Consider the following 103,304-nt stretch of genomic DNA (forward strand, 5'->3'; position numbering starts at 1 on the left):
AGAGTAAGCAGGTACAGGCATATTTCGACTTTATCAACTCTGCAGACGGACAGAATGTTATCAAGTCTGTAGGGCTGATCATCCCAAACAAGTAATATAGCAAGAAACACGTAAACAGGCAAACGAGGATAAAGATATGACAGGCGGCAAAGCAACAAAGCACATCGTGGAAACGATTGCAAAAGTAATATTTCTGGTATGCGCAGCCGTTGCCATTGTAGCAGTTCTTTCCATAACGGTTTATATGTTTGCAAAGGGCACCCCGGCACTGGCAAAGGTCGGGGTGATTGACCTGTTATTTGGAACTGTATGGCAGCCGACAGCAGCAACACCATCTTATGGCATTTTATACATTATTCTGACTTCAATTATAGGTACTGCAGTTGCAATTTTGATCGGTGTACCGATTGGAATTCTGACAGCGGTATTTATCACGGAAGTAGCCAACAAAAAGCTGGCAGCAATTGTTCAGCCAGCGGTAGAACTACTGGCTGCGATTCCGTCTGTAATCTACGGATTGTTGGGGCTTATGGTTTTAAATCCATTGATGTACCGTTTGGAAAAGCGGGTATTTGCAGGCAGCACTACCCATCAGTTTACCGGTGGATCGAATCTGCTTTCTGCGATTATTGTGCTGGCAATTATGATTCTGCCAACCGTGATAAACATCAGTGTTTCTTCGATCCGTGCAGTACCCGGACATTTAAAGTCGGCTTCTCTTGCACTTGGGGCAACACATATCCAGACGATATTTAAAGTTATGATTCCGGCAGCAAGATCCGGTATTATGACAGGTGTGGTTCTTGGTATCGGCCGTGCGCTCGGAGAAGCCATGGCAATCAATATGGTTGCCGGAGGTTCGGTAAATCTGCCGCTTCCATTCAACTCGGTACGTTTCCTGACCACACAGATTGTCAGCGAGATGAGTTATGCGGAAGGGCTTCACCGGGAAGTACTCTTTACCGTAGGTCTGGTACTGTTTATCTTTATTATGATCATCAATCTGGTGCTTGCGCAGGTCGAAAAGAAAGGAGCCGTTGAAAAATGACAGGAAGTAATACAAGTATTCGTACGAAAACCAGACATCCGGCGGATTTCTTTACTTATGTTGCCATCTATGTGTGTGCAATTCTTTCCGTTGCGCTGCTTCTCGGAATCATAGTGTATGTATTTGTCAAAGGTATCCGGAGCGTCAACTGGGAATTCCTTACCAGTGTCACTTCGGTGTTAAAAGGAACAACCGGTATTGCGGGAAATATTGTAAATACGCTTTATATCATAATTGTAACCATGCTGATTGCTACCCCCATCGGTGTTGGTGCAGCGGTTTATCTGAATGAATACGCAAAACCGGGAAAACTGGTCAGCATGATTGAGTTCGCAACCGAGACGCTGGCAGGTATTCCGTCCATTATTTTTGGTCTGTTTGGTATGATGTTTTTCGGACAGACACTTCATCTGAAATATTCCATCCTGACAGGTTCCTTTACTCTGACGCTGATGGTGCTTCCACTGATTACACGTAATACACAGGAAGCATTAAAAACAGTTCCGGACAGTTACCGCAGCGGTGCCATCGGTCTGGGAGCCGGAAAGTGGCATATGATAAGGACTATTTTACTGCCGTCAGCGATGCCGGGAATCATCACCGGTGTTATTCTTGCCATCGGACGAATTGTCGGTGAGTCAGCAGCACTGTTGTTTACAGCGGGAAGCTCGGGTCTCCTCCCGAAGAGCTTTGCCGATCTGTTTGCAAAGGCAAAAATGCCGGCGGGAACACTTACCATTCAGCTTTACCTGAGTGCGACGAAGGGTGAATTCGGGGTAGCATTTGGTATTGCAGTAGTTCTTTTGCTGATTGTTCTTGGAATCAACTTACTTACCAAAGCATTGGCAAAGAAGTTTGACGTCAATCGCAGATAACGATCATCTTTTCAAAGAGTTTTTAAAAAAGCAGGCGAATGTTTTCGGCTGCTTTTTTGTTGATATAAAAAACGGGGCAAAATATGCATATAATAGATGAAAAAACGGGGCAAAATATAAAAAATAAGTTGTAAAAACGGGGCAAATGATGCACAATGTTATTGGAGGCGTGAATTTATGTATAGAAAAGATGCTATTGTTGTTGGAGAATGGATAAGAAATTCAAATAAAGCACTATTAGTAACAGGGGCAAGGCAGACAGGAAAAACCTGGCTTATAAGGGATGAGATAGAAAAGAGCGGATATACAAAGTTTGAATTGAATTTTATTGATCAGCCGGATATGGTTTCTTATCTGAATGCGGAAATGAGTGCGGAAGAATTTTTAATTAAATTAAAAATGATCATGCCAGAAGACTGCAAAGTACATGAAACGGTCGTCTTTTTTGACGAAATTCAAAAATGTCCGGAAATAGTAACAAAAATAAAATTTCTTGTCGATGAGGGAAGCTTTAAATATGTAATGAGCGGATCGTTATTGGGAGTGGAACTCAAAGGAATCGCTTCGGCTCCGGTTGGGTATCTGACCGTTTTAAGGATGTATCCTATGGATTTCGAAGAATTTATGGTCGCGAATAACGTTTCGACAACTACATTGGATATGCTGGAGGATAAATTTAAAACAGTAAGTCCTATAGAAGAATTCATACATCAGAAGCTTCTGGCAATGTTTTTTGTTTATCTTATTGTTGGCGGAATGCCAGATGCAGTAAAAACATATATCGAAACAAAAGATATCCGGGAGGTTGACAGAGTACAACGTGATATCACGACTCTTTATAAAGAGGATTTTTCTCAATATGAGCTTGAGGACAGAAAGCTTAAGCTGAAATCGATATATGATATTATTCCGGCAGAGTTAGACAAGCAGAATAAAAAGTTTGTATTTACGATGCTCAATAAAGAACTAAAATTTGAGCGATATGAAAATAGCTTTTTATGGCTAAAAGATGCAGGCGTAGCTTTGCCGGTTTATAATGTTGATGCACCGGTAATTCCCCTTTTAGCAAGCAAGAGCAGTAATGTGTTTAGACTTTTTTCAAGCGATATTGGCTTACTTACAAGTGCCTATCCGGCAGAAACAAAAATTGAATTAATAAATAAAAACGGGGAAGTGAACAATGGTGCACATTTTGAAAATGCGGTTGCGCAGCAATTGACGGCAAATGGTTTCGAACCGTTTTTCTGTAAAAAAAAGAATATTGGTGAGATGGATTTTGCAATAGAAATGAATGGAAAAGTTGTTCCGATTGAAGTTAAGTCTGGAAAAACATATAAATCGCACAAAGCATTGGATAATTTTATGAAGGTGCCGGATTATCATCTTGAGAAAGCATATGTTTTTTCTGTTGGAAATGTCGAAACAGAAGGGAATATCATATATCTTCCAATCTACATGTGTTATCTGTTGAGAGAGCAGAAGCTGGGACAAATGATTGTAGAGTTAGATACAGAGGGCTTGTAAAAGAACTCTTTTGATTGGATTTGAAGGAATAAATGATGTCAAAGCAAGCACTACTAATAATTATTATAATGGTCCGTTTATTATTTGCGGGTTGCAAAGCCAATGTAAATTATGAACAAAAATTTTATAACTATAAAGGGAAAAAGGTACGAGGGAGAGATTTTTATTGAAAAAGATGCAGACAGTACCTGGAATCTTTTACTGCAAATCGCTACAGATGATGGTCTGGGTTCCGTGATCTATACATCGGATGATGAGTGGAAAACCTGGAACCGTAAAGAAAAATAATGAGAATAATTCGAAAGGTTATCCGCATTTTATCGGTTGAGAACACAAACGGATTATAGTAAAATGAAAGAAACATAGCAGGAACGTAAAGGGGGACACAGCATGGCAAGAACCGTAGCGATCGGGAAACAGGATTTTGCATCGATTATGGAGAACCACTATTTTTTCGTGGACAAACCAGCGTTTATCCGGGAATGGTGGGAGTCCGGAGATGATGTGACATTAATCACAAGACCTCGCCGCTTTGGAAAAACTTTAAATATGAGCATGGTAAACTGTTTTTTTTCGAACCGCTATGCGAACCGGGGAAATCTGTTTGAAAACTTATCGATCTGGAAATATGAAACCTATCGAAAGTTACAGGGGACATATCCGGTTATTTTTTTGAGCTTTGCGTCTATTAAAGCAGACAATATTGAGGAAACAAAACGCCAGATAAAGGCGCAGATTGCAGCGGTATATGAACAAAACCGTTATCTGGTGAAAGGTGGAGTTTTAAGCAAAAACGAGTTGACACAGTATGAAAAAATGACGATGGATATGGATGATGCAGAATGCTCCATTTCCATAAATCTGCTTTGCAGCTATCTGGAGCGGTACTATGGAAAAAAAGTAATTGTTCTTCTTGATGAATACGATACGCCGATGCAGGAAGCGTACATTCATGGATACTGGGATCGTTTTACGGGATTTATCAGAAGTTTCCTGAATGCGACATTTAAGACAAATGCCTGCCTGGAACGTGGAATTATGACCGGAATCACAAGAGTTTCCAAGGAATCTATATTTTCAGATCTTAATAATTTAAATGTGGTGACAACAACTTCGGATGATTATCGGTTAAGTTTTGGTTTTACGGAGGAGGAAGTCTTTGCGTCTTTGGCAGAGTATGGTCTGGAAGAAACAAAAGATGAAGTGAAAAAATGGTATGATGGATTTGCATTCGGAGGAAGCAAAGATATATATAATCCATGGTCCATCACAAATTATCTGGATAAAAAAAGATTTCAGGCATATTGGGCGGCGACAAGTGGAAATACACTGGTGAACCGGTTGATTCGGACGGCATCTGCTGATATCAAAGAGAAAATGGAAGATCTCTTAAATCATAAGGAAATCGTTGTTTCTTTCGATGAGCAAATCGTTTTTGATCAGCTTGATTATTCGCCATCAGCAATCTGGAGTCTTTTGGTTGCAAGTGGATATCTGAAGGTGGAGAAGGTAGAATATCGGGGAATGCTTCAAAAAACATGGTATCATCTGACCATTACCAATCTGGAAACATTTGGCATGTTTTCTGATATGTTTGCAGGGTGGTTTGATAACTATAATGCCAACTATAATGCGTTTATAGAGGCATTCTTACATGGAAATCTAAAAGAGATGAATGCATATATGAATGATGTGGCACTTGCAACTTTTAGCAGTTTTGACACAGGCAGTCATCCTTCGGAAGCGGCGCGGCCGGAGCGTTTTTTATCATGGTTTTGTACTGGGTCTGCTGGTAGAACTTCGGGATCGTTATCAGCTTAAATCAAACCGTGAAAGTGGTTATGGACGATATGATGTTATGCTGATACCGAATCAAAAGACGGATATTGCAATGATCCTTGAATTTAAGGTACATGATTCCAGCGAAGAAAAAACACTTGAGGATACTGTAGAAGCAGCATTACGTCAGATTGAAGAAAAAAAGTACGATGCAGAGCTGTTCGCATTGGGAATAGAAGAAAAACAAATTCGTTATTATGGGTTTGCATTTGAAGGAAAAAAAGTGCGCATAGGGAGCAAAGGGAAATGAAATAGTTGCATTTTATATAAATCTTTCTTATAATATACACAGTTTGTATATCTGAGAGGGAGTGAAATTATGAAACTGGAAAGTTCCAGTATAAAAAAAGCGGATATTCAGATGTCGGAAGCGTTTGTCACAAGCGTTTTTCTGGCATTGTCCGGAGGTTTTCAGGATGCATACACTTATTTTACGAGGCAGGAAGTATTCTCAAATGCACAGACTGGAAACATCGTACTGATGAGCACGCACCTGATGATGGGAGAATGGCTTGACGTGCTGCGCTATCTGTTTCCACTTCTGGCATTTGCCGGAGGCGTGTTTTTTGCGGAGCGGATTCATATGCTGTTTAAGTATGCAAAGCGCCTGCACTGGCGGCAGGGTGTGCTTTTAATGGAGATCGTGATTTTGTTTGCGGTCGGATTCATGCCAAAGCACTTGGATCTTCTGGCAACCGTACTCGTCTCCTTTGCCTGTGCGATGCAGGTACAGACGTTCCGGAAAGTAAGCGGATATTCCTATGCCAGTACCATGTGTATCGGAAATCTGCGGAGCGGTACAGAAGCCTTTACCAGCTACTTACAGACGCATGATAGGGAAAAATTAAAAAAAGCACTGTATTATTTTGGAATTATTTTATTCTTTGGACTCGGAGCAGGAATTGGAGGAAATCTTTCGATCCGCTTTGGATTTCGCATGATCTGGATATCCAGCGGGTTACTGCTGGTTAGTTTCTTACTTATGTTTATTGAAAAAATTGACCGCTGAGGTTGTTTTAAAAATATAAGTTTTCCCGATGTGACGAATTTGCGGTGGATTGGAGAAAAGATAAGTAAAAAATAACGTTTGCAAATTCTTAGGATAGGAAGAATAAACAAAAGACATTAAAAACACTTCTATAAATTTGAGTACATAAAAAATGCGCGTGGTGAAAGCAGTTTAAGTATTGAAACTTTCATCACGCGCATTTTTTATAGATTATTTTAAACTACAAACTTTGGGACGTTATGTTCCTTCCATAACCAAAATCACGTCCACCGCAAATTCGTCATATCGAGAAATTTTATATTTAATCCCTACATTACATTGATTTTGCAAAAATTTTACATTCCCAGGACAGTGCATTTTACAATCTCTTTTTATAATATCCATAAATCCTAAGAAATGGATAATTGCAGTGTGAGAAAACCATTGCAGATGAGGAGAGAAACATGGAAAAACGAACAAAAATTACTGTCCGTGATCTGAACCTGTATTACGGTGAAAACCATGCACTCAAGGATGTAAACATGAATATTCGTGAGAATTGTGTGACCGCTTTTATCGGACCGTCCGGATGTGGAAAATCAACATTCTTAAAAACCATCAACCGGATGAATGATCTGGTAGATGGCGTGAGAATCACAGGAGAAGTGAAACTGGATGATGAGGATATCTATGCAGAGGGTGTAGATACAACCGTTCTTCGGAAAAGAATTGGCATGGTGTTTCAGCAGCCGAACCCGTTTCCGATGAGTATTTATGACAACATTGCATATGGTCCGCGTGTACATGGAATTAAAGATAAGTCAAAACTGGATGCCATCGTTGAAGAAAGTCTGCGCGGAGCAGCTATTTTTGATGAGGTCAAGGATCGTTTAAAGAAATCCGCTCTGGGTCTTTCCGGTGGACAGCAGCAGCGTATCTGTATTGCCCGTGCACTTGCCGTACAGCCTGAGGTTCTGTTGATGGATGAGCCGACTTCTGCGCTTGATCCGATTTCTACATCCAAGATTGAGGAATTGATGGAAGATCTGAAAAAGAAATACACGGTAGTTGTGGTTACCCATAATATGCAGCAGGCAGTGCGTGTATCTGATGATACGGCATTTTTCCTTGTAGGAGAAATGGTTGAGTTTGGCGATACGAAAACAATTTTTTCTTATCCGAAGGATAAACGGACAGAAGATTATATTACAGGGAGGTTTGGTTAATGCGCTCAAAGTTCGACGAGCAGCTTAGACTGCTCAATCAGGAAATGATGTATATGGGAACCATGATCGAGGATTCCATCCAGAAAGCAATAGAAGCATTGATAGCTCAGAATGCGCAGCTTGCAGAAAAAATCATGAATTCAGATTCGGATGTGGATCATGAACAGAAGAAAATTGAAAACATCTGTTTTAATCTGCTGATGCAGCAACAACCGGTTGCAAGGGATCTGCGTGTGATTTCCGCAGCCATGAAGATGGTAACGGATATGGAACGAATCGGAGACCATGCAGCAGATATCTCGGAAATCACAATCATGCTTTCAAAAGAACCGTATGTGCTGAATCTGGATGACATCAAAAAGATGGCGAGTGAAACCGTAATTATGTTGATCCGCAGCATCGAAGCATATGTGGAAAAGGATATGGATAAGGCACAGGAAGTCATCCGGCATGATGATATTGTAGATGACCTGTTTGATAAAAATAAGGCAGATATCATTGAACTGATCCGGCATGATCCGGAAAAAGGCGAGCAGGCGGCGGATATGCTGATGGTTGCAAAATATTTTGAACGAATCGGAGACCACGCGACCAATATTGCAGAATGGGTTATCTTTGCATTGAATGATAAAAAAGAAATAAAAGAATCCTGACAGTGGATAGAACTTTACATAAATTTTACATAAACGATACTTTGGATTTTACGTGTCGTATGCTATGATAAAAATAAATAGGATACATGTGATGGGCGGTCTTGTGCAGGCATGGCCGTCCTGCTTGATGTTGCAGAGGTATATATAAAGATAGACAGAGGGAAAAGTTATGGCATTGATTTATATCGTGGAAGATGATGAGAATATCAGGGAAATTGAGACGATTGCATTGAAAAACAGCAATTATATGGTCTGTGCCTTTGAAAAGGCAACCACTTTTTATAAAAAGCTGGAGGATATTATGCCGGATCTGGTGCTTTTGGATGTCATGCTTCCGGACGAGAGCGGGTATGATATTGTGCGTAAACTGCGGAAAAATCCTGCTACAAAGAAACTGCCAATTATTATGGTGACAGCAAAGACAGCAGAAATGGATATGATCAAAGGACTGGACGAAGGGGCAGATGATTATATTAAGAAGCCTTTTTCCATTATGGAACTTATTACAAGAGTAAAGGCACTGTTACGGAGGACAGAAACCGAGGATATTAAAATCCTGCAGGTAGAAAACATTACACTGGATCATGAGCGCCACATGGTTTTTGTGGATGATAAGCCGGTGGAACTGACGTTTAAGGAATATGAACTGCTTCGTCTGCTGATGACCAATCCGAGTGTTGTATTGTCCAGAGAGGTGATTATGCGTCATGTGTGGGGAACGGAATTTGAAGGGGAATCCCGTACCGTTGATATGCATATCAAGACACTGCGGCAGAAGCTTGGAGAAGCGGGAAGCAAAATCCGTACCGTTCGAAATGTGGGATATGTGATAGAGTAAGGAGCTGTTATGAAGAAACGAATCAATTTACGGCTGATTCTGATTGCAGGTATTGCAGTGATTGTAACCATGGTCTGTATGACCGGTATTTATTATAAACTGTTTCAGGGACAGGTGCGCAAGGATCTGCAGATCAATGCAAGACTGCTTTCCGGCACGGGATTGTTTGATGATCCGGACAATACAAATGTTTCACTTTCCGAATATTATGAAGTCGGGGAAGACCTGCGTGTTACCTGGATTGCAAAGGATGGTACGGTACTTTTTGATAATGATCTGGATATTTCACAGCTTCCAAACCACAAAAACCGCCCGGAAGTAAAGAAGGCATTGTTTCAGGGGGAGGGAGAAAGTGTCCGGCGGTCGGATACCATGCAGATGGACAATTACTATTATGCGCTCCGGTTGGAAAACGGAACGGTTATCCGTGTGGCAACACAGGCACGCAGTGTCTACAGTGTGTTCCTTGCGGCATCCCCATTTGTGATGCTGATACTGATACTGATTGTTTCCATTTGTATTGTTCTGGCACATTTTTTAACCAAACAATTGCTGCATCCGATTGAACGGCTTGCTGAAAACATGGAAGATACCATAGAAGAACCTGTATACAAAGAACTTGTGCCATTTGTAAATACGATTCGTAAACAGCATGAAAATATCCTGATGGCAGCAAAAGTACGGCAGGATTTCACGGCAAATGTATCCCATGAGCTGAAGACACCGCTTACTGCAATTTCCGGGTATGCGGAGCTGATCGAAAACCATATGGTAGATCCGGAGCAGGAGACCCGTTTTGCACAGGAAATCCAGCAGAATGCGACGCGGCTTCTTTCTCTTATCAATGATATCATCCGGCTTTCCGAGCTGGACAGCGGGGAAGACAGCCTGCTGTGTTTTGAACAGGTGGATCTGGATGAGGTAGCCGGTACCTGTGTGAAAAATCTGCAGATGAATGCACAGAAACGGAATGTAACGCTGTATTATGAAGGCGTGTCCTGTATGTTGCGGGCAGACAGGGGCATGATTTCGGAACTTGTGGAAAATCTGTGTCAGAATGCGATCCGTTATAATAATGAAGGTGGTGAGGTGCACGTGCGTGTGTACTATGAAAAAGGACAGCCGATGCTTTCTGTGGCAGACAATGGTATCGGGATTCCAAAAGACCAGCAGGAACGTATTTTTGAGCGGTTTTACCGTGTTGATAAAAGCAGATCCAAACAGACCGGTGGTACGGGACTGGGACTTGCTATCGTCAAGCATATTGTGGAACTGCATGATGCGGTACTTCATTTGGAAAGTGAGCCGGGAAAAGGAACAACGATCACAGTAGCTTTTTAGCTGCATACAGGGGACTTTGGTTTACAAAGTCCCTTTTTTCGTGTAATATAGGTAAAATAAATAGGAAGAGAAAAGAAAGAGGCGAGATACAATGTATCAGGAAATATCACAGTTACTGATGTATGGAGATTTGGACGAGGATTCAATCCTTGCACAGATGGGAGAAGTATTCGGGAAATATGAGACCGGTGAATATAATAAAACCGGACTTGTCCGCGATATCAATACGCAGGTAAAACGGATTTTAAAAGTGGCAACAGATTATGGATTTGATGATAATCTGTGGCATAATTATCTGACATTTTTCCTTATGATGAGTGAAAATCCTTTCAGCATGACCTGTGAAAAGGTGGGAGCCAGCGATGGAAGTGTCAATGAACTGGTGGAAAATGATTTCCGTATTTTTAAAGATTTGTTTGACTATGATTTCGGACCAATCGAAAAAGATCTGGGAATCAACTGTTTCAGCCAGATTTCCAATTATAAGGCCATCCATAAAAAGGATCTGATGTACAACAAAAATGTCAGCGAAAAAGTCCGCTCTTTAAGCAAAAAACTGGAGGCGGCAAAGGATGAAAAAGAATTCTTTGATGCAGTGACTGGTTTTTATAAAGACTACGGTGTTGGAATGTTTGGTCTCAACAAAGCATTCCGGATTGATGATACACCGCAGGGAAGCTTTACATTTCGTGCAATCAACAATATGGATACCGTTATGCTGGACGATCTGGTCGGATATGAGATTCAGAAAAAGAAGCTGGTAGACAATACGGAAGCGTTTGTACAGGGAAAGAAAGCAAACAATGTATTGCTGTTTGGTGACAGTGGTACCGGTAAATCTACCAGTATCAAGGCGATTGTCAACCAGTATTACAAAGACGGCCTGCGTATGATTGAAATCTACAAGCATCAGTTTAAGTATCTTTCCGAGATCATTGCCGAGATCAAAAACCGGAACTATCGTTTTATTATTTATATGGATGATCTTTCTTTCGAAGAATTTGAGATTGAGTACAAGTTCTTAAAAGCCGTAATCGAGGGCGGTGTGGAGACAAAACCAGAGAATATTTTAATTTATGCAACTTCCAACCGGCGTCATTTGATTAAGGAGAGCTGGAATGACAGAAACGATCAGGATAATTCCAACGACCGCCACCACTCCGATACCGTGGAGGAAAAACTTTCCCTCGTAAACCGTTTTGGTGTGACGATCAATTACTCCAAACCAACACAGAAAGAATACTTCGATATTGTTTTACATCTGGCAAGACGGGCAGGTGTTACATTAGGGGATGAACAGCTTCGTGCAGAAGCCAATAAGTGGGAGCTGAGCCATGGAGGCATTTCCGGACGTACCGCTGAGCAGTTTGTCAGCTATCTTGCGTCCCAGCCGGATGCATTTAAATAAAAGGAGAAAACATGTTATATCAGATCTGCCATGGAGCAGTCTCTTTTGCCGATGAAGAGATTCTGCATGACATCAATTTTGAAATAAGAAATACGGAAAAAATTGCAGTCGTCGGGCGGAACGGCTGCGGCAAAACCACGCTCTTAAAGCTGATCCACGGGGATGTGGAGCTGGACAAAAGAGACAGTGATGAGGATATTTTTATTGCAAAAGCAGGCAATCCGCAGATCGGTTACTTAAAACAGATTGCGTTTGAAGATCCTTCCGTTACGCTTGAGCAGGAAGTGCGTAAAGTCTTTGCTCCGATGGAGCGCCGGAAAAAAGAACTGGAAGCTGCGGCACAGGCACTTGAGACTGATTATTCCGAAGAGGCCGTGACACGTTATACCGCAATGGAAGAAAAATTCAAGGAAGACGGCGGATACTATTTTGAAAAAGAGTATGATGTAATCATCCGTAAGTTCGGCTTTTCCGAGGAAGAGCGAAAGAAACCGCTGTCCGAGTTTTCCGGTGGACAGCAGACAAAGATTGCCTTTATCAAGCTGCTTTTGAGCAAGCCGGATATTCTGCTTCTGGATGAGCCAACGAACCATCTGGATATCACAACGATCGAGTGGCTGGAGACGTATCTGAAAAATTATCCGAAGGCTGTGGTCGTGGTATCACATGACCGTATGTTTCTGGACAATGTGGTGGACGTGGTGTACGAGATTGAGTACGGCACAGCGACCCGTTATCCGGGCAATTACTCCAATTTCATGGAGCGGAAAAAAGAAAACTACAATAAGATGATGAAAGATTACAATGCGCAGCAGAAAGAAATTGCACGATTGCAGCGCATTGTTGACCGGTTTAAAAATAAACCAACCAAGGTGTCCATGGCGCATTCCAAGGAGAAAGCCATTGAACATATGGTAAAACTCGAAGCTCCGGATCGTTTTGATACCCGGACATTCCATGCAAATTTCCAGCCGGACAAAGAAACCGGAAACGATGTGCTTTTGGTGACAAATCTTGCGATTGGATATGACCATCCGCTTTCTACGGTCAGTTTTGATCTGAAAAAAGGGGAAAAGCTGGGAATCCTCGGTGGAAATGGTCTGGGGAAATCGACACTTTTAAAAACCCTGGTGGGACAGCTTGCCCCGCTGGCCGGAGAGTACAATTTTGGAACAAATGTGCAGATTGGTTATTTTGACCAGCAGATGGCGATGTATTCGAGCCGGAAGACGGTGCTGGATGATTTTTGGGATGAGTTCCCGAATCTGACCGAGACAGAAGCGCGGAATGCGCTTGGAGCCTTTATGTTTACCGGGGAGGATGTATTTAAAAATATTGATATGCTTTCCGGTGGGGAGAAGGTGCGTCTGGCACTGTGTAAGATCTTAAAGCGTCGACCGAATGTGCTGGTGCTGGATGAGCCAACCAACCATATGGATATTGTGGGAAAAGAAACGCTTGAGAGTATGTTAAAAGATTTCTCCGGCACGCTGATCTTCGTATCGCATGACCGGTATTTTGTGCGCAAAGTAGCAAACCGTCTGCTTGTTTTTGAGGACGGCACGACACATCTGTATCAGTTTGGTTACGAGGAATATCAGGAAAAACTGGATCGTGAAGCGGCAGAATCCGGGGATGATTATCGTAAAAATCCTGCAGCGTTAGGCGGTGCAATCAGCCAGAACGGTGCTGGTCAGCAGAGCAAAGGCACACAGGAAACCGGTGGTAAGAAAGCGTATTACAATCCGGGCAAGGAGCGCTCGAAAATTGAAAAAAAAGTGAAGAAGGCCGAGGAAGAGCTGGCAGTCAAAGAGGAGAAGCTGGACGCTTTAAAACAGGAACTGCTGCGGCCGGAATATCAGTCCAGCTATTCCAAGCTGACAGAGATTCAGGGCGAAATCGATGCGCTCGAGGAAGAAATCATGGCGGATATGGAAAACTGGGAGGAACTTTCCCAGCAGCTTGAGGAGCTGGAAAGCTAGAGACATGGTTTCTATAGGCAGAAATATGATGTAAGATATTGCGTGGTCTCTTATAGAAGAAAAAACATGGAAAAGGATACCATGGTGGTTTCTATAGAAGTAAAAACATGAAAAGGATACCACGGTAGTCTCTATAGAAGCAAAAACATGAAAAAGATACCACGGCGGTCTCTATAGAAGTAAAAACATGAAAAAAGATACCACGGTGGTCTCTATAGTAAAAAAATTGATGAGCAGGATACCGTTTGGTCTCTATATTAAAAAAAATTCAGAAAAGATACCGCTTTTGGACGAAAAGCGGTATCTTTTGACGTGATTTTAGACTATAGGTGACAAATATCTAACCTGAAGCGTGAAATAAGGCAAAAATGTCACCTGAGCAGGTAATTTTTATACTATAGATACCAGCGTGCTTGCAAATAAAGATAATGTTGCAAAAAGATAGAAATGAATTACCGATTTTCAGTCGCTATTGACATGGCCCCATGCGAACAGTAAGTTCAGAAATAATTTGTTATTGAAACTGGCAGTCAAAATGAAATTGTAATAGTCGCTGGATTTGCTCAGTGGAAAGCGGCTGCTTTTGTGTTTCATAGGACACAAGCAGTTTATCATTTGGATAAATTCCATATTTCATATACAAAGAAATTTTATCTGATGCATTTTTCACATACTCGGGTTTATCCATCATTCCAAAGTGTTCCCAATAAAATATTTCTCCGGTTTCAGGGTGACGAATCGTAAAATCGGGAAAAAGTGTAATACTGCCGAGCTTTAATTCACACTCATAGCGATAAGGAATTTTTTGCACATACAGGCTCATGGCAATCATAGCTTCTGATTTGGAACGCATAAATTCATTTTTACATGTTTTATGTTTTAATTGTTCCGGATAATTTTTGTTTTTGTTATATGGAGATGATTCCCAGGTTTGAAGTTCCTGGGATACTGGCTGAAAATGTTCTGCCAGCAGTGAATGATAAGCACTATCATAAGTGAGTAATTGTTCTGCTTTGCCGCTGTTATAACTGTGACGGAAATAATAAGCTAAAGCATCTAAATTTTTTTGATATTCCTTTTGTTTTTCCAGAAGATAACGTCGGATAGCGAGCTGAGAGGCATAAGGTTTCTGGTCTTTGGGAATATAGGTTTTGGTATGTCCATCACTGCGATACCATTTGGTTCGATTACCACATCTGGTGCAGATCAGTTTCCCTTCGGGAAGCTGTTGTAACTGTTTCTGAATGTCTGTCAGTTTTTGCTGCAGCTGTTCTTGTTGCAAAAGCATAGTTTCGTAAAATGATATAAAAAACACCCCTTCCATATAGATTTATTTTATTAAAACATATGAGCGTAAATTGGTAAAGCATTTTTGCACTTTAATTTGTAATTTATGAAGATAATCTGAAACTTTTTTGGGCATCCGAACGTCTAATAAGCAGAAAGGAGCAAAAGAGAGCATGAAATATCCGGATATAAGCAAAGCTGTCGAACAGGAAATTCTGGCTTCTTATGATAAACTTTACCGGCTTGCATTTTCATACGTGAAAAATGAGCAGGACGCTATGGACGTTGTGCAGGAGAGCGTATACAAAGCCATGAAAAATGCCAGTCAGATCAAAGAGAAAAAATATATCAAAACATGGCTGTGGCGCATTGTGATTAACACGGCGGTAGATGCAACCCGGCATCAGTCAAGGTTCGTGAGCGATGATCAGGTTCAGGAGGAAGGACAGGAGGATCGCTATGAGGACACGGATATCATGGCTGCGCTTGATACGCTCGAGGAAAAAGAGCGTAAGGTGATCATGCTGAAAGTTTTTGAAGAGTGGACAATCCGCGAAATTGCGGATTGTCTGCATGAAAATCCGAATACGGTGAAATCAATGCTTTATCGCGGCCTGAAAAAATTAAGAGGAAAAGTGGAGGCGGAGATGGTATGAGCAGATTAGATGATATTAAAGCGGCATATGATAACATTCAGGTGCCAGTGGAATTAAAAGAACGTGTGCTGCAAAGCATGGAACGTGGCAAAAAGGATGCGTGTGGAGAAAAAAAAGAATCCGGAAAAACGTTTGCCGGAAAAAGTGAACGGAATCAAAAGAAAGGTCACCTGCTTCCGTTTGTCCGCGCGGCAGAAGCAGTGGCGGCAGCAGCTGCAGTGCTGGTCATCAGTGTCAATGTCAGTCCAACAGTGGCTAATGCAATGGAACAGGTGCCGGTACTTGGTGCGATTGTTAAAATCGTGAATTTTACCACGTATTCTGATAAGCAGGAAAAAAAGCAGATGGAAGCAACGGTCAGGGTGCCGGAAGTAAAAGTCATTGGAACAGATGGAAAACCACTGACCAGAGAATCAAAGGAGTTAAATGCAGCGGTATCCGGATATCTGGACAAAATCATTCAGATGTACAAGAAAGATGTGGCAGCTGTCAGTGACGGAGAGGAAGGACATGAGGAAATCACTTCGGATTATCGGATTGTCACAAACAATGAGCGGCTGTTTAGTCTTCGCGTGGATACGGTTATTGCCATGGGCGGTTCGGACAGTTTTACAAAGATATACAATATTGACAAAAAGACCGGAAAGATGATTACACTGAAAGATTTATTCCACGAGGGAAGTGATTATAAAAAGCGTATTTCTGACAGTATAAAAGAACAGATGCGTGCCCAGATGAAAAAGGACAGCAGTAAGGCATATTTTCTGGATGATGATCAACCGGAATGGGATTTTAAGCAGATTAAGGATGATGCGGATTTTTATATCAGCGACAATGGAGAGTTAACGTTTGTCTTTGATAAGTATGAGGTGGCTCCGGGATATATGGGTCTGGTAGAATTTTCGGTTCCGACAGAGAAGCTTTCAGATATCGTTAAGGATGGATATTTGCAATAAAAATATAAAATATGCATAAAATTTTATAAAACTCGTTGCTTTTTTTGGTACTTATGATATAATGAAACCATGATACTTCTTGTATCAAATACACAGCAAAGGGGTTGGGCATCATGAGAATTACAATTACCGGAAGAAATATCGAACTGACAGAGGGATTAAAGGCAGCGGTAGAGGAGAAGCTTTCCAAACTGGAGAAGTTTTTCGCACCGGATACCGATGTATTTGTTACATTAAGCGTGGAGAAGGAGCGCCAGAAGATTGAGGTAACGATTCCGATTAAGGGACATGTGATTCGTTCAGAGCAGAGCAGCAATGATATGTATGTATCTATCGACTTGGTTGAGGAGGTTATCGAGCGTCAGCTTAGAAAATATCGTACCAAACTTGCGTCCAAGAAGATGAATGTAGCAGAAAATTTCAGCGAGGCATTTATTGACAGTGATGCAGATGAGGATGAGGAGATCAAGATCGTGCGTACCAAGAGATTTGGTATGAAGCCGATGTATCCGGAGGATGCATGTGTGCAGATGGAACTGACCGGACACGATTTCTTCGTATTCCGCAATGCAGAGACAGACGAGGTCAATGTCGTATACAAGAGAAAAGGAAATACATTTGGTCTGATCGAGCCGGAGTGCTAGTTCATAGAAATCGGAGGGCATCCATTGGATGCCCTTTTTTTGTGTAAAATGCATTATTTATACAGTAATACTTTGTGTAAAAAGCATACGCGAATCGCGTCTTTACATCAAATATGTAATAAGATATGATTACATATAGAAACTGACATTGGGGGTTGGTTTTTGATACAAATTCGGGTAGGAAAACAAAAGAAAAAGGAGAAGAAGAAAATTTATACAGAAAATAAAATTGGGCGCTACGTGCAGTTCCTCATAGAGCGGGAAGATTTTTTAGAACTGGTTGCCAGCTGGCTTCTTTCCATAGAGGACGAGCGCATGCAGCTGTTAAGGCAGTTTATTTTTGAAGTGGAGTTATCGGAAACCGAAGAATTAAAAAATGTTTTGTATCAATATGGGAGTTATCTCACAGAGAAAAACTATCTGGAGAGAAAGTTTTTCGAATACATGGCAGAGCTGGTGCGGAAAATGGAACAGAATCGCAGGGCAGCGGCTTTGCCGGCAGCAATAGAATAAAGGGGGAATCCTACCGGAGTTTGTGCAAAAGGAGACTGTAGTGCTGAGCAGTCTCTTTTTTTCTGTACAAGAAGTGCTGGATATTGTTAAAAAAGTGTCTAAAAGAAAATAATATCTTGTGTTAGTCAGGGGCAAACGTATATAATGATACAAAAGGTCTGATGCCGGAAAATAAAAAGGTTCCGGTATCCGAAGGATTATTATTAATGGAAAAGAGGAAAACAGATCATGGATATCATAGTATTAGCAGGCGGGCTCAGCACAGAGCGGGATGTGTCATTTAAGACAGGAAGCATGGTTGCTTCTGCATTAAAAGAAAATGGACACCGGGTGATCTTGCTGGATGTGTTCATGGGTTACAGTGATAAAGAGGAAAATCTGGACGGAATTTTTGACCGTGCGGATGAAATCAGCGTAAAAGTAGATGACATCCCGGAGGTAGCACCGGATCTGGCAGCCGTAAAAGCTTCCAGAAAGGATCAGTCCCCATGCTTTTTCGGACCGAATGTAATCCGTATGTGCCAGATGGCAGATATCGTGTTTATGGCACTGCACGGAGAAAACGGAGAGAACGGAAAGCTGCAGGCAGCTTTTGATCTGCTTGGTGTAAAATATACCGGAAGTGATTATTTGAGCAGCGCGATTGCCATGAATAAAGGTATGGCAAAACAGCTGTTTGCAAGTGCGGGAATTCCTGCACCGAGAGGCATTGCCATGAAAAAAGAGAACCGTGAGGATGATGTGACAAAGCTTCCGCTGACACTTCCGTGCGTCGTAAAGCCATGCTGCGGAGGGTCCAGTATCGGTGTGACGATTGTCAGAGATGCAGCAGAGTTTAAGAAAGCACTCGATGAAGCGTTTCACTGGGAAGATGAGCTGGTCATTGAGGAATATGTCAAGGGACGTGAATTCTCGGTTGGTGTAATTGAAGGAAAGGCACTTCCAGTTATTGAGATTGCGCCGATTCAGGGCTTCTACGATTACAAGAATAAATACAAAGCAGGCAGTGCGGTAGAGACCTGTCCGGCAGATCTGCCAGAAGAAGTTTCTGCGCAGATGCGTAAATATGCAGAGCAGGTAGCCGAAGTGATCGGACTGGATACCTATTCCCGTTCGGATTTCCTGCTGGATGAAAATAATCATATGTATTGTCTGGAGGCAAACACTCTGCCGGGTATGACACCGACGAGTCTGCTGCCACAGGAAGCTGCTGTAATTGGAATCAATTTCAATGAGCTCTGCGAGAAACTGATTGCCATTTCCATGAAAAAGTATGAGGGATAATCATGTTTGGATGTTTTTATAAAAATGAACTGGAAAATAAAATGCCGGGGATGACAATTGAAAATATTGCAGCGGCATGTGAGGGGACGTTTGTCGGGGACCGGGACCTGGTTACGAAGGAAATTGCCGGAGCAGTGACCGACAGTCGCCAGGTACAAAAAGATTATCTGTTTATTCCGATCAAAGGGGCACGTGTGGATGGTCATGATTTTATTCCGCAGGTATTTGAAAAGGGAGCACTGGTAGTGCTTTCGGATCATGCACTGCCGGAAGAGACGGGACCCTATATTCTGGTAAGTTCCACAACAGAAGCGATGAAAAAAATTGCAGCTTTTTACCGGACACAGTTATCCTGTAAAGTGGTTGGAATTACGGGAAGTGTCGGAAAAACAAGCACCAAGGAAATGATAGCTTCCGTTTTGGAACAGCGGTATAAAGTGCTTAAGACAGAGGGAAACTTTAACAATGAGATCGGACTTCCGCTCACTATTTTTAAGATTCGCGCAAAACACGAAGTCGCGGTACTGGAAATGGGAATTTCCGATTTTGGAGAGATGCACCGTCTGGTAGCGATGGCACGGCCGGATATCGGAGTGATCACAAATATTGGTTTGTGCCATCTGGAAAATCTTGGTACAAGAGACGGAATTCTGCAGGCAAAGACAGAAATGTTTGACCATCTGCAGGTCGATGGAACCGTAATTTTAAATGGAGATGATGATAAGCTTTCCACGAAAAAAGAGGTAAACGGAAAACCGGTAATTTTTTATGGAGTGGGGGCGGATTCCGCATTTGATATCAAAAAAGATATTTATGCGACAGACATCGAAAATCATGGACTCGAGGGAATGCGTGCAAAGATCCATACACCACAGGGCGATTTCGATGCACAGATTCCGATTCCGGGTGAACATAATGTATACAATGCACTGGCAGGAACTGCGGTCGGACTGCAGCTGGGACTTTCCATCCGGGAGATTGCACAGGGCATTGCATCCGTGCAGACCATTGCAGGGCGCACCAATCTGCTGCATGTAAAGGGAATGACCGTGATCGATGACTGTTACAATGCAAATCCGGTATCCATGAAAGCATCTATCGACGTGCTGGCACATACGTCGGGCAGACGGATAGCGGTGCTTGGCGATATGGGCGAACTTGGAGCAGAGGAAAAGGAACTTCACAGAAGTATCGGAAAGGCAGTTGCCGCTTCCGGGATTGATGCATTGTTCTGTGCGGGTACACTTGCGGAGGAATATGCCAGCGAGGCAAAAGCAAATCCAGAGTGTGAGGTACATTATAAGAAAACCCGTGAAGAGATGACGGAAGAACTTCTGGCATATGTAAAAGAAGGAGATACCGTACTGGTTAAGGCTTCTCATTTTATGGAATTTCCAAAAGTTGTTGAGGCACTGACCAAAGAATAAATAAATTTATATAAGAAAGAAGAGGAACAAATATTATGGCAAATCCAGTAGTTACATTTACAATGGCGGACGGCAAAGTGATGAAGGCAGAGCTGTATCCGGAAGTTGCACCAAATACTGTAAATAACTTTATCAGTCTGGTAAAAAAGGGATTTTATGACGGACTGATTTTCCACCGTGTCATCAAAGGATTCATGATTCAGGGAGGAGATCCGCAAGGAACCGGTATGGGCGGCCCTGGATATGGAATCAAGGGAGAATTTGCACAGAATGGTGTCAAAAATGATCTGCGCCACACCGCAGGCGTGCTTTCCATGGCACGTTCCATGATGCCGGATTCCGCAGGAAGCCAGTTCTTTATCATGCACAAAGACGCTCCGCATCTGGATGGCGCATATGCAGCGTTCGGCAAGATTATCGAGGGACAGGATGTGGTAGATGCCATTGCAGAGACCGCTACCGATTACAGTGATCGTCCGCTGGAAGATCAGGTGATGAAAACAGTTGTTGTGGATACCTTCGGGGAAGAATATCCGGAACCGGAAACCGTGTAATATTTAGAAAGGAGAGGCAGATTCGAAAGAGTCTGCCTTTTTTTGACAGGATGAAATTAAAGGCACTGGTCTATCAACAGAAAGAATGGAATCCTCTGCAATTGTCCACAGGCTTTCCGGCATTTCCGGTGGAAAACATAACGGAAGAAGCGCTTGCTGTGTGGAAACTTCATGCAGAGGAAGTCCTCCTGATTACGCCGACAGATGCAGGGATTCAGGCGGCAGTCCGTGCGCATATGGCGGTGGCTGCCTATGCAGATCCGGCATTTCCGGGACAGAGTTATGCGGGCGCCTGGATGGTGATTGAAGGTTTTGAGGAAGTGGATGATGAATTTCTGGAGCGGATTTTTCAAAGATGCCATGGCCAGCCGTGGGAGATTGCGCGCACGAAACGGTGCGTGATCCGGGAATTGTCGCTGGAAGATCTTCCCGCCCTGGAAAAACTGTATCAGAAAGAAGGGGTAACATGGCGTCTGGATGCAGACGGAGAGAGGATTCCGGGATTTATTGAACCATTGTTTGCAAAGGAAAAAGAAAAAAAATATCAGCAGGCATATATTACCAATATGTACGGATACTATGGATATGGGATGTGGCTGGTTTTTGATAAAGCTTCCGGGGAACTGATCGGCAGGGCAGGACTCGAGCACCGGGAATTTCCGGATGCCGTGGAACTGGAACTGGGATATCTGATCGATCCGGACAGACAGGGACAGGGACTGGCCACGGAAGTGTGTCAGGCAATTCTTGCATTTGCCCGGGAAGAACTGAATTTTCCCAGAGTCAATGCCCTGACGGATCAAAAGAATGTGGCTTCTGTGGCACTTCTTCAGAAACTGGGATTTTACTATCTGGAGGATACAGATGTTTCCGGGAGCCGGACACAACGCTATATCTACGAGTTTTCTTAGGGGAAACCATTGCAATATGAAAAATTATAAATTATAATAATCTATTATATTATGGCATATGGAAAAAGTAGGTGAACGCATGGCAGATATTTCTACAGAAGAACTGGAACGAATTGAGCGCGAGTATCATTCGGGTTCCGACAACATTAAACCAATTCAGGAATTTTCCAAGCCGGAGGACTTGTATGACGAACTGATTGCAAGTATCCGGAAATACCATCCCTCCACGGATATCACATTAATTGAAAAGGCATATCATGTCGCTTTTGAGGCGCACAAAGGACAGGTGCGTAAATCCGGAGAGGCATATATTATCCATCCGCTCTGTGTGGCAATCATTCTGGCAGAGCTGGAACTGGACAAGGAAACCATTGCTGCGGGTCTGTTGCATGATGTGCTGGAAGATACCGTGATGACCGAAGAACAGATGCGGGAGGAATTCGGGGATGAAGTCCTTCTTCTCGTGGATGGTGTAACCAAGCTGCAGCATCTGCATCTGACGGATAATATTAAAAATCCGAAGGATAAGAATGCAGACCGGTTGGAGATGCAGGCGGAGAATCTGCGTAAGATGTTTCTTGCGATGGCGAAAGATATCCGTGTCATTATGATCAAACTGGCGGATCGTCTGCACAATATGCGTACCTTAAAATACCAGTCCAAGGAGGCACAGCAGCGGATCGCCCGTGAGACACAGGAGATTTACTGCCCGATCGCGCAGCGTCTTGGTATCAGCAAGATCAAGATTGAACTGGAAGATCTTTCCCTTAAATATCTGGAGCCGGAGGCTTACTATGATCTGGTGGAAAAGGTTGCACTGCGCAAAAATGTGCGGGATGCCTATGTACAGGGACTGGTTGCCGATGTGCGCAGGGAAATTGAAGAGGCCGGCATCAAAGCGGAGATTTCCGGACGTGCCAAGCATTTCTTTTCCATTTATAAAAAGATGGTGAACCAGAACAAGACCATTGATCAGATTTATGATTTGTTTGCCATCCGTATCATTGTGGATACCGTAAAAGACTGCTATGCGGCTCTGGGAATTATGCACGAAAAATATAAACCGATTCCGGGCCGTTTCAAAGACTATATTGCCATGCCAAAACCGAATATGTATCAGTCTTTGCATACGACACTGATCGGACCGAGCGGACAGCCGTTTGAGATCCAGATCCGTACGTTTGAGATGCACCGTACCGCAGAATACGGTATTGCGGCGCACTGGAAATACAAGGAAGTGAACAATGGGGTAACCACTTCCACGACCGTAACCGAAGAAGAAAAATTAAGCTGGCTGCGCCAGATCCTTGAGTGGCAGCGTGACATGTCGGATAATAAAGAGTTTATGACACTTTTAAAGAGTGATCTGGATCTGTTTTCCGATACGGTATTCTGTTTTACCCCGTCCGGAGATGTAAAGAACCTGCCAAACGGTTCCACACCGATTGATTTTGCGTACAGCATTCACTCTGCTGTGGGAAATAAGATGGTAGGTGCCAAAGTCAATGGCAAGCTGGTGCCGATTGACTATGTGATCCAGAACGGAGACCGGATTGAGGTCATCACTTCCCAGAACTCCAAGGGACCGAGCCGTGACTGGCTTTCCATTGTCAAGAGCACACAGGCCAAGAACAAGATCAATCAGTGGTTCCGCAGCGAATTAAAAGAAGAAAATATTCTGCACGGCAAGGAACTGATTAACAATTATGCCAAGGCAAAGGGAATCAATTTCGGAGAAATCAATAAGCCGGAATATCAGGGAAAGATTATCCGCAAATACGGGTTCCATGACTGGAATTCCTGTCTGGCAACCGTAGGACACGGAGGATTGAAAGAAAGCCAGATTGTAAACCGTATGTACGATGAATACCGCAAGGATCATCCGATTACGCTGACAGATCAGGAAGTGCTTGAGGCTGTTGGGGAGAATAAGCAGGAGGATATGCCAAAGCATTCCAAGAGCGGAATTGTGGTCAAGGGACTTTACGATGTGGCTGTGCATTTCAGTAAGTGCTGCAGCCCGGTTCCAGGAGATGAGATTGTGGGATTTGTCACCCGCGGACGTGGTGTGTCGATCCACCGTACCGACTGTGTCAATATTCTGCATTTGTCCGATATGGAGCGTGTGCGCCTGATTGAAGCTGAGTGGCAGGAGGGTGCAGACAAAGAACAGTTTGGCGAGTATCATGCGGAAATCAAGATTTTCTGTCACGACCGTTCCGGACTTCTTGTGGATATTACCAAAGTATTTACAGAGGCGGAGATCAATATTTCCGGGATTCACTCGAAGACCAGCAAGCAGGGGATCGCAACAATTGATGTGGCCTTCCAGACAAAAGGCAGGGGACAGATCACAAAAATTGTGGAAAAGATCCGACAGATTGAGAGCGTGATGGATGTGGAGCGGACGACTGGCTAAGGTTGCGCCGACAGGAGGAAGAGAATGGCAAAATTAAAAATAAATCACTATGTGGTAGGACCGGTACAGACCAACTGCTATTTTGCAATCAATGATGAGACAAAAGAACTGATCATTATTGATCCGGGCTACAGTTCCAAGCAGCTGGCGGAGCGTGTGCGTCAGGAAGGATGTACACCGGTGGCAATTCTGCTGACACATGGACATTTTGATCATGCAACCGGAGCAGCAGATCTGGCAGAAGAATTTTCGATTCCGGTCTATGCCTATGAGACGGAAAAAGAAACGCTGGAAAATGAAGAGATGAATTTATGCCACATGACAGGGGAACACCACGTGTTCCATGCGGACATATATTTAAAGGATGAGCAGGAACTGGATCTGGCAGGATTTCATATCCGGGTACTGCACACACCGGGACATACACCGGGGGGATGCTGTTACTATTTCCCATACGAAAATGTGGTATTTTCCGGAGATACACTGTTTTGCACATCGGTAGGACGTACCGATTTTCCGGGCGGAAGCATGTCTGATATCATTCGTTCCATCAAGGAAAAGCTGATGACACTGCCGGACCGCACGACCGTTTATCCGGGACACAACGATGTAACGACCATTGAAAACGAGAGGATGTACAATCCATACTTATGATTACTGTAACATTAAACAGAACAGAATTTGAATATGATATTCATTCGCTGATCAAAGCGTTTTTCCCGAAGGAAGATGTGGAGCTTTACTATACGAAGGAAGCGCATGCGGACGAAAAAAATGTGGCGTGTACCAATCATTCTGCGGAGCAGGAAGAAGCGGGGAGTTCCCATTTTTCGATTGATTATGCGGATGACAGAATTTCCATCGCCTGGGATGACGCGCCGGATGGTCCGGCGCGGCGCACCTTTGCGGTGGATTTTTCCAATCGTACAGAGACAAAGAATGCATTGAAGGGACATCTGTACCGCCTGCTGGAGGAAGAGACGGGACAGCCGCTGCCATGGGGTACACTGACCGGTATCCGTCCGACGAAGATTCCGATGCAGATGCTTGATGAGGGAAAAACAAAAGAAGAGATTGCTTCCTATATGAAACAGACCTATCTGGCATCCGATGAGAAAATCAATCTGTCGATTGCCATTGCAGAGCGTGAGCGGGCATTGCTTTCCCGGCTGGATTATAAGAATGGATACAGTCTGTATATCGGCATACCGTTTTGCCCGAGCACCTGTCTGTACTGTTCGTTTACTTCCTATCCGCTGACGTCCTGGAAAACACAGGTTGATGCGTATCTGGACGCACTGGAAAAGGAACTGGATTATGTTGCCGCAAAGAATTATCATCGCAAACTGAATTCAATCTATATCGGGGGAGGGACACCGACCACACTTGAGCCATACCAGCTGGATCGTCTGATCCGCAAGATCAGATGCAGTTTTGATCTGGGAGATTGTCTGGAATTTACGGTGGAAGCAGGGCGGCCGGATTCCATCACGGAAGAAAAACTTCTGGTGCTGCGAAAGAATGGCATCAGCCGTATATCCATCAATCCGCAGACCATGAAGCAGAAAACGCTCGATCTGATCGGACGTCATCATACGGTCGAACAGACGATAGAAAGTTTTCGCATGGCAAGAAAACTGGGATTTGACAATATCAACATGGATCTGATTATGGGGCTTCCGGAAGAGGATCTTTCGGATGTGCGAAATACGATGGAGATTTTAAAAGAACTCGATCCGGATAATATCACGATCCATTCACTTGCCATCAAGCGTGCGGCGCGGTTAAACATTTTCAAGGATCGCTATGAGAGCATGATGATGGTCAATACGCAGGAGCACATGGATCTGTGTGCCGAATACTGTCATCAGATGGGACTCTCTCCGTATTATCTGTACCGTCAGAAAGGAATGGCGGGAAATATGGAAAACGTGGGATATGCCAAGCCGGGCAAGGCAGGGGTGTATAACGTGTTAATCATGGAGGAACGCCAGACAATCGTTGCCTGTGGCGCAGGGGCATCTACCAAACGGGTATGGCCGCAGCCGAATGCGGATGGCACACACCGGATCGAGCGGTGTGAGAATGTCAAAGATGTCGGGCTGTATATGAAGAGGATTGATGAGATGATTGCGCGCAAGCAGCAGTTGTTTTCAGAAAAATAGCTGGATGAAATCCCCTTCCTAATTACAAAAAGAAAAGGAAAGAAAAAGATGGAATCAAAAGTAAAAGAGGCAGTTCAAAGAAAAATGTGTGGTTATAACTGTGCGCAGGCTGTGGCATGTACGTATTGCGAACAGGCAGGGTTGGATGAAGAAACAGTCAAAAATCTTACACAGGGATTTGCAGTAGGCATGGGTGGCAGTATGGAAGCAACATGCGGAGCAATCATCGGAGCAGTAAATATATTGGGGCTGATCAATAAAAATCCGCAGAAAACAATGCAGAGCGCAAGAAGAATCATCAGCAGATTCAAAGAACAAAATGGTACCGTTATCTGTAAAGAACTCAAAGGTATTGCAGATGGGGTTGTCAGGAGAGAATGCATTGACTGTGTAAAGGATGCAGCGTTATTGCTGGAAGATGAATTAAAATAAATGGGTATTAACGGCATTAAGGCAGATGTGAAATGGAAACATTCACATCTGCCTTAAAATATAATCAGAAAGTAACTGATGAAACAGATCAATTTCGTGACGGGAGGGTGCGGACATTTTCTTGGACGATCTGTTACTGTTCAGAGGTAAACTTGTAACACACAGTTGTCTGATTGAAAAAGCATTTTGCAACAATCCTTGACGTATCAGGCCCTGAAACGTATAATAAATGCTGGATAAAAAGAGAAAAAAATGGAGGAAATCAAATGGCACTGAGTAAAAAGCCGGTCAACGGCATGAAAGATATATTACCTGCAGAGATGGAAATCCGTGATTATGTGACGAGCGTGATCAAAGATACCTACCGCAGCTTTGGATTTACGCCGATTGAAACCCCATGCATGGAAAATATTGCAAACCTTTCCAACAAGCAGGGCGGCGAGAACGAGAAACTGATCTTTAAAGTATTAAAGCGTGGCGAGAAGTTAAATCTCGAGACCGCAAAAGAAGAGGCGGATGTGGTCGATTTCGGTATGCGTTACGATCTGACCGTTCCGCTTTCCCGTTTCTATGCAAACCATGCCAATGATCTGCCGACACCGTTTAAGGCATTGCAGATTGGAAGCGTGTGGAGAGCCGACCGTCCGCAGCGTGGACGTTACCGTCAGTTTACCCAGTGCGATATTGATATTTTAGGTGAGCCGAGTAATCTTGCAGAGATTGAGCTGATCACCGCGACAACCACTACCATCGGCAGACTCGGATTTAAGAATTTTGAGATCCGCATCAATGAGCGCCGGATTTTAAAGGCAATGGCAGCATACAGCGGATTTGAAGAGAAGGATTACGACAGCATTTTCATCACCCTCGATAAGATGGACAAGATCGGTCTCGAAGGTGTGGCAGCAGAACTCGGGGAAGAGGGCTATGCAAAAGAGTCGATTGACAAATACTTAGAGCTGTTTGAGTTATTAAAAGACCGCAAGGATGTTGCGGAAGGTGTGGCATTCTTAAAGGACAAGCTGGGGGATTTCCTGGATCAGGAAGTGGCAGACAGTCTGACAGAGATCGCAACGGCAGTCAATGCGACAAAGAATGCAGAGTTTACACTGGTCTTTGATCCGACACTCGTGCGCGGTATGAGCTATTATACCGGAACCATTTTTGAGATCGCAATGCCGGAGCTTGGTGCAGCCTGCGGCGGCGGTGGAAGATACGACAAGATGATTGGAAAATTCACAGGCAACGATGTGCCGGCATGTGGTTTTTCCATCGGATTTGAGCGTATTATCCTGCTTCTGATGGAGAGCGGGTTCAAAATTCCGGAGCGTCCGAAGAGAGTTGCTTACTTAGTAGAAAAGAAGTATCCGGCAGAGAAACTTGTGGATGTGATGAAACAGGCAAAAGAAGCCCGCGAGAACGGACAGCAGGTATTGGTTGTCCGCATGAACAAGAACAAGAAATTCCAGAAAGAGCAGCTTTCCAAAGAAGGATACGAAGAATTTGAGGAGTTTTTTAACAAATAGAATAAGGAGAGTATAAAGGAGACAATCATGGCAGAATCAATGAAAGGCTTACACAGAAGCCACAGATGTACCGAGGTAAGCAGTGACAACATCGGTGAAAAAGTAACCGTTATGGGCTGGGTACAGAAGAGAAGAAATTTAGGAAGTCTGATTTTTATCGACCTGCGTGACAGAAGTGGTCTGTTACAGATCGTGTTTGATGAGGAGAGTGTCGGAGCAGAGGGATTTGCAAAGGCAGGAACTTTAAGAAGTGAATATGTAGTGGCTGTTGAAGGAACGGTACAGAAGCGTTCTGCAGCAGTTAATGAAAACTTAAAGACCGGAGATATCGAAGTGATCGCAACCAGCCTTCGCATTTTATCCGAGTCACAGACACCTCCGTTTGCAATTGAGGAGAACAGCCAGACCAAGGAAGATATTCGTCTGAAATATCGTTATCTGGATCTGCGCAGACCGGACATTCAAAAGAACTTAATGCTGAAAAGCCGTGTGCTCGGACTGATGCGTCAGTTTATGGCAAACGAGGGATTTTTAGAGATCGAGACTCCGATCCTGTGCAAGTCTACACCGGAAGGTGCCAGAGATTATCTTGTGCCAAGCCGTGTGCATCCGGGAAATTTCTATGCATTGCCGCAGTCTCCGCAGCTGTTCAAGCAGCTTCTGATGGCATCCGGCTATGACCGGTATTTCCAGATCGCCCGCTGCTTCCGTGACGAGGATCTGCGTGCAGACCGTCAGCCGGAGTTTACACAGGCGGATATGGAGCTTTCCTTTGTTGATATCGACGATGTCATTGATGTCAATGAGCGTCTGTTAAAATTCGTATTTAAGGAAGCCATCGGTGTGGATGTGCAGATTCCGCTGCAGCGTATGCCGTGGCAGGAAGCCATGGATCGTTTCGGTTCCGACAAGCCGGATACCCGTTTCGGTATGGAACTGGTCGATGTATCCGAGACCGTAAAGGGCTGTGGATTCGGTGTATTTACCGGTGCACTGGAAAACGGTGGTTCTGTCCGTGGTATCAATGTCGAGGGACAGGGACATATGCCGCGTAAGAAGATTGACAAGCTGGTGGAGCATGCAAAGGGCTGCGGTGCCAAGGGACTTGCTTATCTGTGCATTAACGAAGATGGCACTTACAAGTCTTCTTTCGCAAAGTTTATGACAGAAGACGAGTTAAACGCACTTGTTGCAAAGATGAACGGCAAGCCGGGCGATCTGCTTTTGTTTGCAGCAGATAAAAATAAGATCGTATGGAACGTACTGGGCGCACTTCGTTTACAGCTTGGAGAAGAACTTGGACTGATCGATGAGAACAAGTACAATTTCCTGTGGGTAACAGAATTCCCACTTCTGGAGTGGTCCGATGAAGAGAACCGTTTTATGGCAATGCATCATCCATTTACCATGCCGATGGAAGAGGACTGGGATAAGATCGACAGCGATCCGGGTGCTGTCCGCGCAAAGGCATACGATATCGTATTAAACGGTACTGAACTTGGTGGTGGTTCTGTCCGTATTCATCAGGATGACATTCAGGAAAAGATGTTTGAGGTGCTTGGATTTACCAAGGAGCGCGCACATGAGCAGTTTGGATTCCTTCTGGATGCATTCTCCTATGGTGTGCCGCCACACGCAGGACTGGCTTACGGTGTAGACCGTATGATTATGCACATGGTACATGCAGATTCCATCCGTGACGTGATTGCATTCCCGAAGGTAAAGGATGCTTCCGATCTGATGTCTGAGGCACCGGGTTCTGTGGATGAGAAACAGTTAGAAGAACTTGGTATTGCGATCGTAAAGAGTGAGGATAGCGAAGAATAATTTCTATGAAAAAATGGAAGGCAAACTGGAAAAAAATACTCATTGTACTGATCCTTATCTTGCTTTTGGTGTTCGGAATTCTGATGTATGGCAAAGTCAGTGAGCTGACCAACCAGCTTGCCTATCTGCAGGATACGACCAACATCATTCTTTCGGATGTAGGAGGAATGCAGTCAAGCATTGAAAAAACACTCGAAGAAGAGGCCAGTATGGTCGAGGATTATTCCATAGAAGTAAAGGATATGGATTTTGCCCGTCACGAGTATAAGGTGGAAGTTTCTGTGATTCCGAAAGAGTATACCGATAATACGACGATGAGCATCTATTTCGGAACAACGGAATGTCCGCTGAAAGCAGATGGTTACATGTTCAAAGGAAATATCACACTTCCGCTGAACAAAACATTCAACGGAAATGTCACGTTTCTTCTTGCAAACGGAAAAAAGAAGACAACGGAAGTGGTGGAGGACTTTGATGGTGTCAGCGGAAAATTTGATCAGGTTTTATCGGGAACGTTAGATGGAACGCCGGCATTAAAGGACGGAAAGCTTTCTCTGAAAGGAAAATGTACCTATACGCTTGATAATGTTGCGATGTATCATTTTAAAAGTTTTGAAATAGCAGCATCCCTGGATGGAGAGGAAATCTGGACGCAGGATTTGCTGCAGAATCTGCTAGAGGAAAAACAGGAGTCATCAAAGGACGATAAGGATCTGGTGACGACAGAACAGGCGGTAGAGGAGAATTCGGAAGGATCTACCGTTGATTCAGGTTCCGGTACCGTTACCTGCAGGATGGTATATGAGAAGCCACAGCAGCAGAAAGAAGACGTAGAACAGACGCAGGCACAGGAAGGACAAACCCCTTCGCGGAAACAACTGCGTATCTATCTGCGGGCTGTAACAACGGAAGGGTATCGATTTGAAACGGATCTGCTGCGGGAAGATGCCATGGAAGAAGAAAATAAATGGTCTCTGGATAAGGAAAGCATAGATACAAAGATGTATCGCAGTGTGTATGACCGGAAGGATCAGGAACTTACCATTGACTGAAAAAAGAAGTACGGTCAGTTATGACTGTACTTCTTTTTTTGCGAGTGGCAGGGTAAAGATGAACTCTGTTCCCACTCCTTCGGTGCTGATGACGTTGATATGTTCATTGTGTGCCTGAATAATTTCTTTTACAATAGCAAGTCCCAGGCCGGTTCCCCGTTTATCTTTTCCCCGGGAAAGGTCCGTTTTATAAAAGCGGTCCCAGATTTTTTTGATACTTTCTGCAGGAATTCCGATTCCGGAATCTTTCACGGAAATAAGAACTTTTTCATTTTTGATGCTTGTTTCAATCTTGATTGATGCATCATTGTGGGAAAACTTTGTGGCATTGTCGATCAGGTTATAGAGAACCTGCTGGATTTTGCTCATATCACCGTGAACATATAACTTTTGTCCTGTTAAGACAAGATCAAAGGAAAGCCCTTTGGCAGAACAGGTTCCTTCAAAGGTGAGGATGGTCGTCTTTATCATGCGGTTGATATCGAAATCTGTAAGGTCAAGCATCATACCCCGGTGCTGTCCAAAACGGTTCAGATCCAGAATTCCCTGTGTCAGTTTGGTCAGACGTTCGGTTTCAAACAGGATGATGTTCAGATATTTATTCTGTAGCTCCGGTGGAATGGTTCCGTCTAACATGGCTTCGATATATCCTTTGATTGATGTCAGCGGAGAACGGAAATCGTGGGAAACATTCGAGATAAACTTTCTCTGGTCTTCTTCAAGTGTATCCAGTTCATTCGCCATATAATCCATGGTGTTGGCAAGATATCCCAGTTCATCGTTCCGGTGGATCTGTGTGCGCGGTTCAAAATTTCCTTTGGCATAACTCTCGGAGACGATTGTCAGCCGATGCAGTGGACGGTAAAATCCATGTGCAAACAGCAAAAGGAGGAACAGTGCTGTCAGAAAAACAAATTCAATGGTATAAAAAACAATGTTCATAAAACCGTTTGCATTCTGTGTGATGGAGGACACGGTCTTATGGATCATGACATAACTGTGAATCCGGTAATTGCTGGTGATCGGAGAAAATACCGTAAGGTTTTTTTCGGAAAACGATCCGTAAAAGTTACCGGTCATATAATAACGGTTGCCAAAGTCGGAAGTGTTGAAACCTCTGAGCGTTTTATAATTGGCATTTGCTGCATCTTTGCCGACGGATTCATCGGTAGAATCAAAAAGAATATTTCCCTGATTGTCCATGATCCAGATTTTGGCAGAAAGATATTCGCCAAGACTTTGCATCTGTTTTTGAAAATCCTGCAACGAAAAACTGTATTTATTATAATTGTCAGCATAACCCGATGCAATCTGTACAGATTCCCGGTATAGCTGCTGTGCCTCCCGGTTTTCGGCATAATGCGTGATCGCATGCTGTGTGAACGTACACAGGATGATAAAGCCGAGAACCACAAACAGGACATAACCGAAAATGAGTTTGGGGATCAGTGTTTTTTTCATCCTTTTACCTCAAATTTGTAACCGATTCCCCAGACAGTTGCGATCGACCAGGTTTCATGGTCTTTGATCTTTTCCCGGAGACGTTTGACGTGGACATCTACTGTGCGGGTATCCCCGATGTATTCATATCCCCAGATGTGATCCAGCAGCTGTTCGCGGGTAAACACCTGGTTGGGAGAAGCTGCAAGGAAATATAACAGTTCTAGTTCTTTTGGCGGCATGTCAATCGGATGCCCATTGTACATGACCGAATAATTGGACAGATTGACGGTCAGATCCGGATATTCCACACATTTTAATTCTACAACGGACTCGGTTTTGGCAGGCTGGAAACGGCGGAGAACTGCTTTGACGCGTGCTACCAGTTCCTTGGAATCAAATGGTTTTAATATGTAATCATCCGCACCGAGCTCTAGTCCGAGTACTTTATCAAAGATTTCGCCTTTGGCGGAAAGCATGATGATCGGAACGTTGCTTTTGGTACGGATTTCCCGACAGACCTGATAGCCGTCAATGCCCGGAAGCATCAGATCAAGCAGGATCAGGTTAGGGTTATAGTGTTCAAATGCGTGCAGGGCTTCTTCCCCGTCATTGACGATTTTGGTATCATAGCATTCCTTGGTCAGATACAGGGAAATAAGTTCTGCAATATTATTGTCATCGTCCACAATCAGTATTTTCTGTTTGGACATGGAAATCCCTCCTTATTATAAAAAATCAATAGGTATTTAAACATCAAAAGCAGCAATGGTCACACCGGCACCGCCCTCAGACGGCTCTCCCATCCGGTAAGATTTCACGTACCGCTGGTTTTTCAGATGTGCCTGCACGGCATTGCGCAGTGCACCGGTTCCTTTTCCGTGAACGATCCGGACGGATGGCAGATGAGCCACATAGGCGTCATCAAGATATTTATCCAGATGGGCAATGGCTTCGTCTACCGTCATACCAATCAGATTGATCTCTGTAGAAACGGATGCCGCTTTGCTCATTTTTATTTTTCCGGAAGAAGTACCTCCGTATTTTTTTGCTGCCGGAGAGGCATCTTCATCAATCAGTACCAGATCTTTGATGTTGACCAGGGAACGTAAGATTCCCATCTGGACATACAGATCCCCTTTGGCGTTTGGCAGTGTGTGCACGGTTCCCTTTAAGTTCATGGACAGTACACGCACGGAATCACCGATGCGCAGCTTTTTAGGTACTTTGTGGTTGACCGTTTCCTTTTTCTTCATGGAGAGTGCTTTTTCACTGGCACTCATTTTGTCACGTACACGGCTGCGTTCTTTTTCCATTTTGGACATAGGCGCCTGTCCCTGTCCGTACTTGTTGAAATTGCGGATGGTCTCATCGGCAAGGTCTTTGGCTTCTTTGAGAATCTGTACGGCTTCTTCATTGGCTTTGCGCAGGATCTCGTCACGGCTGTTGTCCAGACGCTCATTTTTGGCGGTCAGTTTCTTCTTTAAATCTTCAATTTCTGCTTTATATTTCTGGATTTCCAGCTGTTCTTTTTCAATGGTGATACGGCTCTGTTCCAGATTGGCAAGCATATCTTCGAAATTGACGTCGCGCTCACTCAGGCGGCCTTTGGCATCTTCAATGATATTTTCTGCCAGTCCGAGTTTGGAACTGATGGCAAACGCATTACTTTTTCCCGGAATACCGATCAGCAGACGGTAGGTAGGACTGAGCGTATCGACATCAAATTCACAGCAGGCATTTTCAACACCTTCTGTGGAGAGCGCATAAACTTTCAATTCACTGTAATGCGTGGTAGCCATGGTGACCGCTCCATACTGGTGCAGTTTGTTTAAGATGGAGATGGCAAGTGCGGCACCTTCGGTCGGATCGGTACCGGCGCAGAGTTCGTCAAACAGACACAGGCTCTGGTCATCCGCCTTTTGTAAAATGCGGACGATATTGGTCATGTGGGAAGAAAACGTACTCAGGCTTTGCTCAATACTCTGTTCATCTCCGATATCTGCAAAAATTTCGTGAAAAATGGCAAGTTCCGAGCGATCTCCGGCCGGAATGTGCAGACCGGACTGTCCCATCAGAGTCAGCAGTCCCACCGTTTTTAAAGAGACGGTTTTACCACCGGTGTTTGGACCGGTCACGATCAGCTGCCGGAAATCCGCACCGAGACGTACATCAATCGGAACCACTTTCTTAGGATCTAAGAGTGGGTGGCGGCCTTTGCGGATGTTAATCCGCCCCTCTTCATTAAAGACAGGGGCAACACCGTTGTAACTTTTGGCAAGTTCGGCTTTGGCAAAAATAAAATCCAGTTCCGCAAGAACAGTATAATCCTGACGGATTCCGTTTGCGTTTTCTGCCACACGGTTGGAAAGATCTGCTAAAATGCGGTCAATTTCTTCCTGTTCTTTTAAAAACAGTTCCTTAAGTTCGTTATTTAAATTGACGACAGCCATTGGTTCAATAAATAAGGTAGAACCGCTTGAGGACTGGTCATGTACCATACCGGGAACCGAGGTTTTGGATTCGGCACGAACCGGCAGACAGTAGCGGCCGTCACGCATGGTAATCACAGCATCCTGCAGATAGCTGCGGGTGGTTGTGTTGTTCATAAGACCAGTCAGCTGTGCGTGAATGCGGTCGTTCATCCCCCGGATGGATTTACGGATTTTAGAAAGTGCCGCAGAGGCGTCGTCTGCAATTTCGTCTTCCCCGACAACACAGCGGCGGATTTCATCCAAAAGGGGAGAAAGCGGCTGGATCTGTGAAAAAAGCGGTGACAGGGAATCTGTTTTTTCATCGTTGCGGTCGCTTCGGTCGTATGCTTTGACCCGCTTGGCAACTTCCAACAGAGAACAGATCATAAGGAGCTCTGTGGTATTTAAGGTGCCACCGATATCGAGACGTTTCAGGGAAGCGTTGACATTGTGAACGCCGGAAAAACTGATGCCACTTCCGCGGTACAGGCGGCTGAGTGCGTCTGCCGTAGTTTCCTGCAGGTGTGCAATTTCCGCAGGATCGGTCAGGGGAACCAGTTTGTGACAGCGGTCTTTTGCCTCTTCACAGCTGGCATAATCTGCCAGACGCTCCAGTATTTTATAATATTCAAGTGTATGATAAACTTTCTGATTCATAGTGATATTCCTTTTTATATAGTATTCTCTCTTGTATTATAACGCAAAGTGCCATTTTGGAAAAGAAAAATAATGTGATTGTTGCAAGTGCATGGAAATGCGAATATAATAGTGGTTATGAGTGATAAACAGCAACCAAAGAATGCGTTTGTCAGAGAACAGATTAAGGACAAACCAAAGAATTATAAACGTATGTGGGTCCGGTTGGGGGAATCTGCTGCCTGTGGGGGTGTATTTGCGCTGGCTGTGTGTCTGGTGCTGCTTTTTATGATTCCGGTTCTGCGGCAGGAGGAAGGTTCTGTGCCGGATACCGGAGCACAGGATTCACAGCAGGCATCGGTGGAAGAAACGGAGCAGGGGTCTGAGGAAAAGGAGGAGACACAGACTCCGGAAGAGAGACAGCCGATGACGCTGGACGATTACCAACAGATTCAGACAGAGCTGTACGCCATTGGAAATACGGCAAATAAGTCCATCGTTACGATCACGGGGGTGGTCAGTGATACGGACTGGTTTAACAACTCTTATGAACGGGAAGGTCAGGGCTGTGGCACGATCATTGGAGAAAGTGGAGGTAAACTCTGGATTCTTACGGAGAAAAAAACGATTAAAGATGCTGCAAAGATCAAAGTTACCTTTGTAAATGATGCGGTGGCAGAGGCAAAGCTGGTCAGATACGATGGGGATACCGGTCTTGCGGCACTTACCGTGGATCTGGAGGATCTGGAGACTTCCACGCAGAATGCCATTACCGTGATGAAAACAGCAGGCTCGAATACCATACATAAGGGGAGCATTGTGATTGCTCTTGGCAGCCCGCTTGGAACGAATTATTCGATTTTGACCGGAACCATTACGGCGACCAACAATGAAATTTCCACTCCGGACAATAATTACAGTGTATACACGACAGATATTGTTGCCAGCGAGAATGGAAGCGGTGTGCTGATCAATATGGATGGCGAACTTGTCGGTGTTGTGATGCAAAGCTATAGTGCGGCTTCTGCAAATACGCTCACTGCAGTGGAAATATCAGAACTGATGCCAGTGATTGATCTATTATTTGCGGACAAAGAGGTGCCGTATTTTGGTGTGCACATTTCTACGGTTACCCAGCATATTGCGCAGAAATACGATATTCCAAAGGGCGTATATATCAAAAAAGTTGAGATGGATTCGCCTGCCATGGATGCGGGACTGCAGAGCGGGGATGTGATCCGTTCCGTTGCAGGCCAGGAGGTTGCAAGTGCAGAGCAATTCCGGGAGGTGCTGTTGCAGCTGACACCGAAAGAAACCTATTCGGTTACGGTTATGCGGGAAGGTACTAAGGGGTATAAAAAGATTACCTGTAAATTAAAAGCAGGGGTTTTGCAGTAAAATTGGAAATAAGGAGTTATTATGAAATATATTGAATCTCTCCGAGAAGGAGAAAAAGTAAATGAAGTATATCTGTGTAAATTCAAACAGGCGGCACTGACCAAAGCCGGAAAAGCATACGACAATGTGATCCTGCAGGATAAAACAGGAACGATTGATGCCAAGATCTGGGATCCGGGTTCTGTGGGAATTGATGAGTTTGACGCGCTGGATTATGTGGCGGTTACGGGAGATGTCACCAGCTTTCAGGGAAATCTGCAGATGTCGATCCGGCGTGCACGCCGTGTTTCAGAGGAGGACATTGATCCTAAGGAGTATCTTCCTTGTACGGACAAGGATGTGGAGGAGATGTATGCCGAATTGACAGGATATATTGATTCTGTGAAAAATCCTTACCTGAACCAGCTGCTGCACAGATTTTTCGACAATCAAACATTTGCGGACCGGTTTAAATTTCATTCGGCAGCAAAGAGTGTACATCATGGATTTGTCGGGGGGCTGTTGGAACACACCGTCAGCGTGACAAGAAACTGTAATTATTTTGCGCAGAATTATCCGTTTTTGAACCGGGATCTTCTTATTACGGCGGCGATTTTCCACGATATCGGTAAATTAAAAGAGTTGTCGGCGTTTCCGGCAAATGATTATACCGATGCAGGACAGCTGCTTGGGCATATTATGATCGGTGCCGAGTGGGTAGGCGAGGGAATCCGTTCCATTGAGGGATTTCCGGTGGTTCTGGAAAATGAGTTAAAGCACTGCATTCTGGCGCACCACGGAGAACTGGAGTATGGATCGCCGAAGAAACCGGCACTGGTTGAAGCGATGGCTTTGAGCTTCGCGGACAACGTGGATGCAAAGATGGAAACCATGCGGGAGATCCTGGCAAATGTACCGGACAATAATCTTGAATGGCAGGGGTACAGCCGTCTGCTGGAGACAAATATACGCAAGACAAGCAAATAAGATGAGATAAAGTCGGAGCCGAAAGATATTTTGACTCCGACTTCGCAGGTTAAAAGGATGAAAAAAAACGATTTATTTTCTTTGAAAATTACAGATATGGGAGTCGACGGGGAAGGCATCGGAAAGTACGATGGGATGACATTTTTCGTCAAGGATGCGCTGATCGGAGATGAAATCCGTGCCCGTGCCACAAAGCTGAAAAAACATTATGGATATGCCCGTGTGGAGAAAATTATCACACCATCTCCATACCGCGTAGAACCGCAATGTCCGCTCCACCGCCGCTGCGGTGGCTGTCAGATACAGGCACTTTCCTATGAGCAGCAGCTTGCATTCAAGGAAAACAAGGTGCGCAGTAATCTGCAGAGGATTGGTGGATTTTCCAAAGAGGAGTTAGAGCGGGTGTGTCTGCCGATCGTTGGGATGGAGCATCCATTCCGTTATCGTAACAAGGCACAGTTTCCGGTGGGACAGGATAAAGAGGGAAATCTTGTGACTGGATTTTATGCAGCGCGCACGCATGCGATCATTCCGGTGGAGGATTGTCTGCTTGGGGTAAAGGAAAATAAAGATGTGCTGTCTGCAGTAAAGGAGTGGATGTATCAGGCACAGATTCCGGCTTACGATGAGGCTGCCGGAACCGGGCTGGTGCGCCATGTTTTGATCCGCTATGGATTTACCACCGAAGAAGTGATGGTATGTCTGGTGATTAACGGAGACCGGCTGCCGGAAAAAGAAGCTCTCATCGAGCGGCTTTCGGTGCTGCCGGGGATGACTTCCATTTCCTATAATGTAAATACCGAGCGCACCAATGTCATTCTTGGAAAACACACGGAATGTATCTGGGGCATGCCATACATCACGGATTATATTCATCTGCGTAATACCGGAGATTTTTCAGTGGAAGATACGGCGATTGCCTATCACATTTCTCCGCAATCGTTTTATCAGGTCAATCCGGTACAGACGGAGAAACTTTATAGTACGGCGCTGGAATATGCGGGGCTGACCGGAGAAGAATCGGTATGGGATCTGTACTGTGGGATTGGAACCATTTCGTTATTTTTGTCGCAGAAGGCAAGGCAGGTGTACGGAGTGGAAATTGTTCCGCAGGCGATCGAGGACGCAAAAAATAATGCTGCGTTAAATGGAATTACCAATGCACAGTTTTATGTTGGAAAAGCGGAGGAGGTACTTCCAGCGTTTTACAACAGCAATAATCTGGATGCAGGAATGCGCCATCCGGATGTGATTGTGGTAGATCCGCCTCGGAAGGGGTGCGATGAGCAGTGTTTGTCCACGATGCTTGCCATGCGTCCGGAGCGGATTGTCTATGTGAGTTGTGATTCTGCTACGCTTGCCAGAGATCTGCGTATTTTAGTAGACGGTGGATATGAGCTGCAAAAAGTGCGGGCATTTGACCAGTTCGCTCACACCGGACATGTGGAGTCGGTAGTTCTGATGCAGTATTGTGGAAAATAAGAAAAATAGGCATGTTAGACCACAAGATGTTGTGGTTTGAGGGCAAAAATTGGAGCAAAAAATGACCAGTTTTTGCCCTATTTTTTTCCACGTTTTTATAGATGCATAGAGGCAAAAAAGAGATTTTTAAGTATTTTGGGACAAAATTCAGAGAAAGGAAAAGAAACAGGGATGGAGAAAAAGCAGCACCCAAGTTATGGAATGATTCGGTTTGCAAGGTCCTCAATCGGTGGTTCAGGAACGGCATTGTTTGGAAGTTCCATCATGCATAATAATGTCATACGCCTGTCCATTTCAAAAGGCATGATGGAAAGGGAGGGCAACGAGGACTGGTTTTTGGCAGGGACAGACATCAATGACATGATCGTTGAGGTGGAGATGTCCTATACACAGTTTGCCGAAGCAATCACATCACTTAACATTGGAGAGGGGATACCGGTTACCATTACAAAAGTGAATGGGACATTCGTTGAACCATGCCCATACAGTGACAGGCAGAAAGTAATGCGCCGGGAAGTGGATGAAGCAACCCGTGACTTGGTGCGGCAACTGGAAAAGAGGTCAGAGGAGATTGAAAAACTTCTGGATGAGAAACGTGTCCTGAGCAGGGAGGACCGGAGAAATATCGTCTCGACATTGAAAAATGTACGGCAGGAGTTAAAAAGTAATATCCCCTATCTGCAGAAACTGTTTGCTGAACAGATGGATAAAACCGTGACAGAGGCGAAAGGGGAGTTTGAAACTTACCTGCAGAACAAGATGAACAGCATTGCACTTGCAGCAATTTCAGAACAGATGAAGCAGGAGGAAATCAGTTTAAACAGAAACATGATACCGGAACTGGAAGTACAGGAGGGCGGGGAAGAGGCAGGGGAGATGGAAGCGGGAATGCAGATGAACATGTAAGGCAGTACTTATTTTAGAAATGAAATGGGTGCTGTCTTTTTTTATGGAAAAAGAAAGGAGACAGATTTGATGTCGGGATTTTTTTGCAACAGTCCAAGACTGCAGTTATTAGAACGGCAGATGCGCCAGCCGCCGGGATATCGTCCCAGAGGGCAGGGGTGGATGTTTGACATGGAAGAGTGGAAAAGCAGGGGAAATTATTCGGAGATTGTGGACTGTGTCATCAGCCGGATGCAGATGGAACACTTAAAGAAAAGGATACAGGAGGTATTTGGAAACGCAGAAAAGGAACTGATTTTTTATGACAGCAGGCACAGAAACGATTTTTCTTCCCTGCTGCTTGGCAGACGGAAAAAGAACCTGTGCGGATTTCCGAATTATGCCGCCGCAGTATTTCTTCTGTCTGCAGATGAAAACCTGTGGGAGAAAGTTTCTAAGCAGGTGCTGGATACGGGGATTTATTTTGACCGCATCCGGCTTGGCAGCGTTACGCTGGAACAATATATCCTGTTCCATGCGGCAAGGGATGTGTATCTGGGGACAAAGCATATCAGGCTGTCGGAGCTGACCGACAGGGAATTGATACCGGATGAAATCTTAAGGCTCATCGTCAATGCATTCGTGATGGAAAGGTATGGGGTGGACATCGTAGAACGGGAGGTGTGGAATGAAGATTAGAGCAAAAAATGGGGGACAGACTGTAGATATAACTCTGCCGGCAACGGACATGGACATGCAGTATTGCATGAAATGTATCGGGATAGAAGATATTGTACCGGTATGCTGTATCAGTGAGGTGTGGGATGAACCGTCCTATTTTGGGTTCCTGAAAGGCCAGACCGTCAACATGGACGAACTTAATTTCTTTGCCAGAAGGCTGGATGGAATGACGGAATATGAAAAAAGAGTGGTGGGTGTCTACAGCAGTGAGACAGGCATGCGGGAAATGAAACAACTGATTAACCTGACTTACAGCCTGCAGGGACTGTCCCTGATTACAGACTTGACGGACGGAAACCGTGTCGGGCTGAGGCTTTATCTGGACCGGCATCTTGCAATCTCAGAAGAAGAAAAGAGCAGAATGGATTTTAACGCATATGCGCAGAAGATTTTTTCAGAAGGAAAATGTAAGTTCCTGCCACATGGGATACTGGTAGATCAGGGATTCCACATGGAGGAGGTCTATAACGGAAAAACCTTTCCAGAATACATCGACAGACCGGATGAAACCGTGGCAGTTTTATCTCTTGGAAATGAGGCAGGGGATAAGGAGTACCTTTATCTGCCAACAGACATCAGTGCCATGGATAAGGTAAAGAAAAGATTAAACATCGCAGCTTTTGCCGAAGGAATTGTGAACGGGATAGAAAATATCCGGCTGCCGGAAAGCATCCTTCCTTCCCCGGAAGATATGTGTATGTTTCTGCAGGGGGATGTCCGGAAACTGACTCTTTTTAATGAGATGTGCCAGACCGTCAGCCGTTTTGATGAAGCAAAAATGGACCGGCTTGCAATGGCGGCAGGATTTGTGGGGACAAGTGAATTTACCGATATCACTTACATCGCAAAGAATCTGGATGAATTTGAAATACATCCGCAGATACATACGGATAAAGAGTATGGGGAATTTTTGGTTAAAGAGGCTGGGATATTTGAAATTGATGAACTTCTCCTGCCGTATATTGATTATGCCGGGGTTGCCCGTGATAAAAGACAGGCAGCGATGACAGACAGCGGATTTATTTCCGAAGGCTTTGTTGGCACGCAGCGGGCAATCCATGAGTATCAGGAATATCAGGGAGAGTTTGCCGATCCGCTTGAAAAAAACGGGATACCCTGTGAAACGTTCTGTCTTTACAATTCGCTGATAGGGATGATGTATCAGAATGGAGAGGAGCAGGAAACGCTGTACCGGAGTGAACTGGCAGATTATGAGGAACAAATCCAGAAAGCCATCCTCAAAGAAAGGCATGTGGAAGAAGAACCGAGGGGACTTATGCATTATTTTGACGGGAACAGACAGGTGGCTGCAAAAGTGATTAGTGCATTCCCCAAAGTGCAGAACATCCGGGGAGAACTGTTCGGAGTTCTGGAATGCAGTATCTGCCAGCCGCTGACACAAAATGAAATCTATGAACTGAAAAATTACTGGGACGGACAGATGAGTGACGGCTGGGGAGAAGGCTTTGAACAAAGACCAATCTATACGCAGGAGGGAGAACTGTATGTCAGTTTCTGGACACAGGAAAGACACTGGGGCGTCATGACAGAGGAAGAACTGGACAGAATCTGGAATCATGGCATGACGCAGACCCTGTAAAAAAATAATATTCTGCTGGATATGTGCTGGTGTATGTAGTATTGTGTGTCCCAAAGAAACCAAGGAGGCAAACAGATGAAATTGGATGATACAGTCATGGTGCAGTTTTTTGGGGAGCTTATCGAATCATACCGCCAGCAGATCATGGATCAGGAAGAGGCAAGGGAACTTTCAAAGAAGGAAAAAAAGTTCCTGGCAGACTTAAGAAAAGAACTGGAGCTGTCAAACCCACAAGCGTACAGGATGGTGACAGAACTTTTTGGATGCATGTTAGACATCAGCCAGATAAAACAGGAACAGCTTTATATACAGGGAATAAAGGATGGAATACGAATCCGAAAACTGGTAAAAGAAATCGAGGAAGGTGAGGAATGTTAAGAAGGGAACAGATAGAACGGCTGAAGGAAAGATATCCTGCGGGTACCGTGGTCAGGCTGGGGCAGATGGAAGGGGAACACCAGATGCCGTCCGGCATGGAGGGAAAAGTAATTGATGTGGATGATATCGGACAAATTCATGTGGAATGGGAAAATGGAAGCACGCTGGCTCTGAATGTGGAAGAGGATGACTTTACTGTCGTACCGCAGAAGGAAACCCTGTCCGAAAAGAAATGCAGGGAGTTTTTAGGGAAAGTAAATGAGATATTAAAAGAAACAGATTTCTATCGGCTGAATGTGTCATGCAATGGAGGGGATACCGCCTATGCTGCCCAAAAGCTGCTTGCCATGCATCAGGCATTTGAAACCGTGTACGGGGAAGGATATGTGGATGAGGAGTATGGGATGGTGATGATGCCGGCGGTGGTCTGCGGAAGGGATTCCGGCATACGCACGCTGGCACTTGTCACGCTTGATCTGGAGTCTTCCGGGGAACACTTCGGAACGATTTTCATGACTCCGGGCGGCATGATGGAGCAGGGAAGCAGCTCTTTGAGTGAAAAACAGAAACAGGCACTGGCAGAGTATTATATCCCATATGACTACTGGTACACACCGCTTGTGGAAAGGGACCACCATGTGGATTTTACACAGATGCCGGAGGAGGTGGCAGACATCCGCAGGATGGTGGATGAACTGCTGGTGCAGGGGGAGGCTTTCCATATGAATGAACCAAAATAGGAGGAAAAAAATTTGAACAGCATCATAAGCTGGGTTGGCGGCAAGAAAGCACTGCGCGACCTGATCTATCTGCGCATGCCGAAAAACTATGACCGCTACATAGAAGTATTTGGCGGTGGCGGCTGGGTTTTATTCGGGAAACCGCCGGATAAATGCATGGAGGTTTACAATGATTTTAATTCAAATCTTGCAAACCTCTTTTATTGTGTCAAGGAAAGGCCAATGGCACTGCTTCGGGAACTGTCCTTCCTGCCGCTCAACTCCAGAGATGAATTTACAACACTGCGGAAATTTCTGACCATGGAAGAATTTAAGAGTGAACATCTTGCAGAAGAATTAGAGATTGCAACACACTTCTTGAAAGAACCAGAGGCGACAGAAATCCGTGACATTCTCATGGAGCGTGCCGCAGTAGGGGATGTAAAAAGGGCAGCGGCATTTTATAAGATCATCCGTTACAGCTATGGAAGCGGATGCACCTCTTATGGCTGCCAGCCTTTTGACATACGCAAAACTTTTACCATCATCTGGGAGGCAAACCGCAGGCTGAAGGATACCGTGATCGAGAATAAGGATTTTGAGGCACTCATCCGTCAATATGACAGACCGAATGCCTTTTTTTATTGCGATCCGCCGTATTTTGAAACCGAGGGACACTATGAGGTGGTGTTCCGTAAGGAAGATCATGTGAGGCTCAGGGATACCTTAAAAGGCATACAGGGAAAGTTCATGGTTTCCTATAACGACTGTGCCTATATCCGTGAGCTGTATCAGGACTTTCAGATTGAAGCGGTGACAAGGATCAATAACCTTGCACAGAGGTATGACAACGGAAGTGAGTTCCCGGAAGTGCTGATCGCCAACTATGACATGGAGGAAAGGAAAAAAAGCATGCCGATGCAGATGAACCTGTTTGAACTGTACGGGGAACAGAAAACGGTTCGGTGGAAGGGAAAGGAGACAGAGGAAGAGCCACAGGACACATAAAAAAAGAAAGAAGGAGGAAAACATGCTTCAGTTAGTAGAAATGGAAGGAAAGATGACGGAAAACGGGTGTATTGAGATTCCCGCAGTGGTGTTAGAGCAGGCTGGTATCTGTACCGGTGACACCGTGAAACTTGTGTATATGGCAGAGGACGGGGAACTTAAGAACACGGCAAAGGAGTTCCTGCTTGCAAGGGCAGGACAGGATGTGGCAGAGGAACTGGCAAAGGAGGAAAACATTGCGTTCCAGATACCGGAAGAATTATTAAGGGATGCCGGAATCCCGATGGACGCAGACCTTGACATTGTGTGTCAGGAAGGACGCATTATCATCCTGCCGTCAGAACTTGTGCAGGGGACGGAAGTGCCGGAGGAACTGCTTGCCATCTGCAGGGAGCTTGGCATCACGGAGGATAAGGTAAACATCATCTTGCGGACCACAGAGGAGGGAACGGATGAAAAAACCGGTGTATAAGCTGTTAGACGAAAAAGGACGCATCCTGATCCCGAAAGAATTCCGCCAGATGGCAGAGCTTGAGAGCGGGGATATCGTAAAGCTGTCCGTGAGCAGTGGAAAAATCATGGTATCCAAAGTAGATATCGTGGAGATGGGGAGTCAGGACCCGCAGGCAGTGGAAGCCTATGTAAATGCGGCGGTAAAACATATGAGTCCGGCAAAACAGGTGGCACTTGCGGCAAGGATTCTGAAATTCGCACAGCAGGAGGGAGGTACGGATTGTTAAGGAATAAGTACAGGGCATTTGAAATCAGGGACGATCAGGTCAGCCAGACGCTGGTGGACGGGAATCTCTGCTCCATTGCAGAATTTATCCGGCATTGCGATGAGGGAAGCATCATCACCCTGCACACCATGGAGGGCGAGCCGTTTTTGATCGGACTCTCCAAGATGTTTGTATTCTGCGGGGACAAGGCATTCTTAGACAGGCAGTTGATCCCTTACCTGCGCAGCATGGGTGGGGAAAGCGTATGAAAAGGATTTATGTTCAGAACGGGATCGTATTTTTTTATGGGAATCCGGCTGGCTATCTGGGAGACGGGAAAGCAGTCATTGACTGCATGTTCCAGAAAGAGGAGCTGGTTTCATTTGTGAAGGAACAGTTTTTGGTGGAACCCGTATTCCGGGAGGGTGTGTATGACCGGCTGTCGGAGGGAGGTGGTGTCAAAGAGACAGCGGAGGTCAGCATTGGGGAAGGGAGGAGGCTTAGAATCTATCAACTGGGACAGGACAGTCCGATCATGATGCGGTTTATCAGTCTGGCAGAGAGAAAAAAGAGAGGGTATGACAGGCCGCGTAGGGAGGAATATGTCAGAGTCTATGAGGGGGAGATAGAAAACTATAGTCTGGAGGAAGTCTGGGAAAAATACGGACGAAGAGTACCGGAAGGGTTTCAGGGACATGCATTGTCCATTTCGGATGTGATCGAGTTTGCGGATGGGGAAAACAGCCGCTTTTTCTACATCGAACCATCCGGGTATGAGGAAATCAGATTTTAACAAGGAGGAGCATTATGCCAAAGGCAAAAACTGCCCAGAGCCGGGCAGAAACCACAGAACAGCAGGCACCATCCGGAGCAGGGAACAAAGAAAACTCCCCACTCCAGTTTGATGTGCGCATCCAGTCCATCCGGCCGGGGGAAAGCATCAAGGGAACAGCATCCGTAAACATCAACGGGGCATTTGCAATCCGGGGTGTCAAGATTATTGAGGGAAGCAATGGACTGTTTGTTTCCATGCCAAGCTATAAGGCTGGGAATGAGTACAAGGACATCTGTTTTCCTATCACGCAGGAATGCAGAAAACAGCTCCATGAAGCAGTCATCGGAGCTTATGAGCAGGCAATTTCGCAGGGGCAGGATACGGTAGCAAAGCATCATGGGATGCAGGCACCGGAAGGACAGCCGATGGAGATGGCAGGAATGTAACCGGATAAAACCAGAGAACATAGAGCGGACCGCACAGAAATGGTTCAGCAGATCATTAGAAAAAATTGGAGGAAAAAAATATGAGAAATATGATGAAAAAAGCAGCACAGAATGTAAAGGCAGTTGCCGTGAGAGCAGGAATGTTAATGAAGGATACCAAGGGCGAGAACTACGTGGATACGGCGGTCAAAATCCTGATCGCAGTCGTTCTCGGCGCACTGCTCTTGGCAGGTCTTTATGCACTCTTCGGGGATGTGGTGATGCCTACCCTTACACAGAGGATTCAGGACATGTTCAACTACGCAGGATAAGGAACACCGGTCCAAAACAGGGAAACAGGAAAAATAACAGAAGGATATGGAGGAAAACAGATGCCTAGAAGAGCAAACACACAGACACAGCAGGAAGCAGTACAGGAAAATGCCGCAGTGCAGGCAAATGCAGGGGCAGACATGCAGATGGAGGCTACCATCACAAAAACACAGCCGGAAAAGGGTGTCCTTGCCCTTGCCGATGTAAAGATCGGGGATTTCATGACGATCCGAAATGTCAGAATCAAGGAAGATGACTACGGGCTGACCGTTGCCATGCCGAAAACAAAGACAGGGGCAAATGAACAGTACAAGGATGCGGTGTTCTTTGCCGACAGGGGAATCAAGGAAAAATTTGACCAGACGGTACAGAAAGCGTATGAAACTTTTATGCACCAGCAGACGGATCTGGACGAGGAACCGGAGGAGGCAGAGGAGCTGGAACAGGAAGAAGGCGGCATGAACATGGGAATGTAGCATGATCAGGCTGGCTTTCTTTTTTTCTGCTCTGTTTTTGGCGGCGGTCATGGATATGAGGACAAGGACCATCCCGGACTGTCTGGTCGTTCTGGTGGCACTTACCAGCATGCTGCCACCGGAACAGCCAAATCTTTTGGGAGTTTTTGCAGGACTTCCGCTGCTCCTTGCAGGCATTACCATAGGAGGAATCGGCGGAGGGGATGTGAAACTCATGGGGGTATGCGGCCTGGTTCTTGGAGCGAGCCAAGCGTTTACGGGACTGTTCCTTGCATTGTGCCTGCTGGTGCTGTGGCATGCGGCAGGGGGCATGGGCAGGAAAAAGAACAGAAAGAAACAAAAAGAGGAGAAGGAACAGGAACAGGCATACCCGCTTGTTCCGTTTCTTTTTGCAGGAATGTTGATTGGTATCTGGATAGGAGGTTAAAGAATTGAAAAAGAAATTATTGCTGGCAGGGATTATGGCACTGCTTGCAGGAACTGTCGTGGCAGCAAGAAAGAAAAAATATACGGAGACATCGAGATAGGAGGAGAAGAGAATCATGAAACTGTTAAAAAACCGTACTGTTCTTGGGGTACTCTGCATTGTAGTGTCCCTGCTCATCTGTTTTGCAGTGACACCGCTTGTCAATGCCGGACTGTCCCAAAAGACCACAATCGTGCGTTTTGTAAAGGACGTTAAGGCAGGCGAAGAGATCAAAAAAGGAATGCTGCAGGAAGTCGAGGTGGGAGGTTACAACCTGCCCGAAAATGTGTTAAGGAGCATCACGGAGGCGGAAGGAAAATATCTGACCGCGGATGTTTATGCAGGGGATTATATCGTAGCAGAAAAAGTAGCGGACGAGCCGGCTGCAGAAAATAAATACCTTTACAACTTAAACGGGGAGAAACAGGCAATCTCCATCACCATCAGTTCTTTTGCGGAAGGACTCTCCGGCAAATTAAAGAGCGGGGATATTGTGTCGGTCATCGCACCGGATTACCTGGGCAGTGGGGAGACAGTGATCCCGGCAGAATTAAAATATGTGGAGGTCATCGCAGTGACGGCAAAGTCCGGCTATGATGCTAATACACAGGAGCAGGAAGAGGAGAAGGAGCTTCCGTCCACCGTCACGGTGTTAGTCAGACCGGAGCAGAGCAGACTGCTGGCAAGGCTGGAAGCAGAGGGAGAAATCCATCTGTCACTGGTATACAGGGGAGACAGCCAGAAAGCTGCACAGTTCATTGAAGCACAGGATCTGGTGCTGGAGGAGCTTCTGGAAGAAACCACAGAGGAAGAAGAGGTATCTGTTGTAAAAAATGAGGTGCCGAGGACAGGAGGGGAAGCGGATGCAGTGACGGCAGAAGAAACCTCGGCAGACGAGAAAAATGATACGGATATGGAGGAATAGTGTTTGAATTTCATGAAAAATTCTTTGTTCCAGAGAAATTTGGAGCAGGAAAGGGAAGAAGAGATGCCGGAAGAGGGAGGCGTGCTTGCCGTGTGGGGCAGCCCTTCCTCCGGCAAGACGGTGGTGTCTGTGAAACTGGCAGAGCATCTGGCAAAGAAAAAGAGAAATGTCATTTTAATCCTTGCGGATATGATCACTCCGCCGCTGCCTTACTTATGCGCACCGTCAGACATTGAACAGGAAAGGTCGTTGGGGAGCATTCTTGCCGCATCCCATGTGACGGAAAACCTCATCAAGAAGAACTGCATGTTCTACCGGAAGAATGATTATCTTTCCATGGTCGGGATGTTAAAGGGGGAGAATGTGTTCACCTATCCGCCCTATGAAAAAGAGCAGGCGGCAGAACTGCTCCAGCTTGCAGCACAGATCGCACCGTATGTCATCGTGGACTGCACCAGCAATATCGCATCGGATATCCTGTCGGCGGTCGCATTGATGGAGGCAGATACGGTGTTAAGGCTGGCAGGGTGTGACTTAAAATCCATCAGTTACTTATCCTCCCAGCTTCCACTGCTATCAGACCACAAATGGGATGCCGACAAGCAGTTGAAGGCCGTGTCCAATATCAGACAGCAGGAGGCAAGCAGCCACATGGAACAAATCCTTGGCAGTGTGTCGTTCCAGATTCCGCACAGCAGTGAGGTGGAAGCACAGTTTTTAGAAGGGGAACTGCTTGGGGAACTCGGCCTGAAGGAGAGCCGGGCATTCCGCAGGGAGATAGAGAAAATCAGCAGGGAGGTATTCGGGGTATGAAAAATAACCAGAATCTGTTCTTTTCCCCGGAGGAAAAGGGAAGGGCATTTTCGGATGTCTTAAAAGAGGTGCAGGAGTATATCTCCAGCAAATATTCCACGCTCATGGTGGAAGGCGGGAGCGAGGAAGTAAAACAGCAGGTCAAGCGGTACATTACAAAGTACATCTGTGACTACCGTATCACGGTAAAGGGAAAAACACAGGAACAGTTGATCGATGACCTTTACACGGAAATGGCAGAGTTTTCCTTCCTCACCAAGTACATTTTTGGAACAGGGATAGAGGAAATCGATATCAATTCCTGGCGGGATATCGAGATACAGTACAATGACGGCAGGTGTGAAAAGCTGGAGGAACACTTCGAGTCCCCGGAGCATGCGGTCAATGTCATAAGGCGCATGCTCCATGTGTCGGGCATGGTGTTGGACAATGCCTCCCCTGCGGTGTTAGGACATCTGAGCAAGAATATCCGAATCGCCGTGTTAAAGACGCCGCTCGTGGATGAAGATGTGGGGATTGCAGCATCCATCCGTATTGTCAATCCGCAGAGCCTGAAAAAGGAAAACTTTGTGGATGGCGGCACCGCAACGGGGGAAATGCTGGACTTTCTGGCAGAGTGTCTGCGTTATGGCATCAGCATCTGTGTCGCAGGAGCCACCAGTTCCGGTAAGACCACACTTGCAGGCTGGCTGCTTACCACCATACCGGATGGAAAGCGTATCTTTACCATCGAAAACGGCAGCCGTGAGCTGGCACTCGTAAGGGAAAAGGATGGAAAAGTGACCAACAGTGTCATCCATACGCTGACCAGATACAGCGAAAATGAAAAGCAGAACATTGATCAGGACATGCTCCTTGATATGGCACTGCGTTTTAACCCGGAGATCATCTGTGTCGGGGAGATGCGTAGTTCGGAGGCGTACACGGCACAGGAATCGGCAAGAACCGGACACACGGTGCTTACCACGATCCACAGCAACAGTTGTGAATCCACTTACAGCCGAATGAGGACACTGTGCAAGAGAAAATATGACATGGATGACGAGGTGTTGATGGACCTTGTAACGGAGGCATTCCCTATCGTGGTGTTCACCAAGCAGCTTGAGAACCGCAAGAGGAAACTCATGGAAATCATGGAGTGTGAGATCACGGCAGACGGAAAGCGGAAGTTCAACCCGCTGTACCGCTATGAGATCACCGAAAACCGGATGGAAGGGGACCGCTTTATCATTAACGGCACGCATAAGAAGGTGTGCGGAATTTCCGAGAGCCTCAAAAAGAGATTTTTGGAAAACGGCATGCCAAAAGATGTGCTGGAAAGAATTGAAAAAGGAGGGGAGAAAGCATGCTGACATTACAGGTCATTGCCTGCATCGGGATCATTACAGGGGCATTCCTGCTGTTCCACATCCGGCTAAATGACTTTACGGGGAACATTTTCCACAGGCTTTTGGACGCACCGAAAGGAATCCGTGAGGAGATACTGGAGGAAACCAAGCGCAGGAAAAAATCCTATTTCCGAAGGGAAATCGAGGAAGTACAGGCAATTTTGAAAACAACGGACAGGGAGGAGCTGTTCCCGCTTTTATGCACGGCATCCCTCCTGATGCTTGCCGCAGGAGCAGCCATTGCCGTCATGATCGGAAATGTTTTTTTAATTCCGGTGCTGGCGTGCGGATTTTTATTTCTGCCGTTCTGGTACATCAGGCTGACCGCATCCCATTTCAAAAAGGATGTGTCATCGGAACTGGAAACCGCACTGTCCATTATTACAACGGCATACCTGCGAAGTGAGGACATCCTTACTTCGGTGGAGGAAAACCTCGAATATTTAAATCCGCCGGTCAAGACCGTGTTTGCAGATTTTGTGTCAAGAATCCGCCTCATAGATCCAGACCTTGAAGCAGCCTTGGAGGAGCTTAAGGGAAAGATTGAAAATGATGTGTTCATGGAGTGGGTGGATGCCTTAAAGTCCTGCCTGTATGACAGGTCACTAAAGACAACGCTGACACCGATCGTGGCGAAACTGTCGGACATGCGCATCGTGAATGCAGAGCTGGAATATCTGGTATTTGAACCCAGAAAGGAATTTATCACAATGGTGGTGTTGGCAGTAGGGAATATCCCGCTGTTATATTTCCTGAACCAGTCCTGGTACGATACGCTCATGCATACCATCCCCGGGCAGATTATGCTGGCGGTTACCGGCGCAATTATTTTTGTTTCCACGGCATGCGTCATAAAACTGACAAAGCCGATTGAATACCGGACATAAGGGGGAGGGATAAATTGAAAATCGTACTGATAGTTGTATTCATCCTGACGGCATGCGGACTGTTCCTTCTGCTGTCGGGCATCTTAAAGCTGCCGACACTGCGGACCGGCAGGGCGATGATGCAGTCAGGGAAGAAAGAAAAGAAACTGCAGAAAACACTGGATGCGTTCTACATGGACGGGGCGGCATACTTAGGAAAATACATCGGAATGAATGCCTACAAAAAAAGCAGGATGCAGAATGTCCTTAATGCGGCAGGACTTAAGATGACACCGGAAACCTATATGGCGTATGCCTATCTGAAGGCAGGGAGCATTTTTCTCCTGATCCTTCCGGCACTGCATGTATTTCCGCTGCTTGCCATCATGCTCGTGCTTTTAGGAGTCATGGTCTACTATAAGGAGACAAGAAAAGCAGAAGAGCTGGTAAGGGAAAAAAGGGAGCAGATCGAGGGGGAACTGTACCGTTTTGTTTCCACCATCACACAGGAGCTGAAAAACAGCAGGGATGTACTTTCCATGCTGGAGCATTATAAGGAAAATGCCGGGGAGATGTTCCAGAAGGAACTGGACATTGTGTGTGCCGACATGCGCTCCAGCAGCTATGAGGCAGCACTCACCCGTTTCGAGGCAAGGCTCAATTCCCCGCAGCTCTCCGATGTGGTCCGCGGACTGATCGGTGTGTTAAGAGGAGATGACGGTGCAGTGTATTTCCAGATGCTCACACACGACTTCAAGCAGGCAGAACTGCAGAGGTTAAAGGCAAAGGCGGCAAAAATCCCGCCGAAAATCCGTGTCTTTTCTTTTGCCATGCTCTTATGTTTCCTTGCAACCTATTTTGCCATCATCGGCTATGAGATCATAAAGTCCATGGGAACACTGTTCTGATAAAAGCGCAGGAAGGAGAAAAAATGAAGCGGATCTATAAAATCATGAGGGACAAAAAGGGGGAGGGATATATCGATGCGGCAGTCGTTGTATTCTGCGTGATGTTTGTCATTGCCCTTGGCGTCAGGATATTCCCGGTTTTTATCACGAAGATACAGCTAGACAACTTTGCAGACGAGCTGGTGCGGGAGGCAGAGATCAGCGGCAGGGTTGGAAGTGAGACAACCGCAAGGCAGAGAACCTTGGAGGAAAAAACAGGGATACATCCAGCCGTAAGCTGGTCTGGGACCGGAAAAATCCAGTTGAATGAAGAGGTGACGGTAACACTGACGTTACAGAAAGACCTCGGACTTTTTGGAAAGTTAAGGTCGTTCCCGGTAACCATAAGGGCGAGGGCATCGGGAAAGAGTGAGGTGTATTGGAAATGAGAAAATGCTATCAGAGTTTCAAAAGACTTCTGACAGGGCAGGAGGGAAGCATGGCTCCGGTTGCTGTAGCTGCAGCGATAGCCATGCTTTTTATTATCCTTGGTGTTTCAGAATACATGCGCCTTGTCATCACGGCAGCCGGAATCAAAGATGCCATGGAATCTGCCGTAGTTTCCGTGGTAAACGACAATTACAATGAAGTTTATCATGGTGTCAGGGAAGGATATGCTGCAGGATATGAGCCGGACGATACGGGATTTGCGGCATCCGTGGACCATGGGGATATCTATGGCAGGATGTGTTTTCTGCTTGGTCTGGAAGAGGATGGGAACAGTTATGTCCGCTATAACAACAGTGGTGAACTGGAGTACAGGCTCAAAAATCTTTCTGTGGACATCCACAACACGGCACTGGCATCGCCGGGAGGAACTTATTATGCGGATGCAGAGGTCACGATGGAAGTGCCTGTGCGTTTCGCAGGAAAAATCTTGTCGAATATGTCGGTCAGGTTGAAGGTGAGGGCAGCCTACAGGGAGAAATTTTAGTAACATGTTACAGATATCGTAAGACTTATTACATTTCCATAGACTTTCCAGACGTTCTATGGTAGCGTGTGAACTACGAAAATCAATCAAAAAAGCATAAGGAGGGAATGCCATGAAAGATAAGACAAAAAAGTGGCTGGCAGTCGCAGGACTTCTAGCAGTATGTGCGGTGCTTGTGTTTGGAATCAGCAGGGCGCTCTACCATGAGCCGGACAGGGAGGCACAGGTCGTGGAGAGAGAATCGGAGGAGACAGAACTTTTTGTGGAGACAGAAACACCGGAACCGGCTCCGGCAGAAAGCACAGAAGCAGAGACGGAAGAGCCGCTTGTGATCGAGACGGAGACAGGAACTTCCGTAAATGACAGGGAGCAGGAAATTCAGGAAACCCCGGAGAAAACGGAAGCGGAAAAGCCGAGTGAGCCGCCTGCACTGTCTGAGGGAACCGCCACGGACCAGCCGGATACACCGCCGTCCTACGAGGAGGAAAAACAGGAGGAACCGGATCCGGCAGAGAACCAGACACCAAAGACAGGTGATACCAAAGACGGCATGGTATATGTGGAAGGCTTCGGATGGATTACCGATGAAGGGGAAGGCTCAGGCACCTACGCAGATGACATGTATGAAAATGGCAATAAAATCGGAATCATGGACTAAGTTGGTGACAAGAAATGTTGTTTGATATAAACTGATAACAAGCGGACAAGGAGGCTCTTGGATTATGTACAAACAACGTATATCATATGCAGATTATGTGGAAGAGGTAGAAAGATTATATAAAATTGAAAGAAGAGAGATTTATTTTGGTTTTGTAATCCGAGATTTTATACAATCGATCCTTACAGAAAGTGAACAATTGGTAGCAGTTTGGGATAACAAAGGATACAAGGATGATACCAAAAATCCACTTCATAAGCGTAAAAATTATGCGGATTCACATAGCTTGCAGGATTTTATTATCGTTCCGGAACAATATAGCTATACGAATACTACAAAACCATATGTTTCAATTGAGCTGAAAAAACCCAATTTGGAAAATTATCAAGGGTTAGAATTGGGAAAAAACAAAAAACAGATAGAAGCAGAGTTTGAATATTGTGATTTTATTATTTTGACAGACTGTGTTACATGGATGTTCCTAAAAAAAGATGAACCTGTAAAAGATGAAAAAGTTGTTTGTCTGATACAGGAGGGAAAATGGTTACAAATGGAACAAAGGGATTCCAATAACGAGCGTATGGGGAACATTCATATGAAGGAACCAGAGCAATGGGATGATTTGGTTAATACGATTAGAACATTTGTAGCAGAAGCCAAAAAACAGAGAAAAGAATAATGTGTTAGTGAAAAGCAGATTCGTAAAAACGGTCTGCTTTTTTTGTGAGGAAAAAGAGATGAAGTTATTAAAACAAGTAGTATTGCTTCTTGCAATTATGCTTGCCATGGCAATGCCGGTATCGGTTTATGCAGCCGGGGAAGGGAACATCGACAATGGCGGTGGAGGTATGGGAGCAGGAACGGGAACTAATTTTTGGAGCAGCCACGATGAGGGTGTGCGCGTAACGGTAATCAGAGCCAGTGATGGTGCAGTTGCATCAGCATCCATTGACCTTACCAACAAGCATCCGACTGATATCCGGGTGCATTTTGGAAAAGTAAGCAAGACTTCCTACAGGAATGGCGCAGGACTTTCTGCAAGGATGGGAGGCTATACATTTTATAATCCAGCACAGTCCCTGCCACAGATTATCAGTACTTCAAGAGGAGGGGCAAACCTTGCAGCCATCAAACAGTACTTTACGGACGAGCAGGTGATCAGAGCCATTGCAGGATATGTCGGCATGGATTTCCAGACGCTGACAAACGGAGAGTACAAGCTGTTATTAGAGCCGATTGCATATGTGACGTTTGAGGGAGTCCGGACTGCGTTTACCGCCACGGAAGCGGCAAAATACAACCAGTTAAGGGGTGGCCTGTTGCGAAAGAAAATGCCATCCCTGTCCCATAAAAACCTGCCGCTTGCCATGTTTTTGGAAACATCGGATTTAGGATATCCGGCGTGGAGCGGCTCTAAGACAGAGAAAGCGAATGATGAGGATATCATCCGCGCATTAGGACTTGGCATCGTGCGGTTTAATGAGGTGGTCACACCGGAAGTCATCGAAGCGGACTATGAATACCGTGTGGATACGGATGTGATAACGGCGGTCACGGTCAGTGGAGGACAGAGTGATCCGGACAACTCCGTCACCGTGACATTTTCTATTCTGGGAAGAAGCTACAAGGTTGAAAATGTGTATTACCCGGAGGACGGACAGCAGCTCGTGTGGGTAAAATGGCATACCCCGTCCACGGAACAGCACATCACGATTAGCGTGACCGCCAGAGGAGGCAGTGCATCCGTGAGCCGGGGAACCATCACGGCGAACATTGTGGATCTGGATGACAATCCACCGCCAAATCCTGTTGCAGATGACAGAAATGACAGCTACCGGAAAGAAAATGCAGTGATGCCTGTAAATCCAGAAAAGACACAGGCGGCATGGAGTGTCTGGAAAGCCAAGTGGAAGGAAAAATGGGTATGGCACAGTGACTGGAACTGGGAGTCAGAGGATCATTCGGCAAGCTGTGAGGCAGGATGCACACAGAGCCATGGATACTGGCAGGATGATGGCGAGTATGTGGATGAAGGCTGGTGGGAATTTGAAGAGAAACATTATTCGGCATCCCTGACCGCAGATATGCATCTGGTCACGGATGAGAAGGCACCGACCGCGGACGGCATGGTTACCAAAAGCGGGTATGGTGTGAATGTTTCCCTGAGTGCAAGGGCATCGAGCAGCCAGACATCCGCAACAACAGCACCGCAGACAGCAGTCAGTTACTTCCCGGAATTTTATTACGAAACCTACTGGCGGCTTTTAGAGAGAACCAGAAATGGATACAGTGCGGTCTTTGAATTTAAGAATAATGAGTATTCCACTTATTACCGGAGGACACATTTCACACCGGTCTGGATGCCGGACGGGGAGTACCGGGTATACACGTACCTGCTCGACTGCTGGACACCGGATGGAATGCTTTCCGTGAACCTGTCAAACGCTGTGCAGATATCTGGAAGCCTGTGGGATGACTGGCATATCGCACCGCAGAATGTGAGGTAGGAAACCGATGGGATATGAGAGAATCCAAAAGCCGGAAGGACTGCTGTACCATTACACCAGAAAAGAAAATCTGGAATCCATCTTAAGGGATGGAAGGATACGGAAATTTTGTGACCGGGAAACATGGTTCACGAAATCCCTTGCAGATACGCTGCGGCTTATGTCACTCACGGTGATGCAGGAGGGAGCAGCTTATTATGATGCGAGCGGCAGGCTGCAGCGTTACCCGGCATTTGTACCGGAGGATTATGTAGTTTTAGAACTTACCCCGCGCTACCAGAGCGGGGAATGGGTGATCTGGAATCAGGAACTTCCACCCAATGCCCCGGAGTCCGTAAGGGAGCTTGCGGAAGAGTTTAGCCACTTAAAACTCGGATACCGTGGAGATTTAAAGTTCTGGGAGAATCCTGTCATTTATGAGATGACAGACCTTTTGGAAGAACCGGACCAGACCAGTGAAATGAAAATGCAGTAAAAAAACAGAAAAAAGGAAAGGAAGATCAGATGAAGAAAAAGAAATGGATGATGATGGCAGTGATGGTGCTTGCACTTACGATGATGTTTGGAACTACAGTATATGCGTCAGGGAAAGGGGATGTGGCAGGCGCAATCGAGGGTACATGGCAGGATGCCTCCGCACAGATCAAGACAGTAGTCAATAAGGTGGTGTTTCCGGCAATCGACCTGATACTTGCCGTATTCTTCTTTGCAAAGCTGGGTACGGCATACTTCGATTACCGAAAACACGGACAGTTTGAATGGGCGGCACCCGCAATCCTGTTTGCGTGTCTGGTATTCACGCTGACGGCACCGACCTATATCTGGAAAATCCTTGGCATATAGGGGATGGTGAGAAAGAAGGTGTCAGATGTTTATATTTGATTTTGTTGCGGAAACCGTACTAGACCAGATCATCGACTGGCTGTATGGGAAGATCGTTGGATTTCTCAATGATTTTTTTGCAATGATGAACAATATGGGAGTGGAATTGTTTGACCTGCCGTGGGTAAATGCAATTACCACTTTTTTTGGCTGGCTTGGCTGGGCATTGTTTGTGGTAGGGCTGGTGGTCGGAGCTTTTGAATGTGCTATAGAGTATCAGGGGGGAAGGGGCAGCATCAAGGATACTGCCTTAAACTATGTCAAGGGATTTATGGCGGTCAGCCTGTTTTCCATTCTTCCGGTCAACTTATATTCCTTAAGTGTGTCGCTGCAGAGTTCCTTCGGATCGGCATTATCCGGCATTACAGATGCGGAAAGCATCGGGATGACCGCACAGCAGGTGCTTATGTCAGCCACCATGCCAGGAGTAGGGAATCCGATCCTGCAGATATTCTGTGCCGTGATGATGGGGTATGCCGTGATAAAAGTGTTCTTCGGAAATCTGAAAAGGGGAGGCATCCTGCTCATACAGATCGCAGTCGGAAGCCTTTATATGTTTTCTGTTCCAAGAGGATATATTGACGGTTTTACCCAGTGGTGCAAGCAGATCATTGGAATCTGTCTCACCGCTTTCCTGCAGTCCACCATGCTCACGGCAGGACTCATGATCTTCAAGGACCATCCTCTGCTTGGCCTGGGTGTCATGCTTTCCTCCACGGAGGTGCCGAGGATTGCCGGACAGTTCGGACTGGACACCAGCACAAAGGCAAACCTGATGAGCGGAGTCTATGCAGCGCAGACAGCCATCAACATTTCAAAAACGGTTGTCAAAGCAGTGGCAGCATAAGGCGGTGGAAGGATGGAGAAAAAGCTGGGGAGTCTGTTCGATGGGATCGGGGGATTTCCATTGGCGGCAAAAAGAAATGGCATACGGCCTGTGTGGGCGAGTGAGATAGAAAAGTTTCCCATGGCAGTTACCATGCACCGGTTCCCGGAGATGAAACACATGGGAGACATTACAAAACTGCATGGGGAAAACCTCCCGGTTGTGGATGTGATAGCCGGGGGTTCGCCATGTCAGGACTTATCCATTGCCGGGAGACGCGCAGGACTTGCGGGGATGCGTTCCGGTCTCTTTTTAGAGCAGGTACGCATCATAAAAGAAATGCGCAGGCAGGAGGAAAGGAGGAAAAACAGCAGTGGAAGGAGAGCAGATGTCCCTGTTCGACCTCGGTATATGGTCTGGGAAAATGTGCCGGGAGCCTTCTCAAGCGGAGAACCAAAAGGAGCAGATTTTAAGAGAGTCCTCGAAGAAGTCTGTGGTATATCGGAGGAGTCCGTATCTTTACCTGGATCGCCGGATGGGGCATGGACTCCTGCCGGGATTATTCTGGGACAGGAATTCTCTGTTGCTTGGAGGGTACTGGACGCTCAATTTTGGGGAGTCCCCCAGAGACGCCGAAGAATCTTCCTTATCGCAGATTTTGGAGGCCACAGTGCCGGAGAGATATTATTTGAGTCCGAAAGCGTGTGGAGGCATTATCAGGAGAGCAGGGAACAGAGGAAAAAAGCTGCCGCCGATCTTGGAGGCGGCACTTTTGATGCAGGCACAGGAGCCGACATAGTGTGTCTGATGGATCAGGGAGGACAGCGGATGGATGTGTACCGGAACCTTATCGGTACACTTCTGGCACACAGTTCAAGCACACCGCCCATTATCATGGCGAGCAGTCAGGCAAATGCAGAAATCGGGATCGGATATTGTCCGACCATTACAGCAGCGGCAGGGATGGCAGGCAATAACCAGCCGATCCTGTTTGACAATCACGGACCGGACACCCGCTACAGCGGACCGGTGAAAGTGGCACAGACCATTACTTCTGCACTGGGGACGGGAGGCAACAATACGCCGCTTGCTGTTCATGGAGAACCCTACTGCATCGCCGGAAATGTCATCAACCGTCAGGATAAAAACGGGGGAAACGGCTGCGGCTATCAGCAGGGAGTCAGTTATACGCTGACAACAGAGGACAGGCACTGTGTGGCATACACGGATGACCTGCAGAGAAAAAAGCGTGTGAGGAAACTCATACCGCTTGAGTGTGAAAGACTTATGGGATTCCCGGACCACTGGACGGACATTCCGGGAGCAAGTGACAGTGTCCGGTACCGGGCATTGGGAAACAGCGTGGCAGTGCCGTGTGTGGAATATATCCTCTGTGGCATTGCTTATTTTTTAGAAAGACAGGAGGGAGAACGGGATGTACATATACCCGGATAATCTGAAATCGAAAGCGAGTATGTGGCTGTGGGAGCTAAAAGACCTTGCAGTGACAGGAATCATCGTACTGATATCCGTGTTTGCATTTGCCTATGCAAAACTGTGGTTCCCGATGGTGATAGCAGGTGTATACGCATTTTTAACGATACAGGTGGAGGATACCACCATCTTAAAATTTATCCGCTATGCATGTGCGTATTTTTTGGTGGAACAGCAGCATTATGAATGGAGGTATACCGCAAATGAAACGGAAGAATGAACAGTCCACAAGGGATCTGATGGGGACAAAAGAACTGTCGGATTACAGCATCCGCACCTACCGGAAGGACGAGCTGGTCTATTTTCTGATCCAGCCGAGCAACCTGTCCGTGTTGTCGGAGGAGAGCCTTTCCGCAAGAATCTATGGACTCATGACGGTATTAAAAGGCATCACGGAAATCGAGATGATGTGCTTAAATTCCCGTGAAAATTTTGAGGACAACAAAAGATATTTAAAGAACCGCGCGGAGGAAGAAACCAACCCGACTGTGCGGAAACTGCTGGAACTGGATGCAGGACACCTTGACCGGATGCAGGTGCAGATGGCAACGGCGAGGGAGTTTTTACTGATTATCCGGCTGAGAAACCAGAAGGAGAATGAGGTGTTCGCTTACTTAAACCGTATCGAAAAAATGCTGGTGGAACAGGGATTTACATCCAAAAGAGCGGATGAGGAGGACATGAAGAGGATACTGGCTGTTTACTTTGAACAGAATGTCACAACGGAAAAATTTGAAGAATTTGATGGAGAGAGGTGGATCATTTTAAATGAATAACAACAGAAAGAAAAAAACACAGACACAGACACCGGGGGAAGAGAGGCTTAAGAGTTTTCTTGACATGATCGCACCGTCCGTCATCCAGTTTTACACGGATCATTATATCTGCGGGAATACGTTCCGCAGTGTCTGGGCACTCCGGGAATATCCGACTGCAACGGATGAGCAGGCGATCCTGCGCCACCTTGGGGAGAAGGATGGCGTGACACTGCGTATCTATACCAGACAGGTCACACCGGCAGAGGAGAAAAAAATCATCAGCAATGCGGCAAATAAGAACCGCATGAAGCAGGGGAATACAGAAAATTTACAGGAGACAGTCACGGCAGCGAGCAACCTGCAGGATGTGACCAACATCATTGCGACCATGCACCGCAACAGGGAGCCGTTGCTGCATACGGCTGTGTATCTGGAGTTATCCGCAGCGGACATGAATAAGTTGAAGTTGTTGCAGACCGAAGTGTTGACAGAACTCATCCGTTCCAAACTGAACGTGGATAAGCTGCTGCTGCGCCAGAAGCAGGGGTTCCTATGTGTGCATCCGGCTGGCAGGAATGTCTTTCTGGAACAGTTTGAACGTGCGCTTCCGGCTTCGAGTGTGGCGAACCTGTTCCCGTTCAACTACTCCGGCAAGACCGATAAGAACGGATTTTATATCGGGAGGGATAAGTTTGGAAGCAATGTCATTGTAGATTTCAACCAGAGAGCGGATGACAAGACCAATGCCAATATCCTCATCCTTGGAAACTCCGGGCAGGGAAAATCCTACCTGTTAAAACTGATACAGACCATCCTGCGGGAGTCCGGGATGAAAGTTATCTGCCTGGACCCGGAGCATGAATATGTGGATTTGACCGGAAATCTGGGAGGCTGTTTTGTGGATTTGATGAGCGGGGAGTATATCATCAATGTGTTAGAACCCAAAACATGGGATGAAAACGGCAGCCCGGAAGATACAGAGGCACCCTATGCGTTCCGCTGTTCCTCAAAATTAAGCCAGCATATTTCCTTCTTAAAAGACTTTTTCCGAAGCTATAAGAATTTTACGGACAGCCAGCTTGATACGATAGAGATCATGTTAGCGAAACTTTATGAGAAGTGGAACATAGGGGATGATACGGACTTTGGCAGGCTTACGCCAAAGGATTACCCGATCCTGTCTGACCTTTACGATCTGATGGAGGAGGAATATAAGCATTACGATGCGAAGAAGAAACAACTGTATACCGCAGAGCTTCTGCAGGAAATCTGTCTTGGACTTCACTCCATGTGTAAGGGAGCGGAGTCCAAATTTTTTAACGGACATACAAACATCACGGACAGCAGTTTTCTGACTTTCGGTGTCAAGGGACTGCTTCAGGCGAGCAAAAATGTGAAGGATGCCATGCTGTTTAATGTGCTTTCCTACATGTCCAATGAACTTCTGACCAATGGGCATACGGCAGCCTGCATTGATGAGTTTTATCTGTTCCTTACCAACCTGACCGCCGTGGAATATATCCGCAACTTTATGAAACGTGTACGTAAAAAGGACAGTGCCGTCATCCTTGCCAGCCAGAATCTGGAGGACTTCAATATCGATGGAATCCGGGAGTACACGAAACCGCTGTTTTCCATCCCAACCCATGTATTCCTGTTCAATGCGGGAAACATCGATTCCAGATTTTATATCGATACCTTGCAGCTTGAGCAGAGTGAATACAACCTGATCCGTTATCCGCAGAGGGGCGTGTGCCTCTATAAATGCGGCAATGAACGTTACAACCTCATGGTACATGCACCGGAGTACAAGGAGAAACTGTTCGGAAGTGCCGGAGGACGATAAGACAGGGAAAAAGGAAGGAGGGATGCCAGACTATGGACATGAGGGAGCAGAAATTCGGCATTGAGATCGAGATGACAGGCATTACCAGACAGCGTGCTGCGGAGGTCATGGCAGCCTATTTTTCCTCTGCGGCCAGCTATGACGGTGGAAGCTATGAAGTGTACAGTGTCAGGGATGCGGCAGGCCGTAGGTGGAAAGTCATGTATGATTCCAGCATTGAGGCGCAGAAAAAAGGCGGCGGTTATGCGGGGAGTGAGTACAAGGTAGAATTTGTTTCCCCCATCTGTGAATATGCGGATATCCCTGTCATACAGGAACTCATCCGGCAGCTCCGGCATGCAGGTGCAGTGGCAGGAAAGAATACAGGCATCCATGTGCATATCAATGCGGCACCCCATGATGCAAGGACACTGCGGAACATCACCAACATCATGTACAGCAAGGAAGATTTGATCTATAAGGCACTTCAGGTAGATGTAGAGAGGGAGCATCGTTACTGCCAGAAGGTGGAAGAGGACTTTTTGCAGGAACTGAACCGGAAGAAGCCAAAGAGTCTGGAGGAAGTGAGCAGGATCTGGTACAAGGGGGTTGATGGAAGGCACAGGCATTACCATGAAAGCCGTTACCACTGTCTGAATCTGCACAGCGTGTTCCAGAAGGGAACGATTGAGTTCCGGCTGTTTAACTCCACCACCCATGCAGGAAAAATAAAGGCATATATCCAGCTCTGCCTTGCCATTTCTGCGCAGGCATTGAACCAGAAATGTGCCAGCCGGATCAAGACTGCCAGCACCAACGAAAAATATACATTCCGTACCTGGCTGTTAAGGCTGGGAATGATCGGGGATGAATTTAAGACGGCGCGGAAGTTTCTTCTGGAAAATCTGGAGGGCGGCATTGCATGGAAGGATCCGGAACAGGCAGTGAGACAGAAGGAAAGACTGCGTGCGATGAAAGAAAAGAAAGAACTGGAAACCGGAAATGCACAGCAGGCAGACAGCATGGAAGAAGAGGTGCCGGAGGATGCACAGGGAATGAACATGACCATGTAAAAACAAAAACGCAGAGAAAGGAAAAAGAATATGAATATGACAGGAAGAAGATATATTGCATACGGCTCGAACTTAAACCGGGCGCAGATGGCACTGCGCTGCCCCGATGCAAAGGTGGTAGGAACCGGGGAAATCAAGGACTATGAGCTGTTGTTCCGTGGAAACAGGAACGGGGCGGTAGCTACGGTGGAGCCGAAAAAAGGAGAAAGTGTGCCGGTGTTGATCTGGGAGATCAGTCCGAGAGATGAGTTTAACCTCGACCGTTATGAGGGATATCCGAGACTGTATGGAAAAGAAATGCTGGAAGTGGAGATGGATGGAAAACGGGAGAAAATGATGGCATATACCATGACGGAGGGGTATGCCATGGGAGTCCCTTCGGAATATTACCTTGCTACCATCCGCACCGGATATCAGGAGGCGGGATTTGATGAGGATGTTCTGATGGCAGGTGTTGAAAAGAGCAGGGAACGAATGAAACAGGAGATGGAAGCAGAGAGAATGGAGGAAGCACCATGGAGCCAGCAACTGCCGCTCTGATCGCAAGGGCAGCCATAGCAGCCGGAACCAATAAAAAAGTGTGGACAGGGATTGCCTCCGTACTGGCAGCCCTGTGCCTTCCGGTCATCCTTGCCGTCATGTGCTACATCAGCATTGCCTCCGGCGGAACAGAACATAACCGGGCGGCAGTGCATCTGGCATTCGATGGAGGGGAAGTACCGGATGGAATGCCTGCGGATTATCAGGCTTATGTCCGCCAGATGCAGGAAAGTTTTGCGGAGCTGGATGCCATATTAGATGACATCGATGGCATGACAGAAGGGGAACTGTGCGACAGGTATCTGGTCAAATCCGTTTTTTATTCTCTGTATTTCGGCGCAGACCGGGTACGGCTTGAGACGGATGATTATAAAAAATTTGCAGACTGTTTTGTGGATTATGAGGAACGGACACAAAACGCAGAGCAGGAGGACGGGACCGTCACGCTGGGAAAATATACCGTGGCAGTTGCCATTGGGGATAAGACAAAAATCTTCCAAAAACTTGCATCCGACTATGGAGTTACCGCAACTTATGAACAACAGTCCAATGCAGTTAATGTGTGGTATGTGGCAAAGTATGACACGGCGGCCCCTACAGAGGGGGATGAATTTTCCGACTGGAGCGGCTGGAACGGGGCAGGGGATATCCCTGTGTATGATCTGCCGGCCAATGGGAAAGGAAGTGATATCGTACAGCTTGCATTATCGAGACTGGGGCATCCGTACTCGCAGGCACTCCGCGGAACCGGAAATTATGTCGACTGCAGTTACCTGACGCTGTGGTGTTACAGGCAGATAGGAATCTCCCTGCCGGGAACGGCGGCAGAGCAGGGAAGATATATGGTGGAGCATAACCTGACGGTTGCAAAGGAATCACTGCAGCCGGGGGACCTTGTGTTCTGGAGCCACAAACCAAACGGAAGATACATGAACATCACGCATGTGGGAATCTATGCCGGAGACGGCATGGTCGTGGATGCGTCCTATTCCAAAGGGAAGGTGGTGTACCGTCCCCTGTTTGATAACGATAAGCAGGTACTGTATGGCAGGCCACAGTAAATTTTTTGATGCCGCAGGCATCTGTTTTCCGCCAGAAAAATGGAAATGAAGGAGGAGCGATATGGCAGAAAAAGAAATAAAAATCACATTTGCCGGGGAGAAACTGGAGGCATTAAGTTTTTTTCTGGCAGAGCAGGGAGGAAAAACCGTGGAGGAGCTGTTGAAGAGCCATCTCGATAAATCTTATGAGAAAAATGTTCCTGCACAGGTCAGAAAATTTGTGGAGAGTAGAATGGAAACTCTACAGGAGACAGCAAATCAGGAGCAGGAATCCCAGAGAACGGGAGGCACAAGACAGCAGAGAGCATCCGGCAGACGGAGCAGGGAGACACAGAATCAGGAAGGGCAGCCGAGAGAGCCGGTGCCGGAAACCGTGGAAGAGACAGCAGAAAATACGATGAACATGGGAATGTGAGGCGGATAAGTGAACGGATATGAAGAGAAAATAAAAGACCGTCTGTTTCTGGAAGTGTGCAATGCGGCAGGCAGAGAGGAATGGGACGGACTGGCGCATCAGCAGAAGGAAAACCTCATGCTGGTATGCCGTCTCAGCGGGTATGACGAAAAGTTTCAGAGGGACTGCGGACTTGTCACCAGAGAGCAGATGGAGCATTGGGGGATAGAAGAAGAGGTGCTTTTTCAGGATGCATGGGCAAATATGTTTGCAAAACGTCCGCCGCTCCTTATGGATTTTGAGGATGCCTACGGGCATCACTATGACCAGAATATCCTTTCGATGGAGAAAAAACCGGAGAGAATCTGGAGGACGGATGCCGACTTTCATGTCCTTACCAACAACATGGATCATGGGGCGGTGTACATGATGGACGAGGCAACGCTGCAAAAATCAGCAGAAAAGCTGGATGGAAATCTGATCGTCCTTCCGGCATCCATCCACGATGTGTATCTTATGGTGGAGCGGGAAGGCCTGGACATGGAACGGTTGAGGGATGGGGTATATGGAGCAAACAGGGCGTTCCCGGAGGCAGATTATCTGTCCGATGAGATTTACCGATATGACAGGGATACGCACAGGCTGTCTGTCATACTGGGGAGCGTGCAGGAAGAGCAGGCAGGAATGGTGCTGTATCAATAGTGTGTTTTTCTGAAAATAATTTCAACTGAGAGTTTAAATTTGGAGGTAAAGTGATGAAACAGGCAGTCGTTACAATCAAATATGATGAGGAAAAGTTAAATGCTGTGAAACAGTATATGGGAAAAAAGGACGCAGATTTTGATGCGGAACTGAAGGAAGTCCTTGGAAAAATGTATGAGAAATATGTGCCGCAGGCGGTCCGTGAATACATTGAAAGCAGAGGGGATGTGCCGCCTGCAATCAAAAAGGCAAACCGCCAGCAGGGAAAAAACAGTGCGGCATCCGGCAGTGCTGCGGAGAATGAGTAGGGAACGGAGGAAGCATGGACAAGATAAAGATTCTGAAAGTAGAGCCGGGGAAACCTCCCTGTGTGAAGGAGATTGCGAATGACTTTAAGGCAAGTCAGGAAGAGGTGGAGGGAGACATTGAGTGCGTTGGTTTGGGAGATGGATGTGTGGCAGTAATCAACGCTGAAGGAAAAATAAATGGAATGCAGCCGAACCGCAGGAATGGTGATGACATCATCTGCGGTCCATTTTTTATCTGCGGGGATATCCCGGACGGTGATTTCATTTCCCTGACAGAGCAGCAGATCGAGGAATATACCAGACGATTTGGAGAGATTGAGCAGTTTACAGGGCAGGAATCGGAACTGGAGCCACATATGACCATTCTCGCTTTTTAAGAAAGTGACAGGACAATGGAAGGAAAACGGCACAGACACCGCCGTGTGAGCCTGCGTGTGGCAACGTGTGCCGTTATTCTGCAAAACTGGATAAAGTGACCGACTAGGCTGTATTATGCCCTGTATGAGCCGATTTGGAGAAAATAGCAGAAAACCCGGAGTGCGGAGGCATCCAAGACTCCGAAAATGGGGATGAAACGGGGCTGTAAAACAGGGTCGAAAATAGTGCAGGTTAAAGGGGTTATGCCGCAAAAGAGCGGCTTAACCCGTCAGACACCCACCGGCAGAGCCGTTGGGCAGTTCTAAGCATGGCATAACTTTTTTGGAAGATTCGGAAAGGTTATGCCATTTTTATTTTTGTTACAGCGCAATCAGGCAGTAAAGGCCGGCAGAAGTTATGCCTTTTGCGGAAACAGGGAAAAAAGTCTATAGACAGAGGAAAAAGAAGGAGGAAATGAGTAGTCCCATGGGGTGAGGTGCGCACCACTACCAGAATGGGACGATGAAAGTATTGGAACTATTTGCAGGAACAAGGTGTTGTATGCTCTAAAAGACTTCTTAATCAAGCGGTTGGGAAGTCTCTTAGAACACACAACCTAAAACCGAAGAAAGGAGCGCAAGTTATGAGAAAAAACGAGAAAATCACAGCTCTGTACGAACGACTGAGCCGTGATGACTTTGGCAAAGATGATGACCAACAGCGTGAGAGCAATTCCATTTCCAATCAGGAGTCGATTTGTCAAGGGGATATTTCGCATTGCAATACGGCTTTGTAAAAACAGAGGGGTGTCAACCCCTCTTGGCTGCATAGTGCTACCTGCCGAAGAAGGCAACCGTCCCCCCCTCGGAGAGCGCACGACTGCCGCAGGCAGTAGCACCGCCCACTTTTGAGTGGTGAGTAAGTGCGCCCTTAGACGGATTAAATTGACTATCCTTTTGAATATTGATATAATGTGAGCGTAAGCTAAATCAAAAATTTCTTAACAGACAAATTTAAGAAGGAGTGATTCAGATGAAAAAGAAAACTAAGACTGTAATTGGTGTTATCCTTGCAGTAGCTCTGGTAGCTGTCTTGGTAGTTGTAGGATTTATGACTTACCTGGGAATTACCTGGACAAACAATCATGAATTCGGAGAATATGTCAGCAAGGAAGGTCCTTGGGGAATGACTGCTACATGGGTATCTGAGGATAGCAGCAGTTATCTCGTTTGCAAAAAGGAGAATGATGAACCATTTGCCAAGGTTACAGCCTATTTTCAGGGGGTGGATGGTTGGCAAGCCTATGAACTGCATGGCAGAGACCGGATTGCTTATCTGAATACTGTGGAAAACGATACAACCATTGATAGCACCAGCGGAAATATGAAATTTGATGGAACTACATTTACCATTACAGATTTAGATAAAGAAATCTTCGGCACAAATGAATTTAATTATGTTATCACTGATAAGGAGTTCAGCCCCGATTAAAGTGCCAGAACTATTCCGATACGGTGGAAACATAACCGATGGAAAAGCGGAAACAGTGTATGCTATTACGTTGAGAACACCCGAAAGCCGAGAAACCAAATAATCGTTACTCTACCAATGGTTTATGTCCATATCGAAAAGGTTGATGTGAGAATAGAATAATTCTGTTCGACTTATTCCGATTATTCTAACAGATTTGCTCAGCACAAGGAACCCTGCGTGGGGGCAGATATATTTGCAAAGGATTTTACATAAAAAGCTGCTGAACAATCCAGAAAAGGAGAGTTTCAGCAGCTTTTTCATACTCTGTACTGTGTGCCCATCAAGAAAATACTGGATTCTATTGATTGACCACCGCCTTTCGGCTGCATACATTCACCACAAATGAGCCGCCAGCCGTTATGTATTCAGGTGGCAGAAACCACCCTTTACAGAGTACATCACAAAAGGCTATGTTGGAGGAGTTCGCCGCACGGCAGGGCTTTACGAACATTGTCCATTTCACGGACGATGGCATTAGTGGTACTTGCTTTGACCGTCCCGGATTTTTGGCAATGATGAAAGAGGTTGAAGCCGGGAATGTGGAGTATCTGTGTATCAAGGACATGAGTCGCATGGGTCGTGACTATCTGAAAGTCGGTCAGATTATGGAAATCCTGCGTCAGCGTGGCGTTCGCCTTATCGCCATCAATGACGGCGTGGACAGTGCCAGAGGGGACGATGATTTTACCCCTTTCCGCAACATTATGAACGAGTATTACGCCAGAGACACCAGCCGTAAAATCCGTTCCACTTTCCAGTCCAAAGGCAAGTCCGGCAAGCACCTCACAGGCACGGTCATTTACGGCTATCTCTGGAACGAAGCCAGAGACCAATGGTTGGTTGACCCCGAAGCCGCAGAGGTGGTCAAGCGTATCTTTGCCATGACGATTGAGGGCTACGGTCCGTATCAGATCGCCAGCAAGCTGAAAGAAGAAAAAATTCTCATTCCGTCCGCTTACCTTGCCCAGCACGGCGAGGGCGTGAACAAGAATAAGACTTTCAAAGATGTGTACGGCTGGGGCGAAGCAGCTCCCCTCACAGGCTTGCTTTATTGTGCCGATTGCGGCGGCAAGATGTATGTCCACCGCACCAATAACGGCAAGCGCATTTCTCAATACACCTGCTCACAGTACACAAAAGTTCCTTGCGGGACACTCTGCAAGACCCAGCACCGTATCAATGAAGATGTGGTACTGTCCCTTGTCTCTGAAATGCTGAAAGCCATTGCAGAATATGCCAAGCATGACAGAGCCGAGTTTGTCCGTGTGGTGCAGGAAGCACAGTCCAGCCAGCAGACGGCAGAGGTCAGGAAACAGCGGACACGCCTTGCCACAGCAAAGCAGAGAGTTTCCGAGCTGGAAGTCCTGCTCTGCAAAATCTATGAGGACAACATTTTAGGCAAGCTGTCCGACAGCAGATACGCCACTCTGGACGCTCAATACGAAAAGGAACAGTCCGAGCTTACCGCTGAAATCTCTGTTCTGGAAAAGGCTGTCAAGAGCTATGAGAAGCACGAAAAGGACGCTGACCGTTTTATCGCTCTGATTGGTAAGTATGAGAACTTCGACAAGCTGACCATTGCCATGCTCAACGAGTTTATCGAGAAAATTCTTGTGCATGAGCGTGACCGCAAAGGAAGTATACAGACCACACAGGAGGTTGAGATTTACTTCAATTTTGTTGGGCGTTTCGTTCCCCCGGCGTTTGGAGAAGTGGAGCTGACCCCGGAGGAATTAGAAGAAATCCGCAAGCGAGAGGAACGCAAGGACAGACTTCATCAGAACTACTTGAAGCGTAAAGCCAGCGGAGCGCAGAAGCGATACGAGGATAAAATCAAGGAGCGGAAAAAGGCAGAAATCGAAGCCAAGAAAGCCGCCATTCGTGCAGAGGATATTGCAAAGGGCGTATTCGTCCCTGTCAGCAGTTTACCGCAGAGAGAGCCAATGAAAGGAGTACAAACAGCATGAATATCACTTACACACAGAACGGAGATTATCTTATCCCGAACATTGTTATCCGCAAGAGCAAGCCCCTCGGACACTACGGCAGACTTCGCAAGGCGTATCTGGAAATGCACCGCCCGATACTGTTCAATGAACTGGTACTATCCGACAAGCTCTTTGAACATTGCGCCGAGATTGAAGAAGCGGCACGAAACCGCATGGAGCTGATCGTGCCGAAGCTGGCAAAGCAGTACGGCGTGACCGAAAGGCTGAAAGCCGAAAACCAAATTGAATGGGTGCGGCAGATGAACGCTTGCAAGGCACAGGCAGAGGAGATTGTGAAAGCGGAATTGATTTATGATTGAGCGAGGAAGTCCGGGCAGAAAACTGTTCGGACTTTTCTCATATAGTCCAAAGTTGCGGTAGAACTGTTCACAAGTTTTATGGTATAATTTGAATACAAAAATTAAGCAACAAATCAGAAGTTGTGGAGGTGCTTTATGAACGAGAGAGAAAAAATTATCCGATTATGGTTTGATATGTGGATTAAGAAAGCAGATTTAGGAATTGACAATATTTTTACAGATGATGTTGTATATACTGAGAGTTGGAGTCCTAAATATGAAAACCGCAAAACGGTAAAGCACTGGTTTGACGAATGGAATACACGTGGAAGTGTTCTTGTCTGGGAGATTAAGCAATTTTTTCATCAAGGCAATCAAACAATCGTGGAGTGGTATTTTAAAAACAAAATGAATAATGGAAATGTTGAAGAATTTGACGGAATATCTTTAATTGTATGGACACAGGATAACAAAATAAAATCATTAAAAGAGTTTGGTTGCAATCTTCATAATTACAATCCATATCGAGATAGTGATATTCCCGTATTTCGAGAAGAAAAAGCAAATTGGTTTTGAGAGGACTATAAATTCCAGTTGTGCGCCCAGCTAAGGGTGTGTAGTCAAGCCGGTGGGATTCCGGTTTATCCAAGGTTTAGCCAACCAGATAATAGCGAGTCTTGGGATGATGCCGGTAACGGCATCTGACAAGCGTAGACAGCAAGAAAGCAGGGTTGAATAGTGATTGAGCTTCGAAACGTTAACTTCAGTCGGTCGACGTCTTAACTGGTGCGGAAGACAATATCATGTAATGCGATATGGCGAGTATTATGTGGCACTGCGGAGTCAGAGAACCAATCATGTTTTACATTGTGAATACACATCAACTGGGGAGAACCTGCCATTTCTCGAAGAAGAGTATGAAGTTGCAACTGAAAACGGAGGATTTCAAATGAATGGTAGGTGGTCGGACAATCCCATAGTACTGTAGAAATCGGGCAATGCAGATGGAGGGAAGGGGATTGCATAGTAAAGGTCTTACTGAGGACACATTATCCGTACTCAGGGACGGAGGAAATAATGGAAACGAAATTAGTAAGAATAGCTGAGATATCGGCAACATCAAAACATCCTATATTTACATCAGTGTACCACTTGATAAATGAAGATATGCTAAAGCAATGCCATAAGGAATTAGATGGGAACAAAGCAGTCGGAATTGACAAGGTAACTAAGGATGAGTATGGGAAGAACCTTGATAGAAATATCAAGGAACTGGTACAGAGGTTGAAAAACAAATCCTTTAAGCCACTTCCGTCACTGAGGGTATATATACCTAAAGGAAATGGAAAGAAACGACCATTAGGGATTGCTTCCTATGAAGATAAGATTGTACAAATGGCAGTGAAGAAAATACTGGGAGCTATTTATGAACCGAGATTCCTAAACTGCATGTATGGATTCAGACCGAATAGGGGGTGTCACGAAGCAATAAAAGAAGTATACCAACGGATAAGCTATGGAAAAATCAGCTATATCGTAGATGCCGATATCAAAGGTTTCTTTGACCATATCGACCATGATTGGATGATGAAGTTCCTTGAATGGAATATACAGGATAGGAACTTATTGTGGCTAATACGTAAATACCTTAAAGCAGGAATAATGGAGCAAGGAAAATTCGAGCCAACAGAGGAAGGTTCGGCACAAGGCTCAGTAATGAGTCCGATGCTTGCAAATATATACATGCATCATGTGCTGACGCTGTGGTTTAAGCTGGTGGTGCAAAGGGAAATGCAGGGAGAGTGTTTTCTCGTCAACTTTGCGGATGATTTTGTTGCAGGATTTCAATATAAGTCAGAAGCTGAAAGATACTATAAAGAGTTAAAGGAACGAATGGAAAAGTTTGGACTGGAGCTGGAAAGTAGTAAAAGCAGACTGATTGAATTTGGGAGATTTGCAGAGCAGAATCGTAGAGCAAGAGGAGAATGTAAGCCTGAAACATTTGATTTTCTGGGATTTACCTTCTACTGTAGCAAAACCCGAAAGGGAGGTTTCGTGCCAAAGGTACAGACTTCAAGGAAGAAGTTTGAGCCAAAGGTTAGAGCATACAAGAACTGGATTTACGATAATCGAAATCGACCAATGCGAGAAATAATTAAAGAGTTGAACGTAAAACTAATTGGACACTATCGGTATTATGGTGTTACATGGAATTTTCGGAAGATAACAACATTCCTGCATAGAGTACAACAGTTTCTATTCAAAGCCATGAATCGGAGAGGTTGTAGACGGGCATACACATGGAATGGATTTGTGGAAATGCTCAAGTATTACCCGTTAGCAAAACCTAAAACGTACTATTGTTTATATTGAAGCGAATGTTACTATGAGGAGCCGTATGCGGGAAAGCCGCACGTACGGATCTGTGAGGGGCTAAGATTGAGAGGTCTTAGTCTACTCGACTGTCGCACTGATAAAATCCCTTTAGGAACTAAAGGGCGCACTTCTATACTCTCTGTCGAGAGTAGTGCGTCCTGCGGAGCTTCATTCTCCGTCAGCAGAAGAAAACTGCATGACCGAGAATGTTGCGTCACTTCGTTCCGTCAAGGTGGCTACACCCCCTTGCGCCGCTAAAGCGGCTATCCCCTGTGGACTTGCCGTCCGCAAACGGTTTTGACAAACCGTTCGCCGCCAGCAAGTTTGAAAATCAAGAATCTTAATTTGATAAAGGAGTGTGATTCTATGAAAAAGAAATTACCCATAATCCTCTTGGTTGTTATTTTGGCTTGTGTGTTGGTTTTCGGTTTCCTTTATGCAAACAATGACATTGGTAAAACCGCAAACAGTTTAGAAGCAGACATTCGCCAATCTCAAAAAATTTTGGATGATTGGATTGTTGATGGAAGCATTTCCGACACAATGGCTGCATTTATTTCTTACCCACAGGACAAGACAGACCACACTTTTTCTGTCTATGTAAATCGCCCTGGCTTGTCTTTTGGATATTTCTTCCGTGGTGGTGGAGATATAGTTGAGGTTGATGATTACATTGCAGAGTTTGTTGTTGAGGGAAATAACGAAAGGGCATTTATCTCAATGAATACCCAAAATATTGTTCGACTTGAAGTAGATGATGGCAACGGCATTCAGGTGATTGATATTGATAGTGGCAAGCCTTTCGCCATTGTCCTGCCCCTCAATGTAGGAAACATCTGTTTCTATGATACGAATGGAAATGTTGTGGAATATCTTCGCCAACAACTTTGACCAACTTCAATTTACCGAACTGAACACAACAACTGAATACCGAAAATCAGACCGTTGACTGGTCGCACTATGCGAAAAGTTGACGGTCTTTTTTTGTCCGCAAAATCAAAAAAGGAGGTCAATTACAATGACAAAACCGAAAACCCTTGAACAGCTTCGAGCCGAAAAGGAACGAGCCGAGACGCAGCTTGCACAGGAACAGCACAAGCTGGAGCGTCTGGAGAACAGAAAGAAGTATCTGGAGAAAGGCGAACGCACCAAGCGCACCCACCGCCTTTGCAATCTGGGCGGAACGATTGAGAGCCTTGCCCCGGAGGTCAAAGATCTCACACGCACCGAAATGACAGAGCTGATGGAACACATCTTTTCTCTGTCCGAAGTCCAGCGAGCCGTCCGTCACATGGCGATTACCCACATCAACCAAGCGAGCAGAGGAAAGGAGCAGAAAGCCGATGGCAATATTCCACTTCACCGTCACCCAGACCAAACGCAGTAAAGGTCAGTCCGCTATCGCTTCTGCCGCCTACCGTTCCGGCGAAAGGCTGTATAGCGAGTATTACGGCGAGTACAGCGACTACACCCGAAAGGGCGGCGTGATATGCTCCGACATTCTCCTGCCGTCCCATGCACCGAAAGAATACGCAGACCGTCAGACCCTATGGAACGCCGTGGAAAAAGCCGAGCGTGGAAAGACGGCACAGCTTGCATACAGTTTTGAGATTTCCTTGCAGAATGAGTTTTCCCTTGAAGAAAACATCGCTCTGGCAAGGAAATTTTTGTTGGAGCAGTTTGTGAGCCGTGGCATGACCGTTGATGTTACAGGAGGATTTTGAATGAACAATACCGCAACCAACAGCACCACTTGCCCGACTGTCAGAAAGCAGATCGGCAAGACAACCTATATCGTCCGTGTGCATTTCAGCCAGACCGCAAAAGAAACGATGGAGGACAAAATCAAGCGTCTGCTCCGTGAGGAAGTCCGCAAAATGTGACTTCTTTTTGAATTTGATGAAAAAGTCCTTGACTTTTCGTCTCTGGAGCATCGGGAAAGCCTTTGAACAACGGGGACATGAAGTATTCAGTGTGGAATGGTCAAAAGATTTTGAAAACATTGATCTGTATGAGGAAATCAGCAAGGTGACGGCGGAGGATATCTTAAAACTTTTTGGAAAACCGGATGTCATCTGCTGCATACAGCCGCCGTTATCCGGCGATCTGCCAGCAGATCGACGCAGACCCGGAAACGGGCTGCAGGGAATTTGACATTGAGAAAGACCGCATCTCTTTCCGTCTGACCGTCCCATACAATGAGGAACGCCGGAGAACCGCCAGCGAAGCAGCGAAAGCTAACGCAAGCAATCTCACGCGAGGTGTGGTATAATTTTTTTTGAAAAAGTTTGAAATTTGATGTAGTATTCGCTGCTAAAACCGTAGTATATAGGTGAAGCCGGAAAGGAGGCGGTGTGATGATAGACGATGAAAAAATCATAGAAATGTTTTTTGAGCGTTCAGAACAGGGCATGCGGGAACTGGACATAAAATACGGAAAAGTTTGCCACAAGCTTTCCTACCATATCGTAGGGAATCGGTGGGACGCGGAGGAATGTGTAAATGATGCTTATTTAGGCGCATGGAACGCCATTCCACCAGCACGACCTAATCCGCTATTGTCTTATCTTGTGAAAATCGTTCGGAACATTTCACTCAAAATCTATTGGAGAAAGGAAGCAGCCAAACGAAGCAGCCATTACACGATTGCTTTGGAAGAAATTGAAGCCTGTATAGCAGCCCCGAACACAGTAGAAGCAGAAATTGACGCCAGAGAATTAGCACGTAGCATTGAAAGTTTTTTGGACACGCTGACTACCGAAAACCGCGTTATCTTTATGCGACGCTATTGGTTTGCTGACAGCTACAACGACATAGCCGAGTTTATGGGGCTTTCGGAGAAAAACATCTCTGTCCGGCTGTCCCGTATCCGCGAAAAAATGAAACACTACTTGATTGAAAGAGAGGTATTCATATGAACGCAAAGAAGTTTTCCGACGCTATGAGCGAACTTGATACAAAATATGTCGATGAAGCCCTCAGCTACAAGAAGAAAGACAAAATGCCCATTTGGGTAAAGTGGGGAGCTATTGCAGCTTGCTTGTGCTTGATGATGCCATTGACCGCATTTGCCATTGATATAATTCAATATAATGCAGCGGTTGATTATCTCAATTCTCTCGGCATTGCTGTTGAAGATTTGAGCGACTATTCTCATAAAGAAATAAAAGAAGCTGTGAAAACGATTGACGCAGGAGAAAGTAGCCCGTTGACCGAAGAAATCCGTAGTCTAATACCAGAATACAAAGAACCAATTGATACACCGACACAGGTAACAGCCGAGCAAATTAAACAACTAACACCAACAATGACAAGAACAGACATTCTTTCTCTTTTAGGTAACACACAAGATATTGGATCGGGTATTTATATATATCTTTACGAAGTAGACCAACAATACCTGCTACGTATTCCTTTTGCAAGCGATGAGGCACAATTAGGTGTAACAGGAGAAGATTTGCTAAAGGCATTGGTTCCTATTTGTGGAGATATTGTTCCTATGGTCTATGTAAATGATACGCTTTATCGAATCGTTGACCCTCAACCTAACTTCGCAGATGAAAAAAGTTCTTTCAATTTGTTAGGAAAAATCGAAAGTACAGTTAGTTCTTCGGAAGAACCAAAAGAAAATTTCCAAGCAAATGATGATATTGTAGGAGCTGCGGTTTATCAGTATGGCGATAGCATTGTCGTTGAAATTGAGGGAAAATACTGGTTATATGAAAACTATCATAACACAGACCTCGACGGAACCTCAGACTAATAGGTCTCACCCCAAAAAACAGCCATACTTCTAATGAAGAAGTATCAGAACAAGGCTTTCTTGCAAAGTAAATAAGTTTTCCCTATTTTACAAGGGCAGCCGAGAAAATCGACTGTCCTTTTTCTATGTCTATGAGCAGAAAGGAGAGACCAACCATGACAAAGCCAAGAGAGAAACGCAGGGACTGAAAGGTTCGAGGGAGCGCAGTGTGATACCGCAGAGACTGTGTGAACATATCGTAGATATTTGTGAGGAGGGATGAGATGAATACAAAAGCAATTTATACCGTTCATGAAAACGGGAAGGAACACTATTTTTTTTTGGAACATGCAGGAGGGTTCAGTTACCCTTTTGCAGTAGCTGATTTTCTGCATAGCTTAAAGGGTGTGCTGAATGATCCGATGTCACCACAAAAAGGATTATGTGTAGCACCAATGCTGGAACAGATGAAAGGCAATTATTTGTTCCCGGAAGAGATAGAGGGAGAAGAATTATTTACTGCGGTTGAAAAAGAGCAGATGTTTCAACTTGTGATGAAAGAACAGGCATCATTTGGAATTGAAATTGATATGGAACAGGATACGGTATCATTCCATTTCTGGGAGGGAGAGGAAGAACTGCAGGAATTTTGTGACATAGGATTTCCAAGACATGGAGAAACAGAAGAATATAGCGGTGAAACATTTTATTATGCCGCGGATAATGTGAGAGTCAAAAACATGATGGACGGAATTGAAATGTCGGTCAGTGCGGAAAACGAAGAAGCATACAGGAGCATGATATTAGAGGCTGTGCAGAAACAAACTGAGGAGCAGAGTACGGGAATAAGCCAGCAGATGTTGGATAGTGTGTAGGGTGACAAACAAATTTTACAGAATGGCAATTTGTAGAGATTGGTGTGCTTATTTTTCTGAGGTTTATGACGATATATTACATAGCATTGAGTTAATTCTAAACGGATTTTGAATTTATTTACAAGGAGGTTTTTATATGTCGATGAATATTAGCGGATCAGGTAATACATATAATGGCATCAATACAAATAGCAAACAATATAAGGCTTTGAAAGAAAAAGGCTGGTTATCAGGCGTTATACAAAATGAATCCATGATGTCACCAGAAGAAAAAATGATATATGAAACGTTCGGTGGAAGAGATACGATTATTAAGAATTTGATGAAACAATTTGATTCGGATGGTGATTTACTGAATGCAAATGGAGTGGCAGGAATGGATGTTACTGGCAAAGGTACATCGTGGCAGAAACTTACGAGTGTATCTGAGGAATATCGTCAAAAGATGTTTGATAATGTGAAGAAGGAATTTATTCAGGAAAACGGTATTTCAAATGGTGACACAACGAAGCGTTCAGATATTTTCAAAGATTATCAGTTAAGTGTAAGTAAAGATAAACGTTTAAGTGGTACATGGACTTTAGAACAATATGAAGGACAGTATAGAGCCGCTATGTATGCAGCAGTGAAATCAGCTAATCCAAATTGGAAGCCGGGACAAAAGTTTGATACAAGCATTATTGATAACGTTACAAGAGAATCAGTGGAATCTACTCTTGTAAAAAATGGTAATAGGTTAGTTCGTAATTCTATTGATGTATCAGTATAAAATACGATCACTTCAATTTGGGCTAAATAACCATTACCACAATTACAACTAAATAAAAACCCCGGTGTCAGAGCGTATAGAAAACAAATCTATGCGCTCTGTTTTTATGTAAAGGAGCAGATTTATGAAAAAATAGCAAGGCTGGACAGCGAGCCGCTGATAACACAAATTTACAAAGATAATTATGAAAAGGCAGTGTATGGGAACTGAAAAGATAAGAAAAGCATTTTATATTGAAGAAGAACTGCTGGGGCAGGTAGATGCCCTGTTACCACAGGCAGATGTGCGTTCACGAAACGAATTCGTCAATCGGGCACTGCGGTTTTATATCGGATATCTCACTTCGGAGAAAATAGAGAACTATATGCTGACAACCATCTCCTCCGTCATGCATGCAACGGTAAAGGACAGCGAGAACCGTATGGCTCGTGCGATGTATAAACTTGCAGTGGAGACTTCCAAGCTGTCCCATGTGATCGCATACAGCCATGGCGTGGATGAGCAGGCACTCGGAAAGCTGCAGGCGAAGTGCGCAGAAGAGGTGAAACGGATCAATGGAGCAGTGAGGTTTGAGGAGGCATATGAATATCAAAATAGACAATAGTAGGGAATAATTGGCGAAATGAAAATGCTGTGCTATGATAAATATATGCTGAAATATTTTTAGATTTGTAAAAGGGGGAAGCGTATGTCAGATAGCAAAGCAAGATTTTTTTTGCCACCAGATGATTATGAAATATTACGCTTTGGCGGAGAATCTGTAAAGGACGAGGAAAAAGGGATAAAACGGATTATGAAATATTATCATGATTCCGGTCTGACAGAAGAACAGTTGAGGGAAAATAATAAGAAGTATAATCTTGAGCAGATGCTCCAGATAGTGAAAGAATATTTTGGAATGGAGTATGGATATCGCGGTGAGGGAATCGTACTAAGCAATCGTTACCAACGGTCTGTGAACAGTTATATTTTCTTAGAGGATGAAAGAGAACAGTTTGTACATATTGATGAATTATTTGAATCATCAATAATGGCGTTTTTTCTGATTATTTTTAAGTGGTCCAAAGAATTTGATAATCTTGAAGTCTATGGTAATTGTTTTACATATCTTTTATTTATAATGAATGATGTGAGTATTCTGGGGGATATTCCGAATGAAAAGTCAAATGAAATGTTGCTGCAGATTATGGACGGAGATGCACAAGTTATGAATTTGGCATCTTCATGTTATTGGACAGTAGTTATATTTAGTCTGGCACATGAAGTTGCGCATTCATATTTTGCAAGCATAGGGAAAAAATTTCCGAACAGGAAAAAGGAAGAATTCAAAGCAGATGCAGTAGCTTATGACATTGTTTTGAAAATTATTATTGACTGTAGCAGAAAGGGTGAGGAGAACAGAATAATAGAAGATTATGCTTATCTGGCTCCGGTCATGTATATGCAGTATTTTGATCTGTTTTATTATACAGACAGAGTTTTGTATAATAGAATGATTAGGACAAATACACATCCACTGCCAAAGGAAAGAATTTGTCATCTGTTTGCTATTGCTAATGATGATAAATATGACTTTGACACAGAAAATGGAAATCACTTGTATGCAGGTTTTCTGGATGCATATGATGAATATCGCACACAGTTGCTCATGAAAAAAGAAAGAGGAAAATTGGATAAAATTATCCGAACAGAAAAAAGAGAACAGAGAGGCAGAAAAGATGAATAGAACACAAGCTATGGAATTGGATGGTCAGATTAGAAAACATTTAGAGGAGTATTCATTACAGAATGGATTGAATCCTACATTTGGAAACACAATCATGGATAAATACTTGGAAATTATTCCAGATACTGCAAAGCGGGAGATGATTTTTTTGGGAGATAAATCAGCCTCCTATAAACTGGGGAATATCAGGCTTGATATTAAGAGTGGACTTGTAGCAGTAATGGAATTTGTGGCATCACTTTCCAAGCCGGAGACAGTGTTTCAATATGCCCAATTAATGATTATATCTGCCCTCTGTATAGGGGCAATTACAGAAAAGGAATTAGATCAGGATAGTGCTGTCGTGGTATATGCACTCCATAAACAGAATGCTTATGCCACAGGGATTACTTTGGAACAGTTAAAAAATGAAATCGAGAGAATGATTGCTGATTATCAGGTGGAAGAGTTTGAAATGGAAAAACTGGATAAATCTGTAAGCAATTTATTAAAGTGGAAAATCATTGATATTGACGAAGAAAAGATATATCTTAAGGAAATTGTATGGGGAAAGTTAAAAGAGTAAATTTTATAGGAGGACACCATGCCCAAACTTATCCTACGCTGCAACTACCTCAAGAACTCCCCACCCGCGCACCTTGCTAATTACATCAATTACATCGGCACCCGTGAGGGCGTGGAGAAGGTAGGCAGCACGACATCTTCACTGCCAGCCACCGATCGGCAGAAAAGTCTGATTGAAGATATTCTGGCAAAGATTCCCGATGCGAACCGGATGCATGAATACCACGATTATATCCAAAGACCAACCAGAGAAAATGCATCGGAGTTTATCACGCAGGCGTTGGAAAATAACCTTGACATCATAGCGAAAAAGAAAAATTACATGGATTATCTGGCAAACAGACCGGGAGTAGAAATCATAGGTACTCACGGTCTGTTTTCAAATGAGGGAGAACCGGTGGTGCTGTCCCGTGTGGCAGAAGAGGTGGCAAATCATCCAGGTGTCATCTGGACGAATGTCATCAGCCTGCGGAGGGAGGATGCCGAGCGGTTAGGCTATGACAGTGCCGCCCAGTGGCAGGCACTGTTGAGGAGCAGGGTGCAGTTGCTGTGTGAGAATTGTAAGATAGACAGCCGGAACCTGAAATGGTATGCGGCATTCCACAATGAATCCCATCATCCCCATGTGCATCTGGTGGTCTATTCTTCTGATCCGTCCGAGGGATACTTGACGGCAAAGGGAATTGATGCCATGCGTTCTGCATACGCACATGATATTTTCCGGCAGGAGTTTCTAAGCATCTATGAGAAGGCAACCGAACAGAGAAACCAGTTAAAAGAGCAGGCAGAAAAAAGTCTGCTTTTTTTGTTGCAGCAAATGCAGGAGGGAGTCTGTCATAATCTCAAGATTGCAGAGCAGATGCAGCTTTTATCCAGACGGTTAAAAAATACCGGAGGGAAAAAGGTATATGGATACTTGAAAGCAGATGTGAAAGCCATCGTAAATGACATTGTAGATGAACTGGCAAAGGAAGAGCGTGTGGCAGAATGCTATCAGGCATGGCAAAAAAGCAGGGAGGAGATACAGCATTACTATAAAGATTCGGAAATAGAGATGATACCGCTGTCACAGCAGAAGGAGCTAAAGAGCGTTAAAAACATGGTCATCCGTGAGGCAGTCCGTTTTGGAGAAGGGTATCTGTATCTGGAAGAAGCGGAAACGGGAATGGAACGGCTGGAAGAAGTATCCGAACAGCAGACAGAAAGCCTTGCCGCATTGCAGGGAGAGGACATGCCGGATATCCTGCCTGGACAGACGGAGATGGAGGAGCAGGAACCAGACAGGCAGGAAGAAGAGCATGGGGAATCCATTTCTTATTTTGCCAGATGGACAGACCGGTATAAAGAAGCGAGGGAATATCTCTACGGCACAATGGAAACAGAACCGGATGAGGAGGCAGCCCATGAGATTATGCTGGAAGAGGCAGAGCAGGGAAATGCGTATGCCATGCACGACATGGGAAAGATTTATGCGCAGGGCATTGGCTGTGAGGCAGATAAAGAAATGGCAGATGTGTGGTACAAAAAAGCATTAGCGGCAATGCATTATGTAGAGCAGAAGAAAAGAAATACCTATCTGGAATACCGCATCGGGAAAATGTATCAGTACGGACTTGGCACAGACGAGAATCTGGAACAGGCAGCGGAGTGGTTTTTCAAGGCGGCAGCAAAGGAACATAAGTATGCGCTCTATTCCCTTGGCATGCTTTATCTGCAGGGGAAGGGAGTGGAACAGGATGAGGAAACCGCATATAGTCTGTTGTTCCGGTCTTACAGCAAGGGAAATCCCTATGCGGCATATGAACTTGGAAAACTCTATGCGGCAGGATGCGGTACAGAGAAAAATCAGGAAAAGTCGGAAAATTGTTATCGTGCTGCCTTTTTAGGTTTTCTGAATCTGGAGAAAAAATCAAAGGATGATACGCTCTGGTATCGTATCGGCTGCATGTATCTGCATGGGATCGGGACAGAGGCAGACGAAACGAAAGCGGAACATTATCTGACAAAGGCATCTGATTATGGCAACACCCATGCCTCCTATCAGCTTGCCAGACTCTATATCAGACAGGAGAGCCAAAAGTTAAGCGGGGAGTCTGGGACAGCACCGGATTACGCAAAGATTGCAAAAGCGGTAAAGTGGCTGGAAGAATCAGCCGCACAGGAAAATCCGTTTGCGGATTATGCACTAGGACGATTATACAGGGAAGGCATACTGGTGGCAGCGGACATGGAAAAGGCAGTGTTCCATCTGAAACGTGCCGCGGATGCCGGAAACAGCTATGCACAGTATCAGCTTGGAAAAATATATCTGGAAGAGGACACCAGAAACATTCCGGCAGCCATACAGTATCTGACACTGGCTGCGAAACAGAAAAATGAATTTGCAGCATACAGGTTAGGGAAAATTTATCTTGCCGGAGAAGAACTGCCAAAGAACACAGAGCTGGCACTGCATTATCTGAAGATGGCAGCAGACACCGGAAACCAGTATGCACAATATGCCCTGGGCAAAGTGTATCTGATCGGAAAGGATGCCCGGCAGGACAAGGAACGGGCATACGACTATTTTTTAAAATCCGCAGAGCAGGGAAACATTTATGCGGCGTATTTTTTAGAACACTGGAATGACATGCCACACCCCGATCTGCTCTTAATGGCAACAAGGCTCATGCGGCATCTGGAACATATCATGGGGGAGAATGTGTCCGGAAGAAAGAGCGGAGGCCACAGGCAGGGGATTGACAGAAAACTGGCACGAAAAATCCGGCAGAAGAAGATTGCACAGGGACATGCCGTGGATGACCATGAGGACATGGTACAGACACAGTGATCACAGGAGGAGAAGTAGAAATGATGAGAGGAGGTACGATTGGGAGATTTTATTTACTTTACAGAGGAACAGAAGGAGCGAGCCAATGCGGTACATATTGCGGACATCCTTCGCCGGGAGCATGAGGAAGTGGAGCGTTCCGGAAATGAATGGCGCTGGAAACGGCACAGGAGTGTGACTTTCCGGGGGAGCAGTTGGTACCGCCACAGCAGACAGGTCGGAAGTCATGCCATTGATTTTATGCAGGAGTTCTTCGGGATGTCCTACCCGGAGGCGGTGAGCTATCTGCTGGACGGAGAACAGGGACAGATTATTGAACGGGGAAAAAGGCAGGAGACAAAAAGAAAACCGGCAAGAGCCGGGAAGGGACGGCAGGCTGTAGACAAAGAACAGACAGAGGAAAGAAAAGAACCAAAAGAGCCAAAGGAACTGAAACCGCCGGAGAAAAATCCGACCATGAAGAGAGTCTATGCATATCTTCTGCAGAAACGTCATATTGACAGGGAAATCCTCTCGTACTTTGCAAAGGAAGGAACCATATATGAATCTGCGGAGCATCACAACATTGTGTTTGCCGGACTGGACAGCGAGGGGAAAATCCGGCATATCCATGTGAAGGGGAGCTGTTCTGACGGCAGGAGCTTCCGGCTGAATCAGGAAGGCTCGGAAGCTGCCTACGGATTTGGATACAGGGGAAACGGGAACAGACTGTATGTGTTTGAGGCACCCATTGACCTGTTATCATTTCTTTCCCTGTATCCAGACAACTGGCAGGAGAACAGTTATATCACCTTAAACGGTGTGGCAGAACATGCCATGCTGCAGGCATTGAAAGACAATCCCAGACTGGATACGGTTGTGATGTGCCTCGACCATGATCCGGCAGGCATAGAGGCGTGCGGCAGACTGGCTGAGATTCTGGTACGCAATGGATATGGTGCGGTAAAGAGGTTACAGTCAGCCTGCAAAGACTGGAATGAGGATTTAAAGGGCAGATATGGTGAGGAAACAATTCCGGCACAGGAGCATCCGAGAGTCATGGAATGCAGGGCATGGACAGAGGTGCTGAAAGAGGTGACGGAATCCATCAACATCAAGTATGCCGACAGAAGTTATATCTGCCGTTATTATCAGGATATTTATAATGAACTGAAAAAGGGCAGAGGCAGGGAACAGCTTATGGATGCCTTTGACGGGCCGGGGATGCTTTTGACCGGAGTGCTTGTGCGGTGCATGGAAAAAGAAGGGATTGCACTTGGCAGGGAAACCAGTGCAGGACAGATACTGGAAAATCTGTCAAAGCGTTATCAGCCGCATAAAGACAAGGGAAACTTCAATACCCGCATCCGGCAGATGCAGGCAGCCTTTGAAGAAACACTGGAGGTGTTCGATACAAAAGACTTAGAACAAAAAGAAAATCAGGAACTGCTTGCCAGAAAATGTATGAGCTTTGCGATGGAATGCATCCGGGCTCATATTTTTGTTGCTATTGACTGCGGGGAAGAACAGATGAAGCCGGCAAAACAGGCTGTGAAGGAACACAAAATGGAATATCAGGAGGGAGGAATGATGCTATGCAGCCAGTCGTGATGCTGGTGATCGCCGGGGTGGCAATGTTTTCCGTGATTGGAGGCGTGTCACTTCTGTCGCACTATTATACATTAAACGGAATCAAGAGCAGGACTGTCGGGGACGGTCAGCATGGAACGGCAAGATTTGCCACGAAAAAAGAAATCGCAGAAACCTATGTGCAGGTGCCCTATGAACCGGAGCTGTGGCGCAGGGGTGAGAACCTGCCGACTGCACAGGGACTGGTACTCGGCAGCATGGAACGGGCAGGAAAACTATATGCGCTGGTGGATACCGGGGATGTGCATTGTCTGATGATCGGTGCGGCAGGAGTCGGAAAGACCGCACACTTTCTGTATCCCAACATCGAATATGCCTGTGCCTGTGGAATGAGTTTCCTGACCACGGATACAAAGGGAGACTTATACCGCAACTATGCAGGCATTGCAAAAAAATACTATGGCTATCATACGGCAGTCATCGATCTTCGTAATCCGACCAGAAGCGATGGTGATAATATGCTCCATCTGGTCAACAAATACATGGATGAGTATCTTGCAGACCATACGAACCTGAGTGCCAAGGCAAAAGCGGAAAAATATGCGAAGATTACGGCAAAGACCATTATCTCCTCCGGTGGTACGGACAGTTCCAGCTATGGACAGAATGCGTTTTTCTATGATGCGGCAGAAGGCGTGCTGACGGCAGCCATCCTGCTCATTGCGGAATTCTGCCCGGATGGAAAAAGACACATCATCAGCGTGTTCAAGCTGATACAGGATTTACTTGCACCATCTAAAGTGAAAGGGAAAAACCAGTTCCAGCTACTTCTGGCAAAACTCCCGGATACCCACAAGGCGAAATGGTTTGCAGGGGCAGCCTTAAATACGGCAGAGCAGTCCATGCAGTCGGTTCTCTCCACGGCATTATCCAGACTGAATGCTTTTCTGGATTCCGAGCTGGAGCAGATACTCTGTTTTGATACCGCCATCGATGCAGAGCTTTTCTGCAAACAAAAGACGGCGGTGTTTCTGGTCATGCCGGAGGAGGACAATACCAAGTATTTTATTATTTCTCTGATCTTACAGCAGCTCTACCGGGAAATCCTTGTGGTGGCAGACGAGAACGGAGGGAAACTGGACAATCGTGTGGTTTTCTTCTGGGATGAGGTCGGAACGATTCCGAAGATTGAAAGTGCAGAGATGATGTTCTCAGCGTCCCGATCCAGAAGGGTGAGTATCGTACCCATGATCCAGTCCTTTGCCCAGCTTAATAAGAATTATGGGAAAGAGGGTGCAGAAATCATTATCGATAACTGTCAGGATACCATCTTCGGAGGGTTCGCTCCGAACTCGGAGTCAGCGGAAGTGCTGTCAAAGAGCCTGGGCAACAAAACCGTCATGTCCGGTTCCATCAGCCGGGGAAAGAATGATCCGAGCCAGTCCCTCCAGATGATCCAAAGACCGCTCATGACAGCGGATGAATTAAAGTCACTGCCCAAAGGAAACTTTATCGTATCAAAGACTGGGACTCACCCTATGCGGACAAAACTGAAACTGTTCTTAAAATGGGGCATCACATTTGAAGAACCCTATGAGATTGAAGAAAAATCTGCAAGAAAGGTAGCATACGCAGACAAGCAGGAAATTGAAGAGGAGATCATACGGAGATATATGTGCTGTATGGAAGAACCAGACGAGACACCTGCAGAAACGGCAAGGACAGGAGGCATGCAGCAGACACCGCTGACGGACACCATGAAAAAGATGCGGCAGACCTTACGGACGGAAGATTAGGAGGCAGGGTGACTAGGAAAGAAATCTATGAAACGGAGCTGCCACACAGGGCGGTGGCGGTCTATCTGTATCTGGAGACTCGTGCGGACAGGGAGAGGACATGCTATCCGGCAATCGGTACCATTGCCAGAGAGCTGCACCTGTCTGTAAGTACGGTCAAGCGTGCAATCCACGATCTGGAGTGTGCAGGATTTATACAAAAAAAGCAGAGATGGCGTGAGAACGGAGGAAAGAGCAGCCTGCTCTATGAAATCATAAAATAGGCACAAAGGGATTACTGCGCCGGTCAGGTGGACTATGGTATGGTTCACCGTGGCCTGTGCAGGGAACTTTTCACTTTAAGGGGAAGAACAGAGAAAAGAAAATACAGTTGGCGATATGAAACATCAATATATTTTTTCGGAAAAAAACTAAGAATTGAAGTATTACCAGATGGATTATGCGGGGACTCATAATTTTATTTTCTAATCGTATTTCGTGCGGAAAAATCGTATTTCGTGATTTATATATTGTGCAAAACAGTAAAATAAAAAATAATGAATATGCAAGTTTAGAGTACTCATAGAAAAGAGGAAATAAGGTAACGAATGGTGGCATACTGAAGCTGATAGTGTTTATTTGAGGAGAGTGGTAATATGGTAGCAAAAAAAATGGAAAGAGTGCTTTTAATAATGTGGTTTGTTAGTTTAGTTTTTGTGTGCATTATAGGTTATAGGGAAATAATCAATGCTGTACCATATGGTTTGGAAATGGCTTCAAAAATTGTAAGTGAAAACAATGGGATGGATGGAACCTTATATCAAAAAATCCTAACGGAAGCAATTCATTGTTATCAGATAGTAGGTGCATTATTGGTTATGTTAGGTGGTTTTGGAATAATTAAATCGGTATGCGCAATAAAAGAAAAACATAGATAATTGAGAAAATGTGCTGTCAATTTGATGGCACATTTTCTGTGTGATAATACAATTGATATTGGTGTTTTGGACACTTCAATGAAAGATTTTAATTAAATTAAAACAGGTAGAAAATAAAAATTAGAAATGTTCGATATATAATGAGAAAGAAGGTGAGTGCTATGCTGGAAATTGTTGTCTGTGATGACGATATAGCAGATCTTGAGTGTGCAGTGACTATGCTGCATAAGATTTTTACAAGTCAAAAGATTGCTTATCATATAGAGCAATTTGCGTCTGCAAATCAAATGCTTGAAAATATCAGCAACGTTGATATCGGAATTTTAGATATTTCAATGGAAGAACTGAATGGTATTAAACTGGGGAGAAAATTGAAGGAAAAATTCCCGGATGTGAAATTAGTGTATATTACGAGTTATGAAGAATATTGTATGCGGGTCATTAACGAAGTTCACGCATTTTCATTTTTATGTAAACCATTGGAATATGATAAATTGGAAATGCAGATGTTGGAACTACTGGATCAACTGCCGGATACCGGAGCAGAAAAGGATTTTTATAAAGTGACGGACAGCAATGGGAAAGAGTATCTGTCAATCAAATTGAAACTCAGGGACATTTTATATTTTGAATACATAAAAAGATCAAGAAAAGTACTGATAGCGTTGTCTGATATCACATATGAGTATGACTGCATTTTTGAAAAACTGGTTGTAGAACTGCAGCCCTATGATTTTGTTGTGAATTGCAGAGGAAATCTGGTTAATTTAAGGCATATTGAAAAAATAAAAGGCTTTACCATTTATCTGGACAATGGAAAAGAACTCCAGATTGCGCAAAAGAGAAGCAGCGATTTTAGAGAAGAAGTAAATAAATTTTTGCAGAAAAATTCATAGGAGAAACGATGAATACGATTTTACTGATATTATGTAATGCTCTTTCCTGTTTTATCATAAGTAACATACTGTTCCAGTTTATGAATGGAAAGTATAAAAAGAGTAGTCAAAATAGATATGCATATATTGTGATCGAGGCTGTCACAGTGATTTTTACAACCTGTATCAATATGCTCAATCATTCCATATTAAATTTGGTGGTCTGGGGCGTGTTGACGGGGATAATAGCATATGCTCTGTATTATGAGGATATGGATAAACCGTTAAGACGTATCATTGAATGTGAGGCATTGGTATTTTGCATGTCTGTTTGTGAATCATTAGGAGTGATTCTTTTACAATGTATTTTGCAGGCAGCAGATATAAAAAATGTGAATGAAACGATGCTTTACTGCCTTGAGGTAACATTTTCAAAAGTAATACTTATTTTTTTGTATTATACATTCATAAACAGGTTTGTGAAAAAGAGCGATATTCCTTATGCAAAGACAAGGTACATCATGTATGGAATGATACTCCTATACAATCTGATTAACATGGGTGTAATTGTAGAGAATTTTAAAAATGGAGAAGAAAATTACTTATGTGCAGTCAATATGGGGTGTATTGTTCTGGCAGATCTATACCTTTTATATTTTGTTAAAATGGCAGATGAAAAGAACTATTATGAAAAGCAGCTCATCGCTTTAGAGCAACAGGCAAAGGTACAATACGAATACTATTTGATGCAGACAAAAAAATATGATCAAACCGTCCACATATTACATGATGTAAATAAGCATATTAAAGCAATCGAAGGATTATATGGTGCAGAGCAGGGGAATACGGCAGGAGAATATGCAGCGGAAATCAGAGAACTGTTAAAGCCGCTCATTCCGGTTCAATACACAGAAAATCCGATCTTGAACATTCTTCTTACCGATAAAGAATCCGTTATGAGGGAAAAAGGTATTTCAGTAACCATAAAGGTGGATAATGTGAATCTGAATTTCCTTGCACCAATCGACATTACAACTATTTTTGGAAATTTATTAGATAATGCGATTGAGGCAGCAGAGAAGCTGGAAGGAGAGAAATATATTTCGATTAAGATTGGCTCATACCATAAAATGATAGCTGCCAGCATCGAAAATAACTGCGGGGAGGTAAAGTGGAAAAATGGTTTTCCGGTATCAGCGAAAGGAAAAGGCGGTGGAATAGGACTGCTGAATGTTCAGAGCAGTGTAAAAAAATATGATGGAAATTTAATATTGAAAAGTGATGGAAATAAATTTATTGCTGAGTTATTCCTCAATTCATAAAAAGTCTTACTTCGTGCAAAAAAATCGTACTTGGTGCAGAAAAGGTAAAATATTAGAAGTGGGTTGTCGATAGAAAAAGAAAAATAAAGCGGATGACAGATATAAAAAATTTAATGATAGGAGGCTTCGATTATGTCAAGAATTACGGACTACGGTTTTTTATTTCAAACGACATTTGGAACATCAAAAACAAATTTAATCAACAATATTCAGTTGTCCCAAATGAATAGCAGTTCTGTACAGAAACAATTAAAAGCAGCAGGGATCGACACAAACAGTAAAAAGTATAAAGCAGCACTGAGTGAGATGATGAAAAATGGAAACGGTGCAATGTTTACAAATGTTCAGGCAATTAAGAACCTGATGAGCCAGTATGACAAAAATGGAGACTGGATTGATCCGAATACCGGATTAACAGGACTTGCTGTAACGGATGAGAACAGAAACAGTTATAAACATATCATTTCTATTCCAGAGAGCAGCCGGGAAGAAATGTTTGAACTGGCAAAGAAAGAATTCTTAAATGAAAACGGTACTTTAAATGGTGATACTACCAAAAGGGAGAGTGTATATAACAATTTATACAGAAAAATGGATAAGGATGACCGCTTATCAGCAGGCTGGACAATGGAACAATATGAACATCAATACAGACAGGCATTTGCAGAAGCTGCAAAAGCCGCAGATCCTACATGGAGAGCTGGTAAACCAATACCGGCTGGCGCATTGGATGGCATTACGAGAGAGTATGTTGAGAGTGGAAAGAAGTCAGTAGATATAAAAATATAGTATGCTTTTGTCGGGTACTTTCTTGTGATTATCCTGTAAAGGCATGGTCTTTGGACCGTTATGGAGAGTGAGTAGATTCCGAATGACAGAGGAATGAAAATAATTGGAGGAAACGAAAATGAGTATAGCAGGAATTAACGGTTATAATTATTCAAATTATTATACAGGAACAAAAAGAAACACTGCGAAAGCGAACGGTATGAATTCCGGTTTGTTATCAAATGTAAGCAGTACATCTTCTAATATTACATTACATATGTCGGGAACAGAAGATAGTGGAAATGCATTAACAGCAGTAGGATTTCCGGATGGCAGTAGTGCATCTGTATATAAATCAGATGCATATGATTCGGCAAACCCAGAATACAGGGTAAGATATTGGGACAAAGAAGGAAATTACACAGATACAAATGTACAGATAAATGATGTTGATCCAAGAAATGCAAGTTATTTGGAAATGCTTGCATATACAACATATAGTGATGTAGAAGGCTTTACGAAAAATGCTTTTGGAGATTTCATGAATGCGGCTGGTGGTGTGAATGGCAACATCACTTATGATTCTGATAGCATAAATGAAAAGAAAGACTATATGAGCATGATTAAAGAATTTATGCAGTTACAATATGATTCGAACAACTTATCAGGTTATCTGTCATATAAGGAATTGTATGATTACATAAATGACAGAACAGAGAGGTGATTCAATTAAATGGAAATATCAAATAATTATAGCACAGCAAAAGTGTGGAACACATCGAATAAAAATGTTTCTAAATCTTCTAAAAAAAACAAATGGAAATTAACGGATTCTTTAAAAGAGAAGATTGTTGATCTGGCAAAAAAAGATGCACAGGACAATGTATATATGGGAAATGCATTTATGAATTTGAGAAAGACGGAAGTAAGCAAAGTAGCCCCGAATAGAGCTGCTTTAATTGGAAAGTTTAGTCAATCAATGAATTCAGGTAATATGTCAGCAATGAAAGAAGTTGAGGAAGCAGACAAAAAATGGCTCTGTATGCTGTTTGGAATACCTTATGAGGCAAAATATCAGGGAACAGGGACAGGCTCGGCAATTCATGTATACAATGAAGAGGGCGAAGAAGTTTTGACCTATACAGGGGGAGTAGGCTGGCAGGAAAAAGAAACAAAAGCAGAGTCACAGGTTCATTCAGCATTAAAAATGACATATTATGAGGCATTTAGTGAGGCGAGAAAAGCACTAAATAGTGAAGAAAAGACTGGTAGTGTAGGTGAAAACATAATATTGCAAGATAATTTTGATATGAAGGCATGAAGTATGCAATTAAAATAACAGTAACTTCCACAGTGTTCATTGCAGATGCACAGGGGCATATAAAGAGAATAATTTGTGGCAGGACTTTAAAGCCGTGACAGTTATTATTGATCCGTCAACAGGTAAGTTAATAGATATAGAAAGTTTTAATTATTATTATGATTATGCAGTAGGATCAAATTCTTTGACATTCACCAGACGTTATCCGTCAATGACATTGTATAAATATGGAAATTGAGGTGACAATATGAAAATATCTAATTACATGAATAATACGAATTCAATAATGGAAAAAAATACTGATAAAGTACAGAAAGGAAATAGTCAGACAAACGAAAAACATACAGTGGGGCAATCAGTGAAGCTTTCGATTTCTAATGAGGGATTGGAGTATTATCGTAATCGTATACAGCAGAGTGGACAGGAAAAATATGATGATGTGGTTCAAAGAAAGGAACTGTTAGCGAGTAAAAAAATCAGTGATATTGATTATAGTTATGAAATTCAAAAGAAGGCAGCACAGCAGAATCAAAATGTTGATACAGGAAAAAGTGCCTTAAATATTACTGACAAGGCAAATAATTATGTTAAAGCATACGCAGAATTATATGATGAAATTGTGAAGGGCTATGAAAATGGAACCAGAGAAATATATGTAGCTGATGAAAATGGAACTCGTAAGCTTACACGGGATGAAGAATTAAGCAATTTAGATGTAGCATATAAAAAAACAGTGGATGACTTTGTGACAATGGAGACAACAAATCAGCATGCCCGTGGAATTATCGGTGAAGAAATGAATAAAATTTCAAAAATTACATCAAGGTCTGCATTAGCGTCAGATTACATTGGGGAACAGAAAACAAAGGGAAAGGACGAAATCCCAGAAAATTTAACTGAGAAAATGTATGGTGCAATCACATCATTTAAGGAAAAATATACAATGATTCATCATAATCAAAATCAGTTTTGAGGTTATTGGAGCGTCACCAGAAGAATGTTACGGTTATGCAGGTCCAGTAGGAAAGAGTGGATCAGAAACAGCGAATGACGGAGAATCTTGGTGGGAGAAGCGCCACGAAAGAATGGAAGAACTTATGAAAGAACAGGAAAAGGAAGCAGTAAAAAGAGCACAGGCAAGACGAAAAGCTGTACAAAACGAATATCTAAATAGCCAGTTGGCGGCGGCAGCATATGAGAAAAGCAGTATTATTTTACCAGATAATCCTGTTATACAGTAGGCTCATCTTTTGACAGGAAAGCATAAGAATGCAGGTAAGATATTTTTCGGGAGGAAGGATAAGAAATGGAAATAAACAGTAATCATTCTACATATGGTGCGGCATTTCGCCAAAAACCAATTTTTTTCATGTCAGGGAAGGAAACAGTGGCATTTTTTGAAGGAAAACTGAAGAAAAATATGACACTTCAAGAGGATACCTGTACACTTGGCAGCAATGACACTTATCGCAGACAGCATACTACTTATGAGGTTTCTGACAAGAAGGAAAGTACATTTCTGGATCTGGATTTTCTGATCAAGGACGAAACCAGCAGTCTGAAAGGAAGTCTCAGCGATAAAAAGGATGTGGATTTCTACAACTTTTCCATCCCTTTTAACCGGACGATACAGAATTACTTCGGTGTCCAAATCTATATGGACATGCCGGAAGGCTGCGATTATGACCTCACCTTATATGATGAATATGGCAATCAGGTCGGAAAGGCAGAATGGGATGGGGAAGGACGGAAAACACTGACCATCCCGAACTGGGATACAAATACCAATAAATATTGTATCAAAATAGAAAACAAAAATGGGGAAGAAGTTTCTCCAGATGATTATTATAAAATCAGTTTCAAGGTTACGGAAAATAAAGAACAGGAAAAGACCGATGCCATAAGGGAGGCATTCGGGAACCTTCACGGTGCATACAGCCGGAAAGATGAAAATTGGAGGGAATGCCTCGACAAATATAATGAAGTCCTGATGGATACAGAGAAAAATTATACAAAAGAAATGGAGAAACTCCACCAGAAGCAGTTTGAAAGTCTGCCGGAAGAAAAGAAATACAAAGGCGGGCGCACAGTGGATGAATTGTTGCAGGACATGGCAGAAGGAAAGACACTGGATGATGTGGAAATGGAGTATGTGAAAATTTTTGCCAACCTGAAAGATTTTGAGAAAGCACAGCAGAAGGCGGAACTGAAACATGATTTTTCCGAGGATTTTGTAAAGGATCTGGAAAGCAAAGGTATCTCACGTGATGAGCTGGATGGAATGCAGATAAAGATTGAAAGCAATGGGAATGTAACAGTGAGCGGTATCGAAGATAAAGAAGTCCGGGAACAGGTTCAGAAACTGGTAGAAGAAAAGTACAGTGACCGGATGTATCAGTATTACACAGGAATTGCTGACAGTGTGGGAAATCTGTCGTCTAATACCTATCAGTATGCCACGGATGTGCAGGAAGTCAGGCGTTACTTAAAAGGGGTTACGGGAGAAGATATTTCTCTGGAGAACCTTTATCTGACACCGGACGGAAAAATTGGCGGGTTGCCGGAAAAAGCCGCTAATCTGATCAACAAAACAAAAGACAATGCCAAGATAGAGCGGATAAAGGATGCATTGATAAATATTATAGGACATAACAGGACAAGCGGTGATCTGGGGATTCCCGATTTTACTTCGGAGTTTCAATTCAGCAATGGCGCTTTCTCTGTGGCAGACAGCGGTTTTACGGTGGATATGGCGGCATTGGACAGAAGGCTGACGCCCCAACCCCATGATAACATGTATTCGGATATGTATGAGTACAGTTTCAGGAAAGTATTATGATACAACATCAGAAGGAGGTAATTAAATGCGTATTGGTTCGGGAGTGCAAAGTGCATCGGAAGTATTTGGAAAGCAGCAAAATAATAGCAAAACATATGTTGCCGAAAATGAGGCATTTTCTCAGACATCAGTGAAGGTGTATTTAAAGACGGATGATATGTTGTTTTCAGGTGGAAATGGAACAGGTCTTTCGTTTTATATTAAATACGCAGAAGAGTCAACAGAGGATAATCCTGTAGTGATAGCCAAAGGAGTTGACGAAAATGGAAAAGAATTTGAAGAAAAAATTAATATTAACGATATTGATTTGAGAAATGCTTCTTATGTTGAAATGAGTGCTTTGGAGGCATATTATGATGTTGATAGGGGTAATGGTCTCAGCTCTCTTCCAGAAGAAACTGGTCACATGGGATTAAATGAAAGATGCGACCTTATATCCAGCTTTGAAAAGGTTATTCGGGATATGAATAAATTAGGAAGGTATGATTTGCAGATGTTTTATATGCGAAATATGAATACTTATCTAAATGCAAACAGTAAGCATAAATAGTGCTTAGTTATTTGAATATAGTAGAAAATATTGATATAAAGGAGGTTATAGCTATGCAGATTAGTGGATATTCCAGTGCCGCAATGTTGGCATATCGTTCTTCTGGTATGAAGCAAAAAGCAGGCACAGTGAAAATGCAGGATTTTTCTCAGATGGTACAGAACACAAGCGCACAGGCAACAAGCCAAACAGATAAGACAGCGGCAACAAAAGAAGTATCCGAAGTTGATGAGATGGCAGCGTTCAAGCAGGAAATCTATGAGGAACTGGCTGAAATTGATAAAATGAACTCCTCGGCTATTTTGTCCAATTCTGTACATATCACAGAAGATGGATTCAAAAGAATGAAGGAAGATCCCGCCTATCGCAAAGAAATTATGGATTGGCTTCGTGCAGATGCAAGAGCTTCTCATGGGCTTCCATTTGGTGTCCATGTTACAACAACAATTACAGGAGCTGGAGCAACTTGCTACGGGGCAAATGTTTACCATGATGATAGTGCAGCAACCAAAGCCGCTAAAAAGGATTTGGCTGATAAGAAGGCAAAAGGTTCATTTTATCATTCTGATCGTACCTATGCTGACCGTAGAGCCGCACAGCGCAAGAGGGACAGCGAGTATGTGGCAAGTGAACGCCAAAAGCGGGAACTTATGCAGAAGATGATGCTGGAAAAGCATATCGACCAAAAGGCACAGCGACAAGCACTTGATCAGAGAATTCTAGCACAAAATGTAGTTGACCAGAAGTATGTTCAAGACTACCTGTTGGGAATGCAAGAAAGTAAAAGCTGGAACATTTGAGTATAAATAAATTCATTTATACTTTTATGTAATAATTATGGGAAGGAGATACCGCTACAGGGGGGATTATAAATATGGTAAATATGGTAAATACCGCTGTAAATAGCAATATTTATGCAGGAAGAAAACCTGGTTCAAAATATAACCAGTCACATACTTTTCAACAAAAGGAAGTATTAGAGGTACCGGATGGTGCAGCAGTTAACAAATATGCAAATGTTCAAGAAATCTATGAGGCATTAAAATATAACGCGTCATATAGAGTAGATAAACAGGAGCAGGATGAAATTGCTGAGAAAGAAATTCAAAATGAAGAACCAGAAATAAGCAATGATTCCAGTGAAAAAATGACGCATGGTACCAGGGTGTTCCTTTGAAAGAATGGGCATTAACGGATCCTAAATACACGGATTCAGAAACGGGAATTTCATGGTATATTAGAGACGGAAAATATCCGTATATGGTAGGTGAGGATGCAGAAAAGTTCCGAAAACTTTGTGAAGAATCCGGGGAGTTCCCTCTAAAGAAATTTGGGGAAATGACGGGATTAATACAGAAATTAGATGACAATACAGTAGCGTATGTGGGTGATAACGGAATTGCAGTTAAATCTAAAGATGGGAAAGAGATGTTTGTGGACACATCAGGCTTGTCATATGATATTCTTATGGATATGTTCAGAAATTTGCCTAGAAATGGGAATTTTTTCAGCAATAAGTATTGGTCAGATAATATACAGAAAGCACAGGCTCGGAGCTGATGATACGTTATATTGCAAGAGTGTGTATGCTTGGACTCCGATAGGAGAAAGCAGATTGGTTCTGATTGACAGAAGAATCATATGGTTTTAGGATTGATTTTTTCAATCATAGGATTTATGGAGCGTAAGTAAAATGACTTTGGGGTTGTAAACGAGTGTGATGATATGGGGCTGGGAGAACAAGTTATTTTATCCGATAAAAAAAGCAATATAACGATGCAATCAAGGCTTATGAGCATACCGGTAACGGTGTAAGCTGGTCGCAGTTTGAATGGAAAACTTACGATACACAGATGACAGTCACATTTGAGGATTCGGTGAAAGTTGAAAGCATTTCAAAAGGAATGAATGTGATAAATGGGTAGATGCAATGGTAAATAGGAGGGACATGGTCTGCCGAAAGCATTGGATGCCTATTAAATATTCGGGAGGGAATCTGACCTATCAGGATTACGCAAGCGATATCCGGGAAATTTTAGCATATAAACAGACTCAGCACAAAGGTATTATGTCTGGGTTAAATGTACAGTTTGTCATGGCAGACGGTACAATTCAGATAAAATGATTGGAGGAATAGAAGTATGCACATTGGTTCTGGTCTGAATACCGTATCTTCATTGTACGGTCAACAAAAAGGTAATCAAATGAAAACTCCTGCATCTGGGGAAAAGACATTTTATACGGCAGAAAAACCGAAGGTATATCAGATATTTACAACAGATAATATGTTGTGGACAGGAGGTAATGGTACAGGTCTTTCTTATTGTCTTAAATATGCGGATGATTCGACGGATGAAAATCCTGTGGTGTTAGCGAAAGGTGTGGATGAAAACGGGAAAGAGTTTGAGCAAAGAATTTATATCAATGATGTTAATCCATCAAATGCTACAGTAGTCGAAATGCGTGCATTGGAGGCACATTACAAAGTGGAAAAGCAGGGAGGTTTCACGTCTCTGCCGCTTGAAGCTGGTAATATGGGACTTAACGACAGAAGAGATTTTATCGCAATGTTCAAAAAAAGCATAGAAGATTTAAACAAATTGGGAAGGTTTGACTTATCGTTGCTTTGGACGAAAAGTATGGATACATATCTTAATTTGCCAAATGCAAATAGTAAGTATAAATAGTGCTTAGTCATTTGAACATAGGAAAAAAAGAGAACTTGGATTACATATCATATTGAGGCTGAGAGAAATCCAATAGATGACATAGTCGGAAGAACTCCGAATAATGAAGAAAAAATGTGGAAAATAAAATGAAAAAAGTTTATCGATAGGGTTCCAGTATGATTTACATGATACAGATTATAAGACTTATATAAGGCAGGGGGATAATATGGTTACTGTAAATAATTCTGACTATTATAACAACATTCCAGCTGGCAGGGATTTAAACAAGCTGCCCAATAATTCCAGCGCCGGTACAACTGTAGGATATCAGTATGATGGACTTACAGAGGAAGATCGTTTCGTACAAAAAGTTTTGCAGGAGCATTATGATAAAGTGTACAAAGAAAATTTGTCTCATTCTGATCCAATGGCATATATCGAATCAAAATATTGTGATGTGACCTCACCTAATTTTTGCTCATATATGACAGAAGATCAGCGTTCCATAGCTTACCGCAATGAGAAAAGAATGTTACAAACAGGGGGAAAATATTCGGCTGGATTTGCCCGGTATGATTATGCATTAAGAAATTACAAGGATGTATATACAGGTGGTTCAAGAAGTGTTGGTTATGTACGCAATACTGACAGGGAAAAACAGTATGCCAGAAGTGTTGTAAATCAGCAGATATCAAATCTGTTTTCAAAGAATGGGATATCAATATCAAAACAGGCAGATTTGGTATTTTCTATTGACCCATATACATATCAGCTAAAGGTGTCCGGAAATGCAGATAGAGATACATTATCGCAGATAGAAAAATTACTGAATGAAGGGGATAATGCGAAAAATATATGGACACATGCGTGGATTTGTACGCATGATGCAGATAATGAAATTGTTAATTCGCAGGCAAATATGACAAAGGCAAACCAATATTCTTTATGGCATGAAGTGTATGAGACAACCGGGTATGATGCACGCAATGCGACATATAAAAATGGTACTTTTATTGCAGAGGATGGTACAGATTTACTTGCATTGTTTAAGGAAAAATCTAAAAATGGTGCAGGGTATGAACTTTATTCTAAGAGATGGCTAGAATATGCTAAGAATGGCTGGAAGAAAGAAAATGATTTAGTGTTGAAAATAGGCTTTGACAGCAGTGGATTGTATGATATAGGGCAGGAAAAAGGATATGGAGCAGCACAGAATATGTGGATGAAAGGTGTTAGCCAAAGTATGTTTGAAGCTAGAGTGTGACCAATGGATGACAGAAAGTATGAACCGCTTTAAGAAGTGGTTGAATAAAATTTTATACGAAAACCTCAAGCTGTTGGAGGTGGATTTATGGGAATCTCTTTTTCAAATATAGGAACAGTTGGAAGGGAACAGCTAATTACTTCTGGTAGTAATGGAGAACCAAACTGGTCTTATATTCCATCGAAAGGAAAAAGTACAAAAAAAGCGAATAACAGAACCTATCAGTTTGCAGACGAAAAAACCAAAAAGCAGATTGCTTATATGAGTGGTTATTACCTTCAGACAGTGCCGCAGAGTGTCAAGGCAGCATGGCAGGAAACATTGGAAGAAACTGGTTTTAATCCATTTCAGACGGATGTAACCAGTATATTAACGCAGCTATCGGTAGAGCAGGATTTTCTGACAGGTGGTGATGACAATATTTTTGGTGAAACGAAAGAAAGTTATTTAGCAGCTATCGACAAAGTATTGGAGAGAATAGAAAATCCGCTGGCAGCCGTTACAGATGAAAGGGCAGCATATCTGCAACAGGAAAAAGAATTTTATACCGTGTTGGCATCTAAAATAAGAGAATAAAATGTCGGGAGGAATTTAAAAAATGATTGGAAGTATAGGAGCGGAGAGCCGTTATTCAACAGGTTATAACAACCTAAAACCAAATCGGAACCAGAATAAGTGGGCTGACACTTTGGCTCAGACGGTGGATAAGGAGGATATTAGCAGTAGAGCGGATATCAATCGTGCTAAGAAAAGTACAGTGATGGATTCTTATCTGGCACTGTCAGGAAAAACGATAAATACTTTGAAACAGGAATATTCAGAGTACGAATCCGAAAATTATAGAATCGTACCCGATAATGAAGCTGAATGTTTTGATATATACAATAAAGACGGGGAGCGTTTGGGGGCATTTTCCTATTCTGATATAAAAATAAGACAGGATGAAACAACAGGAAAGCAGTTTTTGATTTCTGAGCATGGAACGATGAGTTACGATGCCCTGGTATTAGATGATGAATTAAAAGATGCATTGCAGAATGTAATGGATAAAGATTCGCTGGATGTGGAGACTTTGCAGGGATTTACATTAAATACACATTCAGGTACCGGCATCCAGTATTTAGTAAAAGACGGTGAAGAAGGCAGAGGTGGCAAGGTTCTTCTGCAAAATGAAGCGGATCGGAAGAGGTATGAAGAATTAGCGGAGATGTATTTTGACAAATACCCTAATTTAATTGAGAGTCGGGAAGAAGGTTTTATCTGGGCTGATTTAGAGATTAGAGGAATGGCAAAACGGACAGATCAGGGAATTATATCCATAGGAGCTGATGGAATGTCATACAGTGACAATGAAAATTATAAAAACAATTGGAGTGTCCGGTTTTCTGGTTCTATGTATGAAAATCTGTATGAATGGCTTCAGAATAACAAGGATAGCATGGAGGAAATCCATAAATTTTCTACATGGCAAAAGGTTTTTGACGAAATTGGTGGAACGTATGAAAGAGTCTGGTCGAAAGAAGAACTGGATCAGGGATATTTGAATAATTGAAAGAGGTAAAAATATGAAAATATCTAGTTATATGAATAATATGAATCCCATAATAGAAAAAAATGATGCTAAAGTTCAGAAAGAAAATAAGCAGGCAAATGAAAAACATACGATGGAACAATCCGTAAAGCTTTCTATTTCTAATGATGGAATAGAGCATTATTGCAAACATATACAGCAGAACGGGCAGGAAACCTATGATGATATACTTCAGAGGAGAGAACTGTTAAAAAGTGGAAAAATCAGTGATGTAGATTATGGTTATGAGATTTCAAAGAAAGCAGCAGAATTGAACAAAGATGCTGCTAATGCTGGGAAAAAGGCTTTAAGCACTACAGACAGAGCAAACGGTTATGTTGCAGTATATGCAGAGTTGTATGATGAAATTGTTCAGGGATATGAATCTGGTACACGGGAAATATATGTGACAGATGAAAATGGAACTCATAAGCTTACAAAGGATGAAGAGTTAAGCAATTTAGATGCTGCATATAAAAAAACAGTGGATGACTTTGTGACAATGGAGACAACCAATCAGCATGCCCGTGGAATTATTGGTGAAGAAATGAATAAAATTTCAAAAATTACCACAAGGTCAACTTTGGCATCGGCTTACATTGAGGAGCAAAAAACCAGGGGGAAGGATGAGATTACTGAAAACTTAGGAAAGAAGATGTATGGTGCAATTACCTCATTTAAGGAGAAATATACAATGATTCAGCCTAATAGAGAGCAGTTATTGATGAGCATTAAGATTTGATGATGTTAGTACTATGATTTACAAATAAAAATAGTAATTACATATCATATTGAGGCTGAGAGAAATTAAATATCCAAGTCGTTCAATATAATAGAAATTATTTTAAGTTTCAATAACAGGGAGGTAGGATTATGGCAATTACGGGTATCAATAACAGCAGTTACACATCGTATTATGCTTCAAATTATAAGAATACTGTAAAAAAAACAGATAGTGAAAAGGATAGTACAAATACAAAAGACGGCAACGTGACAACCAGTACAGTTGAATTAAAAACATCACGTCCAGGTGTGACAAAAACAGAGCAGATTAAGACAGGGTATAGTAATGTAAATGATTATTCAAAATACTTGCAGGGAAAATACCATTATGTGAATACGGGAACGACTTCAATGCAAGGGGTTCCGACAACAGTATCCGTTTCAAGTGCATTTTTACAGAAGTGTATGAATGATCCGGAAAAAGCAAAGTATCTGGAGGAAAACTTAGCAGCCATTCCAGATTGTGCCAAAAGTGCGGTTAATGGATGTTTGGGCACTTTGACAAATCTGAGTTATAAGGTTGATGAAAACGGAAATATTTCGGTGGCAATATCTGGTACAAATGATCCAGATGGGAAAATAGCGAAAGAGAATGCTGAACGAAAAGTAAAAGAGAACAGAGAAAAAGAGGAAAAGGTAAAAGAAAAAAGAGCTGCTAAAAAAGCAGAGGAAGAAAAAGCTGCAAAGCAACGTGCAGAAAAATCGGCAGAAAGAAAAGAAACGGGTGATTATACCTTATCCATAACTGGTAATGATGTAAAAAGTATGACACAGAGCCTTGTAGCAGAATCTGTGAGTATTTCTG

Annotated in this window: 111 protein-coding genes and 6 pseudogenes (1 of these 117 cut by a window edge); 113 read left to right on the forward strand and 4 right to left on the reverse strand. The window is 44.2% G+C overall.

Features of this window, described 5'->3' with window-relative positions; translation table 11 throughout:
• The 13 genes and pseudogenes from DXD06_RS04575 to DXD06_RS04630 form a co-directional block, all read left to right on the forward strand.
• Positions 1–95, forward strand: the 3' portion of a protein-coding gene (locus tag DXD06_RS04575; RefSeq protein WP_117830822.1) for a phosphate ABC transporter substrate-binding protein. Its footprint begins 820 nt before the window's first position; the window shows 95 of its 915 coding nt (coding positions 821–915); its start codon lies off the left edge, out of view; its stop codon occupies positions 93–95.
• 41 nt (positions 96–136) lie between these two features.
• A complete protein-coding gene (gene pstC / locus DXD06_RS04580) occupies positions 137–1,048 on the forward strand; it encodes a phosphate ABC transporter permease subunit PstC (protein WP_117830823.1) in 912 nt (303 codons plus the stop codon).
• Entirely contained in the window at positions 1,045–1,923 is an 879-nt protein-coding gene (gene pstA / locus DXD06_RS04585) for a phosphate ABC transporter permease PstA (protein ID WP_117830824.1), read from the forward strand. Before pstC ends, pstA begins: the two co-directional genes overlap by 4 nt.
• Positions 1,924–2,100: 177 nt before the next feature.
• Entirely contained in the window at positions 2,101–3,447 is a 1,347-nt protein-coding gene (locus DXD06_RS04590) for an ATP-binding protein (protein WP_117830825.1), read from the forward strand.
• 111 nt (positions 3,448–3,558) lie between these two features.
• On the forward strand, positions 3,559–3,735 hold the full coding sequence (locus DXD06_RS17030) for a hypothetical protein (protein ID WP_158569485.1): 177 nt from the start codon (positions 3,559–3,561) through the stop codon (positions 3,733–3,735).
• Positions 3,736–3,837: 102 nt separating this feature from the next.
• Positions 3,838–5,536: pseudogene (locus tag DXD06_RS04595) on the forward strand (AAA family ATPase).
• A 69-nt stretch (positions 5,537–5,605) separates the two neighbouring features.
• Positions 5,606–6,295 carry a YoaK family protein gene (locus DXD06_RS04600; RefSeq protein WP_243000848.1) on the forward strand — a complete coding sequence of 230 codons (690 nt, stop codon included), beginning with the start codon at positions 5,606–5,608 and terminating at the stop codon, positions 6,293–6,295.
• Between the two features lie 443 nt (positions 6,296–6,738).
• Complete coding sequence (pstB, locus tag DXD06_RS04605; protein ID WP_117830899.1) at positions 6,739–7,500, forward strand: phosphate ABC transporter ATP-binding protein PstB; 762 nt, start codon at positions 6,739–6,741, stop codon at positions 7,498–7,500.
• Positions 7,500–8,153, forward strand: coding sequence for a phosphate signaling complex protein PhoU (gene phoU, locus DXD06_RS04610; protein ID WP_117830826.1), 654 nt, complete (start codon positions 7,500–7,502; stop codon positions 8,151–8,153). Before pstB ends, phoU begins: the two co-directional genes overlap by 1 nt.
• A 169-nt stretch (positions 8,154–8,322) precedes the next feature.
• A complete protein-coding gene (locus tag DXD06_RS04615) occupies positions 8,323–8,991 on the forward strand; it encodes a response regulator transcription factor (protein ID WP_117830827.1) in 669 nt (222 codons plus the stop codon).
• A gap of 9 nt (positions 8,992–9,000) precedes the next feature.
• Positions 9,001–10,332, forward strand: a complete 1,332-nt coding sequence (locus DXD06_RS04620; RefSeq protein ID WP_117830828.1) for a sensor histidine kinase — start codon at positions 9,001–9,003, stop codon at positions 10,330–10,332.
• A 91-nt stretch (positions 10,333–10,423) separates the two neighbouring features.
• Positions 10,424–11,740, forward strand: coding sequence for an ATP-binding protein (locus tag DXD06_RS04625; RefSeq protein WP_117830829.1), 1,317 nt, complete (start codon positions 10,424–10,426; stop codon positions 11,738–11,740).
• An 11-nt stretch (positions 11,741–11,751) separates the two neighbouring features.
• Positions 11,752–13,722: an ABC-F family ATP-binding cassette domain-containing protein gene (locus DXD06_RS04630; RefSeq protein WP_117830830.1), complete on the forward strand. Its 1,971-nt coding sequence runs from the start codon at positions 11,752–11,754 to the stop codon at positions 13,720–13,722.
• Between the two features lie 514 nt (positions 13,723–14,236).
• Here DXD06_RS04630 and DXD06_RS04635 read toward each other — a convergent pair.
• Entirely contained in the window at positions 14,237–15,046 is an 810-nt protein-coding gene (locus DXD06_RS04635; protein WP_147343605.1) for a hypothetical protein, read from the reverse strand.
• Between the two features lie 136 nt (positions 15,047–15,182).
• On the opposite strand from DXD06_RS04635, the gene DXD06_RS04640 reads away from it, so the two are divergent.
• From DXD06_RS04640 to DXD06_RS04710, 15 genes are all read left to right on the forward strand, one after another.
• A complete protein-coding gene (locus DXD06_RS04640; protein WP_117830832.1) occupies positions 15,183–15,665 on the forward strand; it encodes an RNA polymerase sigma factor in 483 nt (160 codons plus the stop codon).
• Positions 15,662–16,621, forward strand: a complete 960-nt coding sequence (locus DXD06_RS04645) for an RsiV family protein (protein ID WP_117830833.1) — start codon at positions 15,662–15,664, stop codon at positions 16,619–16,621. Before DXD06_RS04640 ends, DXD06_RS04645 begins: the two co-directional genes overlap by 4 nt.
• Positions 16,622–16,734: 113 nt before the next feature.
• The gene (gene hpf / locus DXD06_RS04650) at positions 16,735–17,265 is read left to right on the forward strand and encodes a ribosome hibernation-promoting factor, HPF/YfiA family (protein WP_117830834.1); all 531 of its coding nucleotides are present in this window, start codon (positions 16,735–16,737) and stop codon (positions 17,263–17,265) included.
• A gap of 162 nt (positions 17,266–17,427) precedes the next feature.
• Positions 17,428–17,778, forward strand: coding sequence for a hypothetical protein (locus DXD06_RS04655; protein WP_022045602.1), 351 nt, complete (start codon positions 17,428–17,430; stop codon positions 17,776–17,778).
• A 228-nt stretch (positions 17,779–18,006) separates the two neighbouring features.
• Positions 18,007–19,062: a D-alanine--D-alanine ligase family protein gene (locus tag DXD06_RS04660; RefSeq protein ID WP_022045601.1), complete on the forward strand. Its 1,056-nt coding sequence runs from the start codon at positions 18,007–18,009 to the stop codon at positions 19,060–19,062.
• A gap of 41 nt (positions 19,063–19,103) precedes the next feature.
• Positions 19,104–20,489: a UDP-N-acetylmuramoyl-tripeptide--D-alanyl-D-alanine ligase gene (locus tag DXD06_RS04665; RefSeq protein WP_117830900.1), complete on the forward strand. Its 1,386-nt coding sequence runs from the start codon at positions 19,104–19,106 to the stop codon at positions 20,487–20,489.
• 35 nt (positions 20,490–20,524) lie between these two features.
• Positions 20,525–21,043 carry a peptidylprolyl isomerase gene (locus DXD06_RS04670; RefSeq protein WP_022045599.1) on the forward strand — a complete coding sequence of 173 codons (519 nt, stop codon included), beginning with the start codon at positions 20,525–20,527 and terminating at the stop codon, positions 21,041–21,043.
• A 50-nt stretch (positions 21,044–21,093) separates the two neighbouring features.
• The gene (locus DXD06_RS04675; RefSeq protein ID WP_117830835.1) at positions 21,094–21,954 is read left to right on the forward strand and encodes a GNAT family N-acetyltransferase; all 861 of its coding nucleotides are present in this window, start codon (positions 21,094–21,096) and stop codon (positions 21,952–21,954) included.
• A 79-nt stretch (positions 21,955–22,033) separates the two neighbouring features.
• Complete coding sequence (locus DXD06_RS04680; protein WP_117830836.1) at positions 22,034–24,373, forward strand: RelA/SpoT family protein; 2,340 nt, start codon at positions 22,034–22,036, stop codon at positions 24,371–24,373.
• A gap of 24 nt (positions 24,374–24,397) precedes the next feature.
• On the forward strand, positions 24,398–25,027 hold the full coding sequence (locus DXD06_RS04685) for an MBL fold metallo-hydrolase (RefSeq protein WP_022045596.1): 630 nt from the start codon (positions 24,398–24,400) through the stop codon (positions 25,025–25,027).
• Positions 25,024–26,538, forward strand: coding sequence for a coproporphyrinogen dehydrogenase HemZ (gene hemZ, locus DXD06_RS04690; RefSeq protein WP_117830837.1), 1,515 nt, complete (start codon positions 25,024–25,026; stop codon positions 26,536–26,538). The genes DXD06_RS04685 and hemZ overlap by 4 nt, the downstream gene beginning before the upstream one ends.
• A gap of 48 nt (positions 26,539–26,586) precedes the next feature.
• On the forward strand, positions 26,587–26,970 hold the full coding sequence (locus DXD06_RS04695; protein WP_117830838.1) for a C-GCAxxG-C-C family protein: 384 nt from the start codon (positions 26,587–26,589) through the stop codon (positions 26,968–26,970).
• 266 nt (positions 26,971–27,236) lie between these two features.
• A complete protein-coding gene (gene hisS, locus DXD06_RS04700; RefSeq protein ID WP_117830839.1) occupies positions 27,237–28,496 on the forward strand; it encodes a histidine--tRNA ligase in 1,260 nt (419 codons plus the stop codon).
• Positions 28,497–28,523: 27 nt separating this feature from the next.
• On the forward strand, positions 28,524–30,323 hold the full coding sequence (aspS, locus tag DXD06_RS04705) for an aspartate--tRNA ligase (protein ID WP_117830840.1): 1,800 nt from the start codon (positions 28,524–28,526) through the stop codon (positions 30,321–30,323).
• A 5-nt stretch (positions 30,324–30,328) separates the two neighbouring features.
• On the forward strand, positions 30,329–31,375 hold the full coding sequence (locus DXD06_RS04710; protein ID WP_117830841.1) for a hypothetical protein: 1,047 nt from the start codon (positions 30,329–30,331) through the stop codon (positions 31,373–31,375).
• A gap of 18 nt (positions 31,376–31,393) precedes the next feature.
• Here the strand turns inward: DXD06_RS04710 and DXD06_RS04715 are convergent, their stop codons facing one another.
• The 3 genes from DXD06_RS04715 to DXD06_RS04725 are packed head-to-tail and all read right to left on the reverse strand — an operon-like array spanning position 31,394 to position 35,946.
• Positions 31,394–32,836: a sensor histidine kinase gene (locus DXD06_RS04715; RefSeq protein ID WP_117830842.1), complete on the reverse strand. Its 1,443-nt coding sequence runs from the start codon at positions 32,834–32,836 to the stop codon at positions 31,394–31,396.
• A complete protein-coding gene (locus DXD06_RS04720) occupies positions 32,833–33,528 on the reverse strand; it encodes a response regulator transcription factor (protein WP_022045589.1) in 696 nt (231 codons plus the stop codon). Before DXD06_RS04720 ends, DXD06_RS04715 begins: the two co-directional genes overlap by 4 nt.
• 36 nt (positions 33,529–33,564) lie before the next feature.
• The gene (locus DXD06_RS04725; RefSeq protein ID WP_022045588.1) at positions 33,565–35,946 is read right to left on the reverse strand and encodes an endonuclease MutS2; all 2,382 of its coding nucleotides are present in this window, start codon (positions 35,944–35,946) and stop codon (positions 33,565–33,567) included.
• A gap of 117 nt (positions 35,947–36,063) precedes the next feature.
• Here DXD06_RS04725 and DXD06_RS04730 point away from each other — a divergent pair, with 117 nt between their 5' ends.
• The 85 genes and pseudogenes from DXD06_RS04730 to DXD06_RS05150 form a co-directional block, all read left to right on the forward strand.
• Positions 36,064–37,323: a S1C family serine protease gene (locus tag DXD06_RS04730; protein ID WP_117830843.1), complete on the forward strand. Its 1,260-nt coding sequence runs from the start codon at positions 36,064–36,066 to the stop codon at positions 37,321–37,323.
• Between the two features lie 21 nt (positions 37,324–37,344).
• Positions 37,345–38,289 carry a 3'-5' exoribonuclease YhaM family protein gene (locus tag DXD06_RS04735; RefSeq protein ID WP_022045586.1) on the forward strand — a complete coding sequence of 315 codons (945 nt, stop codon included), beginning with the start codon at positions 37,345–37,347 and terminating at the stop codon, positions 38,287–38,289.
• A gap of 57 nt (positions 38,290–38,346) precedes the next feature.
• Complete coding sequence (rlmD, locus tag DXD06_RS04740; RefSeq protein ID WP_117830844.1) at positions 38,347–39,771, forward strand: 23S rRNA (uracil(1939)-C(5))-methyltransferase RlmD; 1,425 nt, start codon at positions 38,347–38,349, stop codon at positions 39,769–39,771.
• A gap of 135 nt (positions 39,772–39,906) precedes the next feature.
• Positions 39,907–40,677: a hypothetical protein gene (locus DXD06_RS04745; RefSeq protein WP_243000851.1), complete on the forward strand. Its 771-nt coding sequence runs from the start codon at positions 39,907–39,909 to the stop codon at positions 40,675–40,677.
• Between the two features lie 69 nt (positions 40,678–40,746).
• A complete protein-coding gene (locus tag DXD06_RS04750) occupies positions 40,747–41,355 on the forward strand; it encodes a hypothetical protein (protein ID WP_243000852.1) in 609 nt (202 codons plus the stop codon).
• Entirely contained in the window at positions 41,345–42,997 is a 1,653-nt protein-coding gene (locus DXD06_RS04755) for a hypothetical protein (RefSeq protein ID WP_117830847.1), read from the forward strand. Before DXD06_RS04750 ends, DXD06_RS04755 begins: the two co-directional genes overlap by 11 nt.
• Before the next feature lie 75 nt (positions 42,998–43,072).
• Positions 43,073–43,375, forward strand: coding sequence for a hypothetical protein (locus DXD06_RS04760; RefSeq protein WP_015522554.1), 303 nt, complete (start codon positions 43,073–43,075; stop codon positions 43,373–43,375).
• Positions 43,369–43,566 (forward strand): annotated as a pseudogene (locus tag DXD06_RS18080) (DUF4314 domain-containing protein); the annotation flags it as partial. The gene DXD06_RS04760 and the pseudogene DXD06_RS18080, both read left to right, overlap by 7 nt.
• A gap of 297 nt (positions 43,567–43,863) precedes the next feature.
• Positions 43,864–43,956: pseudogene (locus tag DXD06_RS18085) on the forward strand (DUF4314 domain-containing protein); the annotation flags it as partial.
• A gap of 171 nt (positions 43,957–44,127) precedes the next feature.
• Positions 44,128–45,102 (forward strand): DNA adenine methylase, encoded by a 975-nt coding sequence (locus tag DXD06_RS04770; protein WP_055193254.1) that lies wholly within the window; start codon positions 44,128–44,130, stop codon positions 45,100–45,102.
• A gap of 22 nt (positions 45,103–45,124) precedes the next feature.
• Complete coding sequence (locus tag DXD06_RS04775) at positions 45,125–45,574, forward strand: hypothetical protein (RefSeq protein WP_006857271.1); 450 nt, start codon at positions 45,125–45,127, stop codon at positions 45,572–45,574.
• The gene (locus DXD06_RS04780) at positions 45,555–45,842 is read left to right on the forward strand and encodes an AbrB/MazE/SpoVT family DNA-binding domain-containing protein (protein ID WP_007886400.1); all 288 of its coding nucleotides are present in this window, start codon (positions 45,555–45,557) and stop codon (positions 45,840–45,842) included. Before DXD06_RS04775 ends, DXD06_RS04780 begins: the two co-directional genes overlap by 20 nt.
• On the forward strand, positions 45,836–46,090 hold the full coding sequence (locus tag DXD06_RS04785; RefSeq protein WP_055232603.1) for a hypothetical protein: 255 nt from the start codon (positions 45,836–45,838) through the stop codon (positions 46,088–46,090). Before DXD06_RS04780 ends, DXD06_RS04785 begins: the two co-directional genes overlap by 7 nt.
• Positions 46,087–46,614, forward strand: a complete 528-nt coding sequence (locus DXD06_RS04790) for a YodL domain-containing protein (RefSeq protein ID WP_117830849.1) — start codon at positions 46,087–46,089, stop codon at positions 46,612–46,614. The genes DXD06_RS04785 and DXD06_RS04790 overlap by 4 nt, the downstream gene beginning before the upstream one ends.
• 14 nt (positions 46,615–46,628) lie before the next feature.
• On the forward strand, positions 46,629–47,042 hold the full coding sequence (locus DXD06_RS04795) for a SpoVG family protein (protein ID WP_242863444.1): 414 nt from the start codon (positions 46,629–46,631) through the stop codon (positions 47,040–47,042).
• 80 nt (positions 47,043–47,122) lie between these two features.
• Positions 47,123–47,353: a DUF6133 family protein gene (locus DXD06_RS04800; protein WP_007886404.1), complete on the forward strand. Its 231-nt coding sequence runs from the start codon at positions 47,123–47,125 to the stop codon at positions 47,351–47,353.
• Positions 47,354–47,413: 60 nt separating this feature from the next.
• On the forward strand, positions 47,414–47,830 hold the full coding sequence (locus tag DXD06_RS04805) for a septation protein SpoVG family protein (protein WP_117485252.1): 417 nt from the start codon (positions 47,414–47,416) through the stop codon (positions 47,828–47,830).
• Between the two features lies 1 nt (position 47,831).
• A complete protein-coding gene (locus tag DXD06_RS04810) occupies positions 47,832–48,257 on the forward strand; it encodes a prepilin peptidase (RefSeq protein ID WP_117830850.1) in 426 nt (141 codons plus the stop codon).
• 115 nt (positions 48,258–48,372) lie between these two features.
• Positions 48,373–49,221 carry a Flp pilus assembly protein CpaB gene (gene cpaB, locus DXD06_RS04815; RefSeq protein ID WP_055193258.1) on the forward strand — a complete coding sequence of 283 codons (849 nt, stop codon included), beginning with the start codon at positions 48,373–48,375 and terminating at the stop codon, positions 49,219–49,221.
• Between the two features lie 12 nt (positions 49,222–49,233).
• On the forward strand, positions 49,234–50,034 hold the full coding sequence (locus DXD06_RS04820; protein ID WP_055193259.1) for an AAA family ATPase: 801 nt from the start codon (positions 49,234–49,236) through the stop codon (positions 50,032–50,034).
• Positions 50,031–51,386, forward strand: a complete 1,356-nt coding sequence (locus DXD06_RS04825; RefSeq protein WP_007884393.1) for an ATPase, T2SS/T4P/T4SS family — start codon at positions 50,031–50,033, stop codon at positions 51,384–51,386. The genes DXD06_RS04820 and DXD06_RS04825 overlap by 4 nt, the downstream gene beginning before the upstream one ends.
• The gene (locus DXD06_RS04830; protein WP_117830851.1) at positions 51,380–52,309 is read left to right on the forward strand and encodes a type II secretion system F family protein; all 930 of its coding nucleotides are present in this window, start codon (positions 51,380–51,382) and stop codon (positions 52,307–52,309) included. The genes DXD06_RS04825 and DXD06_RS04830 overlap by 7 nt, the downstream gene beginning before the upstream one ends.
• A 20-nt stretch (positions 52,310–52,329) precedes the next feature.
• Positions 52,330–53,196 carry a hypothetical protein gene (locus tag DXD06_RS04835; RefSeq protein WP_044927312.1) on the forward strand — a complete coding sequence of 289 codons (867 nt, stop codon included), beginning with the start codon at positions 52,330–52,332 and terminating at the stop codon, positions 53,194–53,196.
• 23 nt (positions 53,197–53,219) lie between these two features.
• Entirely contained in the window at positions 53,220–53,624 is a 405-nt protein-coding gene (locus DXD06_RS04840; RefSeq protein ID WP_007884389.1) for a DUF4320 family protein, read from the forward strand.
• Entirely contained in the window at positions 53,621–54,169 is a 549-nt protein-coding gene (locus DXD06_RS04845) for a hypothetical protein (protein WP_007884388.1), read from the forward strand. Before DXD06_RS04840 ends, DXD06_RS04845 begins: the two co-directional genes overlap by 4 nt.
• A 112-nt stretch (positions 54,170–54,281) precedes the next feature.
• Positions 54,282–54,827, forward strand: coding sequence for a DUF6550 family protein (locus DXD06_RS04850; RefSeq protein WP_007884387.1), 546 nt, complete (start codon positions 54,282–54,284; stop codon positions 54,825–54,827).
• A 64-nt stretch (positions 54,828–54,891) separates the two neighbouring features.
• A complete protein-coding gene (locus tag DXD06_RS04855; protein WP_015522558.1) occupies positions 54,892–55,506 on the forward strand; it encodes a hypothetical protein in 615 nt (204 codons plus the stop codon).
• 58 nt (positions 55,507–55,564) lie between these two features.
• Positions 55,565–57,334: a hypothetical protein gene (locus tag DXD06_RS04860; protein ID WP_117830901.1), complete on the forward strand. Its 1,770-nt coding sequence runs from the start codon at positions 55,565–55,567 to the stop codon at positions 57,332–57,334.
• Positions 57,335–57,341: 7 nt separating this feature from the next.
• Positions 57,342–57,809 (forward strand): hypothetical protein, encoded by a 468-nt coding sequence (locus DXD06_RS04865; protein WP_006857286.1) that lies wholly within the window; start codon positions 57,342–57,344, stop codon positions 57,807–57,809.
• A 29-nt stretch (positions 57,810–57,838) separates the two neighbouring features.
• A complete protein-coding gene (locus DXD06_RS04870; RefSeq protein ID WP_006857287.1) occupies positions 57,839–58,177 on the forward strand; it encodes a DUF3852 domain-containing protein in 339 nt (112 codons plus the stop codon).
• Between the two features lie 25 nt (positions 58,178–58,202).
• Positions 58,203–59,063, forward strand: a complete 861-nt coding sequence (locus DXD06_RS04875; RefSeq protein WP_117830852.1) for a conjugal transfer protein TrbL family protein — start codon at positions 58,203–58,205, stop codon at positions 59,061–59,063.
• A 12-nt stretch (positions 59,064–59,075) separates the two neighbouring features.
• Positions 59,076–60,497 (forward strand): DNA cytosine methyltransferase, encoded by a 1,422-nt coding sequence (locus DXD06_RS04880; RefSeq protein WP_117830853.1) that lies wholly within the window; start codon positions 59,076–59,078, stop codon positions 60,495–60,497.
• On the forward strand, positions 60,478–60,756 hold the full coding sequence (locus DXD06_RS04885; RefSeq protein WP_015519971.1) for a hypothetical protein: 279 nt from the start codon (positions 60,478–60,480) through the stop codon (positions 60,754–60,756). Before DXD06_RS04880 ends, DXD06_RS04885 begins: the two co-directional genes overlap by 20 nt.
• Positions 60,740–61,312 (forward strand): hypothetical protein, encoded by a 573-nt coding sequence (locus DXD06_RS04890; RefSeq protein WP_117830854.1) that lies wholly within the window; start codon positions 60,740–60,742, stop codon positions 61,310–61,312. The genes DXD06_RS04885 and DXD06_RS04890 overlap by 17 nt, the downstream gene beginning before the upstream one ends.
• The gene (locus DXD06_RS04895; RefSeq protein WP_117830855.1) at positions 61,305–63,140 is read left to right on the forward strand and encodes a VirB4 family type IV secretion system protein; all 1,836 of its coding nucleotides are present in this window, start codon (positions 61,305–61,307) and stop codon (positions 63,138–63,140) included. The genes DXD06_RS04890 and DXD06_RS04895 overlap by 8 nt, the downstream gene beginning before the upstream one ends.
• Before the next feature lie 32 nt (positions 63,141–63,172).
• Positions 63,173–64,192 (forward strand): amidoligase family protein, encoded by a 1,020-nt coding sequence (locus DXD06_RS04900; RefSeq protein WP_117830856.1) that lies wholly within the window; start codon positions 63,173–63,175, stop codon positions 64,190–64,192.
• 30 nt (positions 64,193–64,222) lie between these two features.
• A complete protein-coding gene (locus DXD06_RS04905) occupies positions 64,223–64,732 on the forward strand; it encodes a gamma-glutamylcyclotransferase family protein (protein WP_117830857.1) in 510 nt (169 codons plus the stop codon).
• On the forward strand, positions 64,708–65,793 hold the full coding sequence (locus DXD06_RS04910) for a C40 family peptidase (protein ID WP_117830858.1): 1,086 nt from the start codon (positions 64,708–64,710) through the stop codon (positions 65,791–65,793). Before DXD06_RS04905 ends, DXD06_RS04910 begins: the two co-directional genes overlap by 25 nt.
• A 61-nt stretch (positions 65,794–65,854) precedes the next feature.
• The gene (locus DXD06_RS04915) at positions 65,855–66,208 is read left to right on the forward strand and encodes a DUF6103 family protein (protein WP_117485267.1); all 354 of its coding nucleotides are present in this window, start codon (positions 65,855–65,857) and stop codon (positions 66,206–66,208) included.
• Positions 66,209–66,217: 9 nt separating this feature from the next.
• On the forward strand, positions 66,218–66,889 hold the full coding sequence (locus DXD06_RS04920; RefSeq protein WP_117830859.1) for a DUF5688 family protein: 672 nt from the start codon (positions 66,218–66,220) through the stop codon (positions 66,887–66,889).
• Positions 66,890–66,942: 53 nt separating this feature from the next.
• Complete coding sequence (locus tag DXD06_RS04925; RefSeq protein ID WP_015519964.1) at positions 66,943–67,197, forward strand: DUF6103 family protein; 255 nt, start codon at positions 66,943–66,945, stop codon at positions 67,195–67,197.
• A 14-nt stretch (positions 67,198–67,211) separates the two neighbouring features.
• Complete coding sequence (locus DXD06_RS04930; RefSeq protein ID WP_117830860.1) at positions 67,212–67,574, forward strand: DUF3846 domain-containing protein; 363 nt, start codon at positions 67,212–67,214, stop codon at positions 67,572–67,574.
• A gap of 527 nt (positions 67,575–68,101) precedes the next feature.
• Positions 68,102–68,317: pseudogene (locus DXD06_RS17930) on the forward strand (hypothetical protein); the annotation flags it as partial.
• 269 nt (positions 68,318–68,586) lie between these two features.
• The gene (locus DXD06_RS04940) at positions 68,587–69,045 is read left to right on the forward strand and encodes a hypothetical protein (protein ID WP_117483095.1); all 459 of its coding nucleotides are present in this window, start codon (positions 68,587–68,589) and stop codon (positions 69,043–69,045) included.
• A gap of 437 nt (positions 69,046–69,482) precedes the next feature.
• Positions 69,483–71,054, forward strand: a pseudogene (locus DXD06_RS04945) (DUF4368 domain-containing protein); the annotation flags it as partial.
• A complete protein-coding gene (locus tag DXD06_RS04950; protein WP_117830862.1) occupies positions 71,051–71,395 on the forward strand; it encodes a TnpV protein in 345 nt (114 codons plus the stop codon). The pseudogene DXD06_RS04945 and the gene DXD06_RS04950, both read left to right, overlap by 4 nt.
• Before the next feature lie 135 nt (positions 71,396–71,530).
• Positions 71,531–71,950, forward strand: a complete 420-nt coding sequence (locus DXD06_RS04955; protein WP_006573504.1) for a nuclear transport factor 2 family protein — start codon at positions 71,531–71,533, stop codon at positions 71,948–71,950.
• Between the two features lie 232 nt (positions 71,951–72,182).
• Positions 72,183–72,362 carry a hypothetical protein gene (locus DXD06_RS04960; protein ID WP_003020292.1) on the forward strand — a complete coding sequence of 60 codons (180 nt, stop codon included), beginning with the start codon at positions 72,183–72,185 and terminating at the stop codon, positions 72,360–72,362.
• A gap of 89 nt (positions 72,363–72,451) precedes the next feature.
• The gene (gene ltrA, locus DXD06_RS04965; RefSeq protein ID WP_117830863.1) at positions 72,452–73,747 is read left to right on the forward strand and encodes a group II intron reverse transcriptase/maturase; all 1,296 of its coding nucleotides are present in this window, start codon (positions 72,452–72,454) and stop codon (positions 73,745–73,747) included.
• A gap of 369 nt (positions 73,748–74,116) precedes the next feature.
• Positions 74,117–74,641 carry a hypothetical protein gene (locus tag DXD06_RS04970; RefSeq protein ID WP_117830864.1) on the forward strand — a complete coding sequence of 175 codons (525 nt, stop codon included), beginning with the start codon at positions 74,117–74,119 and terminating at the stop codon, positions 74,639–74,641.
• Positions 74,642–74,768: 127 nt separating this feature from the next.
• Positions 74,769–75,137: a DUF3847 domain-containing protein gene (locus DXD06_RS04975; RefSeq protein WP_117830865.1), complete on the forward strand. Its 369-nt coding sequence runs from the start codon at positions 74,769–74,771 to the stop codon at positions 75,135–75,137.
• Positions 75,094–75,456, forward strand: a pseudogene (locus tag DXD06_RS04980) (MobA/MobL family protein); the annotation flags it as partial. The gene DXD06_RS04975 and the pseudogene DXD06_RS04980, both read left to right, overlap by 44 nt.
• Before the next feature lie 18 nt (positions 75,457–75,474).
• A complete protein-coding gene (locus DXD06_RS04985; RefSeq protein WP_081016876.1) occupies positions 75,475–75,633 on the forward strand; it encodes a transposon-encoded TnpW family protein in 159 nt (52 codons plus the stop codon).
• 91 nt (positions 75,634–75,724) lie between these two features.
• Complete coding sequence (locus tag DXD06_RS04990; RefSeq protein WP_199535197.1) at positions 75,725–75,904, forward strand: hypothetical protein; 180 nt, start codon at positions 75,725–75,727, stop codon at positions 75,902–75,904.
• Positions 75,905–76,107: 203 nt separating this feature from the next.
• Complete coding sequence (locus tag DXD06_RS05000) at positions 76,108–76,668, forward strand: RNA polymerase sigma factor (protein ID WP_117830867.1); 561 nt, start codon at positions 76,108–76,110, stop codon at positions 76,666–76,668.
• Positions 76,665–77,513 carry a hypothetical protein gene (locus tag DXD06_RS05005; protein WP_117830868.1) on the forward strand — a complete coding sequence of 283 codons (849 nt, stop codon included), beginning with the start codon at positions 76,665–76,667 and terminating at the stop codon, positions 77,511–77,513. Before DXD06_RS05000 ends, DXD06_RS05005 begins: the two co-directional genes overlap by 4 nt.
• A gap of 263 nt (positions 77,514–77,776) precedes the next feature.
• Positions 77,777–78,367: a hypothetical protein gene (locus DXD06_RS05015; RefSeq protein ID WP_117830869.1), complete on the forward strand. Its 591-nt coding sequence runs from the start codon at positions 77,777–77,779 to the stop codon at positions 78,365–78,367.
• Positions 78,368–78,509: 142 nt separating this feature from the next.
• The gene (locus DXD06_RS05020) at positions 78,510–79,136 is read left to right on the forward strand and encodes a DUF3879 family protein (RefSeq protein ID WP_117830902.1); all 627 of its coding nucleotides are present in this window, start codon (positions 78,510–78,512) and stop codon (positions 79,134–79,136) included.
• A 199-nt stretch (positions 79,137–79,335) separates the two neighbouring features.
• Positions 79,336–79,740 carry a hypothetical protein gene (locus DXD06_RS05025; RefSeq protein WP_117830870.1) on the forward strand — a complete coding sequence of 135 codons (405 nt, stop codon included), beginning with the start codon at positions 79,336–79,338 and terminating at the stop codon, positions 79,738–79,740.
• A gap of 84 nt (positions 79,741–79,824) precedes the next feature.
• On the forward strand, positions 79,825–80,862 hold the full coding sequence (locus DXD06_RS05030; RefSeq protein ID WP_117830871.1) for a hypothetical protein: 1,038 nt from the start codon (positions 79,825–79,827) through the stop codon (positions 80,860–80,862).
• Complete coding sequence (locus tag DXD06_RS05035) at positions 80,855–81,427, forward strand: hypothetical protein (RefSeq protein ID WP_117830872.1); 573 nt, start codon at positions 80,855–80,857, stop codon at positions 81,425–81,427. Before DXD06_RS05030 ends, DXD06_RS05035 begins: the two co-directional genes overlap by 8 nt.
• Before the next feature lie 18 nt (positions 81,428–81,445).
• Positions 81,446–84,256 carry a MobP3 family relaxase gene (mobP3, locus tag DXD06_RS05040; protein ID WP_117830873.1) on the forward strand — a complete coding sequence of 937 codons (2,811 nt, stop codon included), beginning with the start codon at positions 81,446–81,448 and terminating at the stop codon, positions 84,254–84,256.
• A gap of 39 nt (positions 84,257–84,295) precedes the next feature.
• The gene (locus DXD06_RS05045) at positions 84,296–85,846 is read left to right on the forward strand and encodes a DUF3991 and toprim domain-containing protein (protein WP_117830874.1); all 1,551 of its coding nucleotides are present in this window, start codon (positions 84,296–84,298) and stop codon (positions 85,844–85,846) included.
• The gene (locus DXD06_RS05050; RefSeq protein WP_117830875.1) at positions 85,831–87,621 is read left to right on the forward strand and encodes a VirD4-like conjugal transfer protein, CD1115 family; all 1,791 of its coding nucleotides are present in this window, start codon (positions 85,831–85,833) and stop codon (positions 87,619–87,621) included. The genes DXD06_RS05045 and DXD06_RS05050 overlap by 16 nt, the downstream gene beginning before the upstream one ends.
• Before the next feature lie 8 nt (positions 87,622–87,629).
• On the forward strand, positions 87,630–87,884 hold the full coding sequence (locus DXD06_RS05055) for a helix-turn-helix domain-containing protein (RefSeq protein ID WP_006859185.1): 255 nt from the start codon (positions 87,630–87,632) through the stop codon (positions 87,882–87,884).
• Positions 87,885–88,256: 372 nt separating this feature from the next.
• Complete coding sequence (locus tag DXD06_RS05060) at positions 88,257–88,538, forward strand: hypothetical protein (RefSeq protein WP_117830876.1); 282 nt, start codon at positions 88,257–88,259, stop codon at positions 88,536–88,538.
• Between the two features lie 161 nt (positions 88,539–88,699).
• A complete protein-coding gene (locus tag DXD06_RS05065) occupies positions 88,700–89,434 on the forward strand; it encodes a LytR/AlgR family response regulator transcription factor (protein ID WP_117830877.1) in 735 nt (244 codons plus the stop codon).
• An 8-nt stretch (positions 89,435–89,442) separates the two neighbouring features.
• Complete coding sequence (locus tag DXD06_RS05070) at positions 89,443–90,735, forward strand: ATP-binding protein (RefSeq protein WP_117830878.1); 1,293 nt, start codon at positions 89,443–89,445, stop codon at positions 90,733–90,735.
• Between the two features lie 132 nt (positions 90,736–90,867).
• Complete coding sequence (locus DXD06_RS05075) at positions 90,868–91,524, forward strand: DUF3879 family protein (protein ID WP_117830879.1); 657 nt, start codon at positions 90,868–90,870, stop codon at positions 91,522–91,524.
• A gap of 118 nt (positions 91,525–91,642) precedes the next feature.
• Positions 91,643–92,227, forward strand: a complete 585-nt coding sequence (locus tag DXD06_RS05080; RefSeq protein WP_015517456.1) for a hypothetical protein — start codon at positions 91,643–91,645, stop codon at positions 92,225–92,227.
• A 9-nt stretch (positions 92,228–92,236) separates the two neighbouring features.
• Positions 92,237–92,824 (forward strand): hypothetical protein, encoded by a 588-nt coding sequence (locus tag DXD06_RS05085; protein WP_055171087.1) that lies wholly within the window; start codon positions 92,237–92,239, stop codon positions 92,822–92,824.
• A gap of 247 nt (positions 92,825–93,071) precedes the next feature.
• Positions 93,072–93,797, forward strand: a complete 726-nt coding sequence (locus tag DXD06_RS05090) for a hypothetical protein (RefSeq protein ID WP_117830880.1) — start codon at positions 93,072–93,074, stop codon at positions 93,795–93,797.
• A gap of 124 nt (positions 93,798–93,921) precedes the next feature.
• Complete coding sequence (locus tag DXD06_RS17420; protein ID WP_243000856.1) at positions 93,922–94,065, forward strand: hypothetical protein; 144 nt, start codon at positions 93,922–93,924, stop codon at positions 94,063–94,065.
• Between the two features lie 65 nt (positions 94,066–94,130).
• Positions 94,131–95,663, forward strand: a complete 1,533-nt coding sequence (locus DXD06_RS05100) for a hypothetical protein (protein ID WP_117830881.1) — start codon at positions 94,131–94,133, stop codon at positions 95,661–95,663.
• Between the two features lie 25 nt (positions 95,664–95,688).
• The gene (locus DXD06_RS05105; protein WP_117830882.1) at positions 95,689–96,213 is read left to right on the forward strand and encodes a hypothetical protein; all 525 of its coding nucleotides are present in this window, start codon (positions 95,689–95,691) and stop codon (positions 96,211–96,213) included.
• A gap of 53 nt (positions 96,214–96,266) precedes the next feature.
• Positions 96,267–97,013 (forward strand): hypothetical protein, encoded by a 747-nt coding sequence (locus DXD06_RS05110; RefSeq protein WP_117830883.1) that lies wholly within the window; start codon positions 96,267–96,269, stop codon positions 97,011–97,013.
• Between the two features lie 74 nt (positions 97,014–97,087).
• Positions 97,088–97,390, forward strand: coding sequence for a hypothetical protein (locus tag DXD06_RS17425; protein WP_243000858.1), 303 nt, complete (start codon positions 97,088–97,090; stop codon positions 97,388–97,390).
• Positions 97,387–97,773: a hypothetical protein gene (locus DXD06_RS17430; protein WP_243000860.1), complete on the forward strand. Its 387-nt coding sequence runs from the start codon at positions 97,387–97,389 to the stop codon at positions 97,771–97,773. Before DXD06_RS17425 ends, DXD06_RS17430 begins: the two co-directional genes overlap by 4 nt.
• A 388-nt stretch (positions 97,774–98,161) precedes the next feature.
• Entirely contained in the window at positions 98,162–98,338 is a 177-nt protein-coding gene (locus DXD06_RS05120; RefSeq protein WP_243000861.1) for a hypothetical protein, read from the forward strand.
• Positions 98,339–98,354: 16 nt separating this feature from the next.
• Positions 98,355–98,900: a hypothetical protein gene (locus DXD06_RS05125; RefSeq protein WP_117830884.1), complete on the forward strand. Its 546-nt coding sequence runs from the start codon at positions 98,355–98,357 to the stop codon at positions 98,898–98,900.
• 208 nt (positions 98,901–99,108) lie between these two features.
• Positions 99,109–100,146, forward strand: coding sequence for a DUF4885 family protein (locus tag DXD06_RS05130; protein WP_117830885.1), 1,038 nt, complete (start codon positions 99,109–99,111; stop codon positions 100,144–100,146).
• 87 nt (positions 100,147–100,233) lie between these two features.
• Positions 100,234–100,722, forward strand: coding sequence for a hypothetical protein (locus DXD06_RS05135; protein WP_008115717.1), 489 nt, complete (start codon positions 100,234–100,236; stop codon positions 100,720–100,722).
• A gap of 22 nt (positions 100,723–100,744) precedes the next feature.
• Entirely contained in the window at positions 100,745–101,698 is a 954-nt protein-coding gene (locus DXD06_RS05140) for a hypothetical protein (RefSeq protein ID WP_117830886.1), read from the forward strand.
• 13 nt (positions 101,699–101,711) lie between these two features.
• Positions 101,712–102,458, forward strand: a complete 747-nt coding sequence (locus DXD06_RS05145) for a hypothetical protein (RefSeq protein ID WP_117830887.1) — start codon at positions 101,712–101,714, stop codon at positions 102,456–102,458.
• Between the two features lie 131 nt (positions 102,459–102,589).
• Positions 102,590–103,304 (forward strand): DUF6033 family protein (locus DXD06_RS05150; RefSeq protein WP_117830888.1); only part of this gene is annotated, 715 nt, incomplete at its 3' end.

The organism is Roseburia sp. TF10-5, from assembly GCF_003462365.1.
In the GTDB taxonomy this organism is placed as follows: Bacteria; Bacillota; Clostridia; order Lachnospirales; family Lachnospiraceae; genus Roseburia; species Roseburia faecis.

Bases quoted from the DNA above. Each gene is read 5' to 3' on its own strand.
- aspS (WP_117830840.1), top strand. From the start codon at position 28,524: ATGGCAGAATCAATGAAAGGCTTACACAGAAGCCACAGATGTACCGAG.
- DXD06_RS04715 (WP_117830842.1), bottom strand. From the start codon at position 32,836: ATGAAAAAAACACTGATCCCCAAACTCATTTTCGGTTATGTCCTGTTT.
- DXD06_RS04625 (WP_117830829.1), top strand. From the start codon at position 10,424: ATGTATCAGGAAATATCACAGTTACTGATGTATGGAGATTTGGACGAG.
- DXD06_RS05135 (WP_008115717.1), top strand. From the start codon at position 100,234: ATGGGAATCTCTTTTTCAAATATAGGAACAGTTGGAAGGGAACAGCTA.
- DXD06_RS04925 (WP_015519964.1), top strand. From the start codon at position 66,943: ATGAAACAGGCAGTCGTTACAATCAAATATGATGAGGAAAAGTTAAAT.
- DXD06_RS04865 (WP_006857286.1), top strand. From the start codon at position 57,342: ATGGGATATGAGAGAATCCAAAAGCCGGAAGGACTGCTGTACCATTAC.
- pstC (WP_117830823.1), top strand. From the start codon at position 137: ATGACAGGCGGCAAAGCAACAAAGCACATCGTGGAAACGATTGCAAAA.
- DXD06_RS04710 (WP_117830841.1), top strand. From the start codon at position 30,329: ATGAAAAAATGGAAGGCAAACTGGAAAAAAATACTCATTGTACTGATC.
- DXD06_RS04870 (WP_006857287.1), top strand. From the start codon at position 57,839: ATGAAGAAAAAGAAATGGATGATGATGGCAGTGATGGTGCTTGCACTT.
- DXD06_RS04600 (WP_243000848.1), top strand. From the start codon at position 5,606: ATGAAACTGGAAAGTTCCAGTATAAAAAAAGCGGATATTCAGATGTCG.
- DXD06_RS04730 (WP_117830843.1), top strand. From the start codon at position 36,064: ATGAGTGATAAACAGCAACCAAAGAATGCGTTTGTCAGAGAACAGATT.
- DXD06_RS04620 (WP_117830828.1), top strand. From the start codon at position 9,001: ATGAAGAAACGAATCAATTTACGGCTGATTCTGATTGCAGGTATTGCA.
- DXD06_RS05145 (WP_117830887.1), top strand. From the start codon at position 101,712: ATGAAAATATCTAGTTATATGAATAATATGAATCCCATAATAGAAAAA.
- DXD06_RS04675 (WP_117830835.1), top strand. From the start codon at position 21,094: ATGAAATTAAAGGCACTGGTCTATCAACAGAAAGAATGGAATCCTCTG.
- pstB (WP_117830899.1), top strand. From the start codon at position 6,739: ATGGAAAAACGAACAAAAATTACTGTCCGTGATCTGAACCTGTATTAC.
- DXD06_RS17425 (WP_243000858.1), top strand. From the start codon at position 97,088: ATGGTAAATATGGTAAATACCGCTGTAAATAGCAATATTTATGCAGGA.
- DXD06_RS04910 (WP_117830858.1), top strand. From the start codon at position 64,708: ATGGAGCCAGCAACTGCCGCTCTGATCGCAAGGGCAGCCATAGCAGCC.
- DXD06_RS04855 (WP_015522558.1), top strand. From the start codon at position 54,892: ATGTACAAACAACGTATATCATATGCAGATTATGTGGAAGAGGTAGAA.
- DXD06_RS04775 (WP_006857271.1), top strand. From the start codon at position 45,125: ATGCTTCAGTTAGTAGAAATGGAAGGAAAGATGACGGAAAACGGGTGT.
- DXD06_RS05130 (WP_117830885.1), top strand. From the start codon at position 99,109: ATGGTTACTGTAAATAATTCTGACTATTATAACAACATTCCAGCTGGC.
- DXD06_RS04635 (WP_147343605.1), bottom strand. From the start codon at position 15,046: ATGGAAGGGGTGTTTTTTATATCATTTTACGAAACTATGCTTTTGCAA.
- mobP3 (WP_117830873.1), top strand. From the start codon at position 81,446: ATGCCCAAACTTATCCTACGCTGCAACTACCTCAAGAACTCCCCACCC.
- DXD06_RS04950 (WP_117830862.1), top strand. From the start codon at position 71,051: ATGAATATCACTTACACACAGAACGGAGATTATCTTATCCCGAACATT.
- DXD06_RS04820 (WP_055193259.1), top strand. From the start codon at position 49,234: ATGAAAAATTCTTTGTTCCAGAGAAATTTGGAGCAGGAAAGGGAAGAA.
- DXD06_RS04845 (WP_007884388.1), top strand. From the start codon at position 53,621: ATGAGAAAATGCTATCAGAGTTTCAAAAGACTTCTGACAGGGCAGGAG.
- DXD06_RS04850 (WP_007884387.1), top strand. From the start codon at position 54,282: ATGAAAGATAAGACAAAAAAGTGGCTGGCAGTCGCAGGACTTCTAGCA.
- DXD06_RS04640 (WP_117830832.1), top strand. From the start codon at position 15,183: ATGAAATATCCGGATATAAGCAAAGCTGTCGAACAGGAAATTCTGGCT.
- DXD06_RS04890 (WP_117830854.1), top strand. From the start codon at position 60,740: ATGAAACGGAAGAATGAACAGTCCACAAGGGATCTGATGGGGACAAAA.
- DXD06_RS04790 (WP_117830849.1), top strand. From the start codon at position 46,087: ATGAAAAGGATTTATGTTCAGAACGGGATCGTATTTTTTTATGGGAAT.
- DXD06_RS05110 (WP_117830883.1), top strand. From the start codon at position 96,267: ATGCAGATTAGTGGATATTCCAGTGCCGCAATGTTGGCATATCGTTCT.
- DXD06_RS05030 (WP_117830871.1), top strand. From the start codon at position 79,825: ATGTCAGATAGCAAAGCAAGATTTTTTTTGCCACCAGATGATTATGAA.
- DXD06_RS04970 (WP_117830864.1), top strand. From the start codon at position 74,117: ATGAAAAAGAAATTACCCATAATCCTCTTGGTTGTTATTTTGGCTTGT.
- rlmD (WP_117830844.1), top strand. From the start codon at position 38,347: ATGAAAAAAAACGATTTATTTTCTTTGAAAATTACAGATATGGGAGTC.
- DXD06_RS05020 (WP_117830902.1), top strand. From the start codon at position 78,510: ATGAATATTAGCGGATCAGGTAATACATATAATGGCATCAATACAAAT.
- DXD06_RS04755 (WP_117830847.1), top strand. From the start codon at position 41,345: ATGAAGATTAGAGCAAAAAATGGGGGACAGACTGTAGATATAACTCTG.
- DXD06_RS05080 (WP_015517456.1), top strand. From the start codon at position 91,643: ATGAGTATAGCAGGAATTAACGGTTATAATTATTCAAATTATTATACA.
- DXD06_RS04680 (WP_117830836.1), top strand. From the start codon at position 22,034: ATGGCAGATATTTCTACAGAAGAACTGGAACGAATTGAGCGCGAGTAT.
- DXD06_RS04985 (WP_081016876.1), top strand. From the start codon at position 75,475: ATGAACAATACCGCAACCAACAGCACCACTTGCCCGACTGTCAGAAAG.
- DXD06_RS04805 (WP_117485252.1), top strand. From the start codon at position 47,414: ATGCCTAGAAGAGCAAACACACAGACACAGCAGGAAGCAGTACAGGAA.
- DXD06_RS04955 (WP_006573504.1), top strand. From the start codon at position 71,531: ATGAACGAGAGAGAAAAAATTATCCGATTATGGTTTGATATGTGGATT.
- DXD06_RS04720 (WP_022045589.1), bottom strand. From the start codon at position 33,528: ATGTCCAAACAGAAAATACTGATTGTGGACGATGACAATAATATTGCA.
- DXD06_RS05120 (WP_243000861.1), top strand. From the start codon at position 98,162: ATGGTCTGCCGAAAGCATTGGATGCCTATTAAATATTCGGGAGGGAAT.
- DXD06_RS04930 (WP_117830860.1), top strand. From the start codon at position 67,212: ATGGACAAGATAAAGATTCTGAAAGTAGAGCCGGGGAAACCTCCCTGT.
- DXD06_RS05000 (WP_117830867.1), top strand. From the start codon at position 76,108: ATGATAGACGATGAAAAAATCATAGAAATGTTTTTTGAGCGTTCAGAA.
- DXD06_RS04685 (WP_022045596.1), top strand. From the start codon at position 24,398: ATGGCAAAATTAAAAATAAATCACTATGTGGTAGGACCGGTACAGACC.
- DXD06_RS04590 (WP_117830825.1), top strand. From the start codon at position 2,101: ATGTATAGAAAAGATGCTATTGTTGTTGGAGAATGGATAAGAAATTCA.
- hemZ (WP_117830837.1), top strand. From the start codon at position 25,024: ATGATTACTGTAACATTAAACAGAACAGAATTTGAATATGATATTCAT.
- DXD06_RS04875 (WP_117830852.1), top strand. From the start codon at position 58,203: ATGTTTATATTTGATTTTGTTGCGGAAACCGTACTAGACCAGATCATC.
- hpf (WP_117830834.1), top strand. From the start codon at position 16,735: ATGAGAATTACAATTACCGGAAGAAATATCGAACTGACAGAGGGATTA.
- cpaB (WP_055193258.1), top strand. From the start codon at position 48,373: ATGAAACTGTTAAAAAACCGTACTGTTCTTGGGGTACTCTGCATTGTA.
- DXD06_RS05025 (WP_117830870.1), top strand. From the start codon at position 79,336: ATGGGAACTGAAAAGATAAGAAAAGCATTTTATATTGAAGAAGAACTG.
- DXD06_RS17030 (WP_158569485.1), top strand. From the start codon at position 3,559: ATGAACAAAAATTTTATAACTATAAAGGGAAAAAGGTACGAGGGAGAG.
- DXD06_RS05090 (WP_117830880.1), top strand. From the start codon at position 93,072: ATGAAAATATCTAATTACATGAATAATACGAATTCAATAATGGAAAAA.
- DXD06_RS04665 (WP_117830900.1), top strand. From the start codon at position 19,104: ATGCCGGGGATGACAATTGAAAATATTGCAGCGGCATGTGAGGGGACG.
- DXD06_RS05070 (WP_117830878.1), top strand. From the start codon at position 89,443: ATGAATACGATTTTACTGATATTATGTAATGCTCTTTCCTGTTTTATC.
- DXD06_RS04830 (WP_117830851.1), top strand. From the start codon at position 51,380: ATGCTGACATTACAGGTCATTGCCTGCATCGGGATCATTACAGGGGCA.
- ltrA (WP_117830863.1), top strand. From the start codon at position 72,452: ATGGAAACGAAATTAGTAAGAATAGCTGAGATATCGGCAACATCAAAA.
- pstA (WP_117830824.1), top strand. From the start codon at position 1,045: ATGACAGGAAGTAATACAAGTATTCGTACGAAAACCAGACATCCGGCG.
- DXD06_RS04800 (WP_007886404.1), top strand. From the start codon at position 47,123: ATGAGAAATATGATGAAAAAAGCAGCACAGAATGTAAAGGCAGTTGCC.
- DXD06_RS05100 (WP_117830881.1), top strand. From the start codon at position 94,131: ATGGAAATAAACAGTAATCATTCTACATATGGTGCGGCATTTCGCCAA.
- DXD06_RS05035 (WP_117830872.1), top strand. From the start codon at position 80,855: ATGAATAGAACACAAGCTATGGAATTGGATGGTCAGATTAGAAAACAT.
- DXD06_RS04695 (WP_117830838.1), top strand. From the start codon at position 26,587: ATGGAATCAAAAGTAAAAGAGGCAGTTCAAAGAAAAATGTGTGGTTAT.
- DXD06_RS04645 (WP_117830833.1), top strand. From the start codon at position 15,662: ATGAGCAGATTAGATGATATTAAAGCGGCATATGATAACATTCAGGTG.
- hisS (WP_117830839.1), top strand. From the start codon at position 27,237: ATGGCACTGAGTAAAAAGCCGGTCAACGGCATGAAAGATATATTACCT.
- DXD06_RS04900 (WP_117830856.1), top strand. From the start codon at position 63,173: ATGGACATGAGGGAGCAGAAATTCGGCATTGAGATCGAGATGACAGGC.
- DXD06_RS04760 (WP_015522554.1), top strand. From the start codon at position 43,073: ATGAAATTGGATGATACAGTCATGGTGCAGTTTTTTGGGGAGCTTATC.
- DXD06_RS04960 (WP_003020292.1), top strand. From the start codon at position 72,183: ATGCGATATGGCGAGTATTATGTGGCACTGCGGAGTCAGAGAACCAAT.
- DXD06_RS05015 (WP_117830869.1), top strand. From the start codon at position 77,777: ATGAATACAAAAGCAATTTATACCGTTCATGAAAACGGGAAGGAACAC.
- DXD06_RS05050 (WP_117830875.1), top strand. From the start codon at position 85,831: ATGCAGCCAGTCGTGATGCTGGTGATCGCCGGGGTGGCAATGTTTTCC.
- DXD06_RS04670 (WP_022045599.1), top strand. From the start codon at position 20,525: ATGGCAAATCCAGTAGTTACATTTACAATGGCGGACGGCAAAGTGATG.
- DXD06_RS04630 (WP_117830830.1), top strand. From the start codon at position 11,752: ATGTTATATCAGATCTGCCATGGAGCAGTCTCTTTTGCCGATGAAGAG.
- DXD06_RS04905 (WP_117830857.1), top strand. From the start codon at position 64,223: ATGAATATGACAGGAAGAAGATATATTGCATACGGCTCGAACTTAAAC.
- DXD06_RS04880 (WP_117830853.1), top strand. From the start codon at position 59,076: ATGGAGAAAAAGCTGGGGAGTCTGTTCGATGGGATCGGGGGATTTCCA.
- DXD06_RS04895 (WP_117830855.1), top strand. From the start codon at position 61,305: ATGAATAACAACAGAAAGAAAAAAACACAGACACAGACACCGGGGGAA.
- DXD06_RS04825 (WP_007884393.1), top strand. From the start codon at position 50,031: ATGAAAAATAACCAGAATCTGTTCTTTTCCCCGGAGGAAAAGGGAAGG.
- DXD06_RS04660 (WP_022045601.1), top strand. From the start codon at position 18,007: ATGGATATCATAGTATTAGCAGGCGGGCTCAGCACAGAGCGGGATGTG.
- DXD06_RS05125 (WP_117830884.1), top strand. From the start codon at position 98,355: ATGCACATTGGTTCTGGTCTGAATACCGTATCTTCATTGTACGGTCAA.
- DXD06_RS04860 (WP_117830901.1), top strand. From the start codon at position 55,565: ATGAAGTTATTAAAACAAGTAGTATTGCTTCTTGCAATTATGCTTGCC.
- DXD06_RS04735 (WP_022045586.1), top strand. From the start codon at position 37,345: ATGAAATATATTGAATCTCTCCGAGAAGGAGAAAAAGTAAATGAAGTA.
- phoU (WP_117830826.1), top strand. From the start codon at position 7,500: ATGCGCTCAAAGTTCGACGAGCAGCTTAGACTGCTCAATCAGGAAATG.
- DXD06_RS05105 (WP_117830882.1), top strand. From the start codon at position 95,689: ATGCGTATTGGTTCGGGAGTGCAAAGTGCATCGGAAGTATTTGGAAAG.
- DXD06_RS17420 (WP_243000856.1), top strand. From the start codon at position 93,922: ATGAAAGAACAGGAAAAGGAAGCAGTAAAAAGAGCACAGGCAAGACGA.
- DXD06_RS05140 (WP_117830886.1), top strand. From the start codon at position 100,745: ATGATTGGAAGTATAGGAGCGGAGAGCCGTTATTCAACAGGTTATAAC.
- DXD06_RS04615 (WP_117830827.1), top strand. From the start codon at position 8,323: ATGGCATTGATTTATATCGTGGAAGATGATGAGAATATCAGGGAAATT.
- DXD06_RS04795 (WP_242863444.1), top strand. From the start codon at position 46,629: ATGCCAAAGGCAAAAACTGCCCAGAGCCGGGCAGAAACCACAGAACAG.
- DXD06_RS05005 (WP_117830868.1), top strand. From the start codon at position 76,665: ATGAACGCAAAGAAGTTTTCCGACGCTATGAGCGAACTTGATACAAAA.
- DXD06_RS04975 (WP_117830865.1), top strand. From the start codon at position 74,769: ATGACAAAACCGAAAACCCTTGAACAGCTTCGAGCCGAAAAGGAACGA.
- DXD06_RS05075 (WP_117830879.1), top strand. From the start codon at position 90,868: ATGTCAAGAATTACGGACTACGGTTTTTTATTTCAAACGACATTTGGA.
- DXD06_RS04810 (WP_117830850.1), top strand. From the start codon at position 47,832: ATGATCAGGCTGGCTTTCTTTTTTTCTGCTCTGTTTTTGGCGGCGGTC.
- DXD06_RS04750 (WP_243000852.1), top strand. From the start codon at position 40,747: ATGTCGGGATTTTTTTGCAACAGTCCAAGACTGCAGTTATTAGAACGG.
- DXD06_RS04725 (WP_022045588.1), bottom strand. From the start codon at position 35,946: ATGAATCAGAAAGTTTATCATACACTTGAATATTATAAAATACTGGAG.
- DXD06_RS05065 (WP_117830877.1), top strand. From the start codon at position 88,700: ATGCTGGAAATTGTTGTCTGTGATGACGATATAGCAGATCTTGAGTGT.
- DXD06_RS04780 (WP_007886400.1), top strand. From the start codon at position 45,555: ATGAAAAAACCGGTGTATAAGCTGTTAGACGAAAAAGGACGCATCCTG.
- DXD06_RS05060 (WP_117830876.1), top strand. From the start codon at position 88,257: ATGGTAGCAAAAAAAATGGAAAGAGTGCTTTTAATAATGTGGTTTGTT.
- DXD06_RS04840 (WP_007884389.1), top strand. From the start codon at position 53,220: ATGAAGCGGATCTATAAAATCATGAGGGACAAAAAGGGGGAGGGATAT.
- DXD06_RS04885 (WP_015519971.1), top strand. From the start codon at position 60,478: ATGTACATATACCCGGATAATCTGAAATCGAAAGCGAGTATGTGGCTG.
- DXD06_RS05085 (WP_055171087.1), top strand. From the start codon at position 92,237: ATGGAAATATCAAATAATTATAGCACAGCAAAAGTGTGGAACACATCG.
- DXD06_RS04915 (WP_117485267.1), top strand. From the start codon at position 65,855: ATGGCAGAAAAAGAAATAAAAATCACATTTGCCGGGGAGAAACTGGAG.
- DXD06_RS04940 (WP_117483095.1), top strand. From the start codon at position 68,587: ATGAAAAAGAAAACTAAGACTGTAATTGGTGTTATCCTTGCAGTAGCT.